Source organism: Nonomuraea jiangxiensis (assembly GCF_900099965.1).
GTDB classification, from domain to species: Bacteria; Actinomycetota; Actinomycetes; order Streptosporangiales; family Streptosporangiaceae; genus Nonomuraea; species Nonomuraea jiangxiensis.
Map to the genome: position 1 here is coordinate 26,853 of NZ_FNDJ01000025.1, position 110,158 is coordinate 137,010.

A 110,158-nucleotide genomic window follows, 5' to 3' on the forward strand; every position below is an offset into this window, starting at 1 on the left:
CCGGTCAGCGGCTCGCCCAGTTGTTTGCCCGCCGCCAGATCCCACACCCGCACCGTACGGTCCTTACTCCCCGACACCGCAATCGTCTTACCGTTGAGCTGTCCGATCGCTACCGAGAAGACATAGTCGGTGTGACCGGTGAGCTCGTTTCCCAACTGTTTGCCAACGGTCAAGTCCCATACTCGAACGGTGCCGTCGTCGCCGCCCGAGACCGCGATAGTCCTGCTGTCGAGTTGCCCTAGCGCCACCGCATAGACGGCCCGGCGGTGGCCGACGAGCAGAGTGCCCGGCAGTCGTTCCGCCGCCAGGTGCCACACCCCCACCCGGCCCAGCCGATCTCCAGAGATCGCGATCGTCGTCCCGTTCAACTGGCCGAGTGCGATCGACGAGCCCGCCCCGACGAAGGTGCCGACCTGCTTTCCCGTGGTCAGATCCCACACCTGTACGGGGTCGCCGCCGCCACCGCTGACGAGGATCTGCCTACCGTTCATCTGCCCGGCCGCCAGGACGTCGATGAATCGCTCCTCGTCCCCGCCGAACGGCCTGCCGAGGCTTTTACCGGTGGCCACATCCCATACCTGTGCCTGGTTTGCGTGCGCGACAACGGCAACCGTTCGGCCATTCAGCTCTGCAAGTGCCACGGCCCCAGCCCACTTGCCGTCGCCGACGATCGGCTCGCCTATCGGCCGGAACGAAGGAGCCGAATGCGGCGACCGTGCAACCACGAAGAAACCCACCGCTACGACCACGACCGCCGCCACCGCAATCAGTCCCCAGCGTCGCAGGCGTCCAGGCTTTTCCGATGCCGATGCCGATGCCGATGCCGATGCGGGCGGATGCGGCGGCAGCGCCACGTCATTAGTCGATAAGGGGCGGTGATTGGCCACCAGACCTCCAGCGAATACCCAGCTCCGGTGATGGGATGGGTAACACACCCTAGATCGCCAGAAACTCAGACGAAAGAGTCAGGGCGTGGCGATGTCGGTGCGCAGGCACCGCCATGCCGCCGCTGTAACGGCAGCTGACACGCCGCTCGCCTCTGTACGTTTACCCGTATTCACCTCTGCACGTGAAGGAGTACGCCGACAACGGCGGGAGAATGACCCCGATGACGAACACGACTACACGACCGTAGCCCGCACCGGCCGGGTGCCCGGCCGATCCGCACCGGAGGCCGCCACCCGATCAGGTGTGGCGGCTACAGGACGAAGCCGAGAAGGCCACCGGTGTGGACGCCTGTCCGGCCGGGTGGCCACGACCTCGGCTGGGCGGCCTGCCGCTGCCGTGGATCACACCGGTGCTGGACGGCGTGGCGTACTGGACGCAGATCCACGGCGGGCGGCTGCTGGCCTGCCAGCGGCAGGGCTTGTGCCAGGTTTGCGGGCTGGTTCTGGGGCGTCGGATACTCGTCCTTCTCGGCGCTGGTCAGGCCGTCTTGGCCGCGGCCGTCATCCAGATCGGCCTGAAGCACCCAGGTGCGGATCGACTGCGCGGAGGGCTGGAACTCCTTGGCCAGTTCCTCCGGCGTCCGTCCCGCTCGTGCCCATCGTCAGCGAGCCGGCCACCCGCAGCATGTCGCCCCAGTGAGCGCAGATCCGATCGAGGCGGACGAGGCGGGACATGTGCTCCAGCGGGCCGTAGGTGGCGGCCGTGTTGGTCCGCCACAACCGCATGTCGGCCAGATCGGCGATGCGCGGGGAGAACTGGTAGCCGCAGATCGCGAACAGCCCAAAGACCAGGTCGCTGTTTATATGGACACGGTCAAGGCTTGTCGCCCGCTCAGGCCGACCGATCGCCATCACTTCGGTACCCACCTGCCAGGCTGGGGCGCTCGCCGCGAAGGCTCACCACTCGGGTCGGCTCGACCTGACGCAAGGTAGCGCTGAGTGACATTGATTATGGTCAGTGCTCGCAGAAATGAACCAGCGTGGGCCTGCGACTCTTATGTGATCATTGGCGGGTGCGACCTGTGGGTGAGACTTCCCGGCTATCTGCTCTGAAGCGGGTGTCACTCGTGGCGGCCATCGCCGCCACGCCTTTCCTCCTGCTGTACGCCGCCGCGATGGCCCCCCAGTGGATCACCGATCACCGCTTGGCGAGCCTCGAGAATCGAGCCCTCAAGCATCCGTTGCCACCGGGCACGACGTTCGGCGGGTCCGAACCTCAGGGGCCCGTGACCGGAGACTCCGGCGACTGCTGGGCCGGCTTCGCCTTCAGCCTCCGCACCGAACGCCCACCCGAGGAGATCAAGCGGTACTACGAGGCGGCCTCCTTCATGCGGACCGACGCGAATTTCTCCGAGCTGAGCGTCAGCGCCTTGCAGGAGTCCTCCGACCACGTATCGGTCGCCGTCGACACGATTTCCTCTGGCACCGGGGACCTCCGCTGCTGGTGAACGCCCACTTACGGTCCCCGATCCCAGATGTAACTCTCAGTTACTCTTTTTCGGGTGGCATCTACCCGAGCGGTGGGCTCGCAACGCCTCCTTCGTCGGCGCTACGTATCGAGCATGCTGTGGGCTCGCGATGGATGTGATCGGCTCGCTCAGTCCGTCGACGTGCATGATGACCTTCCTGAAGAGTTGCCGTCACTCGGAGCGGTGGTCTCGCCGAGGTCGGTGAGCAGGCCGGTGAGACGGCGGGCGACGGCGGTGTGCCGTTCAACCTCGCGGGTCCAGCCGCGTTCGCCGGCGTCCTGCACGAGACGACAGCATGGCGGCCGGTCGTGAGCTCGGGAGCGTACTTGTAGATCGAGGGACAGCACCCAGGGGCATCCGAGCACACACACCCACAAAGACAACACCTACCGCCAGCACCGGCGGCGGGTGTTCAATGCCTCCTACACCAACCACTACCGGGCCGGGCTGATCCAGATCCTGGCGGGGGCGCCAATACCAGCCACTTCGGAGGCTGAAGTCAGGTGCGCGTCGATCGTCTGACGCGGGACCGGGCCGCGCCCGACCCTCTATCCGACTGGGTTGGAGCGCGGTCCGTGGCGGTGCGCTGTGTATCAGTCGGTTCCGATGCTGATCCGGTACGTGCTGCCGAAGTTGTAGGTGTTGAAGACGCCGCTGGTCGCGCCGACCTTCAAGTCGACGGAGTCGCCGTAGTCCCGTTGCCCGTGGAGGTAGATGGGGACCGGCGTCTCATCGCACCAGAACCTCACGTCCTGCCAGCCGCGGTGCGTGGCTCCATAGTCCAGGCGGACGGACTGGCGGGTCATGGCGCCGTGGTGGCAGTAGGCGTCCAGTTCCCCTTGGATGACGTATCCGTGAGGGCCGTAAGAGCTGACGGTTCCGTTGAACCGGACGTCGTACTTGGTGGTGCCCCAGCCATCCTGATCGATGTAGTGGACCTGGACCGGGACCGTGACGGCATTCGCCGGCGTCGCGGTGGACATGGTCAGCAGGACCGACGTGAGGAGTGCCCCGGCGAGTGCCGCGCGGCGGGAGCGGCGTGATGAGGTACGGGCCATGCGTACGTCCTTCCGGTTGGAGGGCGGCTGCTGAGCGCGCCACCAATGTCAACTCAGAGTAATGAATTAGCTACTCTATGTTATGTATCGTGTGAGCGAGGGCCCGCTGACCTGCGACAGAGAAGCGGATACTGCCGGTCGCGTCGCCACGCTGCCACCACGATCGTTATCTGGGGTTCTTGAGCGAAGTAGCTGGTCAGCCGCTTGGAGGTCTGTAACTACGTCAGGCAAGTAGGCTGCTCGCGTTCGGTGCGCCGATGGATCGTCGAGAGGTCCCTGTCCGGCTGGCTGGAGCGCGCGACGGGGAACCCGGGGGAGCGTTCTGGAGGCCAACCAGGTGCGCAGCAACGTCACGGGCTCGGGCGAGTGCGGCAGCCCCAGACAAGGGCCCCATGTTCTATGATCATGGGCTTATGAGCCGATTGCCCACGCTATCTGCGGCGGAAGTTCCTTCGGAGCGGCTCCTGCTTCGCAGAGCGTTGCACGATGCCGACCGTGAAGGATTCATCGAGTTCTCGACCGATCCTGAGGTTCAGGAATACCTCGGTGGTCCCCGGCCTCGGAGTGAGGTCGAGCAGCGCTTCGATGCAGTCATCACCGCCGACGCAACATCCAGTCCTGGCAATTACGTCATCGCGGACAACGCGACGAACCGCTTTATCGGGACCTTGAAGCTCGCCCGCCGGTCGACCGATAGCCCCGGACATGTCACCGAGGATGGCGAGGAACTGGAACTGGGCTATGTGCTGCGGCGCAGTGCATGGGGCGCGGGGTTCGCCTTCGAGGCCGCAACGGCCGCATTGCGCGCTGCGGCTGACGAACTCCCCGACCAGCCGGTCTTGCTCGTGACCCAGACCGCGAACACGCGATCTCTGAAACTCGCCGCCCGCCTTGGCTTCCACCCCATCAGCACGTTCGAGGAGTACGGCGCCGAGCAGACCCTCTGCACCGCTCCCCTGTCCATGTACAAAATCTGATCACAGCATCAACACAGCGATCCTCCGGCTAGGAGTCCCAAGGTTTCGGGCGCTTCCCAGGCTGTCAGATGCCGGTCAAGGTCGGTTTCCTGCCAGGCGAACTGATTGATCAGGTCGGCGAGAGCTTGCCGGTCCTGATCGGGGAGGTCCTGTAGGAGGGCGATCACCGGTTCCAGCACCTCCATCGCGGCCTCGGGAGTGATCGCGTCGAGGTCGCTGTGATCAAGCTTGATGATGATCTCGGTGAGGGCTCTGGCGAGGGTGCGTTCGAGCGGCGTCACGACGGAGCTCCTTGGTCGGTCAATGGCGTGCGACGCGTCGGGGGACGGCTGCCGGTCCGGGGTCAGCCCGCTGTCGGTTCGGTGAGCCGGGCTTCGAGGTCTTCGATCATCTGGGTGAGCAGGCTGGTGTTCTCGCGCCGGACCGCCTGCGGGCCGAGCTTGTCGATGCCGGCCACCTTGGTGATGCACTCGTCGGCGACCTGGGCCATGGTGGCAAACTCCGCGCGTGCGATCGAGCAGGGGTTGGCGGCCTCGAAGGTGGTCGCGCGTGCATGTCCTTGACCGACGTCATCGCCGCTCGGGCGGCGGACATGACGTCGCGGAAGCTGAACTCGTCGCCGTGTCGAGAGCGCATGTAGCGGGTGACCCAGACCCGGCATCGCCCAGACCGATCTGCTCTGCCTGCACGCACTCGACCGCGCGGGAGCCTCCACCGCCGGCGCGCTCAGCTCGCAACTCGGGCGCACCACCGGCGCCGTCACGCACATGATCGACCGCCTGGAGAAGGCGGGATATGTCCGGCGTAAGCCTGACCCACAAGACCGGCGCCGGGTACTCGTCGAAGCCTCGGCTTCGGGACTCGAACGCATCGCTTCGCTTTACGGGTATCGATGCCCGCAGTCGCCGGATGATGGACACCCTTTCTCACAACCAACTGGTGACGATCCAGAGCTTCCTTCTGAGCAGCTACGAAGGCGCCATCGAAGAGTGCGAACACTTGATCCGGCAGCGGGGTGATGACCCGCCTCGCCCTGTCCATCTATCGAACGTATGTCGGCAAGATCCATTTCCTTCAGGGCGGAGGCGTGGAAAGGCAAGCTGTCGAGCACCGGTGCCACGCTCTGGCTGACGCCGGAGGAGGCCGAACATCTCGGGCAGACCATCGCTCAATTGATCAGCCCGTACGCCGAGCGCTGGCAGAAACCGGATGCGCGCCCGACAGAAGCTCGTCCTGTCCGGCTATTCCACAACACCTATCTCCTGCCGAACCCGGACCGGCCGTGAAGGGCGCACTGGCCAGCCCACCGTTTCGGAGGCTGCTGGGTGGCTGGACGATCGGCAACCTCGCCGACAGTGCGCTGTATCTCACGATGGGGGTGTGGGCCAAAGACCTGTCGGGCAGCAGCAGCGCGGCCGGCCTGGTCTTCCTCTCGCTGGCAGCGCCAGTGGTGATTTCCCGCTCATCGGTCTGCTCGCCGACAGAGTGAATCGCAGGCCCTTGCTGGTCTGGGCGAATCTTGCCGATGCCGTCGTCGCCATGACACTGCTAACCGTCCAGACGGCTGGGCAGTTATGGCTGCTGTACGGCGTGCCTTCGCGTACGGCACGCTGGGTCTGGTCAACTCCGCCGCCCAGACCGGCCTGGTCCGGGACATGCTGCCGGCCCGCCACCTCGACACGGCCAACGGCCTGTTGTCCACCATCGATCAGGGCCTACGGATTGTCTCCCCCCATCGCGGGCAGCGCCCTTTACGCCGTGTGGGGAGGCAGTGCGCTCGCCATCAGGGTGGCCGCCTGCCTGGCGCTCACGGCGCTCGTGCTCCTGACCGTCAAAGTACGCGAATCCGCGCCGGAACCCCGCCGTCCGGAGCGCGGTTGGCGGCAGGAGACGGCCGCCGGCCTGACCCACCTGGATGGACGCTGCGTTCTTCGGGGTGTTGATGGCCATTCAGGGAGCCGGAAGCGTCCTGGGCGGTCTGACCGCCGCCCCGGTGCTGCGCCGCCTGGGGCCGGCGGTCATGGTCGCGACCGCGCTCGCGCTGCTCGGCGCCGCGGGCCTGGCAATGGCCGCCGACCTCGTCAGCGTCCCCCTGCTGCCTGTCGCGGTGCCCGCGCTGTTCGCGGCGGGCGTCGCGATCCGGTCGCGGAATCGAGCGTTTCTGAGACGGCCCGCCGGCGCCCGCAGATTGTCAGTGCCCGCCCATAGCGTTGGCTCACCCCCGGACGCCAATGACGACGGACGCCAACGGGCGGGCCGGATGTCCTTCACCGCGCTTCACCCCACGCACTGAGCCGTGCCGGCGCGATGGCGTCCTTGGGTTCCAGCCGCAGCGCCGGTAGGAGAGCGGCCGCGTGTATGAGTGACAGCGTGATCTTCGTCCCGGCGAGGACTCCCAAGCGTCTCCGCCGTAATCACTCGTGAGCGAGCCATTCCTCGGCCAGGAGCGCGTATGAGAGACCGTCGAGCCATCCCTTGGTCCGGTGGAGTGAGTCTCTCACCGTGTGCTGTTCGCGGCGCATCCCGACCCGCTCCATCAGCCGCCACGAGGGTTCGTTGTCGTAGAAGCAGTCCGCGTGCAGGCGGCGCAGGCCAAGACTCTTGAAGGAGATGTCGATGAGGGCGCGTACCGCTTCGGTGGCGTAGCCCTTGCCGCCGTAGGAGGGATCGAGCGTCCACCCGAGCTCTCCTTGGACGCTTTTCGCCTGGTCAGCGACCTCTTCCTGGGCCCAACCGTCCTGGACCTTCAGTGTCAGGTCGCCGATCACCCGGCCGTCCAGTTCGACGATGAGCAGATCTACGAGCCGCTCCTCGCGGAGGAAACGCTCACGGTAGTCGTCGTAGTTCTCTGTGACGGCCGCGACCCATTCGTGAGTCTCCGGCAGCTGCCGGAAGGCCCAGGTCGCGTCCAGGTCGTCGGGGGCAGCCCGGCGCAACAGCAGCCGCTCGGTGGAGATCGGCCAGTCCAGCGTGTCAAGAGGGTGACGCATGGGCCCTCATCCTGACAGCGGGCTGTGGTGGTACACAAACGGATTACTGCGGACGACGTCTCCGACAACGACGCGGCGATCGCCCTACAGGAACCGACAGGACGCCGAAGCGACCAGGGCTCCCGGAAACCCGCGTCCTGAAAATCAAGTGGGCCCGGAGGCCGGGGCGGGATCGCGCGCAAGGAGTTCGAAACGATGGCCAAAGCGTCCACGTGATCGCCTGGGTCAACTCCGAGCTGATGAAGAACCTCAGCGAAATAGGCCAGCTTCGCATGCTGCGAGCCGCGTTCTCGGAGTGAGTTCTTCTCAGCCCGGGATCGATCTGATCAGCCTGCCGCCGGCTCGGTGAGCCGGGCTTCCAGATAGGCGATCCAGCTCGGTCAGCCAAGTGGCCGGCCTGTATCTGCGCGGGGCCGTCTTATGGATCCGAAGCCTCCGACCGACCTGAAGATCCGAACTTCGTACAGGCTCTAGCACCAACGCGTACGTCATTCCCTCGTAGCGGACGCGCCCCAGCTTCTGAGGCGGGCCGCCTTGCTTTGACGACCTGAGCGATATCCGGCGACGTCGCTCAGATGGGCCCTATTGCTGCCAGTTCTCGCATACGAGCCCGTCTGTGGTTCGCATGAAGGCATGGGGCAGCCAAGCTGCCGCAGGCGAGGTCTGTGTGTTGGTGATGCCGACGCCCGCGTCGATGGTATGGCCAGTCGGATTCCCGTGATCCTCCCAGACCGGAGTGGTGCCGTCCCACCGACAGGCCCAGACGGAGTTGTTGCCGTCGGTCACGAAGACCAGTGCGTATTGGGAGCCGTTGTCCATGTCCAGGACGCTTCTCGTACCCAAACCGGTTTTGGCGTAGTGGTCACTCGGCGGGGCGCCCATGTTGAGCCAGGTGCCGTCCTGGCAGGCCCAGAGGTCGCCGGTTGATGCGCTCAGAACGAAGCAGCAGGGCTGCGGGGGCCACTCCGAGGCGCTTATGATGATCGCCGCACCGGCCGATCCACTGATGGCCGCGGGATAGCGAGGCCCACCAAGGGCGGTCCATCGCGTGGACACCATGTCCGTGACACCGAGCCACAGTTGCCTGCCGCCGTCCCACACATAGACCTGCAGGCTTTGCTCGCCGGTTCGGTCGTCCGGGACGGCGAGAACTCCCATCGAGGAGCCGATCGCGACGCCGGGCGAACCCATGTTGTACCAGTTCCAGGACGACACGTTCGACCAGTTCACCCACGCATTGCCGTCGCTGCCGGTTACGACGGCGAAGGGGGCGAGATCCAGCGTCGGCTTCAGCGCGACCGTCACCGCGCCGAGGCCATTGAGAACGTCGACGCTCGCCGGCTGTCCCTGATCGGACCAGATCCAAGTCATGCCGTTCCACCAGCGCACCCAGAGATGTCCATCTCGCACGACGAACGCGTAGGGTCGATTCCCATTCGGATGGTCGTCGAGGGCGATGACACCAACGGGTCGGTCGATCTTTCCCCCTTGGTCGACCCATTCCCAGATGTCAGCGGGGTTTTTCCAGAGAATCCACAGATGACCGTCATCCGCTCGCACGAATACGAAAGGACGGGAGGCCATCGAGACTGTCCTGTCCTGGACCGCCACCGCACCGATCCCGTACGTCACCCCAGGGCCGGGCTTGCCGCGAAGAGCCCAGTGCCATGACGTCGGGATGGGGGCGCCGGCCCAGGGCAGCGAGGCCCCCGCCATGGCTCCGAGGCTGCTCCCCAGAAAGGTCCGGCGAGAGAGCTCTGGCACGACGACGTCTGCTGGTAATCGTCTGCCGCTGTCGCCGCTGTCGCATAACGCGGGCTGGTCGTCGGGTCGTTGCTCGTTTGCTGACATGACTTCTTCCTCTCGCGACCTGAGCGCAAATATCGCGGTAATTCAAACGCCACTCGCTTGGTACGCGATTAGTAGCGAGTTGCAGCATCAAGACCGTTCAGTTTCACGATTTCCGCGACGGGTGAAGCGCTCTGGGCGGAAGTCCTCCAGGAGCGGATGCCCGGTGCCGGTGAGCACCTCATAGGCGGTGAGCTCGCCGGCGATGAGCCCCAGCGTCGCACCCGAGTGGCTGAACGCCACATGGCAGCCGGGCACCGACTCCAACTCGCCGAAGACCGGCTCCCCGTCCGCCGGTCTTACAGAGGGCGGTGACGGTCCTGCGCCAGGCCGTCCCGTCACCGTGATTAGGCGACAATTGGTTTCAGATGCGGGGCCGAAGGGCGCGCCGGACGGCGACCCCGCCCAATGCGAGAGCGGGGATGAGCAGGATTCCTGCTTCGGTCCATTGGAACTGCCAGAACCTGCTCACGGGGTGAAATTCGGCGACCTGTCGATAGCCCAGGCTGAAAGAGCACTTGGCGTACTTCTTGGTCGTCTCGTCTGTCCCGCAGGAGCCGGCGAGCGCGAGCGCTCTCTCCTGAGACGTGAACTTCACGCCGTTTCTGTTGATCCAGTAGTCGCTCACGTACAGGGAATCATCAGGTACGGGATCGTCCATGACCTCGGCCTGCACCACTCGCTCTGGCTCCGCGTAGAGGGGCGGCGCCTTGAGGAGTCCGAAGAACGCCGACGCGCACACCGCCAGGGTCACCGCCATCGCCGGCAGGGTCCGCCGGAACAGCACCCCGGTGGCCACGCCGAGCACGAACGCGGACAGCCACCACGCCGCCGGAATGATCCCGACAAGGCGGAACCATCTCGAGCTGAAGTAGTCGACGCCGTATGGGGGGACGTCGAAGGCGGCCAGCCACAGGTTCACCATGCCGCTCAGCACCAGCCCGCCGAGCGTGACCGCGGCGCCGAGCCCGACGATCTTTACCATCAACCAGCGGCGCCGCGTCACCGATTGGGTCCAGGTCAGTTGGTGCGTGCCGTGCTCGAACTCCCGGGCCAGGAGCGGAGCGCCCCAGAAGGCGCCGATCATCGCCGGGGCCAGCAGCGGAAGCCAGCCGAGGACTTCGCCCACCAGCCGCATCCGCTCGTTCATCTCCACGCTGTAAGTGGCGCATGCGGGCGTGTCCGCCACGCAGTCGGTCGCCGGAGCGTTCTGGGCGGCGAAGCCGGCCACGCCCAGACCGCTGATGAGCAGGACCGCGCCGAGGACGGCCAGCAGCGCCGTGGTGAGGAGCACCTGCATGCGGTGCTGCCGCCACGTAAGCCACAACACTTCTATGTCTCCTTGACGATCAGGAAATGGTCAGGGCCGGACGAGGCAGCGAGGTGGTGTCGGGGCGGCGCAGGTAGGCCAGCACCAACTCCTCCAGGCTCACGCCGGACGCTGTCCATCGCGGGTCGTGCAACGGCGTTCCCGGGCCGGTGCGGGCCAGCAGGTCGGCCTGCCGTTCGCCGCGGCTGTCGCTGATCACCTGCATCCGGGCCGCCACCCCGTCGGCGAGTTCGGACGGACCGGACAGCATCCGGTGGGTGGCGAGCAGTTCGTCGACCTCGCCGCTGATCTGGACCTGGCCGCGGTTGAGCACCACCAGCCAGTCGCAGGCGTTGGTCAGGTCGGACACCACATGGGAGGACAGCACGACGGTCAGTTGAGTCTCGGCGACCGCCACCATCAGGGAGCGCATGACGTCGTGCCGGGCCACGGGGTCGAGGTTGGCGAGCGGCTCGTCCATGACCAGCAGATCCGGCCGCTTGGCCACGGCGATGGTCAGCGCGACCTGTGCCTGCTGGCCTCCGGAGAGCTTGCCGACCTTGCGGTTCAGCGGGATGTCCAGCTCCGCCAGCCGCTGCCGGGCGAGGGCGTCGTCCCACCCCGGATTGAGATGGTGTCCGAAGCGGAGCATCTCGGCGACGGTGAAGCCGTCGTAGAGGGGTTTGTCCTGAGCCAGGAACGCCACCCGCGCGAGAGCCTGCGCCCGCTGCCCGACCGGTTCGCCGAAGACGCGGACGCTGCCTCGGGTGGGGGTGATCAGCCCGGCGACCAGGTGCAGGAACGTGGACTTGCCCGCGCCGTTCGGTCCGACGAGTGCGATGACCCGGCCGGCGGGGACGGACAGCGTGCAGTCTCGCAACGCCCATGTGCCCCGATACCGCTTGGCGAGCCTCACGGCCTCCAGAGCGGTCGGGCTCTGTGCGGGGGCAGTGAGCTCACCGGATCCGCCGTCGAACATCCTCACTGTCCGATCCGCCGTCATGCGATCCCCTCCTGGGCGGAGTCGGCGAGCACCGTGGCGAACAGCGCCTCCATATCTCCTATGTCGAGCCCCGCTTCGCGGCAGTCGTGTACCCACCGGGCGAGGTCGCGGCGGAGCCGGGTGTGATCGGCCGTGGATCCGCTGCCCAGGGACCGCCGCACGAACGTGCCCAGCCCGGGCCGACCGACGACGAACCCCTCGTGTTCCAGTTCGCGGTAGGCCTTGGCCACGGTGTTCGGATTGATCGCGAGGTCGTTGACGACCTCTTTGATCGTCGGCAGCCGATCGCCCGGCATGAGCACACCGAGCCGCAAGGCGTGTTTGACCTGATGCACCAGTTGCAGATAGGTCGCCACACCGGAGCTTGGGTCGAGGCGAAGCTTGATCACCAAAATACCCTTTTCCTATTAGAGTAGTAAAAGGGTATTAATGTTTACGATCTTCGTCAACTCGGCCTCCTGGCCCCTCGCGCGGGTCGTCGTCACCATTCGCGATCTCCTGGGTCAGCCGGGCACCGGCACCCCGGCCTCGGCCGATGCTGGGGCGACGAAGGTCCTGACCAACATGCTCACCGAGGTCGGTTCGGCCAGTCGCCCGCGACCGGCTTCGGCTCGTTCGCCCTGGTCCCCCGTCCGCGGGCCCCCGCGGCGGACCGACTCAGGTCACTTCGATGTTGGCCATCATGGCCATGTCCTCGTGTTCCAGGTTGTGGCAGTGGAACACGTATCGGCCGCGGTACCCGTTGAAACGGACGACGATCTCCACCTCGTCCTCGGGTCGCATGTCCACGGTATCCTTCCAGCCGGCGTCGTAGGGTCCCGGCTTGCCCCCGTTACGGGAGAGCACCTGGAAGTGACCGAGATGGATGTGCACTGGATGATCCGCGTTGGTGGTGATCAGCCATCGTTCCGTGGCGCCGAGGCTGACCTGGGCGTCGATCCGGTTCCGATCGAACGCCTGCCCGTTGATCGTCCAGGTCTCGTAATGGGAGCCGCTCCGGGAGAACTTCATCCTGCGGGTGACGGCGGACGGCGGCGACAGCTGTTCGAAGTCGGCCAGCCGCGGCGGCACCGTGCTGTCGTCCCTGGCCTTCCGGACCACATGGAACCGCATCACCTGGCCGGTCGAGCCCGTCCCGTACCTGTTGACCAGGGTGACCTGGGTGCCGACGGGATAGGAGCCGAAGTCGACCACGACGTCGAAGCGTTCGGCGGGGGCGATGTCGATCGCTTCATGGTCGATCGGCCGGCCGAGCAGGCCTACATCGCTGCCGACCTGGACGAACGCGGCGCCCGACGGCGGCGGCGGGTCCAAGGCGAGCTGGTAGCGCCGCGCGTTCGAGGCGTTGAGCAGCCGGAACCGGTACCGGACTGCGGCCACCTCAAGCACCGGCCACGGTGCGCCGTTGACCAGGATGACGTCGCCCAGCACGCCCTTCATGAAGTCGGACGTCACACCCGGTTCACCGGTCAGGGACGAGTCGATCGACGGGTAGTGGAACGAGCCGTCGGCGGCGAACGCCCGGTCGCAGATCATCAACGGCACGTCGCGTTCCTGGCGGGGCAGCGGCAGCGCTTCCTCCACAGCGTCGTGCACCAGATGAAATCCGGCGAGGCCCCGGTACACCTGCGGGCCGGTGAAGTCCATCCGATGATCGTGGTACCACAGGGTCGCGGCCGGCTGGCCGAGCGGGTAGGCGTAGTCGAAGCTCCCGTGGGCGATCGCGCCGGCCGACCCGGCCGACCGGAAGGACCACGTCGGTCGGGTATCCGTCGTAGCGTGAGGGAGTCACCCCGCCATGCAGATGGGTCACGGTCGGCACCGGCAACTCGTTGCGGTGCCTGACGACGATCTGCCGGCCGCTGCGCGACTCGATCGTCGGGCCCGGGAATCGACCGTCGTAGCCCCAGACCTCGGTGCTGTATCCGGGCAGGATCCCGGCCTGGCCGGGCCGCTGGGTGATCTCGTAGTAGTCGGTGGTGGCATCGGTACGGACCGGCCTCAGCACCGGTGGCACCGGTAGCGGACTGATAAACGGCTCCGGCAGTCGCGCATCGCTGCGCAGCAATCTGCCCGTGCTGTTCTTGTCGTCGCCGTGCTTGTCGTCGCCGCGGCTGTGGCTGCCGTGGTCTTGCTGATCGCTCGAGGTGTCGTCTGCGCGTGGCTGGCAGGCGGCCACAAGGGGGATCGCGGCCATGCCGCCGGCTAGGCCGAGCAGGTTCCTGCGCGTCATGTTCCAGGTCATACCGGCTTCCGGTCAAAGAGGGGTCAATATGCTTCTCCTTGACCAACCGTAGGCCACCTACATGTAGACTGTCTACATATGCAGCTCGGCCATGACTGAGTTAACGGTCACCGTCGAGCAGCGGTCCGGGTTCTCCCTCGTCGCCCTTGACGGGGTGCTGGACCATCAGACCCGGCCCGACCTGCTGCGCGTCTTCGATACCCGCGTGCCGTCGCCCTGGCGCTGGAAGGGCTGGCCGGGGCCCATCACCTGGCCGGCCGTCACCGCCTCGCGGCAGGGCTGCTGGGCGCCGCCTCCCGGTCGCGCGCCGCCGTACAGGCTCCGCTGCCGCCGGCGGAGAGCGGCGATGTCGACCGGATCACCGCCGGGGTCAGAACGGCACTGGGCGAGGCCGCCTTCACGGCCGCCTTCGCCGAGCACCCGGACGAGGGCTGCTACCAGGCGGCGGGAAGCCGGTGCACGCCGTAGATGGTCATGTCCGAGCGCGTCGGCACCTCCCCGGCGGGCACCGCCGGCCGCAGCCGGGGAAAGCGCTCCAGGAGCGCCTGCCGGGTCCTGACGTAGTAGGGGGTCGAGCCGTCCGGCAGGTCGGCCGCCCGGTCGACGGCGCGGTGGGTCAGGCCGCGCATACCCTCCGCGGCGAGGAGCCTGATCGCCACGTCGGCGATCTCCTGTCTTCTGGACACGGGGCGAGTGTAGAGCCCACGGCACCGGCCGCCCGCGGCCGTGCACGGCTCACCCTCCGGCCGTTGACGTGCCGGGCGGCGTGGCCTCGGCGACGTCGGCGGTACGGCGCAGCGTGAACCAGAAGGTGGGCACCGGGTTCGTCCCGGGCGTGGTGTCGACCAGCTCCCAGCCGGTGAACCTGGCGCGCAACTCGTCGGCGGTGACCCCCGAGATCAGGTCGTCGAACGCGCCCGGGCCGTACCCGAACATCAGCAGCCGCGCCCCGGGAGCCGCGCGGTGGGTGAGCCCGGCGGCGTAGGCGTCGCGGCGGTGCGGCGGGATGCCGCAGTAACAGCTCAGGTCGAAGAACAGGTCGTAGGGGCCGGGCGCGTCCAGCTCGTCCAGGCGGGTGACATCACCGTGCAGCAGCCGTACCGGTGTCCCCTCCGCGGCGGCCTTGGCCCGGGCCTGCTCGATCGCCCGGTCGATCAGATCGACGCCGACGACGTCCCAGCCGTGCCGGGCCAGGTACACGGCGTTGGTCCCGGTGCCGCAGCCGAGTTCCAGGGCACGACCCGGCGGCAGTGCGGCATGCCCCTCCACCAGGGCGACCAGCTCGGGCGGGGTCACGCCGGTGTCCCACGGCGGCTTGCCGGCGCGGTAGTACTTCTCCAGCTCGTTCAGGACGGCCTCCTCCTGATTCCGTTCGGTGGCGGACGGGGTGGTGTGGGGCTGAGCCATCGGGTCTCCCAAGTTTTTAGAGTCGAACTTCAGTGTTCGACTCTAGAGATATACTCGCGCCATGGAAACCGTCAAGCGGGCGGACAAACGAGCCGAGCGCTCACGCCGCACCCGCGAGAAGATCATTCAGGCGGCGCGGGAGCTGTTCGTCGCGCAGGGCTATGGGGTGACGAGCCTGCAGGAGGTCGCCGACCGGGCCGGTGTCGCCGTCCAGACGGTCTACTTCGTCTTCGGCAACAAGCGCACGCTGTTCAAGGACGTCGTCGACACGACCATCGCCGGCGACCTTGAGCCGGTGGCCACCATGGACCGGGAGTGGTTCCGTGCCGCGTGCGCCGCGCCCACCGCGGCCGACCAGCTGCGCGCGCACGTGCGGGGCACCAGCCAAGTCCTCGCCCGGGTCGCCCCGATCATGCCGGTGATCGCCGCCGCCGCGGCCACCGACCCGCAGATCGCCGCGCAATGGCCCGACGACCACGATCCCCGCTACACCGTGCAGCACGCCGCGGCCCAGGCGCTCGTCGGCAAGCCGGGCGCCCACCCCGACGTCCCGGTCACCCTGGTCGCGGATCTGCTGTTCGGCCTGCTCAGCCCCGAGCTCTACCTGCTCTTCGTCCAGGACCGCGGCTGGTCACCCGACAGGTGGGAGGAGTGGGCGCATGCCACCCTGACCGCCCAGCTCCGCATCGACCCCGCGGCGACCACGGACAGTCCCGGATAGGTGCGGGCCGCCTCACGCGGGCGGGCTCTTGTGCCCGTAGGAGGGGCAGGACTTCGTGAGGCTTCCCTGGTGGCGGGTGCAGGCGCACGGGAGCCATCCGATCAGTCGACGACAGGTCGGGGCTCCTCCAGCCTCTAGCCATCTGCCCCACCGGGCCAGCGGCGCACAGGGCCTTCGGTAAACAGGCCTCCATTCTCGTGCCACCAGGAATCCGAAACGCAGCCCTACCTCACCTTTTCGCTATAGGCACACACAGTCATTGATCGTTACCTTCGGTGATGATTTGGAGCCGTACCGCCACCCAGGGAGGCCCGATGAACCGTCTGTCCGGCGCGCTGGCCGTCGTGCTCCTCGGGCTGGCCATCGGCTGCTCCGACCCGACCAACACCCCCGCCCGGGTTTCCCCGCACGACGCGATCAACGTCTACCTCTACCAGAAGCCGAAGCGCTTCTCCCCGCTGGATCCGCCCAGCGGCCCCGACCAGCAGGTCATGACGCTGATCTTCGACAACCTGCTGGCCGTCGACGACTCCTACACCTTCGTCCCGCGCCTGGCCGAGCGCTGGGAGGTGGCCGAGGACCGGATCACCTTCCACCTGCGCCAGGGCCTGAAGTGGAGCGACGGCACGCCGTTCACCAGCAGGGACGTGCTGTTCACCTACAAGCTGCTGGCCGACGCGGAAAGCGGCAGCGCGCTGGCGGGCAGGCTGGCCGGAGCCGCCTTCGAGGCCCCGGACGACACCACGTTCGTGATCAGACCGGCCCGGCCGAACGTCGGCTTCCTCAGCCTGGTCGCCCGGCCGTACGCGTTCATCCTGCCCGAGCACGTGCTCGGGCGGGAGCCGGTGGACAGGATCGCGAGCAGCGCCTTCTTCAACCACCCGACGGTCGGCCTGGGCCCGTACACCTTCGTGAGCTACCGGACCGACCAGTACGTGGAGCTGGCCGCCAACCCGCACTACCGCAAGCCCGTCTCGATCGCCAGGATCTTCCTCAAGCCCATCAGCTCCGACGTGGCGACCGCGCAACTCGGCACCGGCGAGATGGACCTGGCCCAGATCTCCCCCACCGACCTGCGGACGGTGGCGGCGTTCAAGGGCGTCACCGTCGCGGCGAGGCCGAGCCCGGGCTTCATCAGGATGGCGGCCGACCTGAGCGACAAGCGCTTCGCCGATCCCCGGATCCGGCGGGCCATGCTGCACGCGATCGACCGCAAGGCCCTGGTCGCCCAGCTCCTGGCCGGTAGGGGCCGGGTACAGAACTCCTCGTTCGTCACCCCCTGGGCGCTGCCCGGCACCCTGGAGGAATACGCCTACGACCCGGCCAGGGCCAGGTCGCTGCTGGCCGAGGCGGGCTGGAACCCCGCCGAGAAGGTGACGCTGTCATGGATCCCCGGCCAGCGCGACCGCGACGCGGCGGCCACGGTGGTGCAGAGCGCGCTGGGCGCGGCGGGCATGACCGTCGAGCTCAAGCAGGTGCAGGCCGCCGAACTGTTGGAATCCTATGAGAAGCGCACGTTCGACCTGGCGCTCTACGGCGGCGGCAGCTACGCCGCGGACCCCTCCAGCAGCGCCACGACCATCAACTGTGCCGCCTTCTACCCCACCGGGAGCAATGTCAGTAACTACTGCGACCCGTCGCTGGACACCCTCACCGCCCAGGCCGACGCCCTCACCGACCGGGAGCAGCGCGCCAAGCTCTACCAGGAGGCCGCGCGCAGGGACAACGCCCAGGTCCCCTACCTGTGGCTGTACAACCCCGACACCCTGTGGGCCACCAGCTCGCGGCTGCGCGGCTTCAAGCCCAGCGGCGACTTCACCACCGGCTTCTGGAACGCCGACGAGTGGACCGTGGCCGGCTGATGCTCGCCTACCTCGTGCGCCGGCTCCTGAGCAACGCCGCCGTCTTTCTGCTCATCAGCGTCGGCGTGTTCCTCCTGGTCCGGGCCGTTCCCGGCGACCCGGTCCGGATGATGGTCAACCCCGAGCACCTGGCCGCGGGCGGCCCGGCGTTCGCCGCCGCCAAACGCACCGAACTCGGCCTGGACCAGCCGGTCCTGGTCCGATACGGCATCTGGCTGCGTGACGCGCTGGGCGGCGACCTCGGTTACTCCTTCGTCAGCCGCCGCCCGGTGGCCGAGGTGCTCGGCGAGCGCATGGGGCCCACCGTGCTGCTCATGAGCACCGCCCTGGCGATCGGCCTGACGCTGGCGGTGGCGGCGGGCACGCTGGCCGCTGTCCGGCGCAACACCGCGATCGACTACGCCACCACCGTCGCCGGCCTCGGCGCGATCTCGGTGCCCAGCTTCTTCCTGGGCATCGCCGCGATCTACCTCTTCTCGCTGAGGCTCGGCTGGGTGCCGTCCTCCGGCATGTCCACCCCGGGCGACGGCGGCGGCGCCGACATCCTGGCCCACCTGGTGCTGCCCGCGGCCGTCCTCGGGCTGTCCATCGCCGGGCCGTTCACCCGGTACGTGCGGGCCGGGCTGCTGGCGGAGCTCGGCGCCGACTACGTGCGCACGGCGGAGGCCAAGGGCGCCGGTCCTGGCCGGGTGCTGATACGGCACGCGCTACGCAACGCGCTGATCCCGCTCATCACCGTCGTGATGATCTACATCCCGCAGCTGCTGGCCGGGGCGGTCGCCCTGGAGCAGGTGTTCGCCTGGCCGGGCATGGGGCAGCTCGCCGTCAGCTCGATCGGGCAGCTCGACCATCCGGTGGTGATCGGGTTCGCGATGTTCGTCGCGGTGCTCGTACTGGTCTGCAACCTCGCCGCCGACCTGCTCTACGCGGTGGCCGACCCGAGGATCGGCCTGTCATGAGCACGGCCCTCTCCCCCGCCGCGCTGGCCGCCCGGCGCTTCCTGGGCAACCGCCTGGCACTGGCCGGGGCCGTGTTCCTCACCGCCGCCGGCGTGCTGGCGCTGGCCGCGCCGCTGGTGGCCGGGCACGACCCGAACGCGGTGGACCTGGCCGCCTTCCGCGAGCCGCCGTCGGCGGCGCACCTGCTCGGCACCGACTCCACCGGGCGCGACGTGTTCGCCAGGCTTCTGCACGCCGGCCGGATCTCGCTGCTGGTCGGCCTGCTGTCGTCGCTGGCGGCACTCGCCGTCGGCACGCTGCTCGGCGCCCTGGCCGGAGTGTTCGGCGGAGCGGTCGACGCCGTCGTCATGCGCGCCGCCGACGTGGTGCTCTCCTTCCCGTCGCTGGTCGTCATCGTCGTGCTGGCGGGCGTGCTGGGGCCGAGCACCGCGATGCTCGTACTCGTCTTCGCCGCGGGCAACTGGCCGACCGCCTGCCGCGTGGTGCGCGGGCTGACGTTGTCGCTGCGCGAGCAGGAATACGTCCAGGCGGCGCGTGCCTTCGGCGCCGGGCGGGCGGCGTTGATCGGCCGGCACGTGCTGCCCGCCGTCCTGTCGCAGGTCGCGGTGGTCGGCACACTCCTGGTGGCACAGATGATCCTGCTGGAGGCGGTGCTCTCCTTCCTCGGCCTCGGCGTGCAGCCGCCGCGGGCCAGCTGGGGCACCATGCTGACCGACGCCCAGAACCTCACCCTCCTCCAGACGATGCCATGGTTGTGGCTGCCGCCCGGCCTGGCCATCGCGCTCACCGTCCTGGCCGTGAACTTCGTCGGCGACGGCCTGCGCGACGCCGTGGACCCGAAGGGGACCCGCCGATGACGCCACTGCTCGCCGTGGACGATCTCGCGGTCGAGTTCCGCACGCGGGACGGCGTGGTGCGCGCCGTCGACGGGGTCAGCCTGGAGGTGGGGCGGGGCGAGATCCTCGGCGTGGTGGGTGAGTCCGGCTCGGGCAAGAGCGTCACCGCGATGTCGGTGCTCGGCCTGCTCCGGCCGCCGGGCCGGGTGGTGGGCGGCAGCGTCCGCTTCGACGGCGAGGACCTGCTGGCGCTGCCCGAGCGCCGGCTGCGCCGGATCCGAGGCCGCCGCATCGCGATGATCTTCCAGGACCCGATGACGGCGCTCAACCCGGTCGTCCCGGTCGGCGCCCAGATCGCCGAGGCCGTCAGGCTGCACCAACCGCGCCTCGGCCGGGCCGCCGTGCGGGCGCGCGTGCTGGAGCTGCTGACCCGCGTCGGCATCCCCGACCCCGCCGGCCGGTACGGCCGCCACCCCCACGAGTACTCCGGCGGCATGCGCCAGCGCGCGTTGATCGCCATGGCCCTGGCCAACCGGCCCGATCTGCTCATCGCCGACGAGCCGACGACCGCGCTGGACGTCACCGTCCAGGCCCAGGTGCTCAGCCTGCTCGACACGGCCAGACGGGAGGCCGGCGCGGCGGCGCTGCTCATCACCCACGACCTGGGCGTGATCGCCGAGCTGGCCGACCGGGTCGCGGTCATGTACGCGGGCCGCGTCGTCGAGCAAGGCGACGTGCACCAGGTCTTCGCCACGCCCCGCCACCCCTACACGCGCGGCCTGCTGTCCAGCCGGCCTGGCCTGGACCCGGCGACGGGAGACCTGGTGCCGATCCCGGGCAGCCCGCCTGACCTGCTGGCGCCGCCGCCCGGCTGCGCCTTCGAGCCGCGCTGCGTGCTGGGCGCCGGCCGCGACGCCTGCCGGGCGGCCCGTCCCGAGCCGGTCGTGGTGGCCGGCGGTCACCTGTCGGCCTGTCACTTCCCGGAGGAGGCGGCGTGAGCGCACCCGTACTGGCCGTCGAGGGCCTGGTCAAGCACTTCCCGATCCGTACGGGGGTGCTGGGCGGGCGGGCCGGGGCGGTCCGGGCCGTGGACGGGGTGGACCTGGCCCTGCACGCCGGCCGTACCCTCGGGCTGGTCGGCGAGTCCGGCTGCGGCAAGACCACCACGGGCCGGCTCGTCGTGCGCCTGGCCGAGCCCACCTCCGGCCGCATCCTGTACGGCGGGCGCGACCTGGCCGCGATGTCGCCCGCCGAGCTCCGCCCGCTGCGTGGCGAGATCCAGATCGTCTTCCAGGACCCGTACTCGTCGCTGTCGCCGAGGCTGACCGTGCACGAGATCGTCGCCGAGCCGCTGCGGATCCAGGGCCGCTACCGCGACGGCGGCCGGGAGCGGGTCGGCGAGCTGCTGGAGCTGGTGGGCCTGTCGCCCGGGCACGCCAACCGCTATCCGCACGAGTTCTCCGGCGGCCAGCGCCAGCGCGTCGGCCTCGCCAGGGCGCTGGCGCTCAACCCGCGCGTGCTGGTGCTGGACGAGCCCGTCTCGGCGCTGGACGTCTCGATCCAGGCGCAGGTGGTCAACCAGCTCGCCCGCCTGCAGCGCGAGCTGGGCCTGGCCTACCTGTTCATCTCGCATGACCTGTCGGTGGTGCGGCATCTGTGCGACCGGGTGGCGATCATGTATGTGGGGCGGATCGTGGAGGAGGGCGAGCGGGCGGAGATCTTCGCCCGGCCTGCCCACCCCTACACCAAGGCCCTGATTTCGGCCGTGCCGATCTCCCATCCGGCGCAGCGCGGCGCGAGGAGGCGGATCGTGCTCGCCGGTGACGTGCCCAGCCCGGCGGACCCGCCGTCGGGCTGCCGCTTCCGTACGCGGTGCTGGAAGGCGCGGGAGCGATGCGCCGCCGAAGAGCCGGCGCTGACCGGCGCGGGGCACCGCGTCGCCTGCCATTTCCCCGAGCCGGGATGACGGCCTCGCGTGAGCGTAAAACGTACGGCGACCTGCGGCGGTCTTCGGCCTCACCGAGTTCCGCAGCTCGCGACGGCCCCGCGGCTGGGGCGAGTACTCCAGTGACACTTTGCGATCATGGTTGGCATCTGCGCTGGTATTGGCAGTGTCAAGCGGTGGCTTGGTGACGGCCGCGCCAGTCTGACCAGCGCATGATGGCTGTGACCGTGTGAGCTGTGGTCAGCACGAGCGCGGCCAGTAACCGGCGGATCTCGGGTAGCGCCAGCGGGATGCGGTCGTTGTCGGTGTTGGGCGGCTGGGCGGCGGCGACCGCGGTCAGGAGGGCCAAGGCGAGCATGGCCAAGGTGACGTGCCGGTGCCAGGCCGTCCAGCCGCGCACCTGGTAGTGGTCCGACCCGGCCTGGCCCTTGGCGGCTTGGAAGGACTTCTCCACCGCCCAGCGGATTCCAGCGATCTTGACCAGGGTCATCAGGGGCTGCGGAGTGGGGGGCGTAGCAGCGGTTGAACGCCGGCTCGCCGGTGGACAGGTTGCGCCGGATCAGCAGCCACCGATACCCCGGCGTCTCGTCCGTCTCGCTCTGGTCGATGCGCGCCCAGGCATACCAGCGCTGTCCCTTGGCGCCCTGACCGGCTCGATAGTGGTGCCAGTGCCGATCGGCCACCCTTGCTGCGACCTCGGCCGCGCTGATCTGGACACCCTCTCATGATCCGGTGCTCGGGTACGTGGTACGGAGGATGGCCATGATGCGGCGGACATCACTTGTCGAGCGAGGCCATCGGGCTACCGTTCCGTATCCGACGCAGACGCCAACCAGCGGAGCAGGCTAACGGCCGCAGCGACTGCGAGGACGAGACGTACCGCATTGGCTGCTTCCCACATCACGACCGCGGTATGTACTTCAACCATGCTCGCCGCAGGATCGCGGAACGTCGGGTTAACAGCGCTGACCATGATCCCCGTGCCAGCCGCCGCGATGGTGACGAGGACAGCGGTCCGCAGCACGGCACGTCGAGAGCCCGGATCCTGGTAAACGCGAATGACCAGCGTCCAGGCGAGCACGAGCAGAGCGACGCCGGCGGGCACGAAATAGAACACGGGGCTGCCCAGAACGAATTCGCCGGGGAGCGACCCGGGCGGCAGGCGCCACAGTAATGGCATCAGTACAATCGCCTCGTAAAGATTGCCGAACCCCCACCAGGCGATCAACACAAGCACCGCGCCAGCGTGTCGGCGGTATCGGCGCGTCAGGGAACCGACGCCGGACTGGTGTACGGACTCCACGAAGTCCTCCTTTTAAGGGTTCCCGCTTCTTGGTTTCACCTAATACTCCAGTGACACTTCGCGATCTTGAGGCGTTGGGGTCACATGGCGACGGCCACCGCGTGATCATTCGGAGTTTGTGAAGACAACAAAAGACCGTGCGGTGGCCGCGAGCCACAGCGTAGACCCTGACGGCTGGATGGTCATCTTCAACGAGTTGATGGCCCGGATCGCCGGCCGGTTCGGCCGTGTCGAACCACGCCGTGCGGCTGGCGCATAGGTGCGTGGACTGCTGGCCGACATCGACCGCAAGAACTGCTGGAACCTGGCCGAACACGCCGGACTGCTCGGGCCGCAGTCCCTGCAGCGGCTGCTGCGCACCGCCCGCTGGGACGCCGACGCGGTCCGCGATGACGTCCGGGATTTCGTCGTCGACCGGCTCGGCCCCGGCGGCGTGCTCATCGCCGATGAGACCGGGTTCGTCAAGAAGGGCACCGGCTCGGCCGGAGTACAGCGGCAATACAGCGGCACCGCAGGCCGGATCGAGAACTGCCAGATCGGGGTGTTCCTGGCCTACGCCACCCCGGCCGGGCGGGCCCTGCTGGACCGGCGGCTCTACCTGCCCCAGCACACCTGGCCGGCCGACCCCGACCGCTGCCACGCCGCCGGTGTCCCGGACGAGGCCGCCTTCGCCACCAAGCCCGCCCTGGCCACCGCCATGGTGCTGGCCGCGCTGAAGACCGGCATGCCCGCCCGCTGGATGACCGGGGACGAGGTCTACGGCCAAGACCCACGCCTGCGCGCCGCCCTGGAAGACCATCGGATGGGGTACGTGCCGGCCATCGCGGGCAATCGACGCATCGAACTCGAAGGTGTCCAGGGGAGCGCGGCCGAGGTCGCCACGCGCGTGGCCGATCGCCACTGGCACCGCTACCACGCCGGCCAAGGCGCCAAGGGCCCGCGCTGGTACGCCTGGGCCTGGGCCCGCATCGACGAACGCGACGCCGACGGTATCGGTGGCTACTGATCCGCCGTCACCTGACCACCGGCGAGCTGGCGTTTCACCGCTGCTACGCGCCCACCCGGCAGCCGCTGATGGTCCTGGTCAAGATCGCCGGGATCCGGTGGGCGGTGGAGGAGTCCTTCCAGGCTGCCAAGGGCGAGGTCGGTCTGGACCACTACCAGGTGCGCGGCTGGACGGCCTGGCACCGGCACTTTACCCTGGCCATGCTCGCCCTGGCCCTGCTGGCGGCAATCGCCGCCGCCCAGCCACCCAGTGCACAGGCCCACATCCGGCTGACCGTGCCCGAGATCCGTCGGCTGTTCGCCGCACTCATGCTGACCCAGCACCGCTCCATCACCGACGTTCTGTGCTGGTCACACTGGCGCCGACGCCACCAGGCCACGGCCCCGACAATGCCACTACCAGCGCAGATCCGAACCATGATCGCGAAGTGTCACTGGAGTACTAGGTGAGGACCGTAGCCATTCGTGACCGATGATCGGGCGGCACGTGCGCGAGGACGGAGTCGAACCGCCACAGCCGAAGCGTCCGGTTTACAGCCGGGTGGGCTCTCCCGTGCCCAGCTCGCGCGTGGTGATCTTGCTACGGGTCGGCGGCTCCAGCAGGACTCGAACCTGCACCAGACCCGGCTTCGTAGGCCGGCGCTCTGTCCCATTGAGCTATGGAGCCTTCGTACGTCCGGCAGGACTCGAACTCCCTCCTGTCGGCCGGCTTGCGCGGCGAAATGCGGCCTGAACGCATGCGCATTTCACGTCTCGACAATTCAGGCGGGCAGAAGAAAGGCCGCCAGGTGCGTTCCTGGCGGCCTCGGAATTCTCCGGCGAGGGCTTATCCGGTGGCCGCCCAGGTGCGCGCGTAGCCGCCACGCAGCGCGAGACGGCGATAGCGGCGCAGTCCCAGTGCGAAGGCGGATGCGTGGCCCACGGGTCACTCCCTCGTAAGAACGTATTCGGAATATTTCCTGATATCAGGATAACCGCGGCATTCGGGGAACGCCACTTCATTTTTTTCGACCGCTTCGCCCTCCCCACACCGCCCAGGACCGTCAGTCGGCGAGGTAGGAGATCGAGCGGACCTCGTAGCCGGTGGTCGTGGAGCCGCGTACGTGCATCAGCATCGCACCGCCCTCGTACGAGTAGGCGCACGAGTAGCCCTGCGACTCCTTGGTGCAGCCCTGGAAGAAGTGGGTGACGCCGCGCGGGTCGTACTTGACCCTGAACAGCTTCTGCACGGTGGCGGAGGTGGCGACTTCGAGACCGCCGTACCTGTCGCCCCGCTTCCAGGCGGCGAAGAGGTGCTTGGCCACGGTGGACGGCCTGGTGATGTGCCGCGACAGGTAGACCTTGGTGACCTTCGAGCCGGTCACCACCATCGCGATGCCGTCGAGCCCGCCAGGCACGCGCACGCTGGTGTGCACGAACCGGCACACGTTGCCGGAGCAACCGTCGAAGCGGTCGGGCGCGCGGTAGACGTAGGTGAAGATCGTCTTGACCGCGGCGGGGGTGGCCGCCTTCGCGGCGGCCGTACGGTCGGCGGCCAGCCAGGCGCGGAACAGCTTGGTCGCCACCTTGCCGGGGGCGGGGGCTCCGGCCGAGGCGGGAGCGGCGAAGGCGGGGCCGGTGGAGGCGAGCGTGAGCGTCGCGGCCGCGGTGAGGGCGGCGGCGCCGAGGACCAGTCGTCTGAACACGCTGCGACGCTAAGGGCGGCGTCTTGCGCAGGGATTGATCCTGGCTTGCAGTGTTCCGGGCGGATTGCCGCGGGTTGCGATCACCCGGCTGGAACGCGCTGACGACGCGGCTCAGCACGGCATGGAGTCCGGCGGGCTCGTCCTCTCCCCGATCAGCGCCGCCGCCCGGCGCTCCACTGGCCGCACGCCTGTCGCCCCGGCCGGCCCCTGGCCGCCCGGTCGCGCTTCTTACTCCGCGGGGCGGAAGCGGGCGAGCTCCGCACGCAACCGGGCGATCTCCGCTTGGGCCTCGGCCAACCGTCCTTCGAGCGCGCTGGGGGCCGCCCGCTCCCGTTCGGCCTCGGTCCTGGCGGCTGAGACGATCTCCTCGGCCTGCCGGCGGGCATCGGCCAGCATCTGCGCGGCTTCTTCCTCGGCCGCCCGAAAGGGTTCGCTGACCTTCCTCATCGCTTGAGCCGCGCGCGTCTCGGCCTGGGCGGCGCGCATCTCGGCCTCGGCGACCAGCTTCTGCGTCGCGGCCTTCGCGGCGGCGTACCGGTCGGCCTCCCCCAGGGCTGCTCGATCGTCCCCGCCCTGCCGGGCCCAGGCCCGTACCTTCCTGACGATGCCCATCGCGCCCCTCCCCAGACGGTGTTACCGCGTAAATCCGCTCCAGTCGAGTCCACCGGGGCAGTCGGACTCCCCGCGCCACCGGGCAAGCCGCGAGCTCCCCCTCCCCCGGGTCTCTCGATTGCCGAGGCCGGGGCGGGGGCTGACCGTGCGGGCGCGGGCTCGGCGTCAGTCGTCGATGGCCTGGTAGAGCGTGGTCCAGAAGTCGTGGACCAGCCGCGCCGCATCCGGGGTGGACATTCCGACCTGGGTGAGCAGGATTCCGGTGAGCTGGTTGTCCGGGTCGGCGTAGGTCGAGGTGCCGCTTCCGCCGTCCCAGCCGTACTGGCCGATGGGCGCGTAGTCACCACGGTAGGTGCGCACCGCCATCCCGAAGCCCCAGCCCCCGTGCTGCCCCTGGCCGAACGACACATGGACGTTGTCGGTGGCCATGGCGTTCCGGGCGGCTTGCTGCTCGGGCGTGAGGCGGTTGGTGGTCATCAGCTCGACGGCGGGCCGGGACAGGATCCGTTCGCTCCCGTGCGTCCCGTGATTCAGCAGCATCCGGAAGTAGGCGTGGTAGTCGTCGACGGTGGAGACCAGCCCACCGCCGCCGCCCTGGAACGCCGGCGGCCGGCTCCACCGTCCCCCCTTCGCCTCGTCCCACACGATGAACTCCCCGGACCGCGGGTCGGGGGCGTAAAGGGTCGGCAGCCGGTCGATCTTGTCGGCGGGCACGTGGAAACCGGTGTCCTTCATGCCCAGGGGGTCGAAGATGCGTTCGCGCAGGAACGTCTCGAACGACTGGCCCGTGACCCTGGCGACGAGCACGCCGAGGAGATCGTTGCTGATGTGGTACTGCCAGCGCTCGCCGGGCTGGTGCATCAGCGGGAGCGCGCCCAGGCGGCGCATCCACTCGTCCGGCTCGGGCATGGGCTCCGGCAGATCGGGCGTGAGCCCCTGCTCGAAGATCGCGCCCATGATCGGGGTGCCCAGCGACGTCATGTCCATGCCGAGCCCGAACGTGGAGGTCAGCACGTCCCGTACGGTGATCGGCCGCCGCGCCGGCACGGTGTCGTCCAGCGGGCCGTCGATCCGCTTCAGCACCTGCCGGTCGGCGAGTTCCGGCAGCCACGGCTCCACCAGGTCATCCAGCCGTAGCCTGCACTCGTCCAGCAGGATCATCGCCGCCGCGATCGCAACCGGCTTGGACGTCGAGGCCATCCGGAAGATCGTGTCCCGGCGCATCGGCGCGCCACCGTCGTGGCGCATCGTCCCGACCGCTTCGACGTGCGTCTCGTCGCCCCGGCCGACCAGGGCGACCACCCCGGGAATCCTCCCGGAATCGACATGCCGTGCCAGCACCTCACGCAGTCTCCGCAGCCCGGTTCCGGAGAGGCCGTTGTTGCTGTTTCCCATCATGAATCTCCTTGCCGCCAGTGTTCGGTTCCCGAGCCTCGCGCCGGCGTGGCGCTCATGGCTTCGATGAGCGACGCCGGGGGCCGGGGTGGGCCCCGCGTGCTCACGGCAATCACCATCGCCGGCCGCCCTGTCATGGGGCCGTTGCCGTCCTGACGCCACGGCTGACACGCGGCGGCAAGCGACCGCGGAACCGTCACTCATTCCGGAGAGGCCCGTGACGGGGAGGCGTTCGGCCGTGGCGACATCGACATGGATCGGCGCGGGCGATTCCTTTTCCGGCCCGTTGTCGTCGCAACAATGATGAGCGGGTGCGGCGTGGATGAAGGGGCGGATGGATCGTATGTGGGCCACGGTCGAGGCGGGCGCGGTCGAGAGGGGCGCGGACGAGGAGAGCGCGGTGGTGGCGGCGGCGCGGGACGGTGACGAGTCGGCGTTCGGCGCTCTGGCCGAGCGCCATCGGCGTGAGCTCCAGGTGCACTGCTACCGGATGCTGGGGTCGGTGGAGGAGTCCGAGGACCTGGTGCAGGAGACGTTCCTGCGCGCGTGGCGGGGGCTGGCGGGGTTCGAGGGGCGCTCGACGTTCCGGGGCTGGTTGTACAGGATCGCCACGAACGCCTGCCTTGACGTGCTCGCCCAGCGCCCGCGCCGGGTCCTGCCCTACGAGGTGGCGCCTGCGGCCAGAGGTGACACGGCGCTTCCCGAGCCGGTGGATCACCCCTGGCTGGAGCCGTACCCGGATCGGCTGCTGCCGGACGCCGACGCGCCCGACGCGGCGGCGGTGGAGCGGGAGACCATCGAGTTGGCGTTCCTGGCCGCCATCCAGCATCTGCCGCCCCGGCAGCGGGCCGTGCTCATCCTGCGGGACGTGCTCGGCTGGCCTGCCAAGGACACGGCCGCACTGCTGGACCTGAGCGTCGCCGCGGTGAAGAGCGCGCTGCAGCGGGCGCGGGTCACGATGCGGCGGCATCTACCTCGGCGGCGGTCGGAGTGGGGGGCCGGCACCGATCCCAGCGCGGCCGAGCGGGCGCTGCTGCAGCGCTACATGGACGCGCACCAGCGGCGCGACCCCCGCGCGCTGGCCGCCGTGTTGCGTGCGGACGTGCGGGTGTCGTTCCCGCCGCTGCCGCTGTGGCTCGACGGCAGCCGGGACTTCGTCCGGGGCAGTACGGAGTTCGCCACCGCCGGCGAGTATCGCTACCGGCCCACCCGGGCCAACCTGCAGCCCGCTGTCGCGGTGTACCTGCGCCGCCCGGACAAGTCCGGCTTCCACCTGCTGGCGGTAGAGGTACTGCGGATCGAGGAGGGCATGATCTCCGAGATCGTCGACTTCAGCGCGCCCCGGGTGCTGGCGGCGTTCGGCCTGCCCCTCTCCCTGTGACCCGCTGCGATTCCTTGTCGGCCGGATTGCCGTCTCGACATATGACGATATTTCACGACAGGAAGAGCAAGATCATGAGAAGAGTCGTTCTGGGGATGCAGGTCTCGCTGGACGGGTTCGTCGCGCGGCCGGGCGGCGAGCTGGACTGGATCTGGCGGACCTTCGACGAGGAGGTGAAGAAGTCGATACTCGACGTGCTGCGGGGAATCGACACCTACCTCCTGGGGCGGGTCAACTACCTGGAGCAGGTGGCGCACTGGCCCGAGGCGGACGACGAGGTCGCGCCCCTGCTGAACGCCGCCACGAAGATCGTCTTCTCGCGTACGCTCGACCGGCTCGACTGGGCCAACGCCCGGCTGGCCACCGACGACCCCGCCACCGAGATCGCACGGCTCAAGCAGCAGCCCGGCAAGGACATCGCGGTGGGCGGTGGAGCGAGCCTGGCGCGGTCGCTGTCCGAACTCGGCCTGATCGACGAGTACAGCTTCGTGATCCACCCGATCCTCCTGGGGGGCGGGTTGCCGCTGTTCCAGGGCCTGCCCGAGCCGGTCGGCATGGAACTGGTCGCGATCCGGCACTTCGCCACCGGGGCCGTACACGTGCGCTACCGGCGTAACTAACGCCGGGCCACCACCGCACCCTTCCGTCCCCCGGCGCCAGCCGCCCGGGGACGGAAGGCTCGATGGATCTGAGGTTGTAACGCAGCGGCTTGGTAGTCCTGGGACGCCGCGAACTACCTGGTCAAAGTCCCAGCAGGGCATCGCCGCGCGGAACGTCCGGGACTGGGCGCGAACGCGGGTGTCAGTCGAGAGTTTCAGCGAGCAGTTCGGCAACATCCCGCACGTCTACCGGGCCTGGCCGCCGACCAGGATGCCGTCGCTGCTTGAATGGATCACCTGATTTAGCGCGAGAACGCCCCTGGCGGAGCGAGCCCTGCTGGCATGGGATGCTGAAGGGCTGTTTCTGTCGGGGAACGTGAATCGGCCCTTCCGCTTTGTCGCCAGGCCGGCCCCGACGGAACGCTCGGCGGCGGGGGCGCGAATACCTGGCATGGGAACGGAAGCGTTCTACACCACAGCCGCGCAGGTGATGCCGGCACTCGTGATCGCGTTCGGGGTCGAGGTCGCCTTTGTTCTGCAGTACCTGCAGCACCAGAGAGCGAGAGCGAAGCAGGCCGGTAAGCAGGATCTAGTCGCCGAGGCGGACACGAGCCAAGAGTGGATGGTCATGGTCGCGATCGGTCTCGCCATCGTGTTCATCGTGGGAGAAGTGTTGGCGTTCCTGGCGCTCGGTTTCGGGTGGTTCAACGTTGGGATGTTCATTCCGATCGGGATATGCCTCTTGCTGATGATCGGTGCGACCCTGTATGTCCCCATCCTTCGGGTCACGTTGACAGCGACCTGGGATGAAGATTAGCCGCAGTATTTCCTCTGAGGATCTCTTTATGGACAAGCTGAAGATGACCGCCCAGATCATAGCGGGGATCGTTGCCGTCCTGCTCGTCATCGCCATATGCGCAGCAGCCGTCGGCATTTGGACCAGCCTCATAGGCGTGGGTTTCGGGCGCGGCTTCATGTTCGGAGCCAGCGGCACGACAATTGCACTGGTTGCCGGTTGGCGAGCGGTCCGACGCGAAAAGAGAAAGTAACCAGCAAGGAGATAATAAGAGCCGAGGAAGCATATATGCTGCGGACCAGGCCAGCGACCCCCACGGGCGGACCCCATCGGCCCGTGGGCAGACCGCACGGGTGAGCGCCAACCGGGCGGCGGCGTGTATCCCCGCGCCTGCCCCCGCCAGCGCCGACCTGGACAAAGCTGGTCTGGATCGACGCCCGCGCGACCCGCGCCGCAAAACGCTCGACTGGACCTGCCACTGCGTCGAGGTCATCTGTGAATTACTGCGGTTGGGCTAGGGTGATGTTGAGTCAGGGGACGACATGGTGATTGTGCAGCGGATCGTGATCCGGTGGACCAAGCAGGCGCGTGGCGCCATAGAGGCCACACGGCGACGCGCGATCCCCTCGGCGTTCAAAGTGCCGCCAGTGCCCGACGCGCCACTCGTCGTTCACGATCCGCTCGCTGAGGGACGGACTGGGTACGTACCAGCCGCTGTCATATGCCGCCATCCCCTTCCAGCGCAGCTCAACGGGCTGCGTTTCGAGCTGTTCGAAGCAGCCGTTGAAGTGGCGCGAACCCCAGTGTGGGCCGCGTACCCGACCAACCGGTTTCCCGGCAAGGTGTTCTCGCTTCAGCCGGGAGAGCATGCCCGTTACCGAGCTAACTTTCGTTTCAGTGGCTACAGCACCGAGTGGTACTACGAACAATGGATCATCAATATCGCCTACAGACGGTGGCAAGGCGACATGTTCCTCACCGCGGAGATTGACCACGACAAGGACGAACGAGTGTCTTTGTACGGCGGCCCTCGCCGCTGACCCGGTGTCGGGCTCCGGGGGCCCACCGACGGAACGTCAGCCCGCCGGAGTGCGAGCTTCGCGTACCCCGGATCCGTCATCGGCGCACCCGATAGCGCAGGTGGAGCACCCGGTTGCCCTGGATCACCACGTCAGGATTCTCCAACAGGTGCTGTGCGTCGACCGACCCGAAGTAGCGCTTGCCGGACCCGAACACCACGGGTACGACGTCCATGCGCACCTCGTCGATCAGGCCCGCGGCAAGCACCTGGCCACCGACGTCGCCGGCGGCGACCTCGACCATGCGGTCACCCGCAAGCTCCTGCGCCTTGGCCACGGCTGCCTCGACGCCGTCGACGAAGTGGAACGGCGCCTCGGGGTCCCAGCCCTCGGGCATCGGCCGGTGCGTCACGACGACCACGTGGTCGATGCCGCTCGGCGGCTTCCCGTCCCAGCCGTCCGTCAGGTCGAAGACGTGGCGGCCGACGATCGTGACTCCGATCTGGTCCCAGTACGCCCGGGTGTAGTCGTAGGACGTCTGCGACACCTTCAGCCCGCCGCTCTCGTCCAACGGGACGTCACCGCTGGACAACCAGTCGAACAACGGTCCGGGCTGGTCATTCTCATCCGCGACGAAGCCGTCCACCGACACCGAGCTGTACATGACCACCTTGCCCACGGGGCTCTCCTCTGCTTTGGGGTGCCCCCAAATTAGCGTGTCGTGAGCTGCCGCTCTTGTAAGAAATCAATCGGCCGGCAGCGGCCAGCCGTCCAGCGCGTGGCCGGGATGTTCGCGCATGAACCGCCGCCGGACCTCGACGTACCGGGTCGGCGTGAGCCCGGTGAACGCCCGGAACTCGTGGCCGAAGTGGGCCTGGTCGAAGTAGCCTGCGCCACCGGCGAGGTCGCCCCAGTCGATCGGTCCGGCGGGGTCGATCGCGAACACGGTGGCGGTGAAGCGGTAGGTGCGGGCCAGCCGCTTCGGCGTGACGCCGATGAGCTCCTTGAACCGCTGTGCCAGATGAGTGCTGCTGACACCGGCTGCCACGCTCAGGTCGCCGATCGCCACCGCCCCGCTGGTCGCCGCAATGACGCTGCTCGTATGGCGGACCAGCCCCAGGCCGGCGGTCTCGCGCAGCCGTCGCATCAGCTCCTCCTCGAGCAGCGTCAGCATCTCGTGCGGCCCGGCCGCCGTGGCCAGCCGATCTCGCAGCTCAGCAATGGCGGGACGGCCCCAGACCTGCTCTACCGTCACCGGCCGGTCACACAGCTCGGCCGCGGGCATCGGCAGGAACGGCGCCACCCCCCACGGCTTGAAGTGCACGCCGACGGACCGGGTCCCCGGTGGGTAGCCGAACTCGAAGGCGCGGGTGGGTGTGGTGACCACGCAGCCGTCGGCGTACTCGGCCGTCTCGATGTCGGTGCCGGCGCGGATGCGGAACGGCGCACCGAGGTTGACGATGAGCAACGCCGACGGCATCGGCGGCAGCATCAGCCGGGCGTACGGCGGCGCACCCTCCAGGTAGTAAAGGTCGTCGATCAGCCCGTCCAGCGGCGGTCGCGGCACTTTGGACACGTACTCCACGGGTCACAGCATCGCCGATGCACGGGCGGGCCGCGAGGGGTGAGCATCGATCTCAATCCGCAGCCGCCGTGCCGATGCCTGCACTTGGTCATGCCTCTCATGGCGCGCCATCGACGTTCGTCGGTCGGCACGACGGAGGCGTGCAGACGGTCCATACGTGCACAGATATGAACTCATCGACCGGCGCGTATTGGACGTATCATCCCTGGTCCTCCTAGCGTTTCGTCGAGTGACGGAGCGACGCGCGATCCTCAGCGGATCGACCTTTGAGGAACAGATCGGGTACGCCAGGGCCGTCGTCGACGGCGATCGCGTAGACGTGTCGGGGACGAGCGGGTCCGACCACTCGGCCATGATCAGGGAACTTCATGCGAACGAGGAGTTCGAGCAGGTCGACGAGTTGTTCGGGCGGATCTGGGGGTTCGAGCCGGACAGCCGGCCGATCAGCGCCGGGCTGATGCGGGCGCTGACCTACGCGGGCAACTACGTCTCCGGTGCTTTCGACGGTGACCGGATGGTCGGGGCGTCGGTGGGCTTCTTCGGGCAGGACTCGACCCTGCACTCGCAGAACACGGGCGTGGAAGCGGGCCGGGGCATCGGCTTCGAGCTGAAGCTGCACCAGCGGCTGTGGGCGCTGGACCGCGGGATCTCCCGGATCACCTGGACCTACGACCCGCTGGTCCGCCGCAACGCCCACTTCAACCTGGCCAAGCTGGGCGCACGGCCCGCGGAGTACCTGCCGAACTTCTACGGCGTGATGGCCGACACCATCAACCAGGGCGACGAGTCCGACCGGCTTCTGGCCGTGTGGCCGCTGACCGATCCGCGGGTCGAGGCGGCGGTCCGGCGGGTGCCGTACCTGCCGGCGGTGCCGGAGGATGCCGTGGTCGGGCTGGGTGACGATGGCGACCGGCCGGTCGAGGGCCGTAGCGACAGGCGTGTGGTGCTGGTCGCGGTCCCTGAGGACATCGAGCTGCTGCGCGGGGTGGACGTGGGCGCCGCCAAGGCGTGGCGGCACGCCGTGCGTGACGTTCTGGGCGGTCTCATGGAGGAGGGCGCCACGGTGACCGGCTTCCATCGCAAGACGTACTACGTGGTCGAGCGGAACCCATGAAGCTCACCGGGGTGGAGCCGCGGTGGATCACGATGCCGCCCGCCTCGCCGTTCCGCATGTTGTTCGGGATCGAGACGATGCTGGACGTGCTGATCCGCTCCCTCGCTACAGCCCGGAGTACGTGGACGGCTGCGGGAAATGCCTCCCCCAAAGATGAGCGCCGGCAGCATCGCCCAAGCCATCCGCCACAGCTCCCGCGACGCCACCCGCACCCTCACCATCTCCGACCCCGCACAATCGAAATCAGGACAAAACTCCATTTCGCCGGAGCCCTGGCGATTTCGGACCTTGCTGCTGAACGATTTGACGTGTTGTTTAGGTTTGTAGAGGTGAAGGCGATTGTCTCCATGGGCATATCTGATGCTGTCCGGATGCCTATCAAAATAAGGCATCGGATTTTCGCGACCGATTCACTCATGAATGGAAACGAAACCACGTGAATACCGAAACTCGGCAATCGCGGACACCGCGCCACGGGCGTATGGCGACGCTAGCTCTGGCCGCTGCGGCCGCGGGTGTCATGTTCGTTCCGCTACAGGTCCAGGGGGTCGCAAGCGCGGACTCCGCCTCCCCGGCCAACGCTGCGTACATCGCAACGGACGACTTCGACCACGACAGGTTCCACCATCATCACCACCGGCCCTGGCCCTTCCGCGGGATCTATAACCACCATCGGTCCTGGCCCTACCACTCGAACCATCACCACCACGGGTTCTGGCCCCACCACCGCCACGGTTGGTAGCCTGTGGCGCACGGGCCGGCGGGCATGGGTGTCTCTATAACGCTGTGAACGGCGATTGAGACGAAATCGATCTCGCCTGCTCGAAAAAGGTGAACGACGAATGCCGTGACGAATTATTCGCCACGGCACTCGTCGATTCGGCGTCATTCGGACCAGCGGATCGAGCGCCGGGTCACCGGCATTTCCGCTTTGGTGCTGGTGGAGCCGAACCTGCGTTGCAAGAGCCGCGAGAGGGGTTCCCCGCCGGTCGCCTCGCCGCCTCAGTGGCGGCGACCTGCTGTGCGAGACTGCTGGGCATGACGACGGCGCGCCGGGCACTGGCCGGCATCATGGCGGTGACGGCGCTCGTCGGCTGCACCTCCGCCACGGACCTCCCGCCCGCCGCCGGACGTACGACGGCCCCCGTCACCGGACAGGACACGGCGGATTTATCCCCCCGCCCGGCCGACCCTGTCGAGCTTCCGCCGCTGCCGGCCCGCCCGGCGCGTTGCCTTCCGCCCGACGAGGGGCGCCACGACCTGCGGGCTCACGATGCCCCGACGCAGTGGCGGATGATCCGGGTCGACCGCGACAAGGGAGACATGGACCTGCTCGCAGCCGCCGCCGACGGCACACTCTGGACCACCTATCGCCACGGGAACGAGGTGCTGCTGCGCCGCTGGAACGGCAGGGAATGGCGGTCGTTCGAGCTGCCGGCCTCGCCGGGGCGGGGTGCCGTCGGGCCTGTCGCCCTCGCCGCCTCCTCGGTACGGCTGGCCTGGGCGATCGGCCAGATCATGCCGGGTCCGGGCGTGATCGGCGTGGTCAGCACCTATGAGGGCGGGCACTGGCGTACGCAGCCACTGGCGGAACCGGCGGGCGGCGTGATCGGCGGGGGCGGCACGGCTGCCCGGTCCGTCGGACCCGACGGTGCCTGGACGGTGAACGAGCGGACGGCCCTGCGGTGGACGGGGCATGAGTGGCGCTCCTACCTCCTGCCCGCCAACGCTGGGGAGCTCGGCTCGGAGGGCGAGCAGGTGTGGGCGGTCAGCGGAGGATACGACCCGCCCGCGGCGATGCGCTGGGAGCAGGGCGGATGGCGGCTGATCGGGGTACCGGCTCTGGAGGCGCCGGTCGACTTCATGGCGCCGCGCGAGATTCTCACCGATGTCGTCGTGCTCGGGCGCGACGACGTCTGGGTCGTGGGCGGGGTCTCAGGACGGATGGCGCACGAGTACGACCGGGACGGCGAGCCTCTCGTCAAGGGTCACCCGTTCGCGCTGCACTGGAACGGGGCTTCATGGACCTGTCACTGGGCCCCGCTCGGCTCCAGCGAGGATGGAAGTTCCGAGCCGAACAGCTTCGGCCAGGCGGAGCCCGACGGCGGGGGCGGTCTGTGGGTGCAGAGCCGCGGAGGTGTGCTCTGGCACCTGTCCGGCGGGACCTGGACCCGCCATCGCGTCCCCGCGCCGGCCGGATACCGAGCCCTCGTCGCCTCCCTGGCCCGGCGGCCCGGCACCGGCGAGGTCTACGCGGTGGGTTCGGTGAGGTCGACGGGCCACGGCGGAGAAGTCACCCACGCCGCCCTCTGGCGCGCCAGGACCACCCGCTAGACCGGACACCGCTGCTCACAACCGCGCCGCGAGGTCGGTGTGGCGCCATCAGGGCTTGCACTCGGATGGTCGGCTACGAGCCGGCCTTTCCCTCTCGGTGCGCCGAAGGGGAAGACCCGGCCGTTGATGGGAGGGCTGCGGCGATGCAGTCGAGGACGCGCTCCAGCCCGTACCGGAACTGGTCGTCACGGCTCAGGCGCGGCTGGCGCGACTCCATCACGATCTTGGTGAAGATCGGGTAGTCCCCGCTGTTCACCAATTGCTGGATGCGCGGGTAGCTCCGCGCCATCCACTCCGACTCGCTGAGCCCGCTGCGGCGGACTTCCTCGGCGGAGCTGATCTCCTCGCGGACGGTGCCCTCGATGTAGCTGTTCAGCATGGCCATGAGGCGGAGGTTCTCGTCGATGGAGACGTGGGCGTCCAGGACCCCCATCACTCGTTCGATCAGCAGCAGCTGGTTGGGACCGTAGCTGGGGAGTGCCCGGTGCACGGCGGCGATCCACGGGTGCCGCAGCCACATCGCCCGCAGCCCGTGGGCGTAGTGGGTCAGGTCCGCGCGCCAGTCGCCGGAGGGCATGCCCGTGACGTCGATCTCGCCCTGCAGCCGGTCGGCCACGAGTTCGATGAGGTCGTCGCGGCTCGGGACGTAGCGGTAGAGGGACATGGCGCCCGCGCCGATCTCGGCGGCGATCCGCCGCATGGTGACTGCCTCCAGGCCCTCGGCGTCGGCGAGCCGAATCGCCGACGCGGCGATCTGGGCGCGGCTGTAGGTGGGTTTCGGCCCGCGGGCCGGGCGCTCGGGCCGCATCCAGATGTTCACGTATTCGGCATCGGCCACCGGCTCCACCCCCTAGTTGCGTACATAGTACCCAGTAGCTTAGCCTGGCCCCGAAACCGCGTACAACGTACCCAGTGGAGGGGTCATGTCTGATCCGATGGTCGTCGCCGAGGGGCTGCACAAGTCCTTCGGCGACACCCACGCGTTACGGGGCCTGGACCTGAGCGTCCCGAGAGGAACGGTCTGCGGCGTGCTCGGGCCGAACGGCGCCGGGAAGACGACCGCCGTACGCATCCTGGCGACCTTGTCCGATCCCGATGCCGGACACGCCCGCATCGCCGGATACGACGTCGTCCGCGAGGCCGGCCAGGTGCGGGACAGGATTGGGCTCGCCGGCCAGTACGCCGCCGTGGACGAGAAGCTGACCGGCCGGGGCAACCTGCGCATGTTCGGGCGCCTCTACCACCTTTCCCGGCGCGAGGCGCACCGGCGGGCCGACGAGCTGCTCGAACGCTTCGATCTGATGGACGCCGCCGATCGTCAGGTCGCCGGCTACTCCGGCGGTATGCGACGCCGCCTCGACCTGATCACCAGCCTCATCCTGCGCCCCGAGGTGCTCTTCCTGGACGAGCCGACCACCGGCCTGGACCCGCGCAGCCGTGGCGAGATCTGGGACAGCGTCCGCGAACTGGTGGCGGACGGCACCACGGTGCTGCTCACCACGCAGTATCTGGACGAGGCCGACCAGCTGGCCGACGACATCGCCGTCATCGACCACGGGCGGGTGATCGCCACGGGCACTCCCGACGAGCTGAAGGCCACCATGGGGGACCGCCTCGACGTCGTCCTCGAAGACCCCGCCGCGCTGCGTCCGGCGGCGACCGTACTGACCACCCTGGCCGGGACCGAACCCACGACGACGAGCGCCGACCGGCTGAGCGTCGCCCTGCCCGGCGGCGGTTTCCGGCTCGCCGACATCGTGCGCGAACTCGACCGCGCCGGAGTCGCCGCGGTCGACGTGAGCCTGCGCCGTCCCACCCTCGATGAGGTGTTCCTGCGCCTCACCGACCGGAAGGAACGTGTCTCATGACCACCCTCGCTCCGCCGATGGGCCGGCGCCTGCGCTGGACGTTCGCCGACGGGCTGACCCTGGTCGGCCGCGAGCTGGGACGGCTGCGCCAGGAACCCGGCGAACTCGTCGGCGCGCTGGTCTTCCCGGCCATCATGGTGGTCCTGTTCGGGTACGTCTTCGGCAGCGCGATCCAGGTGCCGGACGGCGGCGACTACCGCGAGTACCTCATGCCCGGCTTGTTCTCGATGGTGACCTTCACTGCGGTACAGGGGGTCATGGGGCGGATGGCTGCCGACTCCGCCCGCGGCGTGATGGACCGGTTCCGCTCCATGCCGATGGCGCGGTTGGCGGTGCCGTTCGGGCAGACCGGCGCCGACTCCCTGGTCGGCCTGCCGCTGCTGGCCGTCATGGTGGGCGCGGGCTTGCTGGTGGGCTGGCAGCCGCACCGCGGTCTGATTCCCGCGGCCGGCGCGTTCGGCCTGATACTCCTGCTGCGGTACGCGCTGAGCTGGGTGGGCGTCTACGTGGGCCTGGTGGTGAAGAACGAGCAGATCGTCGCCCAGGTGGTGGTTCCGCTGTTCCTGCCGTTCACGATGTTGTCCAACTCGTTCGTGCCCACCGGCGGCATGCCGGGATGGCTGCGGTTCCTGGCCGACTGGAACCCGGTGAGCGCGCTCACCGCCGCCTCACGGGAGCTGTTCGGCAATCCGGGCGCCCCGTCCGGCGACGTGGCCTGGCCACTCGCGCATCCGGTGGCCGCCGTCCTGTTCTGGTCGGCCGCGCTGCTGGGGGTGTTCGTTCCGCTGTCGCTCCGTGCCTTCACGCGCAGAGGACGCTGAACGCTCCAGGCATCCGCAGACCACTTGTTCGGCTCCGATGAGTTTTCCTCTGAAAGGCAGTAAATGGCGCACAACATCCACGACGAGGTGCAGCAGGTCCTGGACTGGGCTGTGGCCGAGGACGGCGTTCCCGGTATCGTCGCCGAGGTTCACGACGCCGATGGGACATGGTTCGGCACGGCCGGAGTGGCCGACCTCGCCCTCGGGCATCGGCGTCAGTCCGAGGAGTACCTCCACGTCGGCAGCTCCGGTAAGGCCTTCACCGCCGCCACCGTGCTGGCCCTGGCAGCCGAAGGCCGACTGAGCCTCGAGAACCCGGTGAACACGTGGCTGCCCGGCGTCATGGAGTCGGGCGGCTACGACGGCGACAAAATCACCATCCGGCATCTGCTCAACCACACCAGCGGCCTGTTCCTCACCGGCCTCGCACCAGAGCTACAGCACAGCATCGCCACCCAGTCGGCCCGCATCTGGACCACCTCCGAGCTGATGAAGCTCGCGGTGTCCCAGCCGCCGGTCAGCGAGCCGGGCGAGCAGTTCATCTACGCCAACGGCGGCTACTACCTGGCTGGCGCGATCATCGAGAAGGTCACCGGCAACACCTACCTCGCCGAAGTCGAACGCACAGTCATCCGGCCGCTCGGCCTGACCCACACCTACGTACGGCCCGCCGACGCCACGAGCTATCCCCACCCGTATCCCAAGTCCTACGTTGCCGGCGCCCTCAAGGACGGCGTCGACCCGGCAACGCTCACCACGGCGAACTGGGCGTCAATGATCGACCATGACAAGCCGCCCATCGACGTCACCGCGCTCAACACCTCATGGGGCTGGGCGGCCGGCGGCATCGTCTCCACCACCGAAGACCTGACCCGCTTCCTCAAGGCGATCGCGACCGGCGGCCTGCTGCCACCGGCTCAGCACCACGAGATGTGGACCATGGTCGCCAACGACGGCGTCGTCTGGCTGCCGCACGCCCGCTACGGCCTCGGCGTGATCGAGTTCGACCGCGCGGGGATGGGCGGCCTGACCGTGCGTGGCGTCAGCGGCACCCTCCCGGGATCCTTCACCCTCGCGCTGTGCACCGACGACGGCCGGCGGAGCGTCGTCATCCACACCAACATCGAGCCGAAGACCCTGGACATCCCCCTCAAGATCATCAAGGCGATGTACGGCGTCGCCCTCGACTGACCTGATGGCCGGAAACGGGCCCCACGCGGACCTGTCCGGCCACCCGGCCGCCGCCGTCATCCAGGCGCTCGCCACCACCTTGGCCGAGGTGATCGCCGCCCCCTTGGCGGAGGTGATCGCCGCCCCCTTGGCGGAGGTGATCGCCGAACAAAGGCTGAGTTTCGCCGTCTCGCGGTGATGTCCGGCGTCAGTCGGCAGACCATCAACGACCTCGTCGGGGGCCGCTGCCGAGGGGCCAATGTGACCCGATGCCGAGCGCACCCAGGCGGGAGTCCCAGGGGCGGCGGTCAGGCAGAGGGGGTGCCGCCTGCTCGTCGCCGCCGTGCGCTCTGCCCGGGGGACGCACCGGCAACTCACATATCTCCTCTGACCTGGGCAAACATGGCGTCTGACGGTTACGGTCGGCGGGGGTATCGGTCCGTGCGGCAGCGATCCGGTGGGAAATCTTCGTCACCGGACAGGTCGCCGGCCGCGCCGGGCGACCGAGCTGCTGGAGGAGCCGACCGGACTCCTGCTGTGACCCGCGCCGGCGTTTCCCGAAGTTCCGTCCCCTTGACGGCCTTCAGCTGTGAGGAGCTGGGCCGGCGCCGGCTCAGCAGGGCGGTGGTTTCGTGACGTGCCCGCACGTGACCGCCCACGGACACGTCGCTGCCCGCCACCAGGTCAGGTGCGTCGGACGCCGCCGCTGGTCACTGCGGTGGCGCAGGCACGCACCTCCAGCTCTTGACTCGTGGAGCACGGTGGGATGGCGGGAAGCACGTGGTCGGCCGCCTTGGTCAGGAGGTGTTCGTGGGAGTTGCCTCGTGCTTCGGGTTGAGGCGGTCTCGTAAAGCGTCGTAGACGTCCGGTGGGAGTGGGCCCTTCTCGGCGGCTGCGGCGTTGGCGCGCACGTGCGCGGCCTGGGTGGAGCCCACGATCACCGCGTGCAGATCTTGGTGGCTGAGGACGAAGCGGAGCAGGAGTTCCATCGTCGGGGCGCCGTCTGCCAGGTCGTCCAGGCCGGCGGCGGCGAGGCGGGCGTGGCGGTCGGCGAGCGGCCGGCGGATCGGCTCCGGCAGGGCCTCGGGCGGGGCCGTGAGCGGGCGGGCGATGGAGCCGCGGGCGATCGTCCCCGCGCCGGCTGCCGCGGCGGCGCCGAGGAGTCGCTCGTGGGAGCGGTCGAGCGGCGAGTAGGGCAGGAGGAACACGTCGAAGGCCCCGAGGGCGATGTGGTCCGGAAGGTTGGGCAGATTTCCTGACATGCCGGTGAAGCGGATCATGCCTTCGTCCTGGAGGGCCCGCATCTCGGCGATCGTGTCCTCGGCCTTCAGCACGGCGACGCTCGGGCTCATGTGCACCATCAGGATGTCAAGGTGGTCGGTACGCATCCGGCGCAAACTCTGCTCGACGCACGCGCGGACGTTCGCCCTGGTGTAGACGTGCGGCGGAGCCGTACGCGGGTCACCGTCCGCGGCGAGCGGGCACCCGCACTTGCTGGAAAGGACGAACTCCTCACGCCGGTGGGAGATCCAGCGGCCGATGTGCTCCTCGGCGTCGCCGTAGTCCGGCGAGGTGTCGATGAGGTTCGTCCCCGAATCGAGGACCGTGTTGAGCACCGTGCGGGCCTCATCGTCGCTGATCGGTCTCCCCCACGCCTGTGGCCCGCGCAGCTCCATCGCCCCGTAGCCGAGGCGGCTCACGCGCAGTCCGGTCCTCCCGAGCTTCGTGGTCGGCAACGTCACGTGATCGTCCTCGTTTCGGTGTCGGCCCTCCTGGCGCGTCCATATGCGGCAAGGGCATGGAAGGCGGCTTTCGGCTCCCAGGGCAGCCCCGGCATGCCGAAGCCGACGGTGTCGGAGTCTCGCATCAGGCCCCCTTCGTGGATGCCGGCGGCTCCGCAGCACTCTACCACCATGATTGCGTGGCACGCATAGAATGCGCTTCACGCAATGCCTCGCCGGGAAGCCAGGCTCAGTTGCCCACGCCGAGGTCGGCCATGAACGCGGCCGGGTATCGGTCGCCGAGCGCCGCGCCGGGCGGCGCCACCTGCTCGATCCGGGCGAGGTCGTCCGCGGTGAGGTTCAGGTCCGTCGCGGGCAGCGCCTCGGCCAGCCGTTCGCGGGTGCGGGCGCCGACCAGCGGCACGATGTCCTCGCCCTGTGCGGCCACCCAGGCGATGGCCAACTGGGCGACGGTGCCGCCCTTGGCCTCGGCGATCCTGCGCAGGGCGTCCACGAGGGCGAGGTTGTGCTCCAGGTTCCCGCCGGCGAACCTCGGGAGCAGGCCGCGGTGGTCGCCGGGACCGGCGGTACGGCCGGCGGTCCAGTGCCCGGAGATGAGACCGCGGCCGAGGACGCCGTACGCGGTCAGGCCGATGCCGAGCTCCCGCAGAGTGGGCAGGACCTCGGCCTCCACCGCGCGGGACAGCAGCGAGTACTCGATCTGCAGGTCGGCGATCGGGTGCACGGCGTGCGCCCGGCGGATCGTGGCGGCATCGACCTCCGAGAGCCCGATGTGCCGTACATGTCCGGCCTCGACCATCTCCTTGATCGCGCCCACCGTCTCCTCGATCGGTACGGCGGGATCCAGCCGGGCGGGCCGGTAGATGTCGATGTGGTCGGTGCCCAGCCGGGTCAGCGAGTAGGCCAGGAAGTTCTTCACCGCCTCGGGGCGGCCGTCCTTGCCACCGAGCTCGCGGCCCGGCCCGCCCAGCATGCCGAACTTGACGCTCAGCACGTAGCTGTCGCGATCCCGGCCGCGCAGCGCCTCGGCGAGCAGCAACTCGTTGTGGCCCATGGCGTAGAAGTCGCCGGTGTCGATCAACGTGACGCCGGCCTCCAGCGCGGCGTGCACGGTGGCGATGCTCTCCGCACGGTCCGCGGCGCCGTAAGCGCCCGACATGCCCATCGCGCCCAGGCCCAGCGCGGAGACCTCCGGTCCTGTACGGCCCAGCGTTCGTGTTCGCATCACGTTCTCCCGTGTTGTCGAGGTCATGCCCCCAGCCTGGGCCGGAGCCGGGGCGGGCGGAAGCGGAGCGTTCATCATGGGAGAGCCGCTCCCTGGCTCGGCCCGCAGGCCACCGGGCAGAATGAAGGCCATGCAACGCGACCAGCTCGCCGACTTCCTGCGCCGTCGCCGCGAGACGATCCGCCCGGCCGAGGTGGGACTCGCCGACAGCCCCCGCCGCCGCACCAGCGGCCTGCGCCGGGAAGAGGTGGCGATGCTCGCCGGCATTTCGGTGGACTATGTCGTACGCCTGGAGCAGGGCCGCAGCAGCCAGCCCTCGACCCAGCTGCTCGGCGCGCTGGCCCGGGCGTTGCGCCTGTCCGACGACGAGCGCGACCACCTGTTCCACCTGGCCGGCCACCGACCCCCGCCCGCCGACGGGGTGGCCCGCCTGGCCCGCGCCGGCCTGATCCGCATGCTCGACCTGCTCGGCGACACCCCGGCCGTGGTGCTGTCCGACCTGGGAGAGGTACTCGCCCAGAACCGGGCGGCCCGCCTGCTGATGGACGACCTCACCGGTTTCACCGACTACCGGCGCTATCTCGTGTACCGCTGGTTCACCGAGCCGGCCGCCCGCGCCGCCCACCCGCCCGATCAGCAGGAGCATCAGGCCCGCCAGGCGGTGGCCGACCTGCGCGCGGCCGCCGGCCGCCGATCCGGCGACCCCACGGTCGCCGGGCTCATCGAGCGCCTGGAGGCGGTGAGCGCCGACTTCCGCCGGCTCTGGGCCGAGCACGAGGTTGCCGTCCGGCGCGCCAACCGCAAGACCCTGCTGCATCCGCGGGTGGGCCGCCTGGTGGTGGACTGCGAGACCCTGTTCACCCCCGACCAGGGCCAGCAGCTGCTGGTGTTCACGCCGGCGGACGCCGAGACGCGCGAGCGGCTGGAGCTGCTGCGGGTGCTCGGCATCGAGGAGTTCCCCATGGACGCCCCCGTACGGTGAGGCGACCGAACCAGTCCGCCGATGGGCACCAGGTCTACGACTCCGGAAGCACGCCCGAGGGGTCTCCGGTGGCACGCAGGAACCGGTGGGCCAGGGCGCGCAGTTCCGTGACCAGCTCCGGCGAGTCCTCCACCGTGAAGTCCTCGCCGAGCATGGCCAGGTAGCTCGCCAGCATCAGGGGACTGTCCGAGCCGGGCTCGAAGACGCACCGCTCGTCGTCCAGCGGCCGGATCTCGGCCGGCATCGGCAGCTTCGCGGCCACCCGCTCGGCCGGTGCGTGAACGATCACGCGTGCCCGGTAACGCCAGGTCGCGGTGCCGGCGCCGCGAGACACGTGCCGGGCGACGTCGCCGCCCTCGGGCAGCGGGCGCGGGGTGAAGCGGGGACCGGCCGGGGTGCGCGGCCGGATGCGGTCGGCGCGGAAGGTCCGCCAGTCGCCCCGGTCGAGGTCCCAGGCCAGCAGGTACCAGCGGCGCCCGGTGTGGACGAGCCGGTGCGGCTCGGTGACGCGTACGCTGTCGCCGCCGTCGTGATCGCGGTAGTCGAAGCGGAGCCGCTCGTGGTCGCGGCAGGCGGTCGCGATCGTGGTCAGGACGCCGCCGTCGACGCTCGGCCCCGACCAGGGCGCCGGCACCGTGTACGCCTGCAGCGCGTCGACCCGGCGGCGCAGCCGGGACGGCAGCACCTGCAGCAGCTTGACCAGCGCGCGGGCGGCGGTCTCCTCGATCCCGGCCACGGTCCCGCCGGCGGCGGTGCGCAGGCTCACCGCGATGGCGACGGCCTCCTCGTCGTCGAGCAGCAGCGGCGGCAACTGGGCGCCGACGCCCAGCCGGTAGCCGCCGGCCGCTCCGGGGGTGGCCCGCACCGGGTAGCCGAGGGCGCGCAGGCGTTCCATGTCGTTGCGGATGGTGCGGGTGGTCACCTCCAGGCGGGCGGCCAGTTCGTCGCCGGTCCAGTCACGGCGGGCCTGGAGCAGGGACAGCAGTCTGAGCAGCCGGGCCGAGGTCTCCAACATTCCTCAAGTCTGCCCTGAATTCCGGAAAGAACCGTTCCGGAATGGTCCGTAGCGTGGGGGTTGTTCCCGAGCCCAAGGAGGCACCGGATGGAGATCCGGCCGTTCACCATTGACATCCCGCAGGCCGACGTCGACGACCTGACGAGCCGCTTGGCCCGGACCCGCTGGCCGGACGGGCTGCCCGCCGCCGGGTGGAGCCGCGGCGTGCCGCTGGAGTTCCTCAAGGAGCTGACCGCGTACTGGGCCGAGGGCTACGACTGGCGTGCCGCCGAGGCGGGGCTCAACGAGTATCCGCAGTTCACCACCGAGATCGACGGGCAGCAGGTCCACTTCCTGCACGTCCGCTCCGGCGACCCCGGCGCCATGCCGCTGGTGCTCACCCACGGTTACCCCAGCGCGTTCGCCGAGTTCACCCGGCTGATCGAGCACCTGCGGCAGGACTTCCACCTGGTGGTCCCGTCGCTGCCCGGCTTCGCCTTCTCCACCCCAGTGCGTGAGACCGGCTGGGCGCTGGGCCGCACCGCCCGCGCCTGGGCCGAGCTGATGCGCCGCCTCGGCTACGACCGGTACGGCGTGCACGGCGGCGACATCGGCGCGGGTGTCTCCGGCGCGGTCGCCGGGCTCGACAGGGAGCACGTCGTGGGCGTCCACGTGGTGACCGATCCGTACACGGCTGCGGCCACAGCCACGTTCCTCCCGGGGATGGGCGACCGGCTCGACCCTGCGGACCCGGTGGACGAGCTGGCCTTGGCGCGGATGGCGGAGTTCCGTGCCGACGGCACCGGCTACCTGACGATCCAGAACACCCGCCCCCACACCATCGGATACCTGCTCAACGACTCCCCCGCCGGACAGCTCGGCTGGCTCGCCGAGAGCTTCGAGCGGTGGACCGACCTGCCCTACGACCGCGACCAGCTCCTCACGATCGCCTCCCTCTACTGGTTCAGCGGTTCCGGTGTCTCCGCCGCCGGTTTCCTGTACGAGCAGGCGCACTCCTCCGACTGGGGGGCGCCGCCGGCCGTGCCCCAGGGGTACGCGGTGTTCGGCGCCGACGCCACGGCCCGCCGGCTGATCGACCCGCCCGCCGGGACGCATTGGGCGGAGTACGAGCGGGGACGGCACTTCCCGGCGATGGAGGCACCCGAGGTGCTGGCCGCCGACCTGCGTACCTTCTTCGCGGGACTCAAGTGACCTCCGGGCGATCCGCCCCGGGTCACCGGAGCGACGTCGCCCGGTCTCCTGGCAGGCTTCGCGCTCAGTCCCGCGTGGCGGCCGACCAGTCTCTCTTGACGTCGTGGGCCGCCCACAACCGCCGGAAGTCCGCACTCTTCATGGAGAGCTCTCCGACCAGCGCCGCGAGCAGCGGATCTGCCACGTGCAGGCCGGCGTCCAGCCTCAGGTGCCCCACCACGTCGGAAGCCTTGGCTTCCCAGTCGACGAAGAGCCGCCGGGCCGCCGGGTCGAGGAGGGTGATCCTGGCCCAGTTCCGCTCCTGCGGGGTCGCGCCGCCCAGTCGCCGAAGAGCGCGGAGGCCGTACGGTTCCACGCCAGCACGTCGGTACGGCGGCCCCACACGTACGCGGGCACGCCTTCCACCGCCGCCAGCAGCTCCAGTAGCGCGGGCCGCACCCGCGGGCGTTGCGGCGCGGGCCGCCGCGTCGGCCGCTCCGGCTTGGCGAGGTGCAGCAGGTGGGCGTGCTCGGCGTCGGAGAGCCGGAGCGCACCGGAGATCGCGTCCAGCACCTCGACCGAGACGTTGCGAGGAGATCCTCGGGCCGGCGGTCACCGTGATCACCGTGGACGACGACCAGGCGGTGGCCATCGCCAACGACACCGACTACGGGCTGACCGCCAGTGTGATCACGGAGGACGCGCGGCGCGGGCTGGCGATGGCGCGGCGGCTGGGCACCGGCATCGTGCACGTCAACAACCAGACGGTGGACGACGAGCCGCAGGTGCCGTTCGGTGGCGTGAAGGACAGCGGCTACGGCCGGTTCGGCGGCCGGTGGGGCGTGGAGGCGTTCACCACGACCCGGTGGGTGACGCTCGCCGGGCAGCACAACGTCTTCCCCTACTGAGGAACTCAAGGAAGCCGGGCGCGTCCGGCTCACCGACGTCCCCGACCCGGTGATCAGGCAGCCGGGCGACGCCGTGGTCGCGGCAGAGGAAGATCGTCCTCAGCGCTCGCGGCGATCGGCTCAACGTGCGACGGCGCCCGCCCGTACCGTCGCGCAGGGTACGGGCGGGCGCGGCCGGACGCTGCTGGACGGATGCGGCAACCCGGTGCTGCTGGACACCTTCGACCGGCTGTGGGACGAAAGCTCCCGATGAGTTTTCGATCCGGAAGTGGTCCACACCGTTATGAAGAGCCACATACTCAGCACCCCCGAGGTCGACCTCGCCTACGACGTCCAGGGCCCGCTGCCGACTGCCGACGGGCGCCCACCGCTGGTCATGATCGGCCAGCCCATGGCCGCCGACGGCTTCCGAGCGCTGGCGTCGCACTTCCCCGAGCGGACGGTGGTCACCTACGACCCGCGCGGCCTCGGCCGCAGCATCCGCAAGGACGGCCGGATCGACCATGACCCCAGGACCCAGGCCGCCGACGTACACGCCGTCATCGAAGCGCTCGGCGCGGGGCCGGTCGAGATGTTCGCGAGCAGCGGCGGTGCGGTGACCGCGCTCGCCCTCGTGACGGCCCACCCCGAGGACGTGATCACCCTGGTGGCGCACGAGCCGCCGCTCATCTCGGCACTCCCCGACGCCGAGGCCACCGAGCGCGCCCGGGCCGGCATCCGGGAGGTGTACGAGAGCAAGGGCTGGGGTGCCGGCATGGCGGCCTTCATCGTGATGACCTCGTGGCAGGGCGAGTACACCGAGGACTACTTCGCCCAGCCCGCGCCGGACCCCGCCGCCTTCGGGATGCCGGCCGAGGATGACGGCTCTCGTGACGATCCGCTGCTTTCCGACCGGTCGTGGGCGGTCAGCGGCTACCGGCCCGACGTCGAGGCGCTCGCCGCGGCGCCGACGCGGATCGTGATCGCGGTGGGCGAGGAGTCCCACGACACCTTCACCGGACGTACCTCGGTGGCCATGGCCGGGCTGCTCGGCCGGCAGGCGACGGTCTTCCCGAGCCACCACGGCGGCTTCCTCGACGGCGACCACGGCTACCCCGGGCAGCCCGAGGCCTTCGCCCGCAAGCTCCGCGAGGTCCTCACCGCCGGCTGACGCCCGTCGCTCCTCCCGCCGTGTTCGCCTGACGCTCCCGTGCGCCGAGTGACGAGACTATCCACACAATCAACCATTCGAAGGGGGTCGCATTACCTTCGTTCGGATACGTAAACACACAGGTCGGAGCCTCAGATCCGGGGATCCTGAGGCGACGGCCAGGGGCAGCCGCCGCATCGGGGGGAGCGGCGGCGGCACCGCACGATGCCGGGCCGGGCAGACAGCTGGTCTGCCCGGCCCGATGATCGACCCCGATAATGGACAGGGTCAGCCGACCCAGACGGTCTTGAGGTTGCAGAACTCCCGGATGCCGTGCGCGGAGAGCTCACGCCCGTAGCCGGAGCGCTTGATCCCGCCGAACGGCAGCTCGGGATAGGAGACCGTCTTGCCGTTGATGAAGACCTGGCCGGCGTCCAGGCCGTCGATGAACCGTTCCTGCTCCGCCGGGTCGTCGGTCCACGCGTTGGACCCCAGCCCGAAGCCGGTGGCGTTGGCGATCTCCAGCGCCTGCTCGACGTCGGCCACCCGGTACAGCGAGGCGACCGGGCCGAACACCTCCTCGGAGAAGATCCGCATGTCGCGGGTGATGCCGGTGATCACCGTCGGCGGGTAGAACCAGCCCGGCCCGTCCGGGCGCCGTCCCCCGCACAGTACGGTGGCCCCGGCGGAGACCGCCTCGTCCACCACCTCCTCGACGCCGGCCCTGCCCTGCTCGGTGGCCAGCGGCCCGACGTCGGTGGCCTCCTCGAACGGGTCCCCGACCTTCAGCCCGCGCATGCGGGAGACGAACGCCTCGGTGAAGGCGTCGTAGACGTCGCTGTGCACGATGAACCGTTTGGCCGCGATGCACGACTGCCCGTTGTTCTGCACCCGGGCCTCGACCGCCGTCGCGACGGCGCGTTCCAGGTCCGCCGAGGGCATCACGACGAACGGGTCGCTGCCGCCCAGCTCCAGCACCGTGTGCTTGATCTCGTCGCCGCAGATCGCGGCCACCGAACGCCCGGCAGGTTCGCTGCCGGTCAGCGTCGCGGCGACCACCCGGGGATCGCGCAGGACCGGCTCCACCCGCCTGGCGGAGATCAGCAACGTCTGGAAGCAGCCTTCGGGGAACCCGCCGCGGCGGAAGACGTCCTCCAGGTAGAGCGCGCACTGCGGCACGTTGGAGGCATGCTTGAGCAGTCCGACGTTGCCCGCCATCAGCGCGGGGGCGGCGAACCGCATCACCTGCCACATCGGGAAGTTCCACGGCATCACCGCCAGCACCGGGCCGAGCGGCTGATAGCGGCCCAGGGCACGCTTGGCGCCGACCGCCGACGGGTCGGCCAGCGGCTCATCGGCCAGGAACTCGGCCGCGTGGTCGGCGTAGTACCGCAGGCCGTGGGCGCACTTGAGCGCCTCGCCGCGGGCCGCGGCCAGCGTCTTGCCCATCTCGGTGGTCATCAGCTGCGCCGCGAAGTCGGCCTCCTTCTCGAACAGGTCGGCGGTGGCGTGCATGAGCTCGGCCCGCTCCTCGAAGCCGGTGGCGCGGTACGTCAGCCACCGCTCGTACGCGATGCCGATCTTCCGCTGGACGTCGGCCTCGCTCAGCTCGTCGAAGGTCCTGACCGTCTCCCCGGTCGCGGGATTGATCGTGGCAATCGCCATGGCTGGCCCCCTCCTGCTCGTCCGAGCACTCGCCGGGCCGGCGACACGGGCCCCTGATCGGGGAGCGCCCAGAACGGGTGGGCGTGGTAATCGACTCAACCCCCAGCCTACCCACACCGCCGCGGCCAGCTCGGCGACCTCAAGCAGCCCCGCGAGCGCGCGGTGCAGCAGCGGCTCAGCGACCAGCGGGCCGTAGGCGTCGGCGGTGTCGAACAGCGTCACCCGAGTTCCGCCGCGCGACGCAGAACGCGCACGGCCCCGTCCGAATCGTCCGGTGAACTCCACACGCCGGGCCCAGTCAGCTGCATCGTCCCGAGGTGGTTGACCTCAAGCGTGCCATCGATCATGAACTGGCCGGACGCGTCGGCCATAACGCCGACCGGCGGGCGTGGATCGGCGCCGCCCCAGGTCAGTGCGTGAGCGGGGGCGGCGCCGTCCTATTACTCCCCATGCATCACAGGATGCACACCACCCCATTCCCAGCTCGTATGTCCGCCCCGCCATGGCCGACAACACGGGCGCACGTCCCCGGCGGGCCGGTGGCCGATCCGGTGGCCCAGCCCGACCCGGTCGATCACTTGCGCCACCCATGCGGCGTCGGGCTCCCGCCCGGCGAGCAGCGCCGGCAGGGTGACGTTCTCCCGGACGTTCAGGGCGGGCATCAGGTTGAACGGCTGGAAGACGAACGCGACGTGCTCGCGCCGCAGGATCGTCAGTTCGGTCTGGTTCTTGCCCGCCAGGGGATGCCGGCCAGCGTCACCGTGACCGAGCTGGGCTCGTCCAGCCCGGCCGCGCAGTGCGGCAGCGTGCTCTTGCCTGATCCGGAGGGACCCATGACGGCGGTGAAACTGCCGGCCGGGAACCCGACGGTGACCCCGGCCAGGGCGTGCACGGCGCTGTCGCCGCTGCTGTACGTCTTGTGCACCGCGTCGAGGCGTACCACCGGCTCGGTCCCGGTGATGGTGGCCGTCATCGGCCCGCTCCTTCCGCTGTCCGCCGCGGCGAGCATGGTCGCCGGTGGCTGGTCAGGCATGGGAGTTCCGGCCTTCCCGGCTGCCGGAGAAACGCTGCCGGTGGGCCGAGTCGGCGACCCACCACACCGCGAAGGCCAGCCCGCCGCCGACGACCGCCGGCCACGCCCACCAGGGGTTGATGACGCTCCGGCTGAAGCTGCAGACCAGTATCCAGACGGCGAGGTTGACCAGGGTCACGCCGAGCCACACGGCGGTGACCACCCGGCAGGCCGTGAGCAGGCCGGCCGGGATGACCGCGCCGGGCAGGCCCTTCAGAGCGATCCGCAGGTCCTCGCGGGTCCGGGCCGCCGGTAGCCGCGATCGCCGCCGGTCGGCCTCGGTTCCGATGATCAGTCCGCCGGCCTGGGCCTGGGCGATCCGGGCCGCCGCGACCTCGCGTTCGAGGTCGGAGATCGGCACCCGTTCCGGCCACCACAAGCGTTCGAGCGGCGTCGCGGGTATGAGGGGCCCGCCGGGGTGGGGAAGCGGGTTGTCGGACATGACTCTCCTTCGAGGGTGGGTGACGTTCGTCGTGGGGGGCCATGACGCGCCCGGTGATCGTCGTACGTAGGGGCCGTGGCGCTGGCAAATAAAACTCGGGTCTCGTTAAGATGGAGGCTAGAACACGCGGCCTCACTAATGCAACTGGAGTTTTCTTTGAAGGTGGACGGCCCGGACCCGGGCACCCAGCGGCCAGGGGGGCGGACCGAGCGGATCCGTACCGCCGTCGTGGCCGCCACCCGCGCCGAACTCGTGGCCCACGGTTACGCCGCGCTGACCGTGGAACGTGTCGCCGAGACGGCGGGCGTCGCCAAGTCCACGGTCTATCGACGGTGGCGCGACACCACCGGCCTGCTCACGGAGATGCTGCGCGAGCTCGTCAAGAACGAGGTGCCGCTGCCCGCCACCGGCTCGATCGAGGAGGATCTGCGCGAGCTGGCGCGGGGGATCTTCCACGTGTACGCCGATCCGGTGACCCGCGACATGGTGCTCGGACTGATCGCCGCGGCCGTGCACGAACCCCGGGCGGCCCAGGCCCTGCACGACTTCTTCCACATCCGCAACGTCCAGGCCGCCGAATCCGTACAGCAGGCGATCGAGCGCGGGCAACTGCCCGCTGACACGGATCCGGTGGAGGTGATCAGGGCACTCGGCGCGCCCCTCTACTACCGCCTGCTGGTGACCCACGAACCGATCGACGAGTCGATCGCCGAACACGCCGCCCTCGCCGCCCTGGCCGCCGCCCGGGCCGGCGTCCACCGCATCCGATGACGGCCCCGCACCTCGGGCGTGCGCGGGCTCGGCGCCGGCGCGGCCAGCCGTGCCCCAGCTCCGGGTGCGGCTACGCGCCTGTCGGCGGAGGCCGGGTGGTCACAACGCCGACGGGGTCAGGGGCGCGGCTGGAACCCGATCTCGGGAAGCGGGTTGATCAGGGCATGGATGTGCATGTCATGCCAGCCGTCGGTGTGCAGGATGGAGCTGCGTTCCGTGCCCTCCGGCATGAACCCGGCCTTCTGCGCGACCCGGCAGGACACCTCGTTCCTGGTCGAGTGCATCAGGAACAACCGGTGGATCCCCGCCTCGAAGGCCCAGGCACTGAGTGCCCGGACCGCGGCGGTGGCCGCACCCCGCCCGCGGGCCGCGGCCAGCATCCAATAGGCCACCTCGCCCTGACCCATCTCCCGGTCGATGGCACGCAACGCGACCCTGCCGAGCACCTCCCCCGCGGCCGTCACCACCGCCCAGTTCGCGCTGGACTCGGTCCGCCACCCCTCGGCGTAACCGTCGATGAGCCGCTCCGCCTCGGCGATCGTGTCGACGCTGTGGACGGCCCAGTGCCGTACGGCGGGATCGCTGTAGGCATCCAGGATCACGGGAGCGTCCGCCCGGGTCCAGGGCCGCATCACAAGGTCCGGCTCTGCCTTCAGGACGGGCTGTGGGACGTTGTTCAACGAGCCGGCGGCGATGACCGGCGGGACCAGCGAGGGCACAGGAGTCTCCCGTCAATGACAGCGAAACGGAAGACAAGTATGTCCTCCTTGTCCCCAGGTGATCAGCCGGGGTCGGCTCCGGCGCTCGGCGCGGTCACCCTTCGGCCGCCGGCGTGCGGGACGCCTCGCCGGCCGCCGCCGCATCGAGTGAGTCGAGCGCGCGGGCCGACTCCGAGCCCGGCTCGGCGTGATAGATCGCCAGGATCTGCCCGCCGGAGTCGCTGATCGGCAGTTTCTCCCTGCGCAGCTCCAGCATGCCGACCCGCGGGTGGCGCAGCCGCATCGACCCTCCGGCCAGCGCGGTGACGTCGTGCCGGGCCCACAGCCGCCGGAACGGCTCGCTGGCCAGCGACAGCTCGCCGACCAGCTGGACGATCCGCGGGTCGTCGACGTCGCTGCCCACGGAGGTGCGGAACCCGGCGACCATGCCCCTGACCGCCTGCTCCCAGTCCGGGTAGAGGTCCCGCTCGCCGGGGTCGAGGAAGATCGTACGCAGCCGGTTGACGCCCGGCCGGATGCTGGGTGACACGGCGGTGGCCAACCGGTTCGCGGCGAGGACTTCGAACGTACGGCTCTCCACGAACGCCGGCAGGTTGATCACGTCGAGCAGTTGCCGGATCCCGGCCGGCACCACCTCGCGGCGCGGCCGCCGGGGCGTGGCCGGGTGGGCGGTGGACAGGCTCAGCAGGTATCGCGTGGCGGTCGCGTCCAGCCTGAACACCCGGGCCAGGGCCTCCAGCACCTGCGGTGACGGGTTTCGGTCGCGGCCCTGCTCCAGGCGGAGGTAGTAATCAGCGCTGATGCCGGCCAGGGTGGCGACCTCCTCGCGGCGCAGCCCGGGGGTCCGGCGTACGCCCACCACCCGCAACCCCGCCTCGGCCGGGTCGATCTGCTCGCGGCGTGCCCGGAGGTATTCGCCGAGCGCGTTGGGCCTGCTCATATTCCCGATCCTACGAGCCCGCCGAGCGTTGTGCCTGGTCCCGTGGGTCCCAGGATGAGCGGGGCACCGGCTGTGCGCGCGGGCGCTCGATACCGTGAGGCGGCTCCCGGAGACGCCGGCGAGCGGAAAGGCGACATGACAGGCGACCAGCTTCCTGGCGGCACGTACCGCGTGGCCGGCCTCTCTTTCACCCGGTTCGGCTATGGCGCGATGCAGCTGGCCGGGCCGGGCGTCTTCGGGCCGCCCAAGGACCGTGACGCCGCGATCGACGTGCTGCGTACGGCCGTCGAACTGGGCATCCGGCACATCGACACGGCCGACTTCTACGGCCCGTACGTCACCAACGAGATCATCCGGGAGGCGCTCGCGCCCTACCCGGAGGACCTGCACATCGTCACCAAGGTCGGCGCGCGCCGCGACGAGCAGGGCGGATGGCCGCACGCCCGCACTCCGGCCGAGCTGGTGCGGCAGGTCCACGACAACCTGCGACGCCTCGGCCTGGAGGCACTCGATGTGGTGAACCTGCGGGTCGGCGGCCTCGACTCGCCCGAACCCGGCTCCATCGCCGAGCCGTTCGGCGCGCTCGCCGAGCTGCGTGAGCGGGGGCTGATCCGCCACCTCGGGCTGAGCACGGTCGACGCGGACCAGCTCGCCGAGGCGCAGGCGATCGCCCCTGTGGTGTGCGTGCAGAACTTCTACAACGTCGCCAACAGGCAGGACGACGAACTGGTCGACAGCACGGCGCGGCAGGGCATCGCCTACGTGCCGTACTGGCCGCTGGGCGGCATGTCACCGCTGCAGTCGGACACCCTGCACCAGGTCGCCGCGCGGCTGGGGACCACCCCGATGTCGGTGGCCCTCGCCTGGCTGCTGCGACGCTCGCCGAACATGCTGCTCATTCCCGGCACGTCCTCGGCACGGCACCTGCGCGAGAACATCGCGGGCGCCGCCGTGGAGCTGCCCGCCGACGCGCTCGCCGAACTGAACGCCATCGGCGGGGTCAGGTGATGACCGGCCCCACGGCGGGGCCACGCACGGGTAAACGTGCGGAGAGGACCAGCGCGTCGGTCGTGGTGCCCGGTTCGCGTTCGTGAAGCCTGGCCGGGAGGTTGTTCTCTCGGCGGGCGCCTGTCCCGCCGGCGTACGCCGTTCAGAGGGAAGCACGCCATGGAGCAGACCCGCACGACTCCCGAGACGTTCGTCGGTGTCGGTTACACGAGGGACCGGGCCGGCCTGCCGCTTGAGGCGGTACGTGTTCCCGTCCCGCGGCCGGCGGCCGATCAGGTGCTGATCCGGGTGGCCGCCTCCTCGCTCAACCCGCTGGAGTACAAGCTGGCCGACCTCAACTTCATGGGACGGACGCCCCCTGTCGTGCTCGGCTTCGACCTCGCCGGCGTGGTGGCCGGCGTGGGCCGTGACGTGGACCGGGTGGCCGTCGGTGACGCGGTGGCCGCCATGGCGGACCTGAACGGCGACGGGGGCTGGGCCGCGACGGGCGGCGGTTACGCGGTCGCGCGGCAGTTCCTCACCGTCCGCAAGCCGCCGTCCCTGGGCTTCCGTGACGCGGCGGCGCTTCCCATGTGCTTCCTCTCCGCGTTCGCGGGTCTGTACGGGTCCGTCCGCGCCGATGACACGGTCTACATCCCGGGCGGTGGGGGCGGCGTCGGTCACCTGGCGGTGCAGCTGGCGACGCGCGTTCTGGGGGCCCGGACCGTCATCAGCAGTGGCGGCAGGCCGGAGTCGATCGCGCTGGCCCGGCGGTCCGGCGCCCATGAGGTCTTCGATTACCGGCGTGACGACATCGCGGCCGAGATCGCCAAGCTGACGGGCGGCCGGGGCGCCGACCTGGTCTTCGACACCACCTACAGCGAGCGGAGCTTCGCCGAGACCGCGAGGACCGTACGGCGGGGCGGCAGGTGGATCGTGCTCGGCGTCGGCCCCGGCAGGACGACCCGCCTGGCCGAGACGCACAGCCCGGTGGCCGCCATCCTGGCCGAGCGCGGCGCCGAGCAGGTCATCGTCAACTTGCTGCGGTACTTCTCCGAGCCCGCCACGCTGGACGGCGAGGCGCGGGACTTCCTCCAGCGCGGGATGGACCTGGCGATGGAGTGGGCGGAGCGGGGGCTCGTGGTCCCGCACGTCAGCCGGACCATCGACAGCACCGTGGAGGCGATCAGCGCAGGACTGCGGTCGCTGAAGGCGGGCGGCCGGGTGCTGGGCAAGATCGCGGTGATCGTGGATCGCGACCTGGCCGCGGGACGGTGACGGACGACCCCAGGGCGGCATTTGTCGGAATTTGGGGCATTTGTGAGGTCCGGCCCGGTGTCCCGGCGTCCGGCCGGGGCAGCAGCCGCGAGGGGCCGCCACCGGGGGGAGGACGATGATGTCACCGGGGAAGAGGAAGCCCGATCTGGTGAGCTTCGTGTTCGCCGAGCAGCCGGACGGCAGCTATGTGACGTCCCTGCGGGGTCAGGCGGTGCTGCACGAGCCCCTGCTGAACAAGGGCACGGCGTTCTCCCCGGAGGAGCGGGCCGAGCTGGGCCTGGAGGGCCTGCTGCCGCCGGTGGTCGAGTCGCTGGAGCAGCAGGTACGGCGGATGTACCTGCAATATCGGGCGCAGCCGAGCGACCTGCTCAAGAACGTCTACCTGGAGGCCCTGCGGGACCGGAACGAGGTGCTCTACTACCGGCTGCTGATCGATCATCTGCGCGAGATGCTGCCCATCGTGTACGACCCGACCGTGGCCGCCGCGATCAGGACCTACAGCCACGAGTACCGCCGCCCCCGGGGCGTGTACCTGTCCATCGACGACCCCGCCGGGATCGAGCGGGCGTTCGCGAACGCCGGGCTGGGCCCGGACGACGTCGACCTGATCGTGGCCTCCGACGCCGAGGAGATCCTGGGCATCGGCGACTGGGGGGTGGGCGGCGGCATCGGCATCGCGACCGGCAAGCTGGCCGTCTACACCGCCGCCGCCGGCATCGACCCCGGCCGCGTCATCCCGGTCGCCCTGGACGTGGGCACCGACAACGAGGGCCTGCTGAACGACCCGGCCTACGTCGGCAACCGGCACGCCCGGGTACGCGGGCGGCGCTACGACGACTTCATCGACGCCTACGTCACCACCGCCACCCGGATGTTCCCCGGCGCCCTGCTGCACTGGGAGGACTTCGGCCCGTCCAACGCCCGCCGGATCCTGGCGAAGTACACCGGCCGCGTCTGCACCTTCAACGACGACATGCAGGGCACCGGCGCCATCGTCCTGGCCGCGATGCTCAGCGCCGTCCGGGTGTCCCGCACCCCGATGCGCGAGCAGCGGATCGTCGTCTTCGGCGCGGGCACCGCCGGCACCGGCATCGCCGACCAGCTGCGCGACGCGATGGTCCGCGACGGCCTGGACCACGACACCGCGACCCGGCGGATCTGGCCGATCGACAAGCAGGGCCTGCTCACCGACGACATGCCGGACCTGCGCGACTACCAGCGCCCGTACGCCCGCCCACGGGACGAGGTCGCCGGCTGGGCCCGCGGCGAGCACGGCATCTCGCTGGCCGAGGTCGTCGAGCGCGTCAAGCCGACCATGCTGCTGGGCACCTCCACCGCGCACGGCGCGTTCACCGAGGAGATCGTGCGCACGATGGCGGCCGGCGTGGATCGCCCGATCATCTTCCCGATCTCCAACCCGACCGAGCGCATCGAGGCCATGCCCGCCGACCTGATCCGCTGGAGCGACGGCCGGGCCCTGATCGCCACCGGCATCCCGATCGAGCCGATCACGTACGACGGCGTCACCTACGTCATCGCCCAGGCCAACAACGCGCTGCTCTACCCGGGGCTGGGGCTGGGCATGGTGGTCGCGCGGGCCCGGCGGGTCAGCCCGGGGATGTTCCAGGCGGCCGCCGCGGCCGTGGCCGGCATGGTCGACGTCTCCGCCCCGGGCGCCTCCCTGCTGCCGCAGGTGGACAACCTGCGCGCGGTCTCCGCCACCGTGGCCGTCGCCGTCGCGAACCGGGCCGCCGAGGAGCACCTGGCCCGCGTCGACCTGCGCGACACCGTCCAGCAGGTCCAGGAGGCCATGTGGCAGCCCGCCTACCGCCGCGTCCACGGGAACGGGAAGTGAGCCCGCCGCGGGTCCGTGACGTGCCGATCGGGCTGCGGGCCACCGGCACCCGGACGGAACGCGACTCCCTCGGCGAGATCGAGGTGCCCGCCGAGCACTACTGGGGCGCCCAGACCCAGCGCTCACTGATCCACTTCGACATCGGCGACGATCGTATGCCCAAGGCCGTCTACCACGCCTACGGCTACATCAAGAAGGCGGCCGCGATCGTCAACGCCCGCGCCGGCCGGCTGTCCCGGTGGCGGGCCGAGCTGATCGAGCGGGTCGCCGACGAGGTCATCCGCGGCGAGCTGGACGGCGAGTTCCCCCTGTACGTGTGGCAGACCGGCTCGGGCACCCAGTCCAACATGAACGTCAACGAGGTGATCTCCAACCGGGCGATCCAGCTGGTGGGCGGGCGGCTGGGCAGCAAGGACCCCATCCACCCGAACGACCACGTGAACATGGGCCAGTCCTCCAACGACACCTTCGTCACCGCCATGCACCTCGCCGCCGTGGCGGCCATCGACGACCGCGTACTGCCCGCCGCGACCCGGCTGCGGGAGAGCACGGCGGCCAAGAGCCGGCGGTGGGGGCACGCGGTCAAGATCGGGCGCACCCATCTGGAGGACGCCACGCCGCTGACCGCCGGCCAGGAGTGGTCGGGCTACGCCGCCCAGCTCGGCGACGCCATCGACCACCTGCGGCGCACTCGTACCGGGCTGTACCGGCTGGCCGTGGGCGGCACCGCGGTCGGCACCGGGCTGAACGCGCCGCCGGGGTTCGGCGAGGAGGTGGCCGAGCAGCTCGCCCGGCTCACCGGGCGGCCCTTCACCAGCGCGCCGAACAAGTTCGCCGCCCAGGCCTCCTGCGACGACGTGGTACGGGCCTCGGCGGCGCTGCGCTCCCTGGCCGTGCCGCTGTTCAAGTTCGCCAACGACCTGCGCTGGCTCGGGTCGGGGCCACGTACCGGGCTGCACGAGCTGATCCTGCCGGCCAACGAACCCGGGTCGTCGATCATGCCGGGCAAGGTCAACCCGACCCAGGCCGAGGCCATGCTGATGGTCGCCGTCCAGGTGGCCGGCAACGACACCGCCGTCTCGATGGCCGGCGCCGAGGGCAACTTCGAGCTGAACGCCTTCCGCCCGGTCATCATCAAGAACGTCCTGCACTCGGCGCGGATCCTGGCCGACATGATTGACCACTTCCGTACGTACCTGGTCGAAGGCGCCGAGCTCAACACCGAGAGGCTGCGCCACAACATCGACCACTCGATCATGATGGTGACGGCGCTCAGCCCCGTCGTCGGCTACGATCGGGCCGCCCGCATCGCCCACCACGCGCTGGACAACGGCCTCCCGCTCAAGGAGGCCGCGCTCCAATGCGGCATCGCCGAGGACCTCTACGACCGGATCGTCAACCCCGAAGCCCTCACCAGGCCCGGGGTGCCCAGCCCGGACGGCGCCGGCCACCCCTGAACGACCCGCCTCACGTCCCGGAGAGCCTACGTCGCCGGCGTGACCGGGACCGTCGCCGGCGCCATGCCCGCCCGGCGATCGTGCTCGCGGTCGTCGGCCGGTGGGATGTTGTGGTTGAGGCGGAAGGTGTTCCCGGGGTCGTAGACGGCCTTGATCTCGGTCAGCCGCCGGTAGTCCTCGGGATCGTACGCCGAGCGCACCTGCTGGGCGGCGTCCTCGCCGTTCATGAAGTTCAGCAGCCGGCCGCCGGTGCTCCACGGCGCGACCGCCTCGAACATGCGCTTGTGCGCCGGCCGGACCTCGGTGATCTCGGCCCGTTCCAACCGCGAGATCACGTTGAGCAGGAATCGCGCGTCCCGGTTGCCGACGGCGTTGCCCACGGCCGGTGGGTGGGCGAGCCGGCCGCCGAGGTGACGCAGTTCGAACACGTGCGGCAGCGGCGCGTGGGGCGGGGCCTGGTCGAGGATGGCCCGCACCGCCGCGGTGTCGAGGTCGCCCAGCAGGGCGGTACCGGCCTCGACGTGCCCCGGGAAGGGCGGGTCGGCGTGGATGGACCCGGCCTCGGTGTAGGGCAGCACGCCGAGGGTGTCGCCCGTCGGGCCGAGCGCCCGGAGCGGCGCGACCAGGCTCTCGGCGTCGTCGAGCACGTCCGCGGCGTAGGCGATCCGGACGTGGACGGCCTGACGGCCGCGCAGCGCCTCCGGGAACGCGGGAAGGTCCGGGTAGGACATCTGCATGATCGACGAGCTCATCTCGTCGGGCACGGTGGCGGTCCAGCTCAGATAGGTGTCGAAGACCTCGGCGGCCAGTTCGCCGGCAAACTGCAGCGAGCCGCCGTAGAGGGTGGTGACCGGCACGAGGTCGAGCTCGATCGCGGTGACCACGCCGAAGTTGTCCCGGCCGCCGCGCAGCGCCCAGAACAGGTCCGGCTCGGAGACCTCGGTGACATGCCGCAGCAGGCCGTCCGCCGTGACGACGTCGAGGGCGCGTACGTGGTCGGCGGCGTAGCCGTAACGCCGGGACAGCAGGCCGAGCCCGCCGGCGAGGGTGTAGGGGACCACGGCGAGCCCCGGGAAGGAGCCCGACAGGGGCGCCAGCCCGGCGGCCGCCGCCTCGTGGATCACCTCGTCCCACCTGGTGCCGGCCGCCACCCAGGCCGTGCGCGCCCGCCCGTTCACCCGGACGCCCGTCATCCGGGAGGTGTTGATCAACACTCCGCCCTCACCGGCGGTGCCCGCCAGCGCGTGTCCGGTGCCCTGCACCGCCACCGGAAGCCCGTGATCGCCCGCGAACGCCACCGCGGCCCGCACGTCCGCGGCTCCGGTCGCGCCCACCACCAGGTCGGGACGGTGCCAGCGGGCAAGCTGGTATCCGGCGCGTTCGGTGTCGTAGCCCTCGTCCCGGGGGGTGAGCACGGGGCCCCTCACCCGCTTGGCCAGGGCCTCGACGTCGGCAGCGAAACTGTTCATGACATTCCTCTACGATTGTCGATGTTCGGAGCCGGCCAGCGTCCACAGATAGTAAGGCGACCGTACTATCTGGGGGTGCGGGACTGTCAAGTGGCCTGACTAAATCACTGCGGAAGAAAGGTCACCCGGGATGACGACGCGAGCCGGGAGGCAGGGCGGCGAAGGCGCGGGCGAGCTGCCGTTTCCCGCCCTGTTCACGCAGGCCAAGGACGTCATGGTCGCGCACCTCCACCAGCGGCTGGGCGAGGAGGGGTTCGAGGGGATCCGCTTCACCCACGGCTCCGTCTTCCGGTTCATCGACGCCGACGGCTCGCGGCTGACCGTGCTCGCCGAACGCTCCGGGCTCTCCAAGCAGGCGCTCGGCGAGGTGGTCAGCGAGCTCGAACGGCACGGCTACGTCGAGCGGACGGCCGATCCGGCCGACCACCGCGCGAAGATCATCCGGCTGACCGGGCGCGGCATGGAGGCCCAGCTCGCCGCCGCCCGCATCCTCGGGGACATCGAGCAGCGGTGGGCGCGGCGCCTCGGCCAGGACCGGATCGCCGCGATGCGCACGCTGCTGGAAGAGCTGGTCCGCTTCGAGCAGGGCCAGGACACCTGACCCTCACGCCGGCGCCTCCCCGGCGAACGAGACCAGGACCTTGCTCGACCGCCGCGCGTCGGCCGCCTCCTCGAACGCCGCCGGCGCCGCGTCGAGCCCGAAGACGGCCGTGACCACGGGCGCGAACCGCTCGGCCGCGGCGTTCATGATCGACAAGGCGTCCGGCATCTCGTGGTGGAAACGGCTCGACCCGGCCAGGGTGAGCTCTCTGGTGACCGCGAGGTGCAGCGGCGCGGTGACCCCGCCGGGCGGCAGGTGCCCCACGCTGACGAGGGTTCCGCCGCGGCGCAGCGCCGTGAGGGCGGTGGTCAGCCCCGCGGAGGAGCCCGAGGACTCGATCGCGACGTCGGCGGCCGGGATCGGGTCGTCCCCGCCCGCGCGGACGACGTGGGTCGCGCCGATCCGGCGCGCCAGCCGGAGGGGTTCGTCGAAGAGGTCGGTCGCCGTGACGGTCGCCGCCCCGGCGATGCGGGCGAGCGCGACGCAGAGCAGGCCGATGGGTCCGGCGCCGACCACCAGGACGTCGCCGCCCTCGATCGCGCGTGCCGTCCGCTCCACCCGCCGCAGGCCGTGCAGGGCCACCGAGGCGGGCTCGGCCAGGGCCGCCGTTCTCAGGTCGAGCCCGTCAGGGATCGGGACGAGGCGGCCGGCCGGCATGACGAGCCGCTCGGCGAAGCCGCCGTCCGTGTGCGGCATCCGGGCGGCGCTCCCCAGGTAGCGCATGTCCTCGCAGAGGTTCTGCTCCTGCCGCAGGCAGTGGTCGCAGCGCCCGCAGACCCGCGCGGGATGTACGGCGACGCGACCCCCGGCCGGCGGCCCCGATCCGTCGGCGGCGGGCTCGGCCACGACGCCGACCACCTCGTGGCCCAGGACCATCGGAGCGCGAAGGACGGCCTCGCCCACGCGCCCGCTCTTCCAGTAGTGGAGGTCCGACCCGCAGATCCCACCGTAGGCGACCGAGACGACGGCCTCGTGCGGCCGGGGCGTGGCCACGGGCCGCGGCTGGATCGTCAGGTGCCCGGGTCCGGTGACGACGAGTGCCCTGGTCTCCACTCAGACCACCGCCGCCAGGCCGGCGACCTGGGCCGGTCTGCCGGTGAGGTCGAACGCCGGGTCGGTCTCAGGGGGCACGTGTTCTCCCATGCGGGTTCGGGGCCGATCATTTCCAGCCCGGCCGCGGCGAGGCCGGTCCCCTCATCCTGCCGTAAGGCGCTATCCGAAGTCGCGGCGGCGGAGGGCGACGAGTCCGCCGCCGAGCAGGATCGCCGTGAGGGCGAGCAGGGTCAGGGCCGGTGTCACCTCGGAGGACGCCGTGGCGAAGGGGTTGGGGATGTAGTGGAAGGGCTCCAGCGGGGTGCCGTCCCACACCCCGTACAGGGGGCCGGCGACCTTCCCGAGCCCGGCGGTCAGGATCCAGACGGTCCAGGAGATCGCCGCGCTCGCCCGGGGCAGCAGCGCGTACGCGAGCACGGACGCCGCTCCGACGGTCCACGCCGCGGGCACGGTGCTCAGCGCGCCGGCCAGGAAGCGCGGCACGTCGGTGGCGAGGTCGCCCACGAGCAGCGCGTACAGCGTGCCGAAGACGAGCCCGGCGACGGCCATCAGCGCCGTCGTGCCCAGCCCGGCCAGCAGCACGTGCGCGCCCGCCCAGCGCAGCCGGCTCACCGGCGTGGCCTGCACGGCCTCCGCGCGGCCCGAGGTCTCCTCCGACCGCAGCCGCAGGGTCATGAGCACCGGGTAGAGCGCGACGGAGTACGCGAGGATCAGGATGAGGTACCACGAATAGGCGCCGAGCGTCTCGTCCCCGTGGACGCCGAGGAGCTTCACGATGTTGTCGACCACGATGCTCGGCCGCGCGAGCAGATCCCGCGCGAGCGGGCTCAGACCGGCCGCCACCGCCGCGAAGAACGCGACCCCGGCCGCCCACTTGACCAGCAGGACGCGGTGGAGCCGCCAGGCCAGGCTGATCGGGCCGCGCAGCTCGGGAGCCCGCTCGCGCCCGAGCCGTTCCGACAACATCCCGGCGCCCAGGTCGCGGCGGCCGAGCAGGCGGTAGGCGGCGACGGACAGGAACGCGGCGACGAGGGCCGAGACCAGCAGCATCCACCAGCGTTCGTCCTGGTAGGGCCGCACCAGATGGCTCCAGCCGATCGGGGACAGGTAGGTCAGCCACGTCTGTCCCGTCGCGTCACCGGCATAACGCATCACGTACGAGATCCCGAGCACGGACAGGCCGATCACGGTGGCCGTATGGGCCTCACGGACCAGTTGCGCGGCGACCGCGGCGACGCCGGCGAACACCCAGCCCGCCGTCATGATGGCGGTCCCGTAGGCGAGCGACCCGACCGGTTCGAGCCCGGCCCCGATCAGCGCGACAGCGGTCACCAGGCCGCCGATCAGGCTCATCCCCGCCGCCACCAGCAGGGCGGCGGTCAGCTGGGCGGAGCGGCCGACCACGGCCGAGCGGACCAGCTCGCTACGGCCGGAGTCCTCCTCCCTGCGGGTGTGCCGGACGACGGACATGACGGCCGCGAACGCGCCGGCGACGTAGAGGAACCCCCCGCTGCGCCACGTGGCGAACGTCTCCAGCCGCGGTTCTGGGACCCCGCCGCCGAGCCCCTGGAAGAAGGCGCTGCCGCGGATGACGTCCAGGTATTCGAGCTTCAGCTGATAGGTGCCCATCGCCCGGTTGATGTAGGCGACGAGCGACAGCGCCAGGGCCACGAGCAGCAGGATCCACCAGGGGGCGATGCCCCGCTCGCGGCGCAGCGCCAGGCGGACCAGGTGGCCGACGCCGGTCATCGTGTCACCTCCACGCCCCGGCCGGCGGTCGCGCCGGTGCGGTCGTAGTGCCGCAGGAACAGCTCCTCCAGCGTGGGCGGCCGGCTGACGAGAGCGCGTACGCCGAAGTCGGTGAGGCGGCGCAGCACGGCGTCCAGGGCGGTGGTGTCGACGTCGAACCGCACCCGGCCGCCGTCGGCACGCAGGTCGTGCACGCCGGACAGGCCGGCCAGCCCGTCCGGCGGCGCCACCAGGTCGGCCTGGATCGAGGTACGGGTCAGGTGCCGCAGGTCGTCCAGTGTCCCGCTCTCCAGCGTGCGCCCGTCGCTGATGATGGTCACCCGGTCGCACAGGGCCTCGACCTCGGCCAGGATGTGGCTGGACAGCAGCACGGTGCGGTCCTCCTGCCGGATCACGTCCCGGAAGACCTCCTCCATCAGGGGGTCCAGGCCGGAGGTGGGCTCGTCGAGGATGAGCAGCTCGGCGTCGGAGGCGAGCGCGGCGATCAGGGCCACCTTCTGCCGGTTGCCCTTGGAGTAGGTGCGGGTCTTCTTGCGGGGGTCCAGGTCGAAGCGGTCCAGGAGGTCGGCGCGGCGCCGCTCGTCGAGCCCGCCGCGCAGCCGGCCGAGCAGGTCGATCACCTCGCCGCCGGACAGGTCCGGCCAGAGCGTGACGTCGCCCGGCACGTAGGCCAGCCTGCGGTGCAGCTCGGTCGCGTCGGCCCAGGGATCGCCCCCGAGCAGCCGCGCGGTGCCCGCGTCCGCGCGCACCAGGCCCAGCAGGACGCGGATCGTGGTGCTCTTGCCCGCGCCGTTGGGGCCGAGGAAGCCGTGCACCTCTCCGGTGCGTACGACGAGATCGAGCCCGTCCAGCGCGCGGGTGGCGCCGAAGGTCTTGATTAAGCCGCTGACGGATATCGCTTCACTCATCGGTGCGCTCCTCGCTGGGTGCTGTCTGCTGGGGCCGGCTCTTCTCCAGGGCGTCGCGGTACACCGCGGCCTCCTCCGGGTCGATCCAGGGGTGGGAGTAGATGTCGAGCACGGTCAGGGCGAGCCGGTGGGCGCCCTCCGGGCTGTGCAGGTCGACCCCGAGCCCGCGGGACACGTGCTTGTGGAGGATCGAGACGGCGAGCGCCATGGCGGTGCCCACCGTCGCCCTGGCCGTGCGGTCGGCGAAGGGGGGATCGGGGCGGCGCTCGTCGAGCTCCGCCAGCCACTGCTCGCTCATCTGGACCATCGCGTCGAACACCGGCTCGGCCCATCCCTCGGTCAGGGCGCGTGCCAGGTATTGCTGATAGGGCCCGAGCGCCGCCGTGGCGACCGCGATGCTGTTCATACCGCTCGTGGGCGCGCTGCTTCTGGCCTGCTCGTTGATCCTGCCGATCAGCTTGACGAGGTGCTCGTCGCACGCCTCGCGCAACGCCTGCTTGGTGCCGAAGTGGTGGCGCAGCAGCCCCCTGGACACTCCCGCGGTCTCGGCGATGCCCCGGGTGGTCGCCCCCTCGAACCCGTATTCACCGAAATGCCGCAGGGCCGCGTCCCTGATCCGGGCGCGAGCGGTCAGGTCCTCGGGGTCGGGCTTGAGGTCCACGCTGTCCATGTCTCCTTACCCAATTGCATAAGTTCTGATCCGTACGGAGAGCATACTATGCGCTTGCATAGCCGCTACGCCAGTCCGGTCATGAAGCCGCCGTCGGCTCGTATGTGGATCTGGGGCGAGGTCATGCCGGTACCGAGGCCGGCCAGGCGTATCTGCCGGGCGCTCCCACCCTCTTAACGGAAGAACACGGAGGAGGGGATGACATGGCGGAAACGTTCATCATCCTGCGGGACCTGAGCAGGACGCGGCTTGCCGCGCCGTTCGAGGAGCGGGTCGGCCCGGAGCCTGGCCTGGTCAGCCAGCCGCACGTCGAGGTGGTGGAGCTCGGCAAGCGGGAGGTCGCCGAGCTCAGGCGGGATCCGGCCGTGGCCGCGCTGGCCCGGCCGATGCCGACCACGCTGCCGGGCGGGCCGGAGGACGCGGCCGCGCCCATGCCGGAGGCGGAGGCGGCCCAGCAGGTCACGTGGGGCGTGCAGGCGGTCGGCGCGCCGGACTCCCCGCGTACGGGGTCCGGCTCGGTGGTCGCGGTGCTCGACACCGGCATCGACGCGACCCACCCGGCCTTCACCGGGATGACGCTCGTCGAGGAGGACTTCACCGGCGACGGCACCGGCGACAAGAACGGCCACGGCACCCACTGCGCCGGCACCGTCTTCGGCCGGCCGGTGGACGGCGTACGGATCGGGGTGGCGCCCGGCGTGGAGAAGGCGCTGATCGGGAAGGTGCTGGGCAACGACGGCACCGGCTCGACGAGCGACATCGTCAAGGGCGTGCTGTGGGCGCTGGACCACAACGCGGACGTCATCACGATGTCGATCGGCATCGACTTCTTCCGGTACTGGCGCACGCTGGAGGACGAGCTGGAGATGCCGCAGTTCCTGGCCATGTCGCGGGCGCTGGAGGCCTACCGGGCGACGTTGCGGCTCTACGACAGGCTCATGCGGATGGCGGTGGCGCAGGCGGCCACCGGCCCCGGCACGGTGGTCATCGCCGCGACCGGGAACGCCAGCCACCGCGAGCTGGACCCGGACTTCGAGGTCGGTCCCGAGCTGCCCGCGGCGGCCGAGGGCGTGCTCGGGGTCGCGGCGGTGCGGCGCAAGCAGTCGGGGGTGCTCGCCGTGGCGGACTTCTCCAACACGTTCGCGCAGATCAGCGGCCCGGGCGTGGGCGTGGTCTCGGCCCGTACGGGCGGCGGCCTGACCAGCAAGAGCGGCACCAGCATGGCCACCCCGCACGTCGCCGGCGCGGCGGCCCTGTGGTGGGAGGAGCTGCGGGCACGCGGCGACAACGCCAGGGCGGCGGCCGTCGCCGGCGCGCTGCTGATGAACGCCACCCAGCGGGTGTTCGACGACAACGCCGACGACGAGGACCTGGGCGCGGGCCTGGTCCAGGCGCCACGCTGACGCGCGGGCGGGTCGTGACACGGGGCCCGGGGTGACGGCAGCCACCCTGGGCTCCAGGTGCCGCACCGAAGCGGGTTTCTCGGACAGATGCGGTCCCGACCGAATACGGTGGCCCGTTGAAGATCGGCCAAGCCCGTAAGCCTTCCCGGAGTCTCCTTGATGCGTTTCGCCGCGGCAATCCTGTCCTTCCTGCTCGCCATCGCCCTCCTGCCCGCCTCACCGGCCACCGCCGCGGTCTCCGCCGCCGCGCTGCCGGGCGGCAAGAGCACCTATGTCATCTCGCAGGGCCACCTGAAGGCCGCCTCCCAGCAGAACTGGGTACGCCTGGGCACCTACCGCTTCGCCACCGGCGGCACGGTGACCTCCTCCCTGTTCCTGTGGTGGCAGCGTCACCCCCAGGCCCGGCAGCGCACCGGCACCAAGCCCGACTCGAGCTGCACGACCACAGCGGGCGGCAAGCAGACGCGCCCCCGTGCCTGCGAGATCCTCACCGCCGGGGGCTTCACCGGCGCCCCCGACGAGAGCCGCACCGGGACGTACACCCTGGCGGGCAACGTGCTCACCATCCGGTGGAACATCGCCCAGGCGTGGACGGAGCAGTGGTACGTCGAGCCCTCCCCTGACGGCAAACTGGCCCGCCTGGACCTCAAGCAGAGCACCCTGGCCACGCACGGGTACGGCTACGGCAGCAACGCCGCGGTCAGCACCCGCCGCGCGATGAGCTCGGTGAAGGCCTTCCCCGGCTCGCTCCGGCAGGACCTGACGAGCTGGGCGAACGGCAAGATCGTCAACGCCGCCGACGACCCGTTCGGCCTGTCCGCCTTCCGCGCCTGCACCGGGACCACCTCGTGCCTGACCTACCTGCAGCCCTCCTCGAACGGCGCCTGCCAGAAGGCCGGCGGCTGCCCCAACTACGGCGGCGGAACGAGCGCCAACGTCAGCTCCATCCAGTACTACCTCACGATGATCTCCAAGACCGACCGCCGCGACACGCTCTGGCACTGGTGCACCTGCCTGGCGATGGAGCGCGATGAGTTCTGCTACACGGGCAACTCCCACGTCAAACCGCTCATGCAGATCATCGACGACTCGGGTGCCTTCCGCGGCTGGGTCGGCGCGGAGGCGTCCTTCTCGACCGGTTCGCGGGCGACGGACATGCTGGCGGTGCTGCGCATCTCCGACTTCCGCTGACCGGCCGGAAGCCCCCAGTGAGGGCGGTGGGCGCGGTCGCGGCGACCCTGGTGGTGGCTGTACGCCGCCGCGCTCACCGGCCAAGCTGGACAACGACCGCGCGCGAGGAGGCTCCGGTGCCGGACAGACTGTGCTACGCCGATGCCGTGAAACTCCTGGGCGGCTCCGGCAGCGCGCTGGTCACGGCCCTGGACTACGGCGACGTGGAGAGCCCTGACGCCGTCGAGTCCACGACCGCCATCGGCGTGGTGAGCGCCGACCTCGCGCTGTCCACCACCAACGCCCTCACCCGCGTCTGGCCGGCCTCCAGCGACCCGGCAGGCGAGAGCGATCTTGAGCGGGCTTACGACGAATGCGTGACGGTCATCCTCAGCAGCCGCCCTGACGAGGATGCGCACACCAGGACCGCCTACCTGGCCCGGCTCCCGCGGCAGCTCGCCGCCGACAGGGAACGGCTCTCCCCCGGGTTCCGGTCCCAGGTCAGGGAGCGGCTCGAACCGTTCCTGACCCCCGTCCGGCCCCTGGTACGCGGCTGGGCCGACGAGGCTTTCGGCGACCTGTGACGTCCCAGGTTGTCCCTCGGGCCGCACGCCGTGATGATGAGTCGCATGGGCGGGGACGGTCGGAGGCGCTGGGCGGCGTCGCCGGTGGCGATGGTCGCGATCCCGGTGGCGATCGGGCTGGTGGGGAACCTGGCGACCAGCACCGTGGAGGTCAAGGCCTGGTGGTGGGTCCCGCTCACCTGGACGGTGACCGGCCTGCTCGCCGGGGTGGCCGTGGTGAGCCAGATCGCGCAGTCCCGCGCCGTCCCGGAGGGTACGCCTGCCAGGGCCACGTCCACGCCGACCGTCGAGGAGAGCGATCCGATCGCCCTGGGCGTGCATCCGGCCATCGCGCTGGACCTGGCCGCCGAGCGGCCCGAGCTGTCCCGGAGGCTCCCGACGTACGTGCCGCGCGACCACGACCGGCTGCTGCGGCACGTCCTGGACAGCCCGGAACACCCCACGCTGGTGATGCTGGTCGGCACCTCCTCGACCGGGAAGACGCGCAGCGCCTACGAGGCCGTGGCGAGCCGCCTGCCCGACTGGACGCTCCGCCATCCCCTGCACGCCACCGACCTGCTGGCGATCCTGGAGGAAGGAGTCGAGCCGCGTACCGTCCTGTGGCTGAACGAGAGCCAGATCTACTTCGAGGGCGACCAGGGTGAGGCCGCCGCGGCGGAGGTACGCCGCCTCCTCACCGTGACCTCGGACGTCGTCGCCATCGGCTCCATGTGGCCCGAATACTGGTTCGCCTACACCAGGACGCCGCGGCCGGGCACGCCCGACCCGCATCACCAAGTGCGGGCGCTCCTGGAAAACGCGACGAAGATCTCCGTCCCGGACGCGTTCACGCCGACTGAGTTGACGAACGCGCGCCAGATCGCCGAGCGTGATTCCCGGGTGGCCACCGCACTGACGGCGCTGGACAGCGGATACGGGGTCACGCAGACCCTGTCCGGCGGGCCCGATCTCATGAGCCGCTGGCAGGACGCCCCTGACCCGTACAAGCGGGCGGTCGTCAACGCCGCGATCGACGCCCGCCGGCTGGGGCACCTCGGCCCGCTCTCCGCCGGACTGCTCCGCGAGCTCAGCGCCGCGTCGCTGAACGGCCCGCAACGGGCCGCCGCCGCACCGGGGTGGTTCGAGGACTCCTTGGGGTACGCGTGCGAACCGCTCAGAGGCGGCATCTCCCTCCTGACCGGCACCTCACGGACCGCGAACCGCGTCGAAGGCTACGTGCTCGCGGACTTCATCGACCAGCAGGGCCGTGCGGCGCGGCGCTGCTCGCCGGTCTCCGACGAGATGTGGGGAGCGCTGGCCGTACACACCGGCGATGCGGACGACCTGGAGCGGCTGGGAGCCTCCGCGTCCCGCCGCGGGCGCTACCCCCAGGCGCTGGCCCTGTGGCGGGCGTCCTTCGCCCGGGGCAGGCTGTCGGCGTGGTCGCCGCTGTGGCAGCTGCTGGGGCAGATGGGCAGGTCACCCGAGGCCGAGGAGGTGCTGCGGCAGGCCGTCGGCGCCGGGGACGTCGACGCGCAGCGGTTACTGCTCGCCCTGCTGCGGCGGACCCGCAGCGGCGGTGAGATGGAGCAGGACCTCCGTGAGCTGGCCGCGGGCGGCAACGCGCAGGCCGAACACGACCTCGCGATCCTGCTGCACAACAGCGGACGGCAGCAGGAAGCCGAGCAGCTGCTCCGCACGGCGTTCCGCCGGGGAGACCGGTCCGCCGCCCGGCTGCTGGTCATCCTGCTCCAACGCCTCGGCCGGACGGGCGAGGCGGAAGGGATCAGGCGCCTGCTCGACGGCCGGCCGGTGGAGACGCCCGCCCGGCGCCGGACCGGCCTGTCGAGGTGGCAGCTGCTCGAACGCGACATGCGGGCGGCGACGGCGTTCCCCGAGGCGGTGAGCGCACTGCTGCGGCTGCTGCGCCGGCGGCGTCCCGGGATCGACGGCGAGCGGCTGCGACGGCGGATGATGGCCGGCCGCTTCAACGATATGGGCAAGGAACTGGCCGGCCTCTTCGGCGAGGAGCCCCTGCGAGGCGAGGCCCTTCGAGCGCTGGACGACGTACGAGCCGCGCCGGAGAAGGATCCGAGCCTGGGCGTGCTGCTGGCGACGTTGCTGCTCAAGAGCGAACGCCAGGCCGAGGCCGAGCTCCTCCTGCGCCGTCTGGTCGATCTCGACTACGAGGCGCTCTCGGCCCTCGCCGGCCTGCTGACGGAGTCAGGCCGGCGGGAGGAGTGCGTCGAGGTCCTCCAGGCCGGGATCGGACCGCACGGCGCCAAGGCCCGTTACCTGCTAGCACGGGTGCTTCGCGACCTCGGCAGGGAGGAGGAGTCCGATCGGCTGCTGCGTTCGGCGGCGGCGGACGGAGTCGATGCGGCGACCCAGGAGCTCGTACGGAGGCTCCTCAAGGGCGGGCAGGCCGCGGAGGCCGTGGACCTGGTGAGAGCGGCTTCCCGGGCGGGCCGAGCCGGCTTGTCGCGGCGGGCCGCCGTGCTGCTCTTCAACTCGGGGCGGACGGAGGAGGCGATGAGCCTGCTGCGCGATGCCGTCGTGTCCTGCGGGAACGCCGAAGCCCTGCCCCTCCTCGTGGTCATGTTGACCCGGACGGGCGTTGCGGAGGAGGCGGCCGCGATCTCCCGCCACGGTCTGACGCCCGACGGCTCGACCGCCTCCGAGACTCGCTAGCCGGTCCCTGTCAGGCGATGCGTCCAGGCACCGCTCGCCCTGGGATTGAACGCGCATGAGTGATCGCCTGCAACAGTCCGCGGCTTCCTCAAGGGCCCCCACCGTGAGGTGGATCTTGCGGTCGCCTCCCGCCACGAGCGGCGGCACTGACAACGGGTTTGGCCGGCTCTGCCGTGGGTGGGTGGTGGCGGTGGTGTCGCCAGGTGTGGAGCGGATGGCGGCTGCCTTCTCGGGTGATGGGTTCGCTGTCGGGGTCCACAGGTTGACCTGAGGGTCGTCGAACATCTCGGCCATCACGGGCAGGTCGTCAGCGGTCCACTCCCGCAGGACGAGTCCGAGCCCGACTAGCCGGAAGCCGGCCGGCGTGTTGTCCCCGGTCATGACGGCACGCCGGCCGGATTGCCGGCGAGCACGCAGGCCACGGGCGGGTCCAGCTCAAGGGTCTCGACCCGGGCATGGGTGAAGCCGGCCTGGGTGAGCAGGTCCTGGAGCTCTTGGGCGGCCCGGACCGTGGTGTCCCGGGTGGCGCCGGGGCAGCGGGGCTGGCTGACGAGCGCGATGCGTCCCGCGGGGCGGAGCAGGCGGCGCAGCTCGCGAAGCCGTTCCACCGGGTCGGGCCAGAACCCCACGGAGTTGACGGCGAGGATGGCATCGAGCGGGTCGCCGAAGCTCGGCAGCCGCTCCACGGAGGCGTGCGTGAGGTGCACGCGGTGGGCGCGGACGGCGGCGGCGTTGCGGCGGGCGGCCTGCCGGACCATGGCCCGCGAGTGGTCGATCCCGAAGACGTGGCCTCGGGTGGCGCGTCCGGCGAGCTCGGCGATGGCGATGCCGGGGCCGAAGCCGATTTCGAGCACCCGGTCGGTGGGCCGCACGTCCAGCAACGACACTGCCCAGACGTTGCGCTGCCGGTTGGAGGGGCGATGGGCGAACATCCAGCCGACCGCCCACCCGACGATGCCCCGGGGGTGGTGCGCCTGGCGTACCAGTTTTCTGAGCGCGCGTTGCTTGAGAGATGCGCCTGTTGCCTGCATGATCGCCAGTCAACGGCTTCAAGTATGCTTGAAGTCAAATGGATGAGCAGCTGACGATCGGCGAGCTGGCGAGCCGCACCGGCGTCGCCACCTCCGCTCTGCGCTACTGGGAGGAGCTCGGCCTACTGCCGGCGCCGGCCCGAGTCTCAGGCCAGCGGCGTTATCCGCCCTCGGCGGTCGGGCTGGTCGGTGTGGTGCTGTTGCTGCGCAATGTCGGTTTCACCTTGCGGGAGGTCAAAGCCTTCGTCACGTCTCGTTCGCTGCCCGGCGACGGCTGGCGGGGGCTTTACCGGCACAAGCTCACCGAGCTGGATCAACGAATCGCCCAGGCCCAGGCGGCACGCACCGCCATCGCCCATGGCCTGGCCTGCCCGCACGAGGACATCCTCGAGTGCTCCAAATTCGCCGCCGGGATCGCGGCGTTCATGGCGGGAGCCTCCGTCGAGGAGGCGCACGAAGAGGCTCATTCGCACTGACCTTGCCGTAGGGGTGGGCGGCCTCACAACCGGCCCCTGTACGGCGGGCGATCAGGGACCGTCCCGATGCGGTAGGAAGGGGGCGTGGACTCTGCCTTAGTCACCCGGATCCGCCACACGACCATCTTCGTCATCCGGCTGGCGCTGTTGGTCCCCTTGCTCGGTGGCATGTTGATCAGCACCGCCGCCTCCCTGCCCACCTCGCGGACGTTGGCGCAGTTCCGCACCGCGGCGCTGGCCGGGGAGATCGACCGGGTCAACTACCGGGACAGCGACTCGGGCGTGCTGGAGTGGCTGGAGTGGTCGGAGGCGCCGTTGGTCTGGCACCACGTGGACGCCGGATTCACCGACACCGAGGGGCCGTACACGACCGCGCGCCTCATGACCGACGTACGCCAAGCCTCGGCCCCGCCGTCTCTGGTGCGGGAGTCGATGGCGGGATCCTCCGGGAACGATTTCCTCCCTGACCGGCCCTTCGACATCCCCGGCGGCTGGTGGGTCGCCGTCTCGTGGGGGCTCGCCTTCCTCGTCATGCTCTGTTCCACCCCGCGGCTCGCCAACCGGTGGGCATGGTTCTGGATGTTCACCGTCGGCCAGATCGGGGCGCTCCTCTACCTGGTGTTGGAGCCCAGGCCGTTGTGGCGGGGGCCTGGCGAGGGGCTCAACCGGGGCGAGCGGGTGAGCGGGGGCAGGGGCTGCGGATATTCGATCCTGCTGGCCATCACCTCCGTAATCGTGGCGGCGGGGATCGGGGGGCTCCTCGAATGGGCCCTGGGCTGACGTTCGTCGCGGCACGTCCCCGGCACGTCCCGGGCCCGAGGTCCGATCAGGGCCGCCGACGCCGGCTGTGACCCCCGGCACGGCCCACCCGGCATCGAACCCGGCGGCTTTGAAGCCAGCGGCTTGAACCCGGCGGCTCTTCCTCCGGCCGACGGCGCGTGATGTGCCGTGTTATCCGTACGTGGGGTGCTGCGGCCAGCCGGGCGGCGAGTCCTCCCAGTCCTGCTGCCTGCCGTAGGGCATGAGGTCGCGCATGCTGTTGGCGAAGACCAGCCGGTCCACTCCCCGGGCGGTGGTGTTGTAGGTCCGGTAGACGTCATCACCGTCGCGCAGGAACACACTGAGCATGAACCCCTCGGCCCCGCAGTCCTTGGCGAACGACGTGCCGTGCGTCGAGACGAACGGCAACGTCCAGCCCTTGCGCGCCTTGTAAGCCTCGATCTGGGCGAGTGGCATGTCGGACACGGTCACCCACGTGACCCCGCACTCGGCCAGAAGGTCCAGGCCGTGAATGGGCACGTTGTCGGTGAACCAGGTGCAGCCGGGGCAATAGTGGTCCGGCCCGTTGTCCATGAACTGGTAGACGGCCAGCTGGTTGCGCCCCTCGAACAGGTCGAGCAGGCTCCGCTTCCCGGCCGGGGTGTCGAACACGTAATCACCGGTGAAGCGGACCATCGGCAGCCGGCGGCGGCGCGCGGCGATCGCGTCGAGCGCACGGGTGGCCTCCTTCTCGGCCACCAGCAGGTCGTCGCGGGCCCGCTGCCACTCCTCAGCGGAAACGATCACAGGTTTCTCCATGCGCCGATTCTGCCCGCCGCCACCGACAGAACCCCGCGGGCCGGCTGTGCTCATGCGGACGAGATCAACGCCGCGCCGTTCCGCATGACGCCGGTGAGCACCATTCCACCCGTATCCGTTTCGTGGCCATGGCGGGACCCTGGTCGGTCCCATTTGGGGTCAAGCGCTTGAGGTGTGTGACGCTGGTGGTATGACAGCTTTCACTATCCAGGAAGTGTCCCGGCGAAGTGGATTGAGCGAGCCGACGTTGCGCTATTACGAGAACGTCGGCCTGATCGGCCCTATTGACCGCGATGTGAACAGCGGGCATCGCCGGTACGGCAGCGGGGACCTCGACGTGATCGAGATGCTGGCCTGTCTGCGCGCGGTGGGCGTGGGGATCGAGGACATGCGTACGTACCTGGCCAATCGTGCGCGGGGTCGGGCCGCGGCGGGCGAGCAGCGGGATCTGCTGTCGCGGCACGCGGAACGCGTTGAGGCCGAGATCGCCGCACAGCGTGCCCGGCTGGGGTACCTGCGCGAGAAGGCGGCGTTGTGGGATGCCCGCGACCGGGGCGACAGCGCCGCCGAGGCCGCGGCGCTGGGACGCCTGGTGGGTGCGGTCGAGGGCCTGGGGGCAGTGCTGCGATGAGCCCGGTTCTGGCGACCGGCGGCCGGCATGTTCAGGCGAATGCCCCAACGCCGGGCGGCCTGCCGATGCGAATCCCGCCTCGGATACGACCGGCGGCCGCCTGAATGGCGCTCATTGTCAGGAGCCTGACGCTCATCGGCAAGCCACCTCAGTGGCGCCCATGTGAACATTTGGGCGTCATCCTCAGCAAGGAGGAGGTGTCAACATGCGTCGTGATTTTGACTGGGCCTGATCGTTGGCGTTCCCGCGAAGGTAATACCGGCATCGTCATTTGTGGAAGGTGGTGGCCTGTGCGTCGGGATTATGACTGGGGATGAATTGCGGCGCTGATCCCTAAAATGGCTGCCGCTGGGTCGACACCGATGGATGTCGTCACCAGCGGAAGCCACTGAAGGGGCGCTGATCGGGTGGTGCGGCGGATCGGTGGCGTCGGGTTGGCGTCGCCGTTCCGCCGCCGTCAGCACTGCGCGGCGCCGTCGAACTTGGGCAGCCCCCTGGGCACCGTGTGCGAGAGCGTGCCGTGCGGCGGGACCCACTGGCAAGGACCATCCTTCGCCCGCGACCAGATGATCTTGAGTTTGCGGAACTGGGGGCAGTTGTTCGTGACGTGTCCCGTCTTGGTGACGCGGCCGGTGGTCTGCCAGATCTCCAGCGTGCAGGTGGGTCCGCCGGCCGTGCTCGCCGTGGCGGCGGGGGCGGCGACCAGGACACAGGCCAGCGCGGTGCTCGCCAGCCCCAGGGTGGCGACCGCGGTACGGATGGCCATCTCGTGCTCCTTCCTCTCGGGTTGTTCTGCGAGCACGGTAGGCCGGAGCCTGTTGAGAACCTGTTGAGTGGCTGTTGAGTGCCGGGTGCTCCCCCGGGCTTCTCGAACGTCACTCGCCGAGCTTCTCGCCGAAGTTCTTGCCCGGAGGCCGGCCGGGGATCGGCCTGCCGAGTATTCGTCGAGGCGGCCCTTCCGAGGGGCGGCCACGTGATGGCTTAGGGTGCGGGGATGAGCGTGATCGAGTGGCTGCTCCAATCCGACCCCGCCATCCGCTGGCAGGTGCTGCGCGATCTCACGGACGCCCGGCCCGAGGAGGTCGCCGCCGAACGAGCGCGCGTCGAGCGTGACGGCTGGGGCGCTCAGCTCCTGGCGCTTCAGGGTGCCGACGGGTTGTGGGACGGCGGTGCCTGCTTCCCGGCCTCCTACACCGGCGCCGAGCCCGGGCAGCCCTGGACGGCGACGATGCACACCCTGCAGACCTTGCAGATCCTCGGGCTCGACCCGGGGTCAGAGGCGGCGCGCCGGGCGATCCCGCTCGTCGCCGAGCACGGGCGCTGGGAGCACGCCGGGCAACGGTACTTCGACGGCGAGGTCGAGCCGTGCATCAACGGCAGGACGATCGAGACCGGCGCCTACTTCGGAGTGGACGTCTCGGCGGTCGTGACGCGGATCGTCGGCGAGCGGCTTGCCGACGGCGGATGGAACTGCGAGGCCGAGAACGGTTCCGTGCGTTCCTCGTTCCACACGACGATCAACGTGCTGGACGGGCTGCTGGAGTTCGAGCGCGCGACGGGCGGGTCCGCCGCGGTGCGTGAGGCGCGGCGAGCCGGGGAGGAGTACCTGCTGGAGCGCGGCCTGTTCCGCCGCAAGAGCACCGGTGAGGTGGCCGATACGGCATTTCTCGACTTCGCCTTCCCGTACTACTGGCACCACGACGTGCTGCGCGCGCTCGACTACTTCAGGCGGTCGGGGGCCGGACCGGATCCCCGGATGGCGGAGGCCGTGGCGATCGTCCGTTCGAAGCGGCAGCCCGACGGCCGCTGGTTGCTCGACCGCGTTCATCCTGGTCGCGTTCACTTCGCCGTCGAGGAGGGGGTCGGGAAGCCGAGCCGCTGGAACACCCTGCGAGCGCTCCGGGTGCTCGCCTGGTGGCAGGACTGACCACCGCGAGACCTTCCGCCCCGCATGCTGTCGGCGCGGGAGGAGGACGGTCCCTTCTCCCGCGCCCGCCGGTCATCAGTCACAAAGGTCCCACGCGAAGCTACCGCTGGAGATCCAGAGCGAGCTGGTGATGGGCGCCCTCTGCGGCAGGGTGCCGTACGCCTCGAAGCAGAGGCCGCCCCAGTTCGCGTGCTGGAACGTCGCCGAGTAGTTGCAGTTGTTGAACACCTTGTACGAGCTGATCCGGTCGTTCCAGTCATCGCCCACGTACGCGATGCCGTAGCCCCCTGTGTCGCAGGGACCTCCGGAGCCGTAGACCTTCGTGGAGGCTCCGCCGTAGTTGAAGGACTCGTACCACACCATGAGGAGCGTGTCGGCCGCGGGCGCGACCAGCCGCTCGCCCTGGGCGGCGCAGTTCCGGGACAGCACCGGCGACGCCTTGCCCGGTTCCGGAGCGGGACCGAGGACGATCTGGCACTCCGGGGCGGGCGCCGCCCCGGACGTCGTGGCCGATGCCGTGGCCGCCATCGCCGCGACGATCGCCGTTGCCATGACGGACACCGTCCACGCCCATCGGAGCACACGCCGCCATCGAACGTTTCCCATGACCTGTTGACCCTTCTCGTGCGTTTGACGGCCGATTGGCCGCCCTCACTATCACGCCCGGGCACTTCATTCGTGCGTCGGCCCGGCTTCACGCCAGGCAGCCGGCGTCGGCCCCGCGGCACTCGCGTCTCGTCCCGCCGGCCCCGGAAAATCCTCCTTCAGGACGCCGGTCCGGCCAGTCGGAGGAGGCGGCGGAGATCCCGGGACGGCGACAATGGCGGTGTCCGTCATCGCGACAGCGCGCCCGCCCCGGCGAATGCGCCGATCGCCAGAGTGAGGCGGAGTCGCGTCCGACCCGAAGTCCGACCTGTGGTGGGAGCCATGCTCGTGGGAGAAGGCGAGCGACTGTTCGGCAGGCATGAGGCGTTCGTCCGGCCGGCGGCGCTGCTCGGCCTCGCGGCCGGCTACCTGACCCTGTTCGCGGCGGCGCGCCTCCCGCACACCGCGGGAACGTGGGCCTTCGCGCTGGCCGCGGTGGCGTTCGGCGTGCTGGGCGGGCGCCGGCCGATGGCCGCCCTCGCCGGGCTCGCGTCGCTGGTGGGCTCGGTCGGGTTGTTCGCGGGCACCGACTTGTCCCCGGGCACCGACGCGATGGTCGTGGTGAAGGTCGCGGCCGGCTTCGCGCTGTTCGAGCTGGCCGTACGCCGTTCCCGGCAGCAGGCGGCGATCGGGGCGGCGATCATGGCCTGCGGGTACCTCCTGCACCTGGCCGGGCAGGAGCCGGTGGACCTGCCCGCCCTGATCTACCGGCTGGCCGTGGTCATCGGGGTGCCGCTGATCCTCGCCGGGTACATCCGGGCGACCCGGCGGCTGGCCGTACAGGCCGGGGAACGGGCGGAGGCCGAGTCGCGGCGGGCGGAGGCGGAGGCCCGCAGGGCGGAGGCCGAGTCGCGGCGGCGGGAGTCGGACGCGCGGGCCGCCCGTGCGGCCGAGCGGGTGACGGTCGCCCGCGAGCTCCACGACCTGGTCGCCCACCACGTCGCGTCGATGGTGCTGCGCGTCGGCGTCGCGCTCCACGTCCTGCCCACGATCGACCCGCGCGTCACTGAAACGCTGGACGACGTGCACGCGAGCGGCACGGCCGTGCTGGGTGACCTGCGGCGGCTGGTGGCCGTGCTGCGCGACCCCGCGACGGTGCGGGACGGCCCCGGCATCCCCCTGGTCGATCCGGAGGGGCTGGTGGTGGCGCTGGAGACGGCGGCCAATCGCGCCCGGCAGGTCGGCCTGACGGTCGACACCGCGCTGGACCCCGCGATCAACCACGTCGACGCGGTACGCGCGCTCACGGTGCTGCGGCTGAGCCAGGAGGGCATCACCAACGTCGCCAAGCACGCCGGGCCTGCCGCTCGTGTCCGGATGTCCGTCCTGGTCGAGCCGGACGGCGCGGTCCTGCTGAGGCTCGCCGACGACGGCGGCTCGGGGCGCGACGCGGATCTCCCCGAGGTTCCCACGCCCCGGCCCCGGCACCCCTCGCCGGGCGGCGGCTACGGCCTGACCGGCATGCGCGAGCGCGTGGAGTTGCTGGGCGGCGAGTTCCACGCGGGACGGGCAGGCCGGGGCTGGCAACTGTCGGCGCGGCTCCCCGCCACCTCATCCGCCACGTCGTTCGCCGGCGACCCACCGTCCGTGGCGCTCACCAGCGATCCACCGTCCACGGCGTTCGCCGACGACCCACCGTACGTGCCGTTCGTCGGCGATCCACCGTCCACGGCGTTCGCCGACGATCCACCGTCCGTGGCGCTCACCAGCGATCCACCGTCCACGGCGGGCGCGCGGCCCCTCCTCTGGACAGCGGACGACGGGCCGCTCGGGGCGGGCGCGGGGTCGCTTCCCCGGGCAGCGGACGACGGACCGCTCGGGGCGGGCCTGCCGGGCGGGGAAGGCCGGCCGCTGGAGGCGCGGTCATGATCCGGGTGCTGCTCGTCGACGACCTGCAACTGGTCCGCGCCGGTCTGCGGATGCTGTGCGAGTCCGCCGACGATGTGACCGTCGTCGGCGAGGCCGGCGACGGCCGTACGGCGGCGCGGCTAGCCGAACAGCTCCTCCCCGACGTCATCCTCATGGACCTGCGCATGCCCCTGATGGACGGCATCGCCGCCACCGAGGCCATCGTGGCGGCACGCCCGGGCACCAGGATCATCGCGCTCACCACGTTCGACGACGACGATCACCTCTACCCGGCGCTGGCCGCGGGGGCCTGCGGTTTCCTGGTCAAGGACACCTCGCCCGGCGAGCTGCTCGACGCCGTCCGGCGGGCTGCGGCGGGCGAGAGCACCTACAGTCAGGAGGTGCTGCGCCGCCTCGTCGCCGACGCGGTACGGTCCCGCACCGCCACGGCCGCGGCGGACCACGACGACCTGGCGCAGCTCACCGACCGCGAGCTCGACGTGCTGGCGCTGGTCGGGACGGGGCTGTCCAACGCCGAGATCGCCGAGCGGCTGCATCTCGGGCTGACCACGGTGAAGACGCACCTCGCCAGCCTGATGACGAAGACCGGCTGCCCGAACCGCGTCCGGCTGGCGGTCTTCGCCGTGCGGGCCCGCATCGCCACCCCCTGACCCCAGCCTCCCGGCAGGACCGGCCCGCCACCCGTCACGATCGCCATCCCCTGACCCCAGTCCTCTCAGCGGGACCGGTCCACCGCCCGTCCCAATCGCCACCCCGTGACCCGGCCTCCCAGCGGGACCGGCCCGCCACCCGTCCCAATCGCCACCCCGTGACCCGGCCTCCCGGCAGGACCGGCCCGGCGTCCGTCCCAATCGCCATCCCCTAATCTCAGCCTCCCGGCAAGACCGACTCGCCGTCCGTCCCGATCGTCGTCCCCTGGCCCCGGCCTTTCAGCGGGGCCGGTCCGCCGTTCGTCCCGTGGGCCTCCTTCCCGGGCAGGAGCGAAGTCCGTCCGGAAGGTCGGTTGTCCCGGCCCGCCGAAGGAGGCGGGCGGGATGCGATGCGGGCGAGTCTGGTGGCGAGGGCGGGGACCGCCGAGCGGGCGGGTCGCCACCGTGGCACCGCCGCCGCGCGGGACCCCACCCCGGGACCTGATCCGCATCGAGGAAGGACGGCAGACAGTGATGGCACACGACGGGGAGCGGAGCTCCGCCCGGCCCGACGAGGACACGCCGGGTTCCGGGGCGGGAACACCGCCCGAGGCGCCCGCCGGTTCCCCGGCCGGTGGGGGCGGCCGGCGGCGGAGCCGGCGGGCGGTGCTGGGCCTCGCCGCCGCTGCGGCCGGAGCGGCCGGCCTGGCGGGGGCGGTGGCCGTCCCGCCGTACCTGACCTCACCACCGACCCAGCCCGCCGCGGCGGCGACACCGCGGGGGCGCTTCGCCGGCAAGGTGGTGCTCATCACCGGGGCGACCTCCGGGATCGGCGAGGCCGCGGCGAAGGCGTTCGCCGCCGAGGGGGCGAAGGTGAGCTTCTGCGGCCGTCGCGTCGAGGAGGGCCGCCGCGTCGAGAACGAGATCCGCGCCGCCGGTGGCACCGCCACCTACCTGCGCGCCGACGTACGCGACCCCGCGCAGCTCAAGCGGTTCGTCGACGACACCGTCGCCAGGTTCGGCGCGCTGGACGTGGCGTTCAACAACGCCGGGATCAGCCGTACGGCGGTGCTGCACGAGATGCCCCTTGAGATGTGGGAAGACGTGCAGAACACCAACGCGCGCGGGGTCTACCTCGCCATCCAGTACGAGGTGCCGCACATGCTCAAAGCCGGGCGCGGCGTCATCATCTGCACCGCGTCGGAGTCGCGGCGTCCGCAAGGCGTCGCCTACACCGCGAGCAAGCAGGCGGTCAAAGGCATCGTCGACGCGGCGGCCATGGACTACGGCCCCAAGGGGATCCGGATCAACGCGATCGCGCCGGGGACCACGGACACCGCCCTGGTTCGCCCGCAAGGGATTCCCGACCCGATGTGGGAGGGTTTCAAGCGCGCCTGGGGGCCGCTCAACGTGTCCGCGCTCCAGCGCATGGCCACCCCGGAGGAGATCGCCAGAGCCGTCGTCTCCATGGCCACCGACGAGTTCGGCTACATGGCGGGTTCGACCGTGCTCGTGGGCGGCGGACCCCTCGGCGGCGGGGCCATGCGCATGCCCCCGGGCTTCCCGTCCCGATGACGGCAGACCCGCCGGTTCCGGCGCGAATGGTCTGCCGATAGTCGCCGCAAGTGGCCCTCGACGCCGGCCCTCGGCGCGAGCCTAGGATCGGCCCATGACGAGCGTCTCCGCCGGTTACACCCACGTACGCAAGCGTTTGCCGGCGGGCGAGGGCCTGGAGCTGCCCGGTGTCCGTCTGAAGTGGTACGACCTTCACCGGGAGGACCTGGAGGTCGCGGACGAGGTACGGAAGGAGGCGCGCGAATTCCTCCGGGCCGAGATCGGCGGGATCACTCCCATGGGCGATCTCGGCTTCGTCGTCCTCCACCGCGTGGGCGGGGCGTATCTCCTGCTGGTGAGCACGTGGCTGAACGACAACGAACTGTGGGAGACGGTCTACACCAAGGGCTCGGCCGGGTTCGAGCTTCTCACGTTCGAGGAATCGGCCAAGGGCACGTACTGCGTCTGGGAGATGGGCGCCGTACTGCATGAGCAGCAGGCGTGGATCCGCTACCTCTTCTCCGCGCGCGACGCCGGGGCCGCAGCGGCCTACCTGGCCGACAGGCACCCCGGCGGCCTGATTTGAGGTGACCGGGACGCGGCGGCGCGCTGCTGCGTCCCGTCCTCATCGTCATGTCGCAGGGCCGGCCAGGACTTCAGCGCCGGAAGAGCCGGTAGCCGAAGGCGACGTACCAGGCGTGGTGCCGGCCGAAGTCCGCGCGTTCGAACAGGCCGCCGACGTGCAGCGGATACAACGGCGAGCGGGGCATGAGGAAGGCGAACTCGACCGCCACCAGGGCGACGGCGACCACGGCGGCGGCGAGCGAGTAGGTCCCCCAGCGGCGCCATGATTCGTTCCGCCGGAGCGCGACGCCGAAGGCCGCCAGTGTGCTTATCGGGCCGAGCATGGCGCCGATGGTGTGCAGCGCGACGGTCGCGGGAGCGTCGGTGAACAGCCCTGCGATGGCGACGCCGAACCCGTCCAGTGCGACGCACGCGGCAGCGAACCAGCGGACGCCTCCGGCCGAGGACCCGCCGCATGAGCGTGGCGAAGACGACGAGCCCGGCTCCCATCGCCACCCCCACGGCGTTGACGAGCCAACGCCAGCCGGCGCATCGCGACGTGCCCGGCCCCAGCAAGGTTGTCATAGGTCATGGCACCCAACGGGGCGTGCGTCACGCATCCGGCGTGGGGAGATCACCCGGCTACTCCTGTTGGCGCACGGCCACCGGTCAGCGGCCGCCAGGGCCACGGCGGGAGATGCGACGCTCATTCACATAGAGGACTTTTATCCCATAGGGATCTTTACCTTCGCTGGTCTGACCAGTACCCTCAGTGCACTGAGTGCACTTCAGCCAATCTCCCGTCAAGAACCCCAACCCAGGTCTTCCACTGGCTTGAGCACCCCCGGGGCGCGTGTCACCACTTCCGCGTCCCCTGCACCACACTGGAATGAGGGATCCATGAAGCCCCGCCTCGCCGCACTCCTCGCCGGATCTTTAGCGCTGACCGCCACCGCCCTCGCGATGCCCGCACCCGCCTCGGCGGCCGCTCCCGGCCTTCCCGGCCCGAACAACGCGATCACCGACGTACCGGGCATCAAAGTCGGTCAGGTCCAGTCCACCCAGGCGCCCTACCTCACCGGCACCACCGTGGTCTACACCCCGCAGATGTCCGTGACCGGCGTCGACCAGCGTGGCGGCGCGCCGGCCACGAAGGAGACAGACCTGCTCGACCCGCTGAACTCCAACCCCGGTGTGAACGCGGTGATGCTCGGCGGCAGCAGCATGTACGGGCTGTCCGCCGCCGACGGCGTGATCCGCTGGCTGGAGGACCGCGGGGAGGGCGTCAAGGTCGGCTCCGGAGTCGCACCGATCGTCCCCGCCGCGGATATCTTCGACCTCGGCAGGGGCGGGGACTTCAAGGCCCGTACCACGCCCGAGTGGGGTTACCTGGCCGCCCAGGCCGCCGACCAGGGCCCGGTACGGCAGGGCGTCGTGGGCGGCGGCACCGGCGCCCGCGCCGGCGGGCTGAAGGGCGGCGTCGGCACCGCCAGCGTCACGCTCAGCGACGGCGTGACGGTCGGGGCCATCGTCGTGGTGAACGCCGCCGGTTCGCCGGTCGACCCGAAGGACTGCTCGCTGTTCGCCGCACGATACGAGCTGGCCGGCGAGTTCCGGGGCCTGCAGACGCCGAAGGCCAAGGAGTGCCACCCCGACGCGGCAGCGGACGCGCTGTCGATGAACACCACGATCGCGGTGGTGGCCACGAACGCGCCGCTGGAGAAGGCCGCCGCGGCGCGGATGGCCGGCAACTCCCACGACGGGCTGGCCCGCGCGATCAGCCCCATCCACACCCTGGACGACGGCGACACCATCTTCGCCACGTCGACCGGCACCGGCACGCCGTTGCGGGTCAACAACCCGGCCGACTCACGCCGGCTCAACGAGATCTTCAACGCCGCCGCCAACACGCTCACCCGGGCCGTCGGCCACGCGATGCTGGACGCGCGCACGGTGGGCACCACCACCAGTTACTGCGACCGGTACAAGTCGGCCTGCGCCAAGGTCTCGCCCTTGCCGCAGGACAAGCAGGGCAAGGCGCCGGAGGTGACCCAGGCGTCGCTGGCCGAGGCCCGGCAGCAGCTCGACAAGGCTCCGCCGCTGCCCGCCAGCACCGGGCCCGGGAACGCGGGCGGCGCGGGATCGGGCAGCTCGGGACCGGTCAACGTCCCGGCCGCGCTCAACGCCACCGAGCCCGAACCCGCCGCACGGGAGCTCGCCGCGATGCCGGTGTCCGCCGACAGGACCTTCTCTGGCAACGGTCCCCTGGTCGCCGGCGGACTGCTGGCCGCCGTCGGCCTGTCGAGCCTGACCAGCGCCCTGGTGCTCCGCCGCCGCCGGCGCGCGGCGTAACCCACGTCCGTCGGCGGGCGCTCCTCACCGAGCGTCCGCCGACGGCTCCCACAGGCGGCTTCAGCGACCGCGCCAGGTCCAGCCGTCGCGGGCCGCTGCCGGGAACCCGCACGTCGAGGTCCGCATCCGCCGGCCCGCCGCCGGAACGTTCACGCGTACAGGAACCAGAACCACTGGCTGCCGCCAGCGTTCTCGTAAGAGCACCGGAAGCTCGTCCACCAGCCCCACTGGATGCCCAGGTTCCCGCCGTTGTAGCAGTCGGCCTGCAAGAAGTAGGCGTACCGGATGCTGTCGGCCTGGGCGGGCGCGGCGGTCATGGGCAGGAGCACGCCGGTGGCCAGTGCGGCGGAGACGAGTAGGGCCCGTAGCTTGCGCATCCGATTCCTCCCGGGGAGTGTCGCACGAGGGACGCTGCCGCGGAGAACCCGCGGACCGCTCGCACTATCGCATCCGTGCCTCGCGCTGAACAGGCGCGCCACCTCACGCGGCGCGGGCGGCGCACGTGACCAGGGCCGACGGGACGGCGGCGGGCAAGGTGGGTGAAACGTTCAGATGACGGCGCCTGCTGACGGTGGCCGCCTCGGTCTCCGTACTGGAGGGGTCAACGTGGCCACGCGGTGCTGGAGAGCTGGTGAAGAGCTCGCCCAGGCTGCCGGGCAGCACGGAGGCGCTCGACCCGGCCAGGTTCCCCTTTACAGGGCTGCCGTTCGCGCTGACCTCGACGGTGCTCGCCGCAGGTTGCGGGTCGGCGGTCTCGAACGAGGAGGCGAAGTCGCCGGGCGGCACCGCGGGCGCGACGCCGATCGCCCACAGCGGCAACGACAGCGCCGTTGCCGCGGTTAACCGCCGGAGCGGCCAGGGGAATATCGCATGACGAAGGCCTTTCGCTTCGTTGAGGGTCGGGCACGTGGTGAGACTGCCGCCGCCGGGGACGCTCCTCGCCCGGTTTGCCGGTGACCGGCCGGCGACAGGCGGATGACGACAGGCAGCCGGGCGGTCCGGGCCTGGTCAGCGCCGGGCGGCGCTCTGCGGCGGCGAGTGCCGCCCGGGACGTGCAGGCCGTGCGCAAGGCTCTGGACGGCTCGGACGCGGTGATCTCCACACTGCCCGGGGGCAACCGGCGCGATCCCCACCTGACCGCCGACATCACGGCGGCGATCATCACCGCGATGGCCGACGTGGACGTCCGGCGCCTGGTCGTGACCAACGCCTACCCCATCGTCGCCGACCGTCCCCGGCCGGCCGTCACGCTGCTGCGCTGCTGATGGCCACCGCGTACGCCGACGTCGCCGCGATGGAGCGACTCGTCTCGGGCGGCGCTCTCGACTGGACGATCGTCCGGCTGAACCGCCTCACCGACGGCCCCGCCACCGGCCATCTCCAGATGAGCCGCGACCTACTCGCCCGCCCACGCTCCCACCCCCGGGTCGATGCGGCCGCCCTCCTCGTCCGCCTCGCCCTGAACCCGGCCCACAACCGCGCTCCCGTCAACGTCAGCGGCTGAGAGGCCGCGGAGATCGGGGGTCAGGTGGGCTGATCGGCCACCAGGTCGGTGCTGCGCAGGATGCGCCGTACGGTCTCGTCGAGCGGCGTCGGCTCCGGGACGATCGTCTCGCAGCCGTCCGGGAGCACGTCCCGCTCGGTATACCACTGCCGCATCTCCTCGGCACCGAACTGCGTACGTTGAGGGCGCGTCTCATGCCGGCGCAGCGTCTCCTCCCAGGAGACATCGAGGTAGTAGAAACAGGACGTGCCACGGTGGTCGCGGCGCAGGGCCTGGAGCATCTCCCCGTACCGGCTCGCGGCCAGGATGCCCTCCAGGATGACGTGGTGGCCGGCGTCCAGTGCGTGGCGGCACATCACGTCGATGAGACCGATGTTCACCGCCCCGGGCCTGTCCAGCTCGCGCAGGATGTCACGCCGGACCACATCCTGGCTGATCAGCGCCATCCCCCGGCGCCTGTAGGCCTCTCGCGGGGCCCTGGCGACGCTGGTCTTCCCGGAGCCGGAATTGCCGCGAATGGCGATGAGGACCGTGTCGGCCGAACCTGTTCGCACGGGCTTACCGTAACCAGCGGTTGGCGGGCCAGGTGCCGGTGGCCTCGTCGATGGCCTGAACGTTGCCATCGGTCTACTCCTTCTCCTGCGGGCGGACATCTGGAGGACGCCTTCTGTACCTAGTAGTATGTACGCGGGACGTGAGGAAAGGACGGGGCGGATGGTGGAGGACGTGGCAGGTGCCGGGCGCGGCCGCGAGGCCGAGCCGGGGGTAGCGGTCAGTCGGGCGGTCGTCATGGACCAGGAGCTTCCGGAGCCGCTGGCCGTCCGGCGTGTGGAGATCCGGCGGATCACCATCGCCCCCGGGTACGCCGCGGGGCTGCACCTTCACAACGGGCCGGTTTTCGGCAACATCGAGGCGGGCTCGGCGGTCTACCAGATCGAGGGCGAGCCCGAGACCGTGCTCAAGCCCGGCGACGTGTTCTACGAACCCGAGGGCGTGCGGATCGCCCGCTTCGACGCGCAGGAGGATGGCGTGACCTTCTTGGGGTACTTCCTGCTGGCCGGCGGTGTGAACGCCGAACTCGTCTTCCCCTCCTCCTAGTGCGCCGCCCCTACCCGGAGCCTGCTGTGTCTCGGTCGGGCGCTCTCACTCGTGTGGAAGCAGGTATTGCCACAGGAGCGCGACCTGCTGGCCGGAGGGCGTGCGGTACATGTGCCAGGGGCCGTCACGGGGGATCTGCCGGGCGATCGCGAAGGCCTTGTTGCCCTTGTAGTCCTTGTAGTTTTTGATCGTGGAGAGCGGCCGCGGGTCAGGGGGGAGCGGTACGCCCTCTGGCCACGGCTCGGCATCCGTCGTGGAGGTGGTGACCCGCTCGGCGTACAGGCGTACGCGGTCGGTGGAGTAGCTCCGGCCTTGCGCCGCGACGCGCCCGGCCAGGTGGGCGAGGCGGTCACGGGCGTGGACGAGCGCGGGAGCGTAAGCGTCGGCGGCCAGTTCCATGTACGGTGCGTGGACCTCCCGCATCCCGCCGCCGTCGTCGACGCCGAGGATCGTGCCGGGCGCGTCCAGCACCTTGGTCGTGCCGGGCCGGGGCGAGGCGGTGGCGGGCTGCCCGGCCAGGTCGTGGTCCAGGGCCTCCACCAGGGCCTTGACCTCGGCGGGTGGCAGGCGCAGCTCGTGCGCGGCGTCGGCGATCGCCCGGCCGTCGGCGTAGACCACCAGCTTCGGGGGGCGGACGGCGGGCAGGCCGGGCCCCATCAGGCCGCCCACCCGCAGCCACTCGGCGACGGGGCGCCGCGCGGATCCGGCTGCGGGCGGCTCAACGGTCGGCCGAACAGCCTGCTCCGGGCTCGGCCCACCAGGCCGGGCAGGCCGTTCCGTGCTCGGCACGGTCTCGGCGGCCTGGTGAACTCCCGTGCTGCCGCACGCCGCCGACACCAGCACCAGAGCGACGATCCAACTCCATCTCACACCTCTGAAACGGTCACTTGCGGCACAAGGTTCATCAGGTTGCCGAACCCCGGCGACCGTGCGCCGACGACCGGTGAGCAGGCCGGATGAAGGCCGGTTCACTCGCGGCTGAGCGACCATGGTCCGTTCGCCTGGATGTCGAGGAACGTGGTGCCCGTCCTGAGCAGGAACTCGCCGGAGTAGGCGCCCTCCGCCTCGACCTCGGGCTCCGCGTCGCCGGGCCGGCCGCCGTGGGCCGCCCGGATGGCGAAGGTCCCCTCTCCCTGATGCGATGCCCGACGGGAGTCGGCCCGGCCGGGTGGGGAGGTCGTGGATGACTTCGCGTGATCAGGGGGCCGGGGGGTGTCGGCCTTCGTCACGGGGCTGTTCGATCCCGCGGCAGCGGGCCGGAAAGCTCCGTGCTGGCACAGTTTGATCACGTACTTGGTGGCTCGCTAGGGTGGGGCGCTTTGACCGCTCCGTCCACCAGGAGATGGCCATGGGTCGCTACCGTTTCGGTAGGATCGCCGCCCTGATCGCGCTCGGGTATCTCGTCGCACTCGCCGTACTGGGCGTCATCGCCCTGACCACGGATCGGGGCGATCTCCTCTGGAAGGTCGTCACCCGCCAATCCAGTATGGACTGGTTCTTCAGCGGCGAGGAAAGCACGATCACCGTCTCGTGGGGGTTGGCGGTCGTTCTCCTCCTCATCGGGACGATCCAGGCGTGGGCCCTGTGGCAGGTGCTGCGCGGGCGCGCCCAAGGCGAGCTGACCCGCCGGGGCAGGACGGTCGGCCTGCTGAGGCTCGCCCTCTACCTCGGGGTCGGCTACGCCCTGTTCAGCACCGTCAGCGCCCCACTGATCGTCGCCTGGGACGTCCCCTGGCCCTGGTCGGTGACGGACCTCGTCTCCGGTTTCCTGCAGCTGGCCATCGTCTGGCTGTTCTTCCTGGTGCTTCGTGACACCGTCTCCCGCAGGCTGCGGCTGTTCTCGGTCGTCGCCGGGAGCATCGCCTGCCTGAGCGGCATCGGCCAGGAGATCGCCACCCTCCTCGGCGGCCCGGCCCTCGTGATGCGGATCGTCAGCCTCACCAACGGGTACGGCTATGTCCTGCTGGCCTGGTCCGTGTCGATCCTGATCGCCCAGGCCAAGGATCCCCGCTGGAGCGCCGCGACCGTCCGGATCGGCGTCATCTCGCAGGTGGCGTTCCTTATCCAGCCCAGCGGGATGGTCACCTTCGGCGACGGCGGGATCCCCGGCATCTTCACGGTCTACACCCTCATCGGCGCCGCCAGTGTCTTCGGGCTGGTGTGGGACGCCAGGACCGCCCACGAGCTGGCCAACCCCCTTTCGCAGCCGGTCTCCGCGCAGGCGACGGCGCGGCCGGCGGCCAGGCGGTGGCCGCTGCCCGCCGTGGCGATCGTGCTCCCGCTGATCCCCGCCGCCGTCAACCTCGCGCACGGCAGGTACCACTGGATCGGCCCCCGGGGCGTGATCGAGTGGTTCGTCCGGGTGGACGGAGGCAGCTTGAACGCTGTGGCCTGGCTCGCCCTGGACGTCTTCGTCGGCGTCGGCGGCCCCGCGCTGCTGGTCCTGGCCGCAGTCCTGCGCCGGACCCACCGCAGCGTACGGTTCGCGACGCTGACGCTGACCATCGCCGCGGCCGTGGGCTTCGTCAGCGCGCTCACGACGACGCGGGGGGACTCGGGCTTCGACGAGTATTTCTACGAGGGCACGCAGATCTACCCCGAGGGGCTGTTCACCGGGACGAACGGGGAGACCTTCTTCGGCATCTCACCGTCGTGGTACAGCGCGGCCCTGCTCGCCTCCGCGCTGCTCCTGATGTTCCTGTACCCGGCCGCCCCCGCCCAGCGCGTACGCCTCCACGTGCCGCTGGCCGCACTGGTGGTGCTCGGGTTCGTGCCCGTGGCGGACCAGATCCGCGGCCCGGTCACCTCGGCCGAGAAGTGCGACCCGCGCGACACGTGGTCGGGTGGGCCCACGCCACCCCAGCTCACCCGGGACCAGCGACTCGTGTGCTCGCTCCGACGGGGAGAGCTGATCAAGTTCGCCGCCACCACACCCGACGCCGTGATCCTGGCCCATGCCCGCCGCCTGTGCGGCATCTACACCCGCAACGACCCCCACGAGGTCACCCGCCTCCAGACGGCGGAGGGGCTGCGGCGCGACAGCCTGACCTACCCGCTCGCGGAGATCTGCCCCAGCGCCGGCGCCGCGGTCAAGGCCGCGGCAGCCAAGGAGGAACGGGAGATGCAGGCGTGGGAGGCCGACGCGCAGCGCATGTGCGACTCGGCCCCGCGTCACCGCCCGCTCGTCGAACCCGCCAAGGTGACCCGCATGAAGGAACCCCAGCGGACGGACTACGGGGTCGTGGAGTCGTACGAGCCGACCGAGGACGACGCGGACCCGTACGAGGACGGCCTGCTGGAGCGGGCTCAGAAGGACGGCCTGGTGGCCGCGCTCCCCGGCCATCTGATGGTCCTGACGCACTCCGACTTCGACCTCTGCGTCACGCTGGAGACCTACACCCGCCGCCCGCCGGTGGAGACCAAGGGCTGGGACCACGTCGCCGAGGTCGGCTACGAAAGCCCCACCGGCCAGATCGTGCTCAGGGACGATCTGAGCGGCACCGAGTTTCCCGACCTCTCGCTCAACGGCCGTGCGGGCCACTACCGGATCCGCGTGCACTACGACTGGTTCGAATGGAAGGGATCACGCGAGGCCGGCCAGCGCCTGCTGATCATGGCGTTCCCAGGGAAGGGGGACAAGCCGGTCACGTACCGCAAGCCAGCCAAGCGGTGACCCGCTAGGCGGCGTGAAAACGTGACCAGCTCGCCCTTTACAAAGTAGATCAATGAGATCCTGAGACGCATGTACGGGCGTGTCCCGTTTGGGAACCGGCGTCCCATGGTTACCGTGAAAAGGCGTTCCGGGGCGTGTGCGACCGGGTCCTCTCTCCTCCTGTGATGGCTTTCGACGGCGACAGAAGGAGCTGCGTGCATGGACACGGTGACCTCGCGGATCAACCAGGCACGCGAGCCGGCCGAGGGCGAGGCCCGATGAGTCCCGTGGTGGTCGTCGGGGCCGGTCTGGGAGGGCTGGCGGCGGCCGTCCACCTGGCCGCGGCGGGCCGCCAGGTCACCGTGGTCGAGGCCCTCGACGAGCCGGGGGGCTGCTGCGGCACCGCCCGCGTCGGGGCGTACCGGTTCGACACAGGACCGTCCGTGCTGACCATGCCGGGCGTGCTCGCCGAGGTCTTCGGCGCGGCCGGGGAGGAGCTGCGGCACTGGCTGCCGTTGCGCCGGCTGGACCCGTCGTACCGGATGGTCTTCGAGGACGGGTCGCGGCTGGACGTGCTGCCGGAGCGCGAGGCGATGACCGAGCAGGTGCGGGCGGTGTGCGGGCCCGGGGAGGCCGAGCGCTACGAGCGGTACCGGCGGCTGCTCGACGAGCTGTTCCGGGTGGAGTGGCCGGCGTTCATCGACGCGGACATGACGCGGCTGCGCTGCCTGGCCCGCCCGGCCGCGCTGCTGCGGCTGGCCGCGCTGGGCGGCTTCCAGCGGCTGGACCGCCTGGCGGCCCGTCACCTGACGGACCCGCGGCTGATCAAGGCGCACACCTTCCAGGCCCTGTACGTGGGGCTGTCCCCGCAGCGCGCGCTGGGCATCTACGCCGTCATCGCGCACATGGACACCGTCGGCGGGGTGTACTTCCCCGAGCGCGGCGGCATGCACGCCATCCCGGCCGCCATGACGGCGCTGCTGGAGAAACTGGGCACGGAGATCCGGTACGGCGTACCCGTCCGCCGGGTCGAGACCGACGGCGACGGCGTCACGGGAGTGCTGCTGGAGGACGGCGAGCGGCTGCCGGGCAGTCAGGTGGTCGTCGCCTGCGACCGCCTGGCGGCCCGGCGGCTGCTGCCCGGCCCGGCCGACGACTGGCGGCTGCGCCGCCCCCGCCTCTCCCCCTCGTGCCTGGTGCTGCACGCCGGCCTGGACCGTACCCTGACCGGCCAGGCCCACCACACGTTGCACTTCGGCCGGGCCTGGCGGGAGACGTTCGCCGAGCTGGCGGCGGGCAGGCCGCAGCCGGACCCCAGCCTGCTCGTCACCTGCCCCGAGCCGGACGGCGAAGCGGCACCGGCCGGGCACGCCACCCTCAGCGTCCTCGAACCGGCGCCCAACCTGCGCCGCGGCGGCTGGGACCGCCTGCGCCCCGAGCTGGAGGCCCGCCTGCTCGGCCGCATGGCCGACCTCGGCTACGGCGATCTCGCGGACGCGCCCCGGCTGATCCTCGACCCGCCCGCCTGGGCGGCCCGCGGGCACAGCGCGGGCACCCCGTTCGCGCTGGACCACCGCCTCACCCAGACGGCCTGGCTGCGGCCCTCCGCCGTCGCCCGCCGGGTGCCCGGGCTGCACTTCGCCGGCATGTACACCGCGCCCGGCGTCGGGGTGCCGCCGGTGCTGATCTCCGGCCGGCTCGCCGCCGAACGCATCCTTCAGGAGGCCCGTTGACGCTCACCGCCAGCTACGAACGCTGCCGGCGGCTGCACGCCCGCTACGGCCGCTCCTACTACCTGGCCACCCGGCTGCTCCCGCGGTGGAAGCGGCGGCACGTGCACGCCCTGTACGGCTTCGCCCGCTACGCCGACGAGATCGTCGACTCCTTCACGATGACGGCCGACCGGTCCCGCGCGCTGGCCGTGCTGTCCGCCCGGGTCGAGGCCGGGCTCGCCGGGCAGCGGGCCGACGACCCGGTGCTGCCGGCGTTCCTGCACACCGTGCACTCCTTCGGCATCGACCACGGCGACGTCGGCGCGTTCCTGGCGTCCATGCGCGCCGACCTGTCGGTGACCCGGTATCCGACCTACGACGACCTGCTCGGCTACATGGCGGGCTCGGCCGCCGCCATCGGCACCATGATGCTGCCGGTGCTGGAGCCGGCGCCCGGCCGCGAGGAGGCGGCCCGCCGGCCCGCCCGCGAGCTCGGCCTGGCCTTCCAGCTCACGAACTTCCTGCGCGACGTGGGCGAGGACTTCGCCCGGGGCCGCGTCTACCTGCCGCTGGAGGACCTGGAGAAGTTCGGGGTCGACCCGGACGAACTGGGCGCCCGGCGTACGGGATCCGCCCTGCGGGAGCTGCTCGCGTTCGAGGCCGGGCGGGCCCGTGACCACTACCGGGTCGCCGCCGGCGGCATCGGCCTGCTCGTCGCCTCGTCGCGGCCGTGCGTACGCGCCGCCTTCGACCTCTACGGCGGCATCCTCGACGAGATCGAGAACCGCGGGTTCGAGGTCCTGGCAGGCCGGGTACGGGTGCCGCGCCACCGCAAGGCGGCCGTGTTCGCCCGCCACCTACTGGCCTCCGCCGCGGCGGGCCGGGCCGAGCGCCGCGTCCGCGTGGAGCTTCCGTGACCGCCGGCGCGCCCGTGGTGCTGGACGCGATGGGCGGCGACCACGGGCCGGCCGAGACGGTCGCCGGTGCGGTGGCGGCGCGGCGGGCGCACGGGGTGCCCGTCGTCCTGGTCGGCGCGCGGGACGAGGTGGGCCGGGAGCTGCGACGGCACGGCGCCGCCCGGGAGATCGCGGTGGTACACGCCGAGGACACCGTCCCGATGAGCGAGCGCGGCGCCGCCGCCGCGTCGCGGCCGGCCTCGAGCCTCGCCGTGGGGTGCGAGCTGGTCGACCGGGGCGCGGGCGGGGCGTTCGTGTCCGCCGGGTCCACCGGCGCGGTGGTCGCGAGCGCGGTGCGCGGCATCGGCCGCTCCGGCGGCGTGCTGCGGCCCGCCCTGGCCGTGGCCCTGCCCACGCTGCCGGGCGGCACGAGCGTGCTGGTGGACGCGGGCGCGACCGCTGATCCGAGCCCTGCCATGGTGGCCCAGTTCGCGCTGCTGGGCGCGGGATACGCGCGGGCCGTGCTCGGGCGGGCCGATCCGGTGGTGGGGCTGTTGTCGATCGGCTCCGAGCCTGGCAAGGGCAACCGGCTGACCCAGCGGGCCGCGGAGCTGCTCGGGGCTCTGCCGCTGCGCTTCCACGGCAACATCGAGGGGCACGACGTGCTGGCCGGCACGGTGGACGTGATCGTCACCGACGGCTTCACCGGCAACGTGGTGCTGAAGACCGTCGAGGGCTGCGTGCGTACGGCGCTGGCCATGGTCGCCCGGGCCGGCATCGCCTCGCCGGAGCGGCTCGCCGAGGTGGCCTGCCTTTACGACCCCGAGACCCACGGTGGCGCCGCCCTGCTCGGCCTGCGCGGCACCGTCGTCGTCGCGCACGGCCTCTCTCCCGCCGCCACGATCGCCCGCGCCTGCGTGGTGGCGCACACGCTGGCGGGGCGGGATCCGGCAGGCGGCATCGAGGCCGCGGCCGGGGAGCGGGTGCCGTGATCGCGTCAGCGCAGCGGGTCGGCTCCGTCCCACGTGCCCTCGGCCGCGTACGGGGTGAAGCGGGCGAACAGCTCCTCGGCGTACCAGTCGTGGACCCGTACCCGGTCGATGACCCGGCGGTGCGCCTCGCCCCGGTAGGCGAAGGCGCGTACCGCCGCTCGGTCGCGCCACAGCGAGAAGGTCGCCTGCCGGGCCAGCGGCCACTCCCCCAGGCCGATGGAGGCCAGGCAGCCCTCCTGCCGCCGCAGCAGGTCGTCGACCTGCGGCACCGAGCGGTAGAAGGCCGGCAGGCGGTGAAGCCGGATCGACGCCCTGGTGAGCACCGCCACGGGCCCCTCCGCGCCGCCACCCCGGACCGCCGCGCCGTCGAACGACTCGCCTCCGGACGGGGCCCCGGGCAAGAGGTCACGTCCCGGGCCGGCGCCGGGCAGCGGGTCGCCATCCTGCCAGGCGCCGCGCAGCGGGTCGCGTCTCCGGCAGGCGCCGCGCAGCGGGTTGCGGCCCGACCAGGAGCCGCGCGAGGCCACCGGGGTCAGCCGCACCTGCCAGAGCTCGCGGGCCTCCGTCCGCCAGCGGGCGGCGATCGGCGAGGTGCGCAGGAACTCCTCCAGATCGTCCTCTCCACGCCAGACCGCGAACAACGCCCACCGCCGCAGGTCTGCGCCCAGCGACATCGAGCGGCCCCGGCCGGTGCCGAGCAGCCGCCAGAACCGCAGCCCGCCCGTGCGCCGCAGCAGCGGTCGGTCGAAGGCCATGTGCCGCATCGCGCCGGCGCCGCCGTACCGGATGAGGTGGAACGACGCGATGGTTGAGGTGCTCGTGGCGGTCATCGCCGGTTACCTGCTCGGCTCGGTGCCGGTCGCGGTCCTGGTGGGGCGCGGGCACGGCGTCGATCCGCGTGACGTCGGCGACCGGAACCCGGGGTACTGGAACGTCAAGGAGCGACTCGGCCGGCGGGCGGCCGTGCCGGTGTTCGCCGGGGACACGCTGAAGGGCGCGCTGGCCGCCGGGGCGGGGCTGCTGGTCAGCGGCGCGCACACCACCGGGCTGGGCGTCGTGACTGGCGCGAGCGTGGCGCCGGTGTACCTGGCCGTGGCGGCGGCCATGGCGGGGCACGCCTGGCCGGTCTTCGCCTCCTTCCGGGGCGGCCGCTCGGTCCTCACCTTCGCGGGCGGCGTCGCGGTCATCTGCCCGCCGGCGTTCGTGCTGGCGGTGGCCGTGCTGGTGGTGACGGCGACGGTGCTGCGCTCGTTCGCGGTGGGGGCGCGCCTGGCGGTGTTCGGCGTGCCGGTGCTGCAGCTGCTGTTCGCGCCCGCGGAGCTGGTGGCGGCCACCGGAGGGCTGATGTGCCTCATCGGTCTGCGTTTCGGCCAGGCCGCGCTGGCCGCGCGCCGCCGCTGACCGCCGGATACGTACGGCCGCGCCACGTCCGGACCGGCCGCAGCGTGGCCTGGGTCAGCCGGAACGCGGACGCGGGGTCGAGCAGCGGCGACAGCAGCAGGCCCGCGCCGGGTCCGCGGTAGCTGCCACGCAGCGCGCCCGTCAGGAGCAGCCGCACCGCCAGCAGCGCCAGATCCAGTCCGGTGGGGCGGCCGGCGGCCAGGCGGAGCACGGGCAACGCCCCGGTCAGCCAGATGACGGCCAGGTCGGCCGCCTGCCATCCGGGGCCGGTCACGTCGCGCAGCGGCAGCGAGCGCCCCCACTCCCGCCACAGCTCGCGAACCGAGTCGTGCATGTCGACCTCCAGCAGCCCGCCCGCGTCCAGGAAGCCCACCGACCAGCCGCGCCCGGCCAGGCACCTGGCCAGCGCCACGTCGTCGGTCATCCGGTCCCGTACGAGCGCGAACCCGTCCGCCTCGCTCATCCGCGCCCGGCGGAAGGCCAGGCACTGGCCGTTGGCGACGACGCGGTGCGGCGGCGGCGGGCTCGCCGGGCCGACAGGGCCGAACCGATAGACCAGCGTCGCCAGCATGGAAGCGTGCAGGGCCTGCTCCAGTACGCCGTCGCAGACGAACCGGGGGGCGGCGCTCACCAGGTCGTACCGCTCCAGGGCGCCCGCCAGCGCCCCGAACAGGCCGGGCTCGGGCCGGGCGTCGGCGTCCAGGGTGACCACGACGTCGCCGCCGGCGGCGGCCACCCCCTCGCGCAGCGCCCACTGCTTGCCCACCCACCCGGCGGGCAGCGGCCCGGCGGTGACGACCTTGGCCCCGAGCGAGGCGGCTACCTCGGCAGTGCCGTCGCTCGAACCGTCGTCGACCACGATCACCTCGTTGACTGTGGCGGCTCCGCGCACCGCGCGCAGGCACGGCCCGATCCTGGCCGCCTCGTCGCGGGCGGGGATCACCACGGAGATCGTCCCGTCGGGGGCTGGCACGGGCCGCAACGGCGGCAACCGCCGCCGCCCACGCGCGAGCCGGGCGACCACGACAACGCCCGCCACACCCTGCGCGACGGCGAGCGTCCTCACCACGCAGGACGCGGCGGTGAGCGGCCTCACCGCGCGCCCCCACGCAGCGGGCTCACCGTGGGCCGTCCACGCGGCGGGCTCATCGTGGGCCGCCCGCGCGGCGGGGTCATCGTGGGCCGCCGTGGAAGTCCTGGGCGACCAGGCTGGCCACGATGTGGGCGCCCAGAGCGACCATGGGCAGGCCGCCGCCGGGATGGGCCGAGCCGCCCACCAGGTACAGGCCGCGCCGGGGGCCCCGGTTGCCGGGCCGCAGGAAGGGGGCGAGCCTGCCGCGGTGGGCGCTGCCGTAGATGGCGCCGCCCCAGGCCCCGTAGCGGTCGCGCAGGTCCGCCGGGGTGAAGACGTCGGCGAAGCGCAACCGGCCCGCCAGGTCGTGGCCGCGTTCGGCCAGCCGCTCCAGCACCAGGTCCCGGTACGCCTCCACCCGGATCGGCCACCGCCCCGGATCGCGGGCGGGCACGTTGACGAGCACCGTCCAGTTCTCCGCGCCCGGCGGAGCCTGGGAGGCGTCGTCCACGGCCGAGCAGCCGATGTAGACGGTCGGGTCGCGCGGCGGGCTCCCTCGGTCGAAGATGTCGGCGAACTCCCGTTCGTAGCCGGCCGAGAAGAGCACCGAGTGGTGCGGCAGCCCGGGCGTGCGCCCCTCCACTCCGGCCAGCAGCAGCAGCGCCGAGGACGAGGTCCCGAGCCGGGCGATCCGGCGCAGCCGCCCGCGGTCGGGCAGCAACCGTCCGTACAGGGCGGCGGCGTCGGTGTTGGCCACCACGACGTCGGCGCGAACGCCTTCCCCGCTCGCCAGCCGCACCCCCGTGACGCGGGAGCCACGGGTTTCGACGGCGGCGACCGGCTCCGACAGGAACACCCCGACACCCGCGGCCTTCAGCAACAGGGCCAGGTCGTCGGCCAGCCGCGCCAGGCCGCCCGGCGCGTACCAGACGCCCTGCCCGTGCTCCAGCGCCGGGACGCAGCCCAGCGCGGCGGGCGCGCGGTACGGGCTCGACCCGGCGTAGGTGGCGTAGCGGCCGACGTACTGACGCAGGCGGGCGTCGCGGAAGTACCGGCGGGCCAGCCCGTCCAGGGTGCGCCCGGGGGCCACCGCCAGCAGGTCGGACAGCCGGGCCTCGTCCGGCGGGCGGAGCAGCGGCCCGGCGAACACGGTCCGCTCGGCCGCCCGCAGGCAGCCCCGCGCCCAGCCGTGGAAGGCGTGCCAGGACCGCCCCTCCCCCGGGGCCAGCCGCTCCACCTCGGCGGCCATCCGCTCCGGGTCGCGCCGGGCGTCCAGCACGCTTCCGTCGGCGAACCGGTAGCGGCACAGCAGCTCCGGCTCGACCAGCTCCCGCCCGAGCCCCAGCGCGCGGAAGAGCTCCGGCATGGTGAGCAGGGAGGGCCCCAGGGAGAAGGTGAAACCGTCCCGGCGATGCTCGGCCAGCTTGCCGCCCAGCCGCGGCAGCCGCTCGTACAGCCGGACCTCGTGGTCCTGCCTGGCCAGCAGCAGCGCGCACACCATGCCGCCCACGCCGCCGCCGATCACCGTCACCTCCGCCATGACCGCCTCCATGCCGGCGCGGCGAACGCGCCCATCGCGATCCCGCCGGCCGCCGCCACCAGCGGGTCGGGCGGGTCGAACACCGCCGCGAAGGCGACCGTCTCCATCACCGCCATGACCGTGTACAGGGCGAGCAGCCCCCGGTCCGGCCCGGCGTCGCGGGAAACGCGGCCGATGACCAGCATGACCAGCGCCGACACCAGCAGCCAGCCCGCGAAGTTGGTCCACGGGACGCCGCGGTAGGCGCCGTCCCGCGCCCACGCCCACAGCCCGAGGCGGACCATCTGCGGGTCGAGGAACAGGTCCCACGCCGTCAGCGCGCCCGCGCCCGCGCAGACGCGCGCCCACCGGCCGGCCGGGGCGACGGAGGCCGCCACCGCGTATGCCGCCAGGCCCATGCCGCCCCAGGCCAGCGCCACCACCACGGGTACGCCGCCCACCTGCGGCCACAGCACGCCGGTGTAGCGATAGTCGCCGAAGGGGAACCCGGTCAGCACGCCGGCCAGCTCGGCCGCGTACCCGGTCAGCACCGCCGCGCCGAACGCGGCCACCGCCCTGCGCGCACCCCACGCGTACGCGCCGAAGGCCACGGCGCAGACCGCCAGCAGCACCACGATGAGCCCGGTGAAGCGCTCAGGCCGGGCGCTCAGGCCGGAGGCCACCTGGCAGCCCATCATGGCCACCAAGGACAGCACGCCCAGCGCGCGTGCCGGCCCGAGGGCCGCGCCCGTCGCCTGTTCGCCCTGCGTCTGGTTCACACACTGTCTTTCGAAGGTGGCGCGTTCACGGTTGTACGTGCCCGGCGGCGTCCCAAGCCAGCGCCATGATCGTCCCAGCGTCCGGGCGAGGATCGGCCGGTGGCGGTGGTCGTGAGGGCGTCTAGACCACAGATCCGCCACTGACGGCCGGACACCCGAACCGACCAGCATTTTTCCCGATTCCGGCCGGGCTCTGGTCTACATAGGTCTGCTCCGTGGTCTGGCCTCGCCTCTCCCTCGGGCCTAGCGTGCAGACAAGGAGGTGAGAACCGTGTCGCTCGGAAGGTCGGCGGATCGAACGGGCGAGACGCACGCCCGGCTCCTCGACCTGATCCACTCGCTGCCGCCCGGAGCGCGCATCCCCTCGGAGCGCGACCTCGCCGAGCGCTGGGGCGTCGCCCGGATGACGCTGCGCAAGGCGATCGACCGGCTCGTCCTGGCGAGCCTGCTCGAACGGCGGCACCGGCGCGGCACCTACACCTGCCGCCCGCGGGTGCGGCGCGGCCTGACGGTCTCCTCCTTCACCGAGGAGATGACCCGGCGCGGCATCCGGGCCGGCAGCAAGACCCTGGCGCTGCGCCGGATCCGCGCGACCACCGAAGTCGCCAGGCGCCTGCGGGTCCCCGAGGGAGAATCGGTCATCCGTTTCACCCGGCTGCGCCAGGGCGACGGCGAACCCGTCGCCATCGAGACCAACTACGTGCCCGCCCGGCTGTTCCCTGACCTGACCGAGGCGGACCTGGACGGCTCCTGGTACGCGGTGATGGCCGAGAAGTACGGCGTGGACGTCAGCGCGGGCACCGCCGAGGTCCAGCCCGCCCTCCCCGACGAGCGCACGGCCGAACTGCTGGGCATCACGTCCGGCGAACCGTGCTTCCGGATCCGCACCGTGGTCAGGGACCGCAGGGGCCGGGTCGTCGAGTACGGCGAGTCGGTCTGCCGCGGCGACTACTACACGATCACCGTGGACCTCATACCGACCTAGCACACCCCCCATCCCGCAAGAACCTGGAGGTAACCATGCCCAGGTACCGTCAGCATCGGCGTCTACTGGCAATTACGGCCGTCCTTATCTCGACCGCCGGCTCGGTCGCGGCCTGCGGCGGCGGGGGCGGCGGCTCCGGGGACGGCACGGTCACGCTGACCTTCTGGACCCACACCCACCCCCCGATGATCGAGCTGAACAAGAAGCTCATCGCCGAGTACGAGGCCAGGAACCCCAAGGTCAAGATCGAGTACCAGACCATCCCGAACACCGAATTCGGCACCAAGATGCTGACCTCGCTGAGCACCGGGTCCGGCCCCGACATCATCAACATGGACGACAACGCCCTGCGCGGCGAGTACATCCCCAAGAACCTCCTCGCACCGGTGGACCCGGCCGGCTTCGGCAAGAAGTCGGCCGCCGACCTGGAGGCCGGCTACGTGCCCGGCACCCTCGACGGGGCCAAGGACGCCGGCGGCACCCTGTACGGCGTGCCGAGCGAGTTCAACGGCACCGCCTTCGCGATCAACACCAAGCACTTCCAGGACGCGGGCCTCGACCCTGAGCAGCCGCCGAAGACATGGCAGGAGGTCATCGACAAGGGCAAGGCGCTCAACAAGGCCGGGCACAAGCAGGCGTTCAACTTCCTCTACCTGCACTCCGGCTGGTACAGCCAGTGGTTCCAGACCCTGGCCAACCAGACCGGCGGGGCGATCCTGTCGCCGGACGGCAAGAGCCCCGCCCTCGGGACGCCCGGCACCAAGCAGGCGCTCGACCTGTGGGTGGAGCTGGCCAGGACCTCGGGCATCGCCGACCCGAAGACGTCCTCGCGGGACGCCACCGTGCCGTTCCAGGACCTGGCGAGCGGGACGCAGTCGATGGCCATCGTCTACCCGTGGGCGATGGAGCAGATCCGCCAGTCCAACCCCGACACCTACAAGGACCTGGCCGTGGTGCCACTGCCGCAGGTGAACCCGGCCAAGCCGGTGAGCCGCGTCTACGGCTACTTCTGGGCCGTCAACAAGGCGAGCGAGCACCAGGCCGAGTCCTGGCGCTTCATCTCCTACCTGGCCGGTCAGCACGACCGGTGGCTCAGCGACGTGAGCTTCGTCCAGCCGGTGACCGGTTGGCAGGACAGCGCGCCGGCCAAGAAGATCCCCGGCATCGACGTCATCGCGCAGGCGTACGCCGAGGGCCGCTACGACCAGGTCGGACCCCACTGGAGCGAGGTGCAGGACACCCTGCGCAAGGCCGTGGACGAGGCGGTCTTCGACGGCAGACCGGTGGACGCCGTGCTGAACGAGGCCGACGAGGCCGTACGCCGGAGCCTGAGTTGACGGTCACCACCACGACGCCCACGACCCGCCGCCCGTCCCCGCCGGGGCGGCGGCGGCCCCGGGTGAGCGGCAGGAACGTGCTCGGCGCGATGCTCTCGATGCCCGCGCTGGCGCTGTTCGCGCTCTTCGCGATCTATCCGGGCCTGCGGGTGTTCTACCTGAGCCTGTTCGACTACAGCCTGACCTCGCCACCGGAGTTCGTCGGGCTGGACAACTTCACGTTCCTGGCCGGAGATCCGCGCTTCCACGAGGCGCTGCTCCACTCGCTGGTCTACACCGTGGGCACGTATCTTCCCGCGCTGGCCCTGGCGCTCGTGCTGGCGGTGGCGCTGTCGCGGCGGATGAGAGGCGCCGGCTGGGTCAGGCTGCTGTACTTCCTGCCGGTCGCGACCAGCTGGGTGGCCATCTCGGTGGTCTGGCGGCTGGTCCTGCACCCGGACGGCCTGCTCAACCAGACGTTCGGCCTGGACGTGGACTGGCTGACCAGCTCCGCCGCGGCCACGTGGGCACTGGTGATCATGGGGATCTGGAAGGAGACGGGCTTCTTCCTCATCCTCTACCTGGCCGGGCTGTCCCGCCTGCCCGGCGAGGTGTACGAGGCCGCCCAGATGGACGGCGCCGGCGCCTGGCAGTCCTTCTGGCGCATCACGTTCCCGCTGCTCAAGCCCATCACCGCGATCTGCTCGGTGATGGGCGTCATCAGGGGGTTGCAGGCGTTCAGCCCGCAGGTGGTGCTCACGGACGGGGCCTTCGGCACCGAGGTGGTCAACCTGTTCGTCTACAAGACCGCATTCGAGAACGCGCGCATGGGACGGGCCAGCGCGGTCGCCGTGTTCATGTTCCTCGTCCTGATCGCCGTGACCATGCTGCAGCTGCGCGCCTTCCGCAGGGAGGACGGATGACGGTCAGGTCCCGCCTCGTGGGCTGGGCGTTGTTCCTGGTGGTGGCGGCGGGCGGCATCGCGTTCGCGGCGGTGCTGGCCTACGCCGTGGTCTCGGCGCTGAAACCGCCCGGCGAGGTGTTGTCGGTGCCGCTGCGGTGGTGGCCGAGCCAGGTGGACTGGCACAACTTCGCGCTGCCGTTCCTGGAGACGCCCTTCGCCCGCTACTACACCAACAGCGTCTTCGTCGGCGTCGTCGTGACCCTGCTGAACGTCCTGACGTGCACGCTCGCCGGCTACAGCTTCTCCAAGTTCAGCTACCCCGGCAGGAACGTCGCCTTCGTGATCGTACTGGCCACGCTGATGGTGCCGCTCGAGGTCATCTACGTGCCGCTGTACTCGCTGGTCTACGACCTGGGCTGGGTCAACAGCTTCGCCGGGCTCATCGTGCCGGCGGGCACCAGCGCGTTCGGCATCTTCCTCATGCGGCAGAGCATCGACGCCGTGCCCGACGAGCTGCTGGAGGCGGCCCGGCTGGACGGGGCCGGCGTCCTGGTCAGCCTGGGGCGCATCGTCGTCCCGCTCGTCCGGGGGCCGATGGCCGCCCTGGCGCTGTTCATCTTCATGATGAACTGGGACAGCCACCTGTGGCCGCTGCTCGTGGCCTCCGACGACGAGCACCGGACGTTGCCCGTCGGCCTGGCCGCGATGCAGGCCAACAACCTGGGCGCGGCCGGCGTGCCGATGATGATGGCGGCGGCGGTGCTGGCCATGGCGCCCACCGTCCTGCTGTTCCTGTCCCTGCAACGGCGGTTCGTTGAGGGCGTGGCGATGAGCGCGGGGATCCGGTGAGCGGCCTGTACGTGGGCGTGGACGGCGGCCAGTCCACCCTGCGGCTGACGGTCGCCGGGTCCGGCGTCGTCCACGAGGCGCCCGGGTTCAGCTATCCCCACCCCGACCCCGTCTCGGCCATCGCCGAGACCGTGGCCCAGGCGTGGGCCGCGGCGAACCGGCCGGGACCGGTCGCCAGGGTGGCGCTCGGGCTCACGGGCCTGCCCGCCCGGCCGGAGCAGCGTGACCTGCTGGCCGGGAAGATCGCCGCGACGCTGCGCGCCGAGGAGGTCGTCCTGTGCGCGGACAACGTCACCGCGCACGCGGGCGCTCTGCCCGGCGGGCACGGCGTGGTGCTGACCATCGGCACCGGCGTCGGCTGCCTGGCCGTGGACTCCGCCACCGGCACCAGCAACCGCGTCGACGGCTGGGGCCATCTGTTCGGCGACGACGGCAGCGCCTTCGCCATCGGCCGGGCGGGCATCGCGGCGGTGCTGCGCGCGCATGACGGCCGCGGCCCGCGTACCGCGCTGTCCGGCGCGGCCCTGCGCAGGTACGGCCCGGTCACGCGGATGCCGTCCCTCATCTACACCTCCGGCGCCGCGGTCGACGTCACCGCCAGGTTCGCCCCCGACGTGGTCGCCACGGCGGCCGGCGGGGACGAGGTGGCCGCGCGGATCGTCGCCGCCGCCGGGCGCGAGCTGGCCGGGACCGCCGCCACGGCGGTGCGCGCGGTCTCCGGCGACGCGCCGGTGCCGGTCACCCAGACCGGGCGCCTCGTCGAGCCCGGTGGCCTGCTCGCGGAGACGTTCCTGGCCGAGCTTGCCGCCACCGTCCCGCGCGCCAGGCCGGTGCCGGCCGCGGGCACCTCGCTCGACGGCGCCTGCCGCCTGGCCACCGCCTCCGACCCCGCCCCCTACCGCTCCCGCCTGCACATCTATCGAGGTCTTTGACGATGCCGCCCGTTCTCCCTCCGCCCCTTCCGCCCCGCTCGCTCGTCGTCTCCTGCCAGGCCGCCGCGACCAGCCCGCTGCACGGGCCCGGCCCGATGGCGATGATGGCCCGCGCCGCCGAGCAGGCCGGTGCCGTCGCGATCCGCGCCAACGGCCCGGCCGACGTGGCCGCCATCGCCGAGGCCGTCCGGCTGCCGATCATCGGCATCAACAAGACCGGCGACCGCGCCGGCGTCTTCATCACTCCGACCGTCGCCGCCGCCGCCGAGGTGATCCGCGCGGGAGCCACCCTGGTCGCCCTCGACGGCACCCTGCGGCCCCGGCCGGACGGCACGACCCTGGCCGAGCAGATCGCCGCCATCCACGACGAGTACGGCGTGCCGGTCATGGCCGACGTGGACGGCTACGAGGCCGGGCTCGCCGCCCGCGAGGCCGGCGCCGATCTCGTGGCCACCACCTTGTCCGGCTACACCGGCCCAGGTCCCGTTCCGGCCGGACCGGACGTGGAGCTGGTGGCCGCCCTGGCCGCGGCGCTCGACTGCCCGGTGGTCGCCGAGGGCCGCTACTCGACGCCCGAGCAGTTCCGCGCGGCGCTCGACGCGGGCGCGCACGCCGCCGTCGTCGGCACCGCGATCACCAACCCGGGCGCGATCGTCCAGCGGTTCCTGGGGGCGGTGGCATGAGGTCCGGGTACGGCCGCAGCCCCCTCCCCGTGCCTGTCGGCACGCCCCTGGGCGGGTACGCGGCCCGCGCCGGCCGCTCCACGGGCGTACTCGACGAGCTGGAGGTCTCCGTGGTGACCCTGGGCCGGCTCGCCTGGGTGGTGGCCGACCTCCCCTACGTCAACACCGACCTGGCCGAGGCCGTCCGCCGGGCCGTGCTGCGGGTGGCGCCCGGCCGGGACGTGTGGGTGTCGGCCACGCACACCCATTCCGGCCCCGACACGTCCTGCCCTGACGCCCCTTCCAGGACCCCGGCCCGCTGGCTGGCGGAGGTCCCGGAGGCCGCCGCCGCGGCGGCCCGCTCGGCGGTGGCCGGGGAGCGGGACGTGGAGCTGGGCGTGCGCCGCCTCCGGCTGTCCGGCGTGGGCGGGCAGCGCTCCGGCGTGCGCCCGCGGCGTACGGTGCCGGTGGAGGTGCTGACCTTCGGCCCGCCCGGCGGGGAGCCGTCCGGGGTGCTCGTCGTGCTGCCGGTCCATCCGACGGTGCTCGGCGCGGACAACCTGCTGGCAGGGCCGGACCTGTCCGGCGCTGTCAGGCGGGCGCTGTCCGGGCGGCTCGGCGGCGCGTGGGTCGTGGTCGCCACCGGCGCGGCGGGTGACGTCAGCACCCGGCCGCACCGCCGCGCGCAGACGCCGGAGGAGTGCGCGCGGCTGGGCGCCCTGGTGGCCGAGTCGGTCCTGCGCTGCCTGCGCGAACCCGCCCGCTCGACCGTTCCCGAGGAGGCCGCCGTGCACGTGACGGAGGTGCGGGTGCCGCTGCGGCCAAAACCGCCGGGCGGACCGGCGGCCGGTGAGCTGGAGGAGCGGCTGCGCGCGGCCGAGGAGGGCGGCGACCAGGTCGCGATCCGCACGGCCTGGACCGCGCTCCAGGCCGCCCGCCTGGCGGCGGGGCAGCCTCCTCCCGCGGACCTGTCCTGCGCCGTGTCGGTCGCCCGGCTCGGCCCCCTGTCGCTCGTCGCCCTGGGCGCCGAGCCGTACCTGGACCTGGCCGCCCGGCTGGACCGCGCGGCCGGAGGGCCCGCCGTCCTGCTCGGCTACACCAACGGCTACCTCGGTTACCTGCCCGTCCGCGCGGCCTACCGGCGCCCCGAGTACGAGGTGCTGCGCTCCCCCGTGGCCCCCGGCAGCGCGGAACACGTCCTGGCCCAGGCCACAGAGCTGGTACGGAAGGAACATCATTGACCACCCTCGACCGCCCGATCGCCCTGCAGGTGCTGCAGGAGGCCATGGACCGGGTCATCGCCACCCAGCTGCCGGCGATCGGCCAGGCCGCCCGCCTGTGCGCCGACGCGCTCGCCGCCGACGGGATCATCCAGGTCTTCGGCACCGGGCACTCCCGCGCGTTCGCCATGGAGATCGCCGGCCGCGCGGGCGGCCTCATCCCCACCAACCAGCTGAGCGTCAAGGACGTCGTCATGTACGGCGGCGCCGACCCGGCGGAGATCCTCGACCCGGCGAGCGAGCGCGACCCTGCGCTGGCGCACCGCGTGTGGGCGCTGCACGACGTGCGCCCGGACGACGTGTTCCTGATCGCCTCGAACTCCGGCATCAACGGCGCCGTCGTGGAACTGGCCGCGCTGGCCCGCGCCAACGGCAACCCGGTCATCGCCGTCACGTCGCTGGCGCACAGCAGGTCGCAGCCTTCCCGGCACCCGTCGGGGCGGCGGCTCCTCGACGTGGCCGACGTGGTGATCGACAACTGCGGGGTGCCGGGCGACGCGGCCCACCAGCTGCAGACGGGGGCGATGATCGTACCCACCTCGACCGCGACCGGCGTGCTCGTGGCCCAGCTGATCAACGTGGCGGTCTGCACCGACCTGCTGGACCGGGGCATCGAGCCGCCGGTGTACGTGTCGGCCAACGTCGCGGGCGGCGACGCCCACAACGAGCGCCTCGGCGCCCGCTACGGCTCCCGGGTCCGCCTCAGCGAGCCCTGAGCGTGAGCGGCGCCGCCCGAAGGTTGCGTCAACCATGGAGGCGAACGGATGTGGCCCCGAGCCCGCGCGCTAGGCCAGTTGCACGACGCGGACGAAGCGGGCCGGCTTCCGGCCGGTGTTGGCGTAGGCGTAGCGCCGGTCGCTGGCCAGGCGGGCCGATCCGCCGGCCCGCACGCTCACCGGCCGCGTCCCCTCGACCTCAAGGGTGAGCGTGCCGTCGATGACGTAGAACAGCTCTTCGGAGCCCGCGGGGTCGGGCTGGGCGTCGTAGCGGTCGCCCGGCTGCAACGTCCACTCCCACAGCTCGGCGGCGGGCTGGTGCCGGGTGGCGACCTGCAGCGCCGCATGGCTGCCCGCGGTGGAGGACCACACACCGGCCGCCGCGCCGGGAGCATGGACCACGATCGGGTCCGGCCGGCTGTCCCGGGTGAGCGAGGCGAAGTCCGTCCCGAAGGCGCGGGCGATCTTGTCCACGGTCACCAGGCTGGGGTTGGCCTGGCCCTGCTCGACGAGCGTGAGCATGCGGCGGCTCAGCCCTGTGGCGTCGGCGAGCTGCTGGACGGTCAGCCCCGCGCCCTTGCGGCGCCGTCGCACCTCCTCGCCCAGCCGCATGAGGAACTCGGCGGTCGGCCCACTGGAGACGGTCTCGTCGGCCACGTCCATCCTCCCTGGTTCCCAGCCACGCAGTTTGCGCACTATATTGCGCATTATGAGTATTCCCATCATAGCCGACGGCAGCGGTCCCGTCCTGCCGGAGACGGCCGTCCAGGCCCGGGTGCGGGAGGCGTTCGCGCAGCTCGCGGCGGGCCGCGCGGTCCAGCCGCAGCAGGTCGTGACCGATCTGCCCGGCGGCGGCGACGTGATCGCCTACCAGGCGGTCCTCGCCGACGCGGGGGTCTACGCCGTGAAGGTCTCGCCCTACCTCCCGCAGCCGGAGGGCAAGGCGGTCGTCACGGCCTGGACGCTGCTGCTGTCCACCCGTACGGGGGAGCCGCTGCTGCTGGCGGACGCCGGACGCCTCACCACCGAGCGCACCGCCGCCACCACCGCGCTGGCCGTCGACCTGCTCGCCCGCCCCGGCGCCCGCTCGCTGGCGGTCGTCGGCCTCGGCCCGGTCGGCCGCGCGCACCTGCGCCACGCCCGCGCCGTACGGGCCTTCGACGACGTCCGCGTCTACTCGCGCACCGCCACCGAGGCGGACCTCGACGGCCTCGGCGAGGTGAAGCTCGCCGGCAGCGCGGACGAGGCCGCCGAGGGGGCCGACGTGGTGCTGCTGTGCACCTCGGCGGCCGCTCCCGTCATCGACGTGCGCCGCCTGTCCCCCGGCACCCTGGTCACCTCGATCTCCACCAACGCGCCCATGGCGCACGAGATCGACCCGGCCGCCCTGCCCGGCCTCGACGTGTACGCCGACCACGCGCCCGCCGCCCACGCCGCCGCCGGTGACCTGCGCATCGCCGCCGCCGAGCACGGCTTCACCCTCCAGTCCATCCGCGGCGACCTGGCCGGCCTCGTCTCCGGCTCCGCGCCCGCGCCCACCGGCGGCAGGCCGGTGTACTTCCGCTCCGTCGGGCTCGGCATCGAGGACGCCGCCGTCGCCCTGGCCGTCCTGGAGAGCCTGGCGTGAAGATCGCCCCGTTCGGTGTCGAGCAGTGGATGAACACCTACGAGACCCGCTGCACCCACAACCTCGCCGAGACCTGCGTGGAGTCGCTCACCGTCGCCCAGTTGCTCGACCTGGCCGGCCACGGCGACTCGATGCCACGGGAGCTGCTTCCCCTGCGGCTCGCCTACGGCGCCATCGAGGGCAGCGAACGCCTGCGCTCGGCCGTCGCCGCCCTCTACGACCGCCAGGCCGCCGGCAACGTCATGATCGCCCACGGCGGCGTCGGCGCCAACCACCTGGTGCACCTGACGCTGGTGGAGCCCGGCGACCGCGTGGTGTCGGTGCTGCCGACCTACCAGCAGCACTACTCGATCCCCGAGTCCATCGGCGCCGACGTGCGCATCCTGCCGCTGCGCGAGGAGAACGGCTGGCTGCCCGACCTGGAGGAGCTGGCCGCGCTGGTCGAGGGCGGCGCCAAGCTCGTCGCCGTCAACAATCCCAACAACCCGACCGGCTCGCTGATGGACCGCGCCTTCCTGGAGCAGGTCGTACGCATCTGCGACCGGGCCGGTGCCTGGCTGCTGTGCGACGAGGTCTACCGCGGCATCGACCAGGCCGACCCGGGCACCACCGTCTCGGTGGCCGACCTGTACGAGCGCGGCATCAGCACCGGTTCGATGTCCAAGGCGTTCTCCCTGGCGGGGCTGCGCCTGGGCTGGGCCGTCGGCCCCGCCTCGCTCATCGACGAGCTGACCGTCCACCGCGACTACAGCACGATCAGCGTCGGGGTCGTGGACGACCTGCTCGCCGCCATCGCGCTGGAGAACGCCCCCGCCATCCTGGGCCGCAACCGCGCGATCACCCGAGCCAACCTCGCCACGCTGTCCGGCTGGGTCGAGGCCCAGCCCGGGATCAGCTGGGTCAGGCCGCGGGGCGGCACCACGGCGCTGCTGCGGCACGAGCTGCCCGTACCCTCCCGTGAGCTGTGCGTCCAGCTACTGGAGGAGACCGGCGTCATGCTCACCCCGGGCAGCGCCATGAGCATGGAGGGCTACCTGCGCATCGGCTACGCCAACAACCCGGCCGTCCTAGCGGCCGGCCTGCCGCTCCTCGGGGAGTTCCTCGACAGC

Annotated in this window: 116 protein-coding genes, 2 tRNA genes and 5 pseudogenes (1 of these 123 running past the window's edge); 67 read left to right on the forward strand and 56 right to left on the reverse strand. The window is 71.1% G+C overall.

The genetic code is table 11. From position 1 onward, the window contains the following. Nucleotides 1-854: WD40 repeat domain-containing protein (locus tag BLS95_RS40210; RefSeq protein WP_425434784.1), on the reverse strand; the 854-nt coding region annotated here is incomplete at its 3' end. A gap of 594 nt (nucleotides 855-1,448) precedes the next feature. Next, nucleotides 1,449-1,799 carry a Tn3 family transposase gene (locus tag BLS95_RS59995; RefSeq protein ID WP_218136228.1) on the reverse strand — a complete coding sequence of 117 codons (351 nt, stop codon included), beginning with the start codon at nucleotides 1,797-1,799 and terminating at the stop codon, nucleotides 1,449-1,451. Nucleotides 1,800-2,014: 215 nt separating this feature from the next. On the opposite strand from BLS95_RS59995, the gene BLS95_RS40220 reads away from it, so the two are divergent. After that, nucleotides 2,015-2,395: a hypothetical protein gene (locus BLS95_RS40220; protein ID WP_143044066.1), complete on the forward strand. Its 381-nt coding sequence runs from the start codon at nucleotides 2,015-2,017 to the stop codon at nucleotides 2,393-2,395. Nucleotides 2,396-2,544: 149 nt separating this feature from the next. On the opposite strand, the gene BLS95_RS56220 is transcribed toward BLS95_RS40220, so the two are convergent. Together BLS95_RS56220 and BLS95_RS40225 are read right to left on the reverse strand one after the other, a co-directional pair. Further along, nucleotides 2,545-2,700 carry a hypothetical protein gene (locus BLS95_RS56220; protein ID WP_176993639.1) on the reverse strand — a complete coding sequence of 52 codons (156 nt, stop codon included), beginning with the start codon at nucleotides 2,698-2,700 and terminating at the stop codon, nucleotides 2,545-2,547. A gap of 309 nt (nucleotides 2,701-3,009) precedes the next feature. Further along, nucleotides 3,010-3,474, reverse strand: coding sequence for a hypothetical protein (locus BLS95_RS40225; RefSeq protein ID WP_090944438.1), 465 nt, complete (start codon nucleotides 3,472-3,474; stop codon nucleotides 3,010-3,012). A 413-nt stretch (nucleotides 3,475-3,887) separates the two neighbouring features. Between BLS95_RS40225 and BLS95_RS40230 the strand changes: the two genes are divergently transcribed. Continuing rightward, nucleotides 3,888-4,451, forward strand: coding sequence for a GNAT family N-acetyltransferase (locus BLS95_RS40230; protein WP_090944441.1), 564 nt, complete (start codon nucleotides 3,888-3,890; stop codon nucleotides 4,449-4,451). Nucleotides 4,452-4,459: 8 nt separating this feature from the next. Here the strand turns inward: BLS95_RS40230 and BLS95_RS40235 are convergent, their stop codons facing one another. Both BLS95_RS40235 and BLS95_RS56225 read right to left on the reverse strand, forming a co-directional pair. Next, the gene (locus BLS95_RS40235; RefSeq protein WP_090944445.1) at nucleotides 4,460-4,732 is read right to left on the reverse strand and encodes a hypothetical protein; all 273 of its coding nucleotides are present in this window, start codon (nucleotides 4,730-4,732) and stop codon (nucleotides 4,460-4,462) included. A 62-nt stretch (nucleotides 4,733-4,794) separates the two neighbouring features. Continuing rightward, a complete protein-coding gene (locus tag BLS95_RS56225; RefSeq protein WP_176993640.1) occupies nucleotides 4,795-4,941 on the reverse strand; it encodes a hypothetical protein in 147 nt (48 codons plus the stop codon). A 184-nt stretch (nucleotides 4,942-5,125) separates the two neighbouring features. Here BLS95_RS56225 and BLS95_RS40240 point away from each other — a divergent pair, with 184 nt between their 5' ends. The 4 genes from BLS95_RS40240 (at nucleotide 5,126) to BLS95_RS40245 (ending at nucleotide 6,744) form a co-directional block, all read left to right on the forward strand. Further along, nucleotides 5,126-5,470, forward strand: a complete 345-nt coding sequence (locus BLS95_RS40240; protein WP_281250094.1) for a MarR family transcriptional regulator — start codon at nucleotides 5,126-5,128, stop codon at nucleotides 5,468-5,470. Between the two features lie 33 nt (nucleotides 5,471-5,503). Continuing rightward, nucleotides 5,504-5,737 (forward strand): hypothetical protein, encoded by a 234-nt coding sequence (locus BLS95_RS54790; RefSeq protein ID WP_143044067.1) that lies wholly within the window; start codon nucleotides 5,504-5,506, stop codon nucleotides 5,735-5,737. Beyond that, nucleotides 5,734-5,940, forward strand: coding sequence for a hypothetical protein (locus BLS95_RS54795; RefSeq protein WP_143044068.1), 207 nt, complete (start codon nucleotides 5,734-5,736; stop codon nucleotides 5,938-5,940). Before BLS95_RS54790 ends, BLS95_RS54795 begins: the two co-directional genes overlap by 4 nt. Nucleotides 5,941-6,366: 426 nt before the next feature. Further along, complete coding sequence (locus BLS95_RS40245) at nucleotides 6,367-6,744, forward strand: hypothetical protein (protein WP_090944451.1); 378 nt, start codon at nucleotides 6,367-6,369, stop codon at nucleotides 6,742-6,744. Between the two features lie 121 nt (nucleotides 6,745-6,865). Here BLS95_RS40245 and BLS95_RS40250 read toward each other — a convergent pair whose 3' ends face one another. The 10 genes and pseudogenes from BLS95_RS40250 to BLS95_RS40295 all read right to left on the reverse strand — a co-directional run bounded on the left by BLS95_RS40250 (nucleotide 6,866) and on the right by BLS95_RS40295 (nucleotide 15,253). After that, entirely contained in the window at nucleotides 6,866-7,441 is a 576-nt protein-coding gene (locus tag BLS95_RS40250; RefSeq protein ID WP_090944454.1) for a GNAT family N-acetyltransferase, read from the reverse strand. A gap of 582 nt (nucleotides 7,442-8,023) precedes the next feature. Beyond that, nucleotides 8,024-9,292 (reverse strand): PLL family lectin, encoded by a 1,269-nt coding sequence (locus BLS95_RS54805; protein WP_143044069.1) that lies wholly within the window; start codon nucleotides 9,290-9,292, stop codon nucleotides 8,024-8,026. A gap of 361 nt (nucleotides 9,293-9,653) precedes the next feature. Next, nucleotides 9,654-10,619, reverse strand: coding sequence for an ABC transporter permease (locus BLS95_RS40265; protein WP_090944460.1), 966 nt, complete (start codon nucleotides 10,617-10,619; stop codon nucleotides 9,654-9,656). A gap of 19 nt (nucleotides 10,620-10,638) precedes the next feature. Continuing rightward, nucleotides 10,639-11,601 (reverse strand): ABC transporter ATP-binding protein, encoded by a 963-nt coding sequence (locus tag BLS95_RS40270; protein ID WP_245765579.1) that lies wholly within the window; start codon nucleotides 11,599-11,601, stop codon nucleotides 10,639-10,641. After that, on the reverse strand, nucleotides 11,598-11,990 hold the full coding sequence (locus BLS95_RS40275; protein ID WP_090944737.1) for a GntR family transcriptional regulator: 393 nt from the start codon (nucleotides 11,988-11,990) through the stop codon (nucleotides 11,598-11,600). Before BLS95_RS40275 ends, BLS95_RS40270 begins: the two co-directional genes overlap by 4 nt. A gap of 268 nt (nucleotides 11,991-12,258) precedes the next feature. Continuing rightward, nucleotides 12,259-13,323 (reverse strand): multicopper oxidase family protein, encoded by a 1,065-nt coding sequence (locus tag BLS95_RS57215; RefSeq protein ID WP_342742816.1) that lies wholly within the window; start codon nucleotides 13,321-13,323, stop codon nucleotides 12,259-12,261. Nucleotides 13,324-13,423: 100 nt separating this feature from the next. Then, nucleotides 13,424-13,846, reverse strand: a pseudogene (locus BLS95_RS58475) (multicopper oxidase domain-containing protein); the annotation flags it as partial. Nucleotides 13,847-14,011: 165 nt separating this feature from the next. Then, the gene (locus tag BLS95_RS59305) at nucleotides 14,012-14,266 is read right to left on the reverse strand and encodes a hypothetical protein (protein WP_176993641.1); all 255 of its coding nucleotides are present in this window, start codon (nucleotides 14,264-14,266) and stop codon (nucleotides 14,012-14,014) included. 14 nt (nucleotides 14,267-14,280) lie between these two features. Next, nucleotides 14,281-14,532, reverse strand: coding sequence for a TetR/AcrR family transcriptional regulator (locus BLS95_RS59640; RefSeq protein ID WP_218136240.1), 252 nt, complete (start codon nucleotides 14,530-14,532; stop codon nucleotides 14,281-14,283). Between the two features lie 49 nt (nucleotides 14,533-14,581). Then, nucleotides 14,582-15,253: a class I SAM-dependent methyltransferase gene (locus BLS95_RS40295; RefSeq protein ID WP_090944469.1), complete on the reverse strand. Its 672-nt coding sequence runs from the start codon at nucleotides 15,251-15,253 to the stop codon at nucleotides 14,582-14,584. Between the two features lie 61 nt (nucleotides 15,254-15,314). Here BLS95_RS40295 and BLS95_RS40300 point away from each other — a divergent pair, with 61 nt between their 5' ends. From BLS95_RS40300 to BLS95_RS40325, 6 genes are all read left to right on the forward strand, one after another. Then, the gene (locus BLS95_RS40300; RefSeq protein WP_090944472.1) at nucleotides 15,315-15,974 is read left to right on the forward strand and encodes a TetR/AcrR family transcriptional regulator; all 660 of its coding nucleotides are present in this window, start codon (nucleotides 15,315-15,317) and stop codon (nucleotides 15,972-15,974) included. Between the two features lie 314 nt (nucleotides 15,975-16,288). Further along, nucleotides 16,289-17,836 (forward strand): ABC transporter substrate-binding protein, encoded by a 1,548-nt coding sequence (locus tag BLS95_RS40305; RefSeq protein WP_176993642.1) that lies wholly within the window; start codon nucleotides 16,289-16,291, stop codon nucleotides 17,834-17,836. After that, nucleotides 17,836-18,795 carry an ABC transporter permease gene (locus BLS95_RS40310; protein WP_143044071.1) on the forward strand — a complete coding sequence of 320 codons (960 nt, stop codon included), beginning with the start codon at nucleotides 17,836-17,838 and terminating at the stop codon, nucleotides 18,793-18,795. The genes BLS95_RS40305 and BLS95_RS40310 overlap by 1 nt, the downstream gene beginning before the upstream one ends. After that, entirely contained in the window at nucleotides 18,792-19,652 is an 861-nt protein-coding gene (locus tag BLS95_RS40315; protein ID WP_143044072.1) for an ABC transporter permease, read from the forward strand. The genes BLS95_RS40310 and BLS95_RS40315 overlap by 4 nt, the downstream gene beginning before the upstream one ends. Next, nucleotides 19,649-20,629: an ABC transporter ATP-binding protein gene (locus BLS95_RS40320; RefSeq protein WP_143044073.1), complete on the forward strand. Its 981-nt coding sequence runs from the start codon at nucleotides 19,649-19,651 to the stop codon at nucleotides 20,627-20,629. The genes BLS95_RS40315 and BLS95_RS40320 overlap by 4 nt, the downstream gene beginning before the upstream one ends. Continuing rightward, nucleotides 20,626-21,597 (forward strand): ABC transporter ATP-binding protein, encoded by a 972-nt coding sequence (locus tag BLS95_RS40325; protein ID WP_090944484.1) that lies wholly within the window; start codon nucleotides 20,626-20,628, stop codon nucleotides 21,595-21,597. The genes BLS95_RS40320 and BLS95_RS40325 overlap by 4 nt, the downstream gene beginning before the upstream one ends. Before the next feature lie 148 nt (nucleotides 21,598-21,745). Here BLS95_RS40325 and BLS95_RS60000 read toward each other — a convergent pair. Together BLS95_RS60000 and BLS95_RS40335 are read right to left on the reverse strand one after the other, a co-directional pair. After that, nucleotides 21,746-22,298: pseudogene (locus BLS95_RS60000) on the reverse strand (IS701 family transposase); the annotation flags it as partial. A gap of 80 nt (nucleotides 22,299-22,378) precedes the next feature. Next, on the reverse strand, nucleotides 22,379-22,879 hold the full coding sequence (locus BLS95_RS40335) for a hypothetical protein (RefSeq protein ID WP_090944490.1): 501 nt from the start codon (nucleotides 22,877-22,879) through the stop codon (nucleotides 22,379-22,381). Nucleotides 22,880-23,057: 178 nt separating this feature from the next. Here BLS95_RS40335 and BLS95_RS40340 point away from each other — a divergent pair. Further along, a pseudogene (locus BLS95_RS40340) lies at nucleotides 23,058-24,334 on the forward strand (IS701 family transposase). 38 nt (nucleotides 24,335-24,372) lie between these two features. Here BLS95_RS40340 and BLS95_RS40345 read toward each other — a convergent pair. The 5 genes from BLS95_RS40345 to BLS95_RS40365 all read right to left on the reverse strand — a co-directional run bounded on the left by BLS95_RS40345 (nucleotide 24,373) and on the right by BLS95_RS40365 (nucleotide 27,576). Next, a tRNA-Tyr gene (locus tag BLS95_RS40345) sits at nucleotides 24,373-24,452 on the reverse strand. A 23-nt stretch (nucleotides 24,453-24,475) separates the two neighbouring features. Continuing rightward, nucleotides 24,476-24,551: transfer RNA gene (locus BLS95_RS40350), tRNA-Arg, on the reverse strand. 376 nt (nucleotides 24,552-24,927) lie between these two features. Beyond that, nucleotides 24,928-25,569, reverse strand: a complete 642-nt coding sequence (locus BLS95_RS40355) for a hypothetical protein (protein WP_090944493.1) — start codon at nucleotides 25,567-25,569, stop codon at nucleotides 24,928-24,930. A gap of 228 nt (nucleotides 25,570-25,797) precedes the next feature. Beyond that, nucleotides 25,798-26,181, reverse strand: a complete 384-nt coding sequence (locus tag BLS95_RS40360; RefSeq protein WP_090944497.1) for a F0F1 ATP synthase subunit B family protein — start codon at nucleotides 26,179-26,181, stop codon at nucleotides 25,798-25,800. Nucleotides 26,182-26,346: 165 nt separating this feature from the next. After that, nucleotides 26,347-27,576 carry a serine hydrolase domain-containing protein gene (locus BLS95_RS40365; RefSeq protein WP_090944741.1) on the reverse strand — a complete coding sequence of 410 codons (1,230 nt, stop codon included), beginning with the start codon at nucleotides 27,574-27,576 and terminating at the stop codon, nucleotides 26,347-26,349. A gap of 334 nt (nucleotides 27,577-27,910) precedes the next feature. Between BLS95_RS40365 and BLS95_RS40370 the strand changes: the two genes are divergently transcribed. From BLS95_RS40370 to BLS95_RS54815, 5 genes are all read left to right on the forward strand, one after another. Continuing rightward, nucleotides 27,911-28,957 (forward strand): RNA polymerase subunit sigma-70, encoded by a 1,047-nt coding sequence (locus BLS95_RS40370; RefSeq protein ID WP_245765581.1) that lies wholly within the window; start codon nucleotides 27,911-27,913, stop codon nucleotides 28,955-28,957. A gap of 74 nt (nucleotides 28,958-29,031) precedes the next feature. After that, nucleotides 29,032-29,577: a dihydrofolate reductase family protein gene (locus BLS95_RS40375; protein WP_090944503.1), complete on the forward strand. Its 546-nt coding sequence runs from the start codon at nucleotides 29,032-29,034 to the stop codon at nucleotides 29,575-29,577. 430 nt (nucleotides 29,578-30,007) lie between these two features. Further along, nucleotides 30,008-30,373 carry a hypothetical protein gene (locus BLS95_RS40380; protein ID WP_090944506.1) on the forward strand — a complete coding sequence of 122 codons (366 nt, stop codon included), beginning with the start codon at nucleotides 30,008-30,010 and terminating at the stop codon, nucleotides 30,371-30,373. 28 nt (nucleotides 30,374-30,401) lie between these two features. After that, nucleotides 30,402-30,605: a hypothetical protein gene (locus BLS95_RS40385; protein ID WP_090944509.1), complete on the forward strand. Its 204-nt coding sequence runs from the start codon at nucleotides 30,402-30,404 to the stop codon at nucleotides 30,603-30,605. A gap of 289 nt (nucleotides 30,606-30,894) precedes the next feature. Then, nucleotides 30,895-31,392: a hypothetical protein gene (locus tag BLS95_RS54815; RefSeq protein WP_143044075.1), complete on the forward strand. Its 498-nt coding sequence runs from the start codon at nucleotides 30,895-30,897 to the stop codon at nucleotides 31,390-31,392. A 76-nt stretch (nucleotides 31,393-31,468) separates the two neighbouring features. Here BLS95_RS54815 and BLS95_RS40395 read toward each other — a convergent pair whose 3' ends face one another. Both BLS95_RS40395 and BLS95_RS40400 read right to left on the reverse strand, forming a co-directional pair. Next, nucleotides 31,469-32,050 (reverse strand): dihydrofolate reductase family protein, encoded by a 582-nt coding sequence (locus tag BLS95_RS40395; protein ID WP_090944515.1) that lies wholly within the window; start codon nucleotides 32,048-32,050, stop codon nucleotides 31,469-31,471. A gap of 66 nt (nucleotides 32,051-32,116) precedes the next feature. Beyond that, entirely contained in the window at nucleotides 32,117-32,956 is an 840-nt protein-coding gene (locus BLS95_RS40400; protein WP_218136230.1) for a helix-turn-helix domain-containing protein, read from the reverse strand. Between the two features lie 229 nt (nucleotides 32,957-33,185). Between BLS95_RS40400 and BLS95_RS40405 the strand changes: the two genes are divergently transcribed. From BLS95_RS40405 to BLS95_RS56235, 3 genes are all read left to right on the forward strand, one after another. Further along, complete coding sequence (locus tag BLS95_RS40405; RefSeq protein ID WP_245765582.1) at nucleotides 33,186-34,070, forward strand: GNAT family N-acetyltransferase; 885 nt, start codon at nucleotides 33,186-33,188, stop codon at nucleotides 34,068-34,070. Further along, nucleotides 34,067-34,510, forward strand: a complete 444-nt coding sequence (locus BLS95_RS54820) for a hypothetical protein (protein WP_143044076.1) — start codon at nucleotides 34,067-34,069, stop codon at nucleotides 34,508-34,510. The genes BLS95_RS40405 and BLS95_RS54820 overlap by 4 nt, the downstream gene beginning before the upstream one ends. Before the next feature lie 598 nt (nucleotides 34,511-35,108). Next, nucleotides 35,109-36,404, forward strand: coding sequence for a hypothetical protein (locus BLS95_RS56235; protein WP_090944520.1), 1,296 nt, complete (start codon nucleotides 35,109-35,111; stop codon nucleotides 36,402-36,404). A 73-nt stretch (nucleotides 36,405-36,477) separates the two neighbouring features. Here the strand turns inward: BLS95_RS56235 and BLS95_RS40420 are convergent, their stop codons facing one another. After that, nucleotides 36,478-37,242 carry a TetR/AcrR family transcriptional regulator gene (locus BLS95_RS40420; RefSeq protein WP_090944747.1) on the reverse strand — a complete coding sequence of 255 codons (765 nt, stop codon included), beginning with the start codon at nucleotides 37,240-37,242 and terminating at the stop codon, nucleotides 36,478-36,480. Between the two features lie 85 nt (nucleotides 37,243-37,327). On the opposite strand from BLS95_RS40420, the gene BLS95_RS40425 reads away from it, so the two are divergent. From BLS95_RS40425 to BLS95_RS56240, 4 genes are all read left to right on the forward strand, one after another. Next, nucleotides 37,328-38,272 carry an ATP-binding cassette domain-containing protein gene (locus BLS95_RS40425; RefSeq protein WP_090944523.1) on the forward strand — a complete coding sequence of 315 codons (945 nt, stop codon included), beginning with the start codon at nucleotides 37,328-37,330 and terminating at the stop codon, nucleotides 38,270-38,272. Continuing rightward, complete coding sequence (locus tag BLS95_RS40430) at nucleotides 38,269-39,093, forward strand: ABC transporter permease (protein ID WP_090944526.1); 825 nt, start codon at nucleotides 38,269-38,271, stop codon at nucleotides 39,091-39,093. The genes BLS95_RS40425 and BLS95_RS40430 overlap by 4 nt, the downstream gene beginning before the upstream one ends. A gap of 63 nt (nucleotides 39,094-39,156) precedes the next feature. Next, the gene (locus tag BLS95_RS40435) at nucleotides 39,157-40,284 is read left to right on the forward strand and encodes a serine hydrolase domain-containing protein (protein ID WP_090944529.1); all 1,128 of its coding nucleotides are present in this window, start codon (nucleotides 39,157-39,159) and stop codon (nucleotides 40,282-40,284) included. A gap of 4 nt (nucleotides 40,285-40,288) precedes the next feature. Further along, entirely contained in the window at nucleotides 40,289-40,462 is a 174-nt protein-coding gene (locus BLS95_RS56240) for a hypothetical protein (RefSeq protein WP_176993643.1), read from the forward strand. Between the two features lie 598 nt (nucleotides 40,463-41,060). Here BLS95_RS56240 and BLS95_RS40440 read toward each other — a convergent pair. From BLS95_RS40440 to BLS95_RS40445, 3 genes are all read right to left on the reverse strand, one after another. Continuing rightward, nucleotides 41,061-42,005, reverse strand: a complete 945-nt coding sequence (locus tag BLS95_RS40440; RefSeq protein ID WP_090944532.1) for an aldo/keto reductase — start codon at nucleotides 42,003-42,005, stop codon at nucleotides 41,061-41,063. Next, nucleotides 42,002-42,130, reverse strand: coding sequence for a hypothetical protein (locus BLS95_RS59310; RefSeq protein WP_281250092.1), 129 nt, complete (start codon nucleotides 42,128-42,130; stop codon nucleotides 42,002-42,004). The genes BLS95_RS40440 and BLS95_RS59310 overlap by 4 nt, the downstream gene beginning before the upstream one ends. A gap of 104 nt (nucleotides 42,131-42,234) precedes the next feature. Beyond that, a complete protein-coding gene (locus tag BLS95_RS40445; RefSeq protein WP_090944535.1) occupies nucleotides 42,235-43,230 on the reverse strand; it encodes an aldo/keto reductase in 996 nt (331 codons plus the stop codon). 130 nt (nucleotides 43,231-43,360) lie between these two features. Between BLS95_RS40445 and BLS95_RS40450 the strand changes: the two genes are divergently transcribed. Then, nucleotides 43,361-44,212, forward strand: coding sequence for a helix-turn-helix transcriptional regulator (locus BLS95_RS40450; RefSeq protein WP_090944538.1), 852 nt, complete (start codon nucleotides 43,361-43,363; stop codon nucleotides 44,210-44,212). A gap of 34 nt (nucleotides 44,213-44,246) precedes the next feature. On the opposite strand, the gene BLS95_RS40455 is transcribed toward BLS95_RS40450, so the two are convergent. After that, nucleotides 44,247-45,227 (reverse strand): helix-turn-helix transcriptional regulator, encoded by a 981-nt coding sequence (locus tag BLS95_RS40455; RefSeq protein ID WP_176993644.1) that lies wholly within the window; start codon nucleotides 45,225-45,227, stop codon nucleotides 44,247-44,249. Between the two features lie 87 nt (nucleotides 45,228-45,314). Between BLS95_RS40455 and BLS95_RS40465 the strand changes: the two genes are divergently transcribed. Further along, nucleotides 45,315-46,418: an epoxide hydrolase family protein gene (locus tag BLS95_RS40465; RefSeq protein ID WP_090944544.1), complete on the forward strand. Its 1,104-nt coding sequence runs from the start codon at nucleotides 45,315-45,317 to the stop codon at nucleotides 46,416-46,418. Nucleotides 46,419-46,482: 64 nt separating this feature from the next. On the opposite strand, the pseudogene BLS95_RS60005 reads toward BLS95_RS40465, so the two are convergent. Beyond that, a pseudogene (locus tag BLS95_RS60005) lies at nucleotides 46,483-46,970 on the reverse strand (MmyB family transcriptional regulator). A gap of 53 nt (nucleotides 46,971-47,023) precedes the next feature. On the opposite strand from BLS95_RS60005, the gene BLS95_RS56250 reads away from it, so the two are divergent. Genes BLS95_RS56250 through BLS95_RS40475 form a run of 3 tightly spaced genes read left to right on the forward strand, consistent with a single transcriptional unit; the run spans nucleotide 47,024 to nucleotide 48,455 of the window. Continuing rightward, nucleotides 47,024-47,305 carry an aldehyde dehydrogenase family protein gene (locus BLS95_RS56250; RefSeq protein WP_245765584.1) on the forward strand — a complete coding sequence of 94 codons (282 nt, stop codon included), beginning with the start codon at nucleotides 47,024-47,026 and terminating at the stop codon, nucleotides 47,303-47,305. A 49-nt stretch (nucleotides 47,306-47,354) separates the two neighbouring features. Continuing rightward, nucleotides 47,355-47,558, forward strand: a complete 204-nt coding sequence (locus tag BLS95_RS54830; RefSeq protein WP_143044078.1) for a hypothetical protein — start codon at nucleotides 47,355-47,357, stop codon at nucleotides 47,556-47,558. 30 nt (nucleotides 47,559-47,588) lie between these two features. Then, nucleotides 47,589-48,455, forward strand: coding sequence for an alpha/beta fold hydrolase (locus BLS95_RS40475; RefSeq protein ID WP_090944547.1), 867 nt, complete (start codon nucleotides 47,589-47,591; stop codon nucleotides 48,453-48,455). Nucleotides 48,456-48,722: 267 nt separating this feature from the next. On the opposite strand, the gene BLS95_RS40480 is transcribed toward BLS95_RS40475, so the two are convergent. The 3 genes from BLS95_RS40480 to BLS95_RS40495 all read right to left on the reverse strand — a co-directional run bounded on the left by BLS95_RS40480 (nucleotide 48,723) and on the right by BLS95_RS40495 (nucleotide 51,613). Further along, entirely contained in the window at nucleotides 48,723-50,099 is a 1,377-nt protein-coding gene (locus tag BLS95_RS40480; protein ID WP_090944753.1) for an NADP-dependent succinic semialdehyde dehydrogenase, read from the reverse strand. A 712-nt stretch (nucleotides 50,100-50,811) separates the two neighbouring features. Then, on the reverse strand, nucleotides 50,812-51,072 hold the full coding sequence (locus tag BLS95_RS57230; RefSeq protein ID WP_218136231.1) for an ATP-binding cassette domain-containing protein: 261 nt from the start codon (nucleotides 51,070-51,072) through the stop codon (nucleotides 50,812-50,814). Between the two features lie 52 nt (nucleotides 51,073-51,124). Then, nucleotides 51,125-51,613, reverse strand: coding sequence for a DUF1707 domain-containing protein (locus tag BLS95_RS40495; RefSeq protein WP_090944550.1), 489 nt, complete (start codon nucleotides 51,611-51,613; stop codon nucleotides 51,125-51,127). 162 nt (nucleotides 51,614-51,775) lie between these two features. On the opposite strand from BLS95_RS40495, the gene BLS95_RS40500 reads away from it, so the two are divergent. Next, nucleotides 51,776-52,384: a TetR/AcrR family transcriptional regulator gene (locus BLS95_RS40500; protein WP_245765598.1), complete on the forward strand. Its 609-nt coding sequence runs from the start codon at nucleotides 51,776-51,778 to the stop codon at nucleotides 52,382-52,384. Between the two features lie 116 nt (nucleotides 52,385-52,500). On the opposite strand, the gene BLS95_RS40505 is transcribed toward BLS95_RS40500, so the two are convergent. Both BLS95_RS40505 and BLS95_RS40510 read right to left on the reverse strand, forming a co-directional pair. Further along, entirely contained in the window at nucleotides 52,501-53,103 is a 603-nt protein-coding gene (locus tag BLS95_RS40505; RefSeq protein WP_218136232.1) for a GNAT family N-acetyltransferase, read from the reverse strand. A 94-nt stretch (nucleotides 53,104-53,197) separates the two neighbouring features. After that, entirely contained in the window at nucleotides 53,198-54,043 is an 846-nt protein-coding gene (locus BLS95_RS40510; RefSeq protein WP_090944556.1) for a helix-turn-helix domain-containing protein, read from the reverse strand. Nucleotides 54,044-54,178: 135 nt separating this feature from the next. On the opposite strand from BLS95_RS40510, the gene BLS95_RS40515 reads away from it, so the two are divergent. From BLS95_RS40515 to BLS95_RS40530, 4 genes are all read left to right on the forward strand, one after another. Beyond that, entirely contained in the window at nucleotides 54,179-55,051 is an 873-nt protein-coding gene (locus tag BLS95_RS40515; RefSeq protein WP_090944559.1) for an oxidoreductase, read from the forward strand. Nucleotides 55,052-55,210: 159 nt separating this feature from the next. Then, nucleotides 55,211-56,308, forward strand: coding sequence for a quinone oxidoreductase family protein (locus BLS95_RS40520; protein WP_090944562.1), 1,098 nt, complete (start codon nucleotides 55,211-55,213; stop codon nucleotides 56,306-56,308). 148 nt (nucleotides 56,309-56,456) lie between these two features. Then, nucleotides 56,457-58,163 (forward strand): NAD-dependent malic enzyme, encoded by a 1,707-nt coding sequence (locus BLS95_RS40525; protein ID WP_281250093.1) that lies wholly within the window; start codon nucleotides 56,457-56,459, stop codon nucleotides 58,161-58,163. Further along, a complete protein-coding gene (locus tag BLS95_RS40530; RefSeq protein WP_090944565.1) occupies nucleotides 58,160-59,620 on the forward strand; it encodes a class II fumarate hydratase in 1,461 nt (486 codons plus the stop codon). Before BLS95_RS40525 ends, BLS95_RS40530 begins: the two co-directional genes overlap by 4 nt. 26 nt (nucleotides 59,621-59,646) lie before the next feature. Here the strand turns inward: BLS95_RS40530 and BLS95_RS40535 are convergent, their stop codons facing one another. Then, a complete protein-coding gene (locus tag BLS95_RS40535) occupies nucleotides 59,647-61,089 on the reverse strand; it encodes an FAD-binding oxidoreductase (protein ID WP_090944568.1) in 1,443 nt (480 codons plus the stop codon). 130 nt (nucleotides 61,090-61,219) lie between these two features. On the opposite strand from BLS95_RS40535, the gene BLS95_RS40540 reads away from it, so the two are divergent. Continuing rightward, on the forward strand, nucleotides 61,220-61,690 hold the full coding sequence (locus tag BLS95_RS40540) for a MarR family winged helix-turn-helix transcriptional regulator (protein ID WP_090944570.1): 471 nt from the start codon (nucleotides 61,220-61,222) through the stop codon (nucleotides 61,688-61,690). A gap of 3 nt (nucleotides 61,691-61,693) precedes the next feature. Here BLS95_RS40540 and BLS95_RS40545 read toward each other — a convergent pair whose 3' ends face one another. From BLS95_RS40545 to BLS95_RS40560, 4 genes are all read right to left on the reverse strand, one after another. After that, entirely contained in the window at nucleotides 61,694-62,743 is a 1,050-nt protein-coding gene (locus tag BLS95_RS40545) for an alcohol dehydrogenase catalytic domain-containing protein (RefSeq protein ID WP_090944573.1), read from the reverse strand. 159 nt (nucleotides 62,744-62,902) lie between these two features. Further along, a complete protein-coding gene (locus BLS95_RS40550) occupies nucleotides 62,903-64,492 on the reverse strand; it encodes an ABC transporter permease (protein ID WP_090944575.1) in 1,590 nt (529 codons plus the stop codon). Beyond that, nucleotides 64,489-65,400, reverse strand: a complete 912-nt coding sequence (locus BLS95_RS40555; protein WP_090944578.1) for an ABC transporter ATP-binding protein — start codon at nucleotides 65,398-65,400, stop codon at nucleotides 64,489-64,491. The genes BLS95_RS40550 and BLS95_RS40555 overlap by 4 nt, the downstream gene beginning before the upstream one ends. Then, nucleotides 65,393-66,070: a TetR/AcrR family transcriptional regulator gene (locus BLS95_RS40560; protein ID WP_090944581.1), complete on the reverse strand. Its 678-nt coding sequence runs from the start codon at nucleotides 66,068-66,070 to the stop codon at nucleotides 65,393-65,395. The genes BLS95_RS40555 and BLS95_RS40560 overlap by 8 nt, the downstream gene beginning before the upstream one ends. Nucleotides 66,071-66,273: 203 nt before the next feature. Here BLS95_RS40560 and BLS95_RS40565 point away from each other — a divergent pair, with 203 nt between their 5' ends. The 4 genes from BLS95_RS40565 (at nucleotide 66,274) to BLS95_RS40580 (ending at nucleotide 71,897) form a co-directional block, all read left to right on the forward strand. Then, nucleotides 66,274-67,473 carry a S8 family peptidase gene (locus tag BLS95_RS40565; RefSeq protein ID WP_090944584.1) on the forward strand — a complete coding sequence of 400 codons (1,200 nt, stop codon included), beginning with the start codon at nucleotides 66,274-66,276 and terminating at the stop codon, nucleotides 67,471-67,473. A 159-nt stretch (nucleotides 67,474-67,632) separates the two neighbouring features. After that, nucleotides 67,633-68,664, forward strand: a complete 1,032-nt coding sequence (locus BLS95_RS40570; RefSeq protein WP_143044079.1) for a hypothetical protein — start codon at nucleotides 67,633-67,635, stop codon at nucleotides 68,662-68,664. A gap of 116 nt (nucleotides 68,665-68,780) precedes the next feature. Next, nucleotides 68,781-69,227: a hypothetical protein gene (locus BLS95_RS40575; RefSeq protein ID WP_090944588.1), complete on the forward strand. Its 447-nt coding sequence runs from the start codon at nucleotides 68,781-68,783 to the stop codon at nucleotides 69,225-69,227. Between the two features lie 45 nt (nucleotides 69,228-69,272). Beyond that, the gene (locus BLS95_RS40580) at nucleotides 69,273-71,897 is read left to right on the forward strand and encodes a tetratricopeptide repeat protein (protein WP_090944591.1); all 2,625 of its coding nucleotides are present in this window, start codon (nucleotides 69,273-69,275) and stop codon (nucleotides 71,895-71,897) included. Nucleotides 71,898-72,274: 377 nt separating this feature from the next. Here the strand turns inward: BLS95_RS40580 and BLS95_RS40585 are convergent, their stop codons facing one another. Beyond that, nucleotides 72,275-72,928: a class I SAM-dependent methyltransferase gene (locus BLS95_RS40585; protein WP_090944595.1), complete on the reverse strand. Its 654-nt coding sequence runs from the start codon at nucleotides 72,926-72,928 to the stop codon at nucleotides 72,275-72,277. Between the two features lie 38 nt (nucleotides 72,929-72,966). Between BLS95_RS40585 and BLS95_RS40590 the strand changes: the two genes are divergently transcribed. Further along, nucleotides 72,967-73,404 carry a MerR family transcriptional regulator gene (locus tag BLS95_RS40590; RefSeq protein ID WP_090944598.1) on the forward strand — a complete coding sequence of 146 codons (438 nt, stop codon included), beginning with the start codon at nucleotides 72,967-72,969 and terminating at the stop codon, nucleotides 73,402-73,404. Nucleotides 73,405-73,488: 84 nt separating this feature from the next. After that, nucleotides 73,489-74,184, forward strand: coding sequence for a hypothetical protein (locus BLS95_RS40595; RefSeq protein ID WP_090944601.1), 696 nt, complete (start codon nucleotides 73,489-73,491; stop codon nucleotides 74,182-74,184). A gap of 171 nt (nucleotides 74,185-74,355) precedes the next feature. Here the strand turns inward: BLS95_RS40595 and BLS95_RS40600 are convergent, their stop codons facing one another. After that, on the reverse strand, nucleotides 74,356-74,970 hold the full coding sequence (locus tag BLS95_RS40600; RefSeq protein WP_245765585.1) for a DUF899 domain-containing protein: 615 nt from the start codon (nucleotides 74,968-74,970) through the stop codon (nucleotides 74,356-74,358). A 202-nt stretch (nucleotides 74,971-75,172) separates the two neighbouring features. Here BLS95_RS40600 and BLS95_RS40605 point away from each other — a divergent pair, with 202 nt between their 5' ends. Beyond that, a complete protein-coding gene (locus BLS95_RS40605) occupies nucleotides 75,173-75,613 on the forward strand; it encodes a MerR family transcriptional regulator (RefSeq protein ID WP_090944605.1) in 441 nt (146 codons plus the stop codon). A 457-nt stretch (nucleotides 75,614-76,070) separates the two neighbouring features. Here the strand turns inward: BLS95_RS40605 and BLS95_RS40610 are convergent, their stop codons facing one another. Further along, the gene (locus BLS95_RS40610; RefSeq protein ID WP_090944609.1) at nucleotides 76,071-76,379 is read right to left on the reverse strand and encodes a hypothetical protein; all 309 of its coding nucleotides are present in this window, start codon (nucleotides 76,377-76,379) and stop codon (nucleotides 76,071-76,073) included. 228 nt (nucleotides 76,380-76,607) lie between these two features. On the opposite strand from BLS95_RS40610, the gene BLS95_RS40615 reads away from it, so the two are divergent. Beyond that, entirely contained in the window at nucleotides 76,608-77,540 is a 933-nt protein-coding gene (locus BLS95_RS40615; protein WP_090944612.1) for a hypothetical protein, read from the forward strand. 75 nt (nucleotides 77,541-77,615) lie between these two features. Here the strand turns inward: BLS95_RS40615 and BLS95_RS56255 are convergent, their stop codons facing one another. Beyond that, the gene (locus tag BLS95_RS56255) at nucleotides 77,616-78,092 is read right to left on the reverse strand and encodes a hypothetical protein (RefSeq protein ID WP_176993645.1); all 477 of its coding nucleotides are present in this window, start codon (nucleotides 78,090-78,092) and stop codon (nucleotides 77,616-77,618) included. A gap of 375 nt (nucleotides 78,093-78,467) precedes the next feature. On the opposite strand from BLS95_RS56255, the gene BLS95_RS56260 reads away from it, so the two are divergent. From BLS95_RS56260 to BLS95_RS40635, 4 genes are all read left to right on the forward strand, one after another. Then, complete coding sequence (locus tag BLS95_RS56260) at nucleotides 78,468-80,054, forward strand: sensor histidine kinase (RefSeq protein WP_176993646.1); 1,587 nt, start codon at nucleotides 78,468-78,470, stop codon at nucleotides 80,052-80,054. After that, nucleotides 80,051-80,704: a response regulator gene (locus tag BLS95_RS40625; RefSeq protein ID WP_090944619.1), complete on the forward strand. Its 654-nt coding sequence runs from the start codon at nucleotides 80,051-80,053 to the stop codon at nucleotides 80,702-80,704. The genes BLS95_RS56260 and BLS95_RS40625 overlap by 4 nt, the downstream gene beginning before the upstream one ends. A gap of 513 nt (nucleotides 80,705-81,217) precedes the next feature. Further along, on the forward strand, nucleotides 81,218-82,258 hold the full coding sequence (locus tag BLS95_RS40630) for an SDR family NAD(P)-dependent oxidoreductase (RefSeq protein WP_090944622.1): 1,041 nt from the start codon (nucleotides 81,218-81,220) through the stop codon (nucleotides 82,256-82,258). 94 nt (nucleotides 82,259-82,352) lie between these two features. After that, nucleotides 82,353-82,823, forward strand: a complete 471-nt coding sequence (locus BLS95_RS40635; RefSeq protein WP_090944624.1) for a hypothetical protein — start codon at nucleotides 82,353-82,355, stop codon at nucleotides 82,821-82,823. Between the two features lie 70 nt (nucleotides 82,824-82,893). Here BLS95_RS40635 and BLS95_RS40640 read toward each other — a convergent pair. Then, nucleotides 82,894-83,247 (reverse strand): annotated as a pseudogene (locus BLS95_RS40640) (DUF998 domain-containing protein); the annotation flags it as partial. A gap of 454 nt (nucleotides 83,248-83,701) precedes the next feature. Between BLS95_RS40640 and BLS95_RS40645 the strand changes: the two are divergent. Next, a complete protein-coding gene (locus BLS95_RS40645) occupies nucleotides 83,702-85,153 on the forward strand; it encodes a P1 family peptidase (protein WP_090944630.1) in 1,452 nt (483 codons plus the stop codon). Between the two features lie 149 nt (nucleotides 85,154-85,302). Here BLS95_RS40645 and BLS95_RS40650 read toward each other — a convergent pair whose 3' ends face one another. Together BLS95_RS40650 and BLS95_RS40655 are read right to left on the reverse strand one after the other, a co-directional pair. Then, nucleotides 85,303-85,530, reverse strand: coding sequence for a hypothetical protein (locus BLS95_RS40650; protein WP_090944633.1), 228 nt, complete (start codon nucleotides 85,528-85,530; stop codon nucleotides 85,303-85,305). A gap of 103 nt (nucleotides 85,531-85,633) precedes the next feature. Beyond that, a complete protein-coding gene (locus BLS95_RS40655; protein ID WP_090944636.1) occupies nucleotides 85,634-85,972 on the reverse strand; it encodes a hypothetical protein in 339 nt (112 codons plus the stop codon). Between the two features lie 134 nt (nucleotides 85,973-86,106). On the opposite strand from BLS95_RS40655, the gene BLS95_RS59315 reads away from it, so the two are divergent. Both BLS95_RS59315 and BLS95_RS59320 read left to right on the forward strand, forming a co-directional pair. After that, nucleotides 86,107-86,418 carry an NAD(P)H-binding protein gene (locus tag BLS95_RS59315; protein WP_176993647.1) on the forward strand — a complete coding sequence of 104 codons (312 nt, stop codon included), beginning with the start codon at nucleotides 86,107-86,109 and terminating at the stop codon, nucleotides 86,416-86,418. Next, nucleotides 86,418-86,657: an NAD(P)H-binding protein gene (locus BLS95_RS59320; protein WP_090944642.1), complete on the forward strand. Its 240-nt coding sequence runs from the start codon at nucleotides 86,418-86,420 to the stop codon at nucleotides 86,655-86,657. The genes BLS95_RS59315 and BLS95_RS59320 overlap by 1 nt, the downstream gene beginning before the upstream one ends. 20 nt (nucleotides 86,658-86,677) lie before the next feature. Here BLS95_RS59320 and BLS95_RS40670 read toward each other — a convergent pair whose 3' ends face one another. After that, complete coding sequence (locus BLS95_RS40670) at nucleotides 86,678-87,211, reverse strand: AAA family ATPase (RefSeq protein ID WP_090944645.1); 534 nt, start codon at nucleotides 87,209-87,211, stop codon at nucleotides 86,678-86,680. 160 nt (nucleotides 87,212-87,371) lie between these two features. On the opposite strand from BLS95_RS40670, the gene BLS95_RS40675 reads away from it, so the two are divergent. Then, complete coding sequence (locus tag BLS95_RS40675; protein ID WP_218136233.1) at nucleotides 87,372-87,755, forward strand: cupin domain-containing protein; 384 nt, start codon at nucleotides 87,372-87,374, stop codon at nucleotides 87,753-87,755. A gap of 45 nt (nucleotides 87,756-87,800) precedes the next feature. Here the strand turns inward: BLS95_RS40675 and BLS95_RS40680 are convergent, their stop codons facing one another. Next, nucleotides 87,801-88,625, reverse strand: a complete 825-nt coding sequence (locus BLS95_RS40680) for a hypothetical protein (protein WP_143044081.1) — start codon at nucleotides 88,623-88,625, stop codon at nucleotides 87,801-87,803. A gap of 98 nt (nucleotides 88,626-88,723) precedes the next feature. Then, nucleotides 88,724-88,984 carry a hypothetical protein gene (locus tag BLS95_RS40685; protein ID WP_090944656.1) on the reverse strand — a complete coding sequence of 87 codons (261 nt, stop codon included), beginning with the start codon at nucleotides 88,982-88,984 and terminating at the stop codon, nucleotides 88,724-88,726. Between the two features lie 119 nt (nucleotides 88,985-89,103). Between BLS95_RS40685 and BLS95_RS40690 the strand changes: the two genes are divergently transcribed. From BLS95_RS40690 to BLS95_RS40705, 4 genes are all read left to right on the forward strand, one after another. After that, entirely contained in the window at nucleotides 89,104-91,428 is a 2,325-nt protein-coding gene (locus tag BLS95_RS40690) for a hypothetical protein (protein WP_090944659.1), read from the forward strand. Nucleotides 91,429-91,685: 257 nt separating this feature from the next. Further along, on the forward strand, nucleotides 91,686-93,140 hold the full coding sequence (locus tag BLS95_RS40695) for a phytoene desaturase family protein (RefSeq protein ID WP_090944662.1): 1,455 nt from the start codon (nucleotides 91,686-91,688) through the stop codon (nucleotides 93,138-93,140). Continuing rightward, nucleotides 93,137-94,036, forward strand: a complete 900-nt coding sequence (locus BLS95_RS40700; protein ID WP_090944665.1) for a phytoene/squalene synthase family protein — start codon at nucleotides 93,137-93,139, stop codon at nucleotides 94,034-94,036. The genes BLS95_RS40695 and BLS95_RS40700 overlap by 4 nt, the downstream gene beginning before the upstream one ends. Continuing rightward, nucleotides 94,033-95,007 (forward strand): phosphate acyltransferase, encoded by a 975-nt coding sequence (locus BLS95_RS40705; protein ID WP_245765586.1) that lies wholly within the window; start codon nucleotides 94,033-94,035, stop codon nucleotides 95,005-95,007. Before BLS95_RS40700 ends, BLS95_RS40705 begins: the two co-directional genes overlap by 4 nt. Nucleotides 95,008-95,012: 5 nt before the next feature. Here the strand turns inward: BLS95_RS40705 and BLS95_RS40710 are convergent, their stop codons facing one another. After that, nucleotides 95,013-95,837, reverse strand: coding sequence for a spheroidene monooxygenase (locus BLS95_RS40710; RefSeq protein WP_245765587.1), 825 nt, complete (start codon nucleotides 95,835-95,837; stop codon nucleotides 95,013-95,015). Between BLS95_RS40710 and BLS95_RS40715 the strand changes: the two genes are divergently transcribed. Next, a complete protein-coding gene (locus BLS95_RS40715; protein WP_090944766.1) occupies nucleotides 95,812-96,408 on the forward strand; it encodes a glycerol-3-phosphate acyltransferase in 597 nt (198 codons plus the stop codon). The two genes, BLS95_RS40710 and BLS95_RS40715, sit on opposite strands and share 26 nt — an antisense overlap. On the opposite strand, the gene BLS95_RS40720 is transcribed toward BLS95_RS40715, so the two are convergent. The 3 genes from BLS95_RS40720 to BLS95_RS40730 all read right to left on the reverse strand — a co-directional run bounded on the left by BLS95_RS40720 (nucleotide 96,359) and on the right by BLS95_RS40730 (nucleotide 99,778). Next, nucleotides 96,359-97,504 carry a glycosyltransferase family 2 protein gene (locus tag BLS95_RS40720; RefSeq protein WP_245765588.1) on the reverse strand — a complete coding sequence of 382 codons (1,146 nt, stop codon included), beginning with the start codon at nucleotides 97,502-97,504 and terminating at the stop codon, nucleotides 96,359-96,361. The two genes, BLS95_RS40715 and BLS95_RS40720, sit on opposite strands and share 50 nt — an antisense overlap. Before the next feature lie 76 nt (nucleotides 97,505-97,580). Beyond that, on the reverse strand, nucleotides 97,581-99,020 hold the full coding sequence (locus BLS95_RS40725) for a phytoene desaturase family protein (protein ID WP_176993648.1): 1,440 nt from the start codon (nucleotides 99,018-99,020) through the stop codon (nucleotides 97,581-97,583). Beyond that, nucleotides 99,008-99,778: a carotenoid biosynthesis protein gene (locus BLS95_RS40730; protein WP_245765589.1), complete on the reverse strand. Its 771-nt coding sequence runs from the start codon at nucleotides 99,776-99,778 to the stop codon at nucleotides 99,008-99,010. The genes BLS95_RS40725 and BLS95_RS40730 overlap by 13 nt, the downstream gene beginning before the upstream one ends. A 271-nt stretch (nucleotides 99,779-100,049) precedes the next feature. Between BLS95_RS40730 and BLS95_RS40735 the strand changes: the two genes are divergently transcribed. The 8 genes from BLS95_RS40735 to BLS95_RS40770 are packed head-to-tail and all read left to right on the forward strand — an operon-like array spanning nucleotide 100,050 to nucleotide 107,422. Next, nucleotides 100,050-100,763, forward strand: coding sequence for a GntR family transcriptional regulator (locus tag BLS95_RS40735; protein ID WP_176993649.1), 714 nt, complete (start codon nucleotides 100,050-100,052; stop codon nucleotides 100,761-100,763). A 35-nt stretch (nucleotides 100,764-100,798) separates the two neighbouring features. Beyond that, the gene (locus tag BLS95_RS40740; protein ID WP_090944670.1) at nucleotides 100,799-102,100 is read left to right on the forward strand and encodes an extracellular solute-binding protein; all 1,302 of its coding nucleotides are present in this window, start codon (nucleotides 100,799-100,801) and stop codon (nucleotides 102,098-102,100) included. Then, a complete protein-coding gene (locus tag BLS95_RS40745; protein WP_143044082.1) occupies nucleotides 102,097-103,002 on the forward strand; it encodes a carbohydrate ABC transporter permease in 906 nt (301 codons plus the stop codon). Before BLS95_RS40740 ends, BLS95_RS40745 begins: the two co-directional genes overlap by 4 nt. Continuing rightward, on the forward strand, nucleotides 102,999-103,832 hold the full coding sequence (locus BLS95_RS40750) for a carbohydrate ABC transporter permease (RefSeq protein WP_090944676.1): 834 nt from the start codon (nucleotides 102,999-103,001) through the stop codon (nucleotides 103,830-103,832). The genes BLS95_RS40745 and BLS95_RS40750 overlap by 4 nt, the downstream gene beginning before the upstream one ends. Then, entirely contained in the window at nucleotides 103,829-104,764 is a 936-nt protein-coding gene (locus BLS95_RS40755; RefSeq protein ID WP_090944679.1) for an N-acetylglucosamine kinase, read from the forward strand. The genes BLS95_RS40750 and BLS95_RS40755 overlap by 4 nt, the downstream gene beginning before the upstream one ends. Nucleotides 104,765-104,766: 2 nt before the next feature. After that, nucleotides 104,767-105,447: an N-acetylmannosamine-6-phosphate 2-epimerase gene (locus BLS95_RS40760; RefSeq protein ID WP_090944682.1), complete on the forward strand. Its 681-nt coding sequence runs from the start codon at nucleotides 104,767-104,769 to the stop codon at nucleotides 105,445-105,447. Between the two features lie 29 nt (nucleotides 105,448-105,476). Beyond that, nucleotides 105,477-106,667, forward strand: a complete 1,191-nt coding sequence (locus BLS95_RS40765; RefSeq protein WP_090944685.1) for a hypothetical protein — start codon at nucleotides 105,477-105,479, stop codon at nucleotides 106,665-106,667. After that, nucleotides 106,664-107,422, forward strand: a complete 759-nt coding sequence (locus BLS95_RS40770; RefSeq protein ID WP_245765590.1) for a sugar isomerase domain-containing protein — start codon at nucleotides 106,664-106,666, stop codon at nucleotides 107,420-107,422. The genes BLS95_RS40765 and BLS95_RS40770 overlap by 4 nt, the downstream gene beginning before the upstream one ends. A gap of 69 nt (nucleotides 107,423-107,491) precedes the next feature. Here BLS95_RS40770 and BLS95_RS40775 read toward each other — a convergent pair whose 3' ends face one another. Further along, nucleotides 107,492-108,079 (reverse strand): helix-turn-helix domain-containing protein, encoded by a 588-nt coding sequence (locus tag BLS95_RS40775; RefSeq protein WP_245765591.1) that lies wholly within the window; start codon nucleotides 108,077-108,079, stop codon nucleotides 107,492-107,494. A gap of 52 nt (nucleotides 108,080-108,131) precedes the next feature. On the opposite strand from BLS95_RS40775, the gene BLS95_RS40780 reads away from it, so the two are divergent. Both BLS95_RS40780 and BLS95_RS40785 read left to right on the forward strand, forming a co-directional pair. After that, a complete protein-coding gene (locus BLS95_RS40780) occupies nucleotides 108,132-109,049 on the forward strand; it encodes an ornithine cyclodeaminase family protein (protein ID WP_090944691.1) in 918 nt (305 codons plus the stop codon). Then, on the forward strand, nucleotides 109,046-110,158 hold the 5' portion of the coding sequence (locus tag BLS95_RS40785) for an aminotransferase (protein ID WP_090944694.1). It continues 6 nt past the right edge of the window; 1,113 of the gene's 1,119 nt are visible here — the first part of the coding sequence; the start codon lies at nucleotides 109,046-109,048; its stop codon lies off the right edge, out of view. Before BLS95_RS40780 ends, BLS95_RS40785 begins: the two co-directional genes overlap by 4 nt.

Coding starts and splice junctions, on each gene's coding strand:
- BLS95_RS59995 (WP_218136228.1), bottom strand. CDS start 1,799: ATGGCGATCGGTCGGCCTGAGCGGGCGACAAGCCTTGACCGTGTCCAT.
- BLS95_RS40225 (WP_090944438.1), bottom strand. CDS start 3,474: ATGGCCCGTACCTCATCACGCCGCTCCCGCCGCGCGGCACTCGCCGGG.
- BLS95_RS40230 (WP_090944441.1), top strand. CDS start 3,888: ATGAGCCGATTGCCCACGCTATCTGCGGCGGAAGTTCCTTCGGAGCGG.
- BLS95_RS56225 (WP_176993640.1), bottom strand. CDS start 4,941: ATGGCCCAGGTCGCCGACGAGTGCATCACCAAGGTGGCCGGCATCGAC.
- BLS95_RS54790 (WP_143044067.1), top strand. CDS start 5,504: ATGTCGGCAAGATCCATTTCCTTCAGGGCGGAGGCGTGGAAAGGCAAG.
- BLS95_RS40245 (WP_090944451.1), top strand. CDS start 6,367: ATGGACGCTGCGTTCTTCGGGGTGTTGATGGCCATTCAGGGAGCCGGA.
- BLS95_RS40250 (WP_090944454.1), bottom strand. CDS start 7,441: ATGCGTCACCCTCTTGACACGCTGGACTGGCCGATCTCCACCGAGCGG.
- BLS95_RS54805 (WP_143044069.1), bottom strand. CDS start 9,292: ATGTCAGCAAACGAGCAACGACCCGACGACCAGCCCGCGTTATGCGAC.
- BLS95_RS40270 (WP_245765579.1), bottom strand. CDS start 11,601: ATGACGGCGGATCGGACAGTGAGGATGTTCGACGGCGGATCCGGTGAG.
- BLS95_RS40295 (WP_090944469.1), bottom strand. CDS start 15,253: ATGGCTCAGCCCCACACCACCCCGTCCGCCACCGAACGGAATCAGGAG.
- BLS95_RS40300 (WP_090944472.1), top strand. CDS start 15,315: ATGGAAACCGTCAAGCGGGCGGACAAACGAGCCGAGCGCTCACGCCGC.
- BLS95_RS40305 (WP_176993642.1), top strand. CDS start 16,289: ATGAACCGTCTGTCCGGCGCGCTGGCCGTCGTGCTCCTCGGGCTGGCC.
- BLS95_RS40310 (WP_143044071.1), top strand. CDS start 17,836: ATGCTCGCCTACCTCGTGCGCCGGCTCCTGAGCAACGCCGCCGTCTTT.
- BLS95_RS40315 (WP_143044072.1), top strand. CDS start 18,792: ATGAGCACGGCCCTCTCCCCCGCCGCGCTGGCCGCCCGGCGCTTCCTG.
- BLS95_RS40320 (WP_143044073.1), top strand. CDS start 19,649: ATGACGCCACTGCTCGCCGTGGACGATCTCGCGGTCGAGTTCCGCACG.
- BLS95_RS40360 (WP_090944497.1), bottom strand. CDS start 26,181: ATGGGCATCGTCAGGAAGGTACGGGCCTGGGCCCGGCAGGGCGGGGAC.
- BLS95_RS40365 (WP_090944741.1), bottom strand. CDS start 27,576: ATGGGAAACAGCAACAACGGCCTCTCCGGAACCGGGCTGCGGAGACTG.
- BLS95_RS40370 (WP_245765581.1), top strand. CDS start 27,911: ATGGATCGTATGTGGGCCACGGTCGAGGCGGGCGCGGTCGAGAGGGGC.
- BLS95_RS40375 (WP_090944503.1), top strand. CDS start 29,032: ATGAGAAGAGTCGTTCTGGGGATGCAGGTCTCGCTGGACGGGTTCGTC.
- BLS95_RS40380 (WP_090944506.1), top strand. CDS start 30,008: ATGGGAACGGAAGCGTTCTACACCACAGCCGCGCAGGTGATGCCGGCA.
- BLS95_RS40385 (WP_090944509.1), top strand. CDS start 30,402: ATGGACAAGCTGAAGATGACCGCCCAGATCATAGCGGGGATCGTTGCC.
- BLS95_RS54815 (WP_143044075.1), top strand. CDS start 30,895: ATGGTGATTGTGCAGCGGATCGTGATCCGGTGGACCAAGCAGGCGCGT.
- BLS95_RS54820 (WP_143044076.1), top strand. CDS start 34,067: ATGAAGCTCACCGGGGTGGAGCCGCGGTGGATCACGATGCCGCCCGCC.
- BLS95_RS56235 (WP_090944520.1), top strand. CDS start 35,109: ATGACGACGGCGCGCCGGGCACTGGCCGGCATCATGGCGGTGACGGCG.
- BLS95_RS40425 (WP_090944523.1), top strand. CDS start 37,328: ATGTCTGATCCGATGGTCGTCGCCGAGGGGCTGCACAAGTCCTTCGGC.
- BLS95_RS40430 (WP_090944526.1), top strand. CDS start 38,269: ATGACCACCCTCGCTCCGCCGATGGGCCGGCGCCTGCGCTGGACGTTC.
- BLS95_RS40435 (WP_090944529.1), top strand. CDS start 39,157: ATGGCGCACAACATCCACGACGAGGTGCAGCAGGTCCTGGACTGGGCT.
- BLS95_RS56240 (WP_176993643.1), top strand. CDS start 40,289: ATGGCCGGAAACGGGCCCCACGCGGACCTGTCCGGCCACCCGGCCGCC.
- BLS95_RS59310 (WP_281250092.1), bottom strand. CDS start 42,130: ATGCGAGACTCCGACACCGTCGGCTTCGGCATGCCGGGGCTGCCCTGG.
- BLS95_RS40445 (WP_090944535.1), bottom strand. CDS start 43,230: ATGCGAACACGAACGCTGGGCCGTACAGGACCGGAGGTCTCCGCGCTG.
- BLS95_RS40450 (WP_090944538.1), top strand. CDS start 43,361: ATGCAACGCGACCAGCTCGCCGACTTCCTGCGCCGTCGCCGCGAGACG.
- BLS95_RS40455 (WP_176993644.1), bottom strand. CDS start 45,227: ATGTTGGAGACCTCGGCCCGGCTGCTCAGACTGCTGTCCCTGCTCCAG.
- BLS95_RS40465 (WP_090944544.1), top strand. CDS start 45,315: ATGGAGATCCGGCCGTTCACCATTGACATCCCGCAGGCCGACGTCGAC.
- BLS95_RS40475 (WP_090944547.1), top strand. CDS start 47,589: ATGAAGAGCCACATACTCAGCACCCCCGAGGTCGACCTCGCCTACGAC.
- BLS95_RS40480 (WP_090944753.1), bottom strand. CDS start 50,099: ATGGCGATTGCCACGATCAATCCCGCGACCGGGGAGACGGTCAGGACC.
- BLS95_RS57230 (WP_218136231.1), bottom strand. CDS start 51,072: ATGACGGCCACCATCACCGGGACCGAGCCGGTGGTACGCCTCGACGCG.
- BLS95_RS40495 (WP_090944550.1), bottom strand. CDS start 51,613: ATGTCCGACAACCCGCTTCCCCACCCCGGCGGGCCCCTCATACCCGCG.
- BLS95_RS40510 (WP_090944556.1), bottom strand. CDS start 54,043: ATGAGCAGGCCCAACGCGCTCGGCGAATACCTCCGGGCACGCCGCGAG.
- BLS95_RS40515 (WP_090944559.1), top strand. CDS start 54,179: ATGACAGGCGACCAGCTTCCTGGCGGCACGTACCGCGTGGCCGGCCTC.
- BLS95_RS40520 (WP_090944562.1), top strand. CDS start 55,211: ATGGAGCAGACCCGCACGACTCCCGAGACGTTCGTCGGTGTCGGTTAC.
- BLS95_RS40535 (WP_090944568.1), bottom strand. CDS start 61,089: ATGAACAGTTTCGCTGCCGACGTCGAGGCCCTGGCCAAGCGGGTGAGG.
- BLS95_RS40540 (WP_090944570.1), top strand. CDS start 61,220: ATGACGACGCGAGCCGGGAGGCAGGGCGGCGAAGGCGCGGGCGAGCTG.
- BLS95_RS40550 (WP_090944575.1), bottom strand. CDS start 64,492: ATGACCGGCGTCGGCCACCTGGTCCGCCTGGCGCTGCGCCGCGAGCGG.
- BLS95_RS40555 (WP_090944578.1), bottom strand. CDS start 65,400: ATGAGTGAAGCGATATCCGTCAGCGGCTTAATCAAGACCTTCGGCGCC.
- BLS95_RS40560 (WP_090944581.1), bottom strand. CDS start 66,070: ATGGACAGCGTGGACCTCAAGCCCGACCCCGAGGACCTGACCGCTCGC.
- BLS95_RS40565 (WP_090944584.1), top strand. CDS start 66,274: ATGGCGGAAACGTTCATCATCCTGCGGGACCTGAGCAGGACGCGGCTT.
- BLS95_RS40570 (WP_143044079.1), top strand. CDS start 67,633: ATGCGTTTCGCCGCGGCAATCCTGTCCTTCCTGCTCGCCATCGCCCTC.
- BLS95_RS40580 (WP_090944591.1), top strand. CDS start 69,273: ATGGGCGGGGACGGTCGGAGGCGCTGGGCGGCGTCGCCGGTGGCGATG.
- BLS95_RS40585 (WP_090944595.1), bottom strand. CDS start 72,928: ATGCAGGCAACAGGCGCATCTCTCAAGCAACGCGCGCTCAGAAAACTG.
- BLS95_RS40590 (WP_090944598.1), top strand. CDS start 72,967: ATGGATGAGCAGCTGACGATCGGCGAGCTGGCGAGCCGCACCGGCGTC.
- BLS95_RS40605 (WP_090944605.1), top strand. CDS start 75,173: ATGACAGCTTTCACTATCCAGGAAGTGTCCCGGCGAAGTGGATTGAGC.
- BLS95_RS40610 (WP_090944609.1), bottom strand. CDS start 76,379: ATGGCCATCCGTACCGCGGTCGCCACCCTGGGGCTGGCGAGCACCGCG.
- BLS95_RS40615 (WP_090944612.1), top strand. CDS start 76,608: ATGAGCGTGATCGAGTGGCTGCTCCAATCCGACCCCGCCATCCGCTGG.
- BLS95_RS56255 (WP_176993645.1), bottom strand. CDS start 78,092: ATGGCAACGGCGATCGTCGCGGCGATGGCGGCCACGGCATCGGCCACG.
- BLS95_RS56260 (WP_176993646.1), top strand. CDS start 78,468: ATGCTCGTGGGAGAAGGCGAGCGACTGTTCGGCAGGCATGAGGCGTTC.
- BLS95_RS40625 (WP_090944619.1), top strand. CDS start 80,051: ATGATCCGGGTGCTGCTCGTCGACGACCTGCAACTGGTCCGCGCCGGT.
- BLS95_RS40630 (WP_090944622.1), top strand. CDS start 81,218: ATGGCACACGACGGGGAGCGGAGCTCCGCCCGGCCCGACGAGGACACG.
- BLS95_RS40635 (WP_090944624.1), top strand. CDS start 82,353: ATGACGAGCGTCTCCGCCGGTTACACCCACGTACGCAAGCGTTTGCCG.
- BLS95_RS40645 (WP_090944630.1), top strand. CDS start 83,702: ATGAAGCCCCGCCTCGCCGCACTCCTCGCCGGATCTTTAGCGCTGACC.
- BLS95_RS40650 (WP_090944633.1), bottom strand. CDS start 85,530: ATGCGCAAGCTACGGGCCCTACTCGTCTCCGCCGCACTGGCCACCGGC.
- BLS95_RS59320 (WP_090944642.1), top strand. CDS start 86,418: ATGGCCACCGCGTACGCCGACGTCGCCGCGATGGAGCGACTCGTCTCG.
- BLS95_RS40675 (WP_218136233.1), top strand. CDS start 87,372: ATGGTGGAGGACGTGGCAGGTGCCGGGCGCGGCCGCGAGGCCGAGCCG.
- BLS95_RS40690 (WP_090944659.1), top strand. CDS start 89,104: ATGGGTCGCTACCGTTTCGGTAGGATCGCCGCCCTGATCGCGCTCGGG.
- BLS95_RS40695 (WP_090944662.1), top strand. CDS start 91,686: ATGAGTCCCGTGGTGGTCGTCGGGGCCGGTCTGGGAGGGCTGGCGGCG.
- BLS95_RS40715 (WP_090944766.1), top strand. CDS start 95,812: ATGGTTGAGGTGCTCGTGGCGGTCATCGCCGGTTACCTGCTCGGCTCG.
- BLS95_RS40710 (WP_245765587.1), bottom strand. CDS start 95,837: ATGACCGCCACGAGCACCTCAACCATCGCGTCGTTCCACCTCATCCGG.
- BLS95_RS40725 (WP_176993648.1), bottom strand. CDS start 99,020: ATGGCGGAGGTGACGGTGATCGGCGGCGGCGTGGGCGGCATGGTGTGC.
- BLS95_RS40740 (WP_090944670.1), top strand. CDS start 100,799: ATGCCCAGGTACCGTCAGCATCGGCGTCTACTGGCAATTACGGCCGTC.
- BLS95_RS40750 (WP_090944676.1), top strand. CDS start 102,999: ATGACGGTCAGGTCCCGCCTCGTGGGCTGGGCGTTGTTCCTGGTGGTG.
- BLS95_RS40760 (WP_090944682.1), top strand. CDS start 104,767: ATGCCGCCCGTTCTCCCTCCGCCCCTTCCGCCCCGCTCGCTCGTCGTC.
- BLS95_RS40780 (WP_090944691.1), top strand. CDS start 108,132: ATGAGTATTCCCATCATAGCCGACGGCAGCGGTCCCGTCCTGCCGGAG.